Origin of the sequence: Kitasatospora sp. NPDC088783 (genome assembly GCF_044750705.1) — a bacterium.
GTDB classification, from domain to species: domain Bacteria; phylum Actinomycetota; class Actinomycetes; order Streptomycetales; family Streptomycetaceae; genus Kitasatospora; species Kitasatospora fiedleri.
This window is the reverse complement of the sequence record NZ_JBIVKJ010000001.1, coordinates 57,048-172,390: the sequence shown is the minus strand read 5'-3', so window position 1 is coordinate 172,390 and position 115,343 is coordinate 57,048. Positions and strand designations below refer to the sequence as shown.

At 75.1% G+C, this 115,343-nt stretch carries 88 protein-coding genes and 1 pseudogene (1 of these 89 only partly in view); 44 read left to right on the top strand and 45 right to left on the bottom strand.

What is annotated here, in order from left to right:
* From ACIP60_RS00690 to ACIP60_RS00655, 8 genes are all read right to left on the bottom strand, one after another.
* Positions 1-2,199, bottom strand: the 5' portion of a protein-coding gene (locus ACIP60_RS00690; RefSeq protein ID WP_400678685.1) for an AfsR/SARP family transcriptional regulator. The gene continues 729 nt to the left of window position 1, outside the view; 2,199 of the gene's 2,928 nt are visible here — the first part of the coding sequence; its start codon is at positions 2,197-2,199; the stop codon falls past the left edge of the window.
* 166 nt (positions 2,200-2,365) lie between these two features.
* Positions 2,366-18,682, bottom strand: coding sequence for a hypothetical protein (locus ACIP60_RS00685; protein WP_400678684.1), 16,317 nt, complete (start codon positions 18,680-18,682; stop codon positions 2,366-2,368).
* A 4-nt stretch (positions 18,683-18,686) separates the two neighbouring features.
* Entirely contained in the window at positions 18,687-19,724 is a 1,038-nt protein-coding gene (locus ACIP60_RS00680) for a hypothetical protein (protein WP_400678683.1), read from the bottom strand.
* A gap of 47 nt (positions 19,725-19,771) precedes the next feature.
* Complete coding sequence (locus ACIP60_RS00675) at positions 19,772-22,285, bottom strand: hypothetical protein (RefSeq protein ID WP_400678682.1); 2,514 nt, start codon at positions 22,283-22,285, stop codon at positions 19,772-19,774.
* Between the two features lie 202 nt (positions 22,286-22,487).
* Positions 22,488-23,189 carry a hypothetical protein gene (locus ACIP60_RS00670; protein ID WP_400678681.1) on the bottom strand — a complete coding sequence of 234 codons (702 nt, stop codon included), beginning with the start codon at positions 23,187-23,189 and terminating at the stop codon, positions 22,488-22,490.
* Positions 23,190-23,540: 351 nt separating this feature from the next.
* On the bottom strand, positions 23,541-25,679 hold the full coding sequence (locus ACIP60_RS00665; protein WP_400678680.1) for a WD40 repeat domain-containing protein: 2,139 nt from the start codon (positions 25,677-25,679) through the stop codon (positions 23,541-23,543).
* A 45-nt stretch (positions 25,680-25,724) separates the two neighbouring features.
* The gene (locus ACIP60_RS00660; protein WP_400678679.1) at positions 25,725-26,294 is read right to left on the bottom strand and encodes a GNAT family N-acetyltransferase; all 570 of its coding nucleotides are present in this window, start codon (positions 26,292-26,294) and stop codon (positions 25,725-25,727) included.
* Positions 26,295-26,567: 273 nt separating this feature from the next.
* A complete protein-coding gene (locus tag ACIP60_RS00655; protein WP_400678678.1) occupies positions 26,568-27,482 on the bottom strand; it encodes a LysR family transcriptional regulator in 915 nt (304 codons plus the stop codon).
* 304 nt (positions 27,483-27,786) lie between these two features.
* Between ACIP60_RS00655 and ACIP60_RS00650 the strand changes: the two genes are divergently transcribed.
* Positions 27,787-28,692, top strand: coding sequence for an MBL fold metallo-hydrolase (locus ACIP60_RS00650; RefSeq protein ID WP_400678677.1), 906 nt, complete (start codon positions 27,787-27,789; stop codon positions 28,690-28,692).
* Between the two features lie 207 nt (positions 28,693-28,899).
* Positions 28,900-29,898, top strand: coding sequence for a zinc-binding dehydrogenase (locus ACIP60_RS00645; protein ID WP_400678676.1), 999 nt, complete (start codon positions 28,900-28,902; stop codon positions 29,896-29,898).
* Positions 29,899-29,905: 7 nt separating this feature from the next.
* Here the strand turns inward: ACIP60_RS00645 and ACIP60_RS00640 are convergent, their stop codons facing one another.
* Entirely contained in the window at positions 29,906-32,080 is a 2,175-nt protein-coding gene (locus ACIP60_RS00640; protein ID WP_400678675.1) for a DEAD/DEAH box helicase, read from the bottom strand.
* Between the two features lie 98 nt (positions 32,081-32,178).
* Complete coding sequence (locus ACIP60_RS00635; RefSeq protein WP_400678674.1) at positions 32,179-33,426, bottom strand: MFS transporter; 1,248 nt, start codon at positions 33,424-33,426, stop codon at positions 32,179-32,181.
* Between the two features lie 243 nt (positions 33,427-33,669).
* Here ACIP60_RS00635 and ACIP60_RS00630 point away from each other — a divergent pair, with 243 nt between their 5' ends.
* On the top strand, positions 33,670-34,056 hold the full coding sequence (locus ACIP60_RS00630) for a helix-turn-helix domain-containing protein (protein ID WP_400678673.1): 387 nt from the start codon (positions 33,670-33,672) through the stop codon (positions 34,054-34,056).
* On the opposite strand, the gene ACIP60_RS00625 is transcribed toward ACIP60_RS00630, so the two are convergent.
* Positions 34,016-34,768: an MBL fold metallo-hydrolase gene (locus ACIP60_RS00625; protein WP_400678672.1), complete on the bottom strand. Its 753-nt coding sequence runs from the start codon at positions 34,766-34,768 to the stop codon at positions 34,016-34,018. The genes ACIP60_RS00630 and ACIP60_RS00625 overlap by 41 nt on opposite strands.
* 195 nt (positions 34,769-34,963) lie before the next feature.
* Between ACIP60_RS00625 and ACIP60_RS00620 the strand changes: the two genes are divergently transcribed.
* Entirely contained in the window at positions 34,964-35,575 is a 612-nt protein-coding gene (locus ACIP60_RS00620) for a CGNR zinc finger domain-containing protein (protein WP_400678671.1), read from the top strand.
* Positions 35,576-35,652: 77 nt separating this feature from the next.
* On the opposite strand, the gene ACIP60_RS00615 is transcribed toward ACIP60_RS00620, so the two are convergent.
* Positions 35,653-37,086: a glyceraldehyde-3-phosphate dehydrogenase gene (locus ACIP60_RS00615; protein ID WP_400678670.1), complete on the bottom strand. Its 1,434-nt coding sequence runs from the start codon at positions 37,084-37,086 to the stop codon at positions 35,653-35,655.
* 410 nt (positions 37,087-37,496) lie between these two features.
* Here ACIP60_RS00615 and ACIP60_RS00610 point away from each other — a divergent pair, with 410 nt between their 5' ends.
* The 6 genes from ACIP60_RS00610 (at position 37,497) to ACIP60_RS00585 (ending at position 42,986) form a co-directional block, all read left to right on the top strand.
* Positions 37,497-38,027, top strand: coding sequence for an EF-hand domain-containing protein (locus ACIP60_RS00610; protein WP_400678669.1), 531 nt, complete (start codon positions 37,497-37,499; stop codon positions 38,025-38,027).
* 194 nt (positions 38,028-38,221) lie between these two features.
* Entirely contained in the window at positions 38,222-39,340 is a 1,119-nt protein-coding gene (locus ACIP60_RS00605) for an isocitrate/isopropylmalate family dehydrogenase (RefSeq protein WP_400678668.1), read from the top strand.
* A gap of 74 nt (positions 39,341-39,414) precedes the next feature.
* Positions 39,415-40,182 carry a cysteine hydrolase family protein gene (locus ACIP60_RS00600; RefSeq protein ID WP_400678667.1) on the top strand — a complete coding sequence of 256 codons (768 nt, stop codon included), beginning with the start codon at positions 39,415-39,417 and terminating at the stop codon, positions 40,180-40,182.
* 111 nt (positions 40,183-40,293) lie between these two features.
* Positions 40,294-41,247 (top strand): SAM-dependent methyltransferase, encoded by a 954-nt coding sequence (locus ACIP60_RS00595; protein ID WP_400678666.1) that lies wholly within the window; start codon positions 40,294-40,296, stop codon positions 41,245-41,247.
* Between the two features lie 93 nt (positions 41,248-41,340).
* Positions 41,341-41,970 (top strand): RNA polymerase sigma factor, encoded by a 630-nt coding sequence (locus ACIP60_RS00590; protein WP_400678665.1) that lies wholly within the window; start codon positions 41,341-41,343, stop codon positions 41,968-41,970.
* Positions 41,967-42,986 carry a CU044_5270 family protein gene (locus tag ACIP60_RS00585; protein ID WP_400678663.1) on the top strand — a complete coding sequence of 340 codons (1,020 nt, stop codon included), beginning with the start codon at positions 41,967-41,969 and terminating at the stop codon, positions 42,984-42,986. Before ACIP60_RS00590 ends, ACIP60_RS00585 begins: the two co-directional genes overlap by 4 nt.
* A gap of 20 nt (positions 42,987-43,006) precedes the next feature.
* On the opposite strand, the gene ACIP60_RS00580 is transcribed toward ACIP60_RS00585, so the two are convergent.
* Complete coding sequence (locus ACIP60_RS00580; protein ID WP_400678662.1) at positions 43,007-44,044, bottom strand: hypothetical protein; 1,038 nt, start codon at positions 44,042-44,044, stop codon at positions 43,007-43,009.
* Between the two features lie 95 nt (positions 44,045-44,139).
* Between ACIP60_RS00580 and ACIP60_RS00575 the strand changes: the two genes are divergently transcribed.
* From ACIP60_RS00575 to ACIP60_RS00530, 10 genes are all read left to right on the top strand, one after another.
* On the top strand, positions 44,140-44,745 hold the full coding sequence (locus ACIP60_RS00575) for a TetR/AcrR family transcriptional regulator (protein WP_400678661.1): 606 nt from the start codon (positions 44,140-44,142) through the stop codon (positions 44,743-44,745).
* Positions 44,746-45,078: 333 nt separating this feature from the next.
* A complete protein-coding gene (locus ACIP60_RS00570; protein ID WP_400678660.1) occupies positions 45,079-45,870 on the top strand; it encodes a PIG-L deacetylase family protein in 792 nt (263 codons plus the stop codon).
* A 78-nt stretch (positions 45,871-45,948) separates the two neighbouring features.
* Positions 45,949-46,317, top strand: a complete 369-nt coding sequence (locus tag ACIP60_RS00565) for a LysR family transcriptional regulator (protein WP_400678658.1) — start codon at positions 45,949-45,951, stop codon at positions 46,315-46,317.
* Positions 46,257-46,946: a LysR substrate-binding domain-containing protein gene (locus ACIP60_RS00560; RefSeq protein WP_400679896.1), complete on the top strand. Its 690-nt coding sequence runs from the start codon at positions 46,257-46,259 to the stop codon at positions 46,944-46,946. The genes ACIP60_RS00565 and ACIP60_RS00560 overlap by 61 nt, the downstream gene beginning before the upstream one ends.
* 507 nt (positions 46,947-47,453) lie before the next feature.
* Positions 47,454-47,669 carry a hypothetical protein gene (locus tag ACIP60_RS00555; protein WP_400678657.1) on the top strand — a complete coding sequence of 72 codons (216 nt, stop codon included), beginning with the start codon at positions 47,454-47,456 and terminating at the stop codon, positions 47,667-47,669.
* A 44-nt stretch (positions 47,670-47,713) separates the two neighbouring features.
* On the top strand, positions 47,714-48,319 hold the full coding sequence (locus tag ACIP60_RS00550; RefSeq protein WP_400678656.1) for an SMI1/KNR4 family protein: 606 nt from the start codon (positions 47,714-47,716) through the stop codon (positions 48,317-48,319).
* Positions 48,320-48,377: 58 nt separating this feature from the next.
* Positions 48,378-49,505, top strand: coding sequence for a hypothetical protein (locus ACIP60_RS00545; RefSeq protein WP_400678655.1), 1,128 nt, complete (start codon positions 48,378-48,380; stop codon positions 49,503-49,505).
* 273 nt (positions 49,506-49,778) lie between these two features.
* Entirely contained in the window at positions 49,779-50,012 is a 234-nt protein-coding gene (locus ACIP60_RS00540; protein WP_400678654.1) for a hypothetical protein, read from the top strand.
* Positions 50,009-50,482 (top strand): SsgA family sporulation/cell division regulator, encoded by a 474-nt coding sequence (locus ACIP60_RS00535; protein ID WP_400678653.1) that lies wholly within the window; start codon positions 50,009-50,011, stop codon positions 50,480-50,482. Before ACIP60_RS00540 ends, ACIP60_RS00535 begins: the two co-directional genes overlap by 4 nt.
* Before the next feature lie 227 nt (positions 50,483-50,709).
* Positions 50,710-52,041 carry a hypothetical protein gene (locus tag ACIP60_RS00530; RefSeq protein WP_400678652.1) on the top strand — a complete coding sequence of 444 codons (1,332 nt, stop codon included), beginning with the start codon at positions 50,710-50,712 and terminating at the stop codon, positions 52,039-52,041.
* A gap of 384 nt (positions 52,042-52,425) precedes the next feature.
* On the opposite strand, the gene ACIP60_RS00525 is transcribed toward ACIP60_RS00530, so the two are convergent.
* The 3 genes from ACIP60_RS00525 to ACIP60_RS00515 all read right to left on the bottom strand — a co-directional run bounded on the left by ACIP60_RS00525 (position 52,426) and on the right by ACIP60_RS00515 (position 55,790).
* The gene (locus ACIP60_RS00525; protein ID WP_100839806.1) at positions 52,426-52,917 is read right to left on the bottom strand and encodes a thioesterase family protein; all 492 of its coding nucleotides are present in this window, start codon (positions 52,915-52,917) and stop codon (positions 52,426-52,428) included.
* A gap of 3 nt (positions 52,918-52,920) precedes the next feature.
* Positions 52,921-53,178: a hypothetical protein gene (locus ACIP60_RS00520; protein WP_146616469.1), complete on the bottom strand. Its 258-nt coding sequence runs from the start codon at positions 53,176-53,178 to the stop codon at positions 52,921-52,923.
* Between the two features lie 245 nt (positions 53,179-53,423).
* On the bottom strand, positions 53,424-55,790 hold the full coding sequence (locus ACIP60_RS00515) for a hypothetical protein (RefSeq protein ID WP_400678651.1): 2,367 nt from the start codon (positions 55,788-55,790) through the stop codon (positions 53,424-53,426).
* Positions 55,791-56,041: 251 nt separating this feature from the next.
* Here ACIP60_RS00515 and ACIP60_RS00510 point away from each other — a divergent pair, with 251 nt between their 5' ends.
* Positions 56,042-57,088: a sigma factor-like helix-turn-helix DNA-binding protein gene (locus ACIP60_RS00510; RefSeq protein ID WP_400678650.1), complete on the top strand. Its 1,047-nt coding sequence runs from the start codon at positions 56,042-56,044 to the stop codon at positions 57,086-57,088.
* Positions 57,089-57,142: 54 nt separating this feature from the next.
* Here the strand turns inward: ACIP60_RS00510 and ACIP60_RS00505 are convergent, their stop codons facing one another.
* The gene (locus ACIP60_RS00505; protein ID WP_400678649.1) at positions 57,143-58,165 is read right to left on the bottom strand and encodes an LLM class F420-dependent oxidoreductase; all 1,023 of its coding nucleotides are present in this window, start codon (positions 58,163-58,165) and stop codon (positions 57,143-57,145) included.
* Between the two features lie 353 nt (positions 58,166-58,518).
* Here ACIP60_RS00505 and ACIP60_RS00500 point away from each other — a divergent pair, with 353 nt between their 5' ends.
* Together ACIP60_RS00500 and ACIP60_RS00495 are read left to right on the top strand one after the other, a co-directional pair.
* Positions 58,519-59,370 (top strand): helix-turn-helix domain-containing protein, encoded by an 852-nt coding sequence (locus tag ACIP60_RS00500; RefSeq protein WP_400678648.1) that lies wholly within the window; start codon positions 58,519-58,521, stop codon positions 59,368-59,370.
* A gap of 96 nt (positions 59,371-59,466) precedes the next feature.
* Positions 59,467-60,723: an aromatic acid exporter family protein gene (locus tag ACIP60_RS00495; RefSeq protein WP_400678647.1), complete on the top strand. Its 1,257-nt coding sequence runs from the start codon at positions 59,467-59,469 to the stop codon at positions 60,721-60,723.
* A gap of 33 nt (positions 60,724-60,756) precedes the next feature.
* Here ACIP60_RS00495 and htpG read toward each other — a convergent pair whose 3' ends face one another.
* From htpG to ACIP60_RS00470, 5 genes are all read right to left on the bottom strand, one after another.
* Positions 60,757-62,598: a molecular chaperone HtpG gene (htpG, locus tag ACIP60_RS00490; RefSeq protein ID WP_400678646.1), complete on the bottom strand. Its 1,842-nt coding sequence runs from the start codon at positions 62,596-62,598 to the stop codon at positions 60,757-60,759.
* Between the two features lie 195 nt (positions 62,599-62,793).
* Positions 62,794-63,531 (bottom strand): ribonuclease H, encoded by a 738-nt coding sequence (locus ACIP60_RS00485; protein ID WP_400678645.1) that lies wholly within the window; start codon positions 63,529-63,531, stop codon positions 62,794-62,796.
* 54 nt (positions 63,532-63,585) lie between these two features.
* Entirely contained in the window at positions 63,586-64,293 is a 708-nt protein-coding gene (locus tag ACIP60_RS00480; RefSeq protein ID WP_400678643.1) for a siderophore-interacting protein, read from the bottom strand.
* 147 nt (positions 64,294-64,440) lie between these two features.
* Positions 64,441-65,973 carry an MFS transporter gene (locus ACIP60_RS00475; protein ID WP_400678642.1) on the bottom strand — a complete coding sequence of 511 codons (1,533 nt, stop codon included), beginning with the start codon at positions 65,971-65,973 and terminating at the stop codon, positions 64,441-64,443.
* An 86-nt stretch (positions 65,974-66,059) separates the two neighbouring features.
* Complete coding sequence (locus ACIP60_RS00470) at positions 66,060-66,956, bottom strand: SDR family oxidoreductase (protein ID WP_400678641.1); 897 nt, start codon at positions 66,954-66,956, stop codon at positions 66,060-66,062.
* 266 nt (positions 66,957-67,222) lie between these two features.
* Between ACIP60_RS00470 and ACIP60_RS00465 the strand changes: the two genes are divergently transcribed.
* Positions 67,223-67,801 carry a TetR/AcrR family transcriptional regulator gene (locus ACIP60_RS00465; RefSeq protein ID WP_111554084.1) on the top strand — a complete coding sequence of 193 codons (579 nt, stop codon included), beginning with the start codon at positions 67,223-67,225 and terminating at the stop codon, positions 67,799-67,801.
* Positions 67,802-67,851: 50 nt separating this feature from the next.
* Here ACIP60_RS00465 and ACIP60_RS00460 read toward each other — a convergent pair whose 3' ends face one another.
* The gene (locus ACIP60_RS00460) at positions 67,852-69,285 is read right to left on the bottom strand and encodes an MFS transporter (RefSeq protein ID WP_400678639.1); all 1,434 of its coding nucleotides are present in this window, start codon (positions 69,283-69,285) and stop codon (positions 67,852-67,854) included.
* Positions 69,286-69,431: 146 nt separating this feature from the next.
* Between ACIP60_RS00460 and ACIP60_RS00455 the strand changes: the two genes are divergently transcribed.
* Positions 69,432-70,367 (top strand): helix-turn-helix domain-containing protein, encoded by a 936-nt coding sequence (locus tag ACIP60_RS00455; RefSeq protein WP_400678638.1) that lies wholly within the window; start codon positions 69,432-69,434, stop codon positions 70,365-70,367.
* Here the strand turns inward: ACIP60_RS00455 and ACIP60_RS00450 are convergent.
* Both ACIP60_RS00450 and ACIP60_RS00445 read right to left on the bottom strand, forming a co-directional pair.
* On the bottom strand, positions 70,261-70,671 hold the full coding sequence (locus ACIP60_RS00450; protein WP_400678637.1) for a cold-shock protein: 411 nt from the start codon (positions 70,669-70,671) through the stop codon (positions 70,261-70,263). The two genes, ACIP60_RS00455 and ACIP60_RS00450, sit on opposite strands and share 107 nt — an antisense overlap.
* A gap of 183 nt (positions 70,672-70,854) precedes the next feature.
* Positions 70,855-71,475 (bottom strand): dihydrofolate reductase family protein, encoded by a 621-nt coding sequence (locus ACIP60_RS00445; protein WP_282203118.1) that lies wholly within the window; start codon positions 71,473-71,475, stop codon positions 70,855-70,857.
* Positions 71,476-71,702: 227 nt separating this feature from the next.
* Between ACIP60_RS00445 and ACIP60_RS00440 the strand changes: the two genes are divergently transcribed.
* The 6 genes from ACIP60_RS00440 (at position 71,703) to ACIP60_RS00415 (ending at position 78,341) form a co-directional block, all read left to right on the top strand.
* The gene (locus ACIP60_RS00440; protein WP_400678636.1) at positions 71,703-72,542 is read left to right on the top strand and encodes a siderophore-interacting protein; all 840 of its coding nucleotides are present in this window, start codon (positions 71,703-71,705) and stop codon (positions 72,540-72,542) included.
* Positions 72,543-72,727: 185 nt separating this feature from the next.
* Entirely contained in the window at positions 72,728-74,296 is a 1,569-nt protein-coding gene (locus tag ACIP60_RS00435) for a Re/Si-specific NAD(P)(+) transhydrogenase subunit alpha (RefSeq protein WP_400678634.1), read from the top strand.
* Between the two features lie 6 nt (positions 74,297-74,302).
* Complete coding sequence (gene pntB / locus ACIP60_RS00430) at positions 74,303-75,742, top strand: Re/Si-specific NAD(P)(+) transhydrogenase subunit beta (RefSeq protein WP_400678633.1); 1,440 nt, start codon at positions 74,303-74,305, stop codon at positions 75,740-75,742.
* 195 nt (positions 75,743-75,937) lie between these two features.
* Positions 75,938-76,330 carry a hypothetical protein gene (locus ACIP60_RS00425; RefSeq protein ID WP_400678632.1) on the top strand — a complete coding sequence of 131 codons (393 nt, stop codon included), beginning with the start codon at positions 75,938-75,940 and terminating at the stop codon, positions 76,328-76,330.
* Between the two features lie 44 nt (positions 76,331-76,374).
* Positions 76,375-77,697 (top strand): sensor histidine kinase, encoded by a 1,323-nt coding sequence (locus ACIP60_RS00420; protein WP_400678630.1) that lies wholly within the window; start codon positions 76,375-76,377, stop codon positions 77,695-77,697.
* Positions 77,682-78,341: a response regulator transcription factor gene (locus ACIP60_RS00415; protein WP_400678628.1), complete on the top strand. Its 660-nt coding sequence runs from the start codon at positions 77,682-77,684 to the stop codon at positions 78,339-78,341. The genes ACIP60_RS00420 and ACIP60_RS00415 overlap by 16 nt, the downstream gene beginning before the upstream one ends.
* Before the next feature lie 68 nt (positions 78,342-78,409).
* Here ACIP60_RS00415 and ACIP60_RS00410 read toward each other — a convergent pair whose 3' ends face one another.
* The 3 genes from ACIP60_RS00410 to ACIP60_RS00400 form a co-directional block, all read right to left on the bottom strand.
* On the bottom strand, positions 78,410-79,081 hold the full coding sequence (locus ACIP60_RS00410) for a response regulator transcription factor (RefSeq protein ID WP_100839827.1): 672 nt from the start codon (positions 79,079-79,081) through the stop codon (positions 78,410-78,412).
* A 118-nt stretch (positions 79,082-79,199) separates the two neighbouring features.
* Entirely contained in the window at positions 79,200-80,456 is a 1,257-nt protein-coding gene (locus ACIP60_RS00405; protein WP_400678626.1) for a sensor histidine kinase, read from the bottom strand.
* Between the two features lie 67 nt (positions 80,457-80,523).
* Positions 80,524-82,725, bottom strand: a complete 2,202-nt coding sequence (locus ACIP60_RS00400; RefSeq protein WP_400678624.1) for an MMPL family transporter — start codon at positions 82,723-82,725, stop codon at positions 80,524-80,526.
* Between the two features lie 299 nt (positions 82,726-83,024).
* Here ACIP60_RS00400 and ACIP60_RS00395 point away from each other — a divergent pair, with 299 nt between their 5' ends.
* The 6 genes from ACIP60_RS00395 (at position 83,025) to tgmC (ending at position 87,257) form a co-directional block, all read left to right on the top strand.
* Positions 83,025-83,258, top strand: a complete 234-nt coding sequence (locus ACIP60_RS00395; protein ID WP_400678622.1) for a hypothetical protein — start codon at positions 83,025-83,027, stop codon at positions 83,256-83,258.
* Positions 83,239-83,763, top strand: a complete 525-nt coding sequence (locus ACIP60_RS00390; protein WP_400678620.1) for a DUF6879 family protein — start codon at positions 83,239-83,241, stop codon at positions 83,761-83,763. The genes ACIP60_RS00395 and ACIP60_RS00390 overlap by 20 nt, the downstream gene beginning before the upstream one ends.
* A gap of 27 nt (positions 83,764-83,790) precedes the next feature.
* Complete coding sequence (locus tag ACIP60_RS00385; RefSeq protein ID WP_400678618.1) at positions 83,791-84,639, top strand: helix-turn-helix domain-containing protein; 849 nt, start codon at positions 83,791-83,793, stop codon at positions 84,637-84,639.
* A gap of 196 nt (positions 84,640-84,835) precedes the next feature.
* The gene (gene tgmA / locus ACIP60_RS00380) at positions 84,836-85,144 is read left to right on the top strand and encodes a putative ATP-grasp-modified RiPP (RefSeq protein ID WP_400678617.1); all 309 of its coding nucleotides are present in this window, start codon (positions 84,836-84,838) and stop codon (positions 85,142-85,144) included.
* Complete coding sequence (gene tgmB / locus ACIP60_RS00375) at positions 85,141-86,115, top strand: ATP-grasp ribosomal peptide maturase (protein WP_400678615.1); 975 nt, start codon at positions 85,141-85,143, stop codon at positions 86,113-86,115. The genes tgmA and tgmB overlap by 4 nt, the downstream gene beginning before the upstream one ends.
* Positions 86,112-87,257, top strand: a complete 1,146-nt coding sequence (tgmC, locus tag ACIP60_RS00370) for an ATP-grasp peptide maturase system methyltransferase (RefSeq protein ID WP_400678613.1) — start codon at positions 86,112-86,114, stop codon at positions 87,255-87,257. The genes tgmB and tgmC overlap by 4 nt, the downstream gene beginning before the upstream one ends.
* Positions 87,258-87,334: 77 nt before the next feature.
* On the opposite strand, the gene ACIP60_RS00365 is transcribed toward tgmC, so the two are convergent.
* The 4 genes from ACIP60_RS00365 to ACIP60_RS00350 are packed head-to-tail and all read right to left on the bottom strand — an operon-like array spanning position 87,335 to position 92,779.
* Positions 87,335-89,716 carry a glycoside hydrolase family 3 N-terminal domain-containing protein gene (locus ACIP60_RS00365; protein WP_400679895.1) on the bottom strand — a complete coding sequence of 794 codons (2,382 nt, stop codon included), beginning with the start codon at positions 89,714-89,716 and terminating at the stop codon, positions 87,335-87,337.
* A gap of 8 nt (positions 89,717-89,724) precedes the next feature.
* The gene (locus ACIP60_RS00360) at positions 89,725-90,543 is read right to left on the bottom strand and encodes a carbohydrate ABC transporter permease (RefSeq protein WP_400678612.1); all 819 of its coding nucleotides are present in this window, start codon (positions 90,541-90,543) and stop codon (positions 89,725-89,727) included.
* Positions 90,543-91,478, bottom strand: a complete 936-nt coding sequence (locus ACIP60_RS00355) for a carbohydrate ABC transporter permease (RefSeq protein WP_400678610.1) — start codon at positions 91,476-91,478, stop codon at positions 90,543-90,545. The genes ACIP60_RS00360 and ACIP60_RS00355 overlap by 1 nt, the downstream gene beginning before the upstream one ends.
* Before the next feature lie 11 nt (positions 91,479-91,489).
* Complete coding sequence (locus ACIP60_RS00350; protein ID WP_400678609.1) at positions 91,490-92,779, bottom strand: ABC transporter substrate-binding protein; 1,290 nt, start codon at positions 92,777-92,779, stop codon at positions 91,490-91,492.
* A gap of 154 nt (positions 92,780-92,933) precedes the next feature.
* On the opposite strand from ACIP60_RS00350, the gene ACIP60_RS00345 reads away from it, so the two are divergent.
* From ACIP60_RS00345 to ACIP60_RS00330, 4 genes are all read left to right on the top strand, one after another.
* Positions 92,934-93,965: a LacI family DNA-binding transcriptional regulator gene (locus ACIP60_RS00345; RefSeq protein ID WP_400678608.1), complete on the top strand. Its 1,032-nt coding sequence runs from the start codon at positions 92,934-92,936 to the stop codon at positions 93,963-93,965.
* Between the two features lie 193 nt (positions 93,966-94,158).
* Positions 94,159-95,475: an FAD-binding protein gene (locus ACIP60_RS00340; RefSeq protein ID WP_400678607.1), complete on the top strand. Its 1,317-nt coding sequence runs from the start codon at positions 94,159-94,161 to the stop codon at positions 95,473-95,475.
* Positions 95,476-96,104: 629 nt separating this feature from the next.
* Positions 96,105-97,127, top strand: coding sequence for a polysaccharide deacetylase family protein (locus ACIP60_RS00335; RefSeq protein WP_400678605.1), 1,023 nt, complete (start codon positions 96,105-96,107; stop codon positions 97,125-97,127).
* Between the two features lie 576 nt (positions 97,128-97,703).
* Complete coding sequence (locus tag ACIP60_RS00330) at positions 97,704-98,660, top strand: glycoside hydrolase family 11 protein (RefSeq protein WP_400679894.1); 957 nt, start codon at positions 97,704-97,706, stop codon at positions 98,658-98,660.
* A 46-nt stretch (positions 98,661-98,706) separates the two neighbouring features.
* Here the strand turns inward: ACIP60_RS00330 and ACIP60_RS00325 are convergent, their stop codons facing one another.
* The 11 genes from ACIP60_RS00325 to ACIP60_RS00275 all read right to left on the bottom strand — a co-directional run bounded on the left by ACIP60_RS00325 (position 98,707) and on the right by ACIP60_RS00275 (position 111,513).
* Positions 98,707-99,747 (bottom strand): SDR family oxidoreductase, encoded by a 1,041-nt coding sequence (locus ACIP60_RS00325; protein ID WP_400678604.1) that lies wholly within the window; start codon positions 99,745-99,747, stop codon positions 98,707-98,709.
* Positions 99,748-99,833: 86 nt separating this feature from the next.
* Positions 99,834-101,087, bottom strand: a complete 1,254-nt coding sequence (locus tag ACIP60_RS00320; protein ID WP_400678603.1) for a beta-ketoacyl-[acyl-carrier-protein] synthase family protein — start codon at positions 101,085-101,087, stop codon at positions 99,834-99,836.
* Positions 101,084-101,482 (bottom strand): acyl carrier protein, encoded by a 399-nt coding sequence (locus tag ACIP60_RS00315; protein ID WP_400678602.1) that lies wholly within the window; start codon positions 101,480-101,482, stop codon positions 101,084-101,086. The genes ACIP60_RS00320 and ACIP60_RS00315 overlap by 4 nt, the downstream gene beginning before the upstream one ends.
* A gap of 125 nt (positions 101,483-101,607) precedes the next feature.
* Positions 101,608-102,879 (bottom strand): aspartate aminotransferase family protein, encoded by a 1,272-nt coding sequence (locus ACIP60_RS00310; RefSeq protein ID WP_400678600.1) that lies wholly within the window; start codon positions 102,877-102,879, stop codon positions 101,608-101,610.
* Positions 102,876-103,331 (bottom strand): type II toxin-antitoxin system RatA family toxin, encoded by a 456-nt coding sequence (locus ACIP60_RS00305; protein ID WP_400678598.1) that lies wholly within the window; start codon positions 103,329-103,331, stop codon positions 102,876-102,878. Before ACIP60_RS00305 ends, ACIP60_RS00310 begins: the two co-directional genes overlap by 4 nt.
* Positions 103,318-104,601 (bottom strand): GNAT family N-acetyltransferase, encoded by a 1,284-nt coding sequence (locus ACIP60_RS00300; RefSeq protein ID WP_400678597.1) that lies wholly within the window; start codon positions 104,599-104,601, stop codon positions 103,318-103,320. The genes ACIP60_RS00305 and ACIP60_RS00300 overlap by 14 nt, the downstream gene beginning before the upstream one ends.
* An 88-nt stretch (positions 104,602-104,689) precedes the next feature.
* Entirely contained in the window at positions 104,690-105,820 is a 1,131-nt protein-coding gene (locus tag ACIP60_RS00295; RefSeq protein WP_400678596.1) for an acyl-CoA dehydrogenase, read from the bottom strand.
* Positions 105,821-105,888: 68 nt separating this feature from the next.
* The gene (locus tag ACIP60_RS00290; protein WP_400678595.1) at positions 105,889-107,277 is read right to left on the bottom strand and encodes a cytochrome P450; all 1,389 of its coding nucleotides are present in this window, start codon (positions 107,275-107,277) and stop codon (positions 105,889-105,891) included.
* 342 nt (positions 107,278-107,619) lie between these two features.
* Complete coding sequence (locus tag ACIP60_RS00285) at positions 107,620-108,747, bottom strand: nucleotide disphospho-sugar-binding domain-containing protein (protein WP_400679891.1); 1,128 nt, start codon at positions 108,745-108,747, stop codon at positions 107,620-107,622.
* 249 nt (positions 108,748-108,996) lie between these two features.
* Complete coding sequence (locus ACIP60_RS00280; RefSeq protein ID WP_400678593.1) at positions 108,997-110,244, bottom strand: cellulose-binding domain-containing protein; 1,248 nt, start codon at positions 110,242-110,244, stop codon at positions 108,997-108,999.
* A 108-nt stretch (positions 110,245-110,352) separates the two neighbouring features.
* The gene (locus ACIP60_RS00275) at positions 110,353-111,513 is read right to left on the bottom strand and encodes a lytic polysaccharide monooxygenase (RefSeq protein ID WP_400678592.1); all 1,161 of its coding nucleotides are present in this window, start codon (positions 111,511-111,513) and stop codon (positions 110,353-110,355) included.
* Between the two features lie 359 nt (positions 111,514-111,872).
* Between ACIP60_RS00275 and ACIP60_RS00270 the strand changes: the two are divergent.
* Positions 111,873-112,138: pseudogene (locus ACIP60_RS00270) on the top strand (DUF1330 domain-containing protein); the annotation flags it as partial.
* A 391-nt stretch (positions 112,139-112,529) separates the two neighbouring features.
* Here the strand turns inward: ACIP60_RS00270 and ACIP60_RS00265 are convergent.
* Entirely contained in the window at positions 112,530-113,297 is a 768-nt protein-coding gene (locus tag ACIP60_RS00265) for an alpha/beta hydrolase (RefSeq protein ID WP_400678591.1), read from the bottom strand.
* A gap of 49 nt (positions 113,298-113,346) precedes the next feature.
* Here ACIP60_RS00265 and ACIP60_RS00260 point away from each other — a divergent pair, with 49 nt between their 5' ends.
* Positions 113,347-113,724 carry a winged helix-turn-helix transcriptional regulator gene (locus tag ACIP60_RS00260; protein ID WP_400678590.1) on the top strand — a complete coding sequence of 126 codons (378 nt, stop codon included), beginning with the start codon at positions 113,347-113,349 and terminating at the stop codon, positions 113,722-113,724.
* 88 nt (positions 113,725-113,812) lie between these two features.
* Here the strand turns inward: ACIP60_RS00260 and ACIP60_RS00255 are convergent, their stop codons facing one another.
* Complete coding sequence (locus ACIP60_RS00255; protein WP_400678588.1) at positions 113,813-114,445, bottom strand: hypothetical protein; 633 nt, start codon at positions 114,443-114,445, stop codon at positions 113,813-113,815.
* 141 nt (positions 114,446-114,586) lie between these two features.
* On the opposite strand from ACIP60_RS00255, the gene ACIP60_RS00250 reads away from it, so the two are divergent.
* Positions 114,587-115,282: a WHG domain-containing protein gene (locus ACIP60_RS00250; RefSeq protein ID WP_400678587.1), complete on the top strand. Its 696-nt coding sequence runs from the start codon at positions 114,587-114,589 to the stop codon at positions 115,280-115,282.
* The last annotated feature ends 61 nt before the right edge of the window (positions 115,283-115,343 follow it).

The window sequence follows — 115,343 nt, the reverse complement described above, 5'->3', positions numbered from 1 at the left end:
CTCGGCGAGCGTCTCGCGGTGCGCACCGAGCCAGTGCAGGGCGTCCTCGACGGCGGTGAACTCGGGTACGGCGCGCGGGCGGTGGCTGGCGGCGGGCGGTTCGCAGCAGGGCTTGCTGCCGGGTTCGGCGCACTGCGCGGCGGCCAGGCCGGTGTACAGGTACTGGTCGGCGAGCCGGGCCCGGGCGGTGCGCTGTTCGGCGCGGTCGGTCTCGGCGGCGAGTTGGCGGGCGTACAGCCAGACCAGGTCGTGCAGGGTGTACTGCTCGGCGCCGGTCTCGGTGATCAGGTGGGTGGCCGCGAGCTGCTCCAACGCCTGGGCGGCGTCCGGGTGTTCGAGGTCGGCGAGGGCGGCGGCGGCGTAGGGGTCGACCATCGGGCCGGGGTGCAGGCCCAGGGTGCGGAACAGCCGGGCGGCGGTGGGCGGGAGCTGTTCGCAGGAGATCCGCAGGGCGCTGGTGACGCTGATCTCCTCGGCCGCCAGGTGGCTCAACCGGCGCTGTTCGTGGCGCAGCTGCTCGGTGACGGCGGCCAGGCCCCGGCGCGGGTCGGCGGCGGCCTTGGCGGCGGCGATCCGCAGCGCGAGCGGCAACCCGTCGCACAGCTCGGCGAGTTCGCGGGCGGCCTCGGGTTCGGCGGCGATCCGGGACGGGCCGAGCACCCGGGCCAGCAGGGCCGCTGACTCCTCGGGGCGCAGCACGGACAGCGGGACGGGGCGGGCGAGTTCGGAGGCGACCAGGCCGAGCATCCGGTGCCGGCTGGTGACCAGGGCGGCGGAGTCGGTGCCGGCCGGGAGCAGCGGGCGGACCTGCTCGGACTCGCGGGCGTTGTCGACCACCACCAGCAGCCGGCGGTCGGCGGTGGCGCGCCGGTAGAGGGCGGCGCGGCCGGCCAGGGTGGGCGGCAGGTCCTCGTGGGCGGTGCCGAGGGCGGCGAGGAACTCGGCCAGTACGTCGCCGAGTTCGCGGTCGGGACGGTCGCTGAACCCGCCGAGGTCGGCGAACAGCACCCCGTCGGGGAAACGGTGGCCGTGCCGGTGCGCCCAGTCCAGCGCGAGCGCGGTCTTGCCGACCCCGGCGGGGCCGGTGACCAGGGCGATCGCGCCGTCCGGCCCGGGGCGCAGCGCGTCACCGAGGGCGGCGAGTTCGGCGGAGCGGCCGTAGAAGCCGCGCGGCGGGCGGGGCAGCAGGTCGACGGCGGGCAGCGCGGCGGCCAGGTCCGCGGCCTCGACGGGCGCGGCGAGCGTGAGCACGGGGGCGGCCGACCGCGGCCGGGTGCGCGGCCCGGGGACGCCCGGCGCACCGGCGGGGGCGGTCCCGGACGCGGAGGCAGACGCGGTGTCCACAGCGGCGGCGCCCGACCCGGTGTCCACAGCGGCGGCGCCCGACCCGGTGTCCGGACCGGCGCCCGACCCGGCGCCCGGACCGGTGCCCGACCCGGCGTCCGGGCCGCCGGGCGCGCCCTCGCCGCGCAGGATGCGCTCGTACGCGGCGTTCAGGGCCCGGCCGGGGTCGACGCCGAGGCGGTCGGCGAGGGAGTCCCGGGTGCGGTGGTACCAGGTGATGGCGTCGGACTGCCGGCCGGCCCGGAACAGGGCGAGCATCAGCGCGGAGACCAGGGACTCGCGCAGCGGGTGGGCGACCGTCTCGGCGCGCAGCAGTTCGGCGGCGCGGGCGGGCTCGCCGAGCCGCTGGAGGTGGTCGGCGAGGCTCTCGACGGCGGCGAGCCGGTTCTCCTCCAGGGTCTGCCGCCAGGCTTCCAGCGGGGTGCTGGGGACGGTGCCGGTGAGGGCGGGGCCGCGCCACAGGCCGAGGGCGTGTTCGAGGGCGCCGACCACCTCGGTGGAGCGCCGCTCGGTGCGGGCGGCGGCCACCAGGGCGTCGAACTGCTCGACGTCGAGCAGCCCTTCGGGCAGGCGCAGGGTGTAGGCGTCGCCCGCGGTGGTGAGCCGGACGCCGTGCCGGTCGGCTCCGGCCTCGGCGAGCAGGGCGCGCAGCCGGGAGACGTGGCTCTGCACGACGGTGCGGGCGTTGGCGGGCGGTTCGTCGACCCAGAGCGCCTCGGTGAGCTGGGCGACGGACACCGCGCGGTTGCGGCGCAGCAGCAGGAGCGCGAGCAGGCTGCGCCGCTTCTCCGGTCCGAGCCGCAGCTCGCCCTCGGCGCCGTCTGCGGCCACCGCCCCGAGCAGCCGGAATTTCACCGTGTACCCCCCACCGTGGTGCCTTGTCCGGTCAGGGAGGCTATCCGGTCGTTATCCGGTGCATGCCACCGGGCCTGCCGGAACGGCGGCCCGACGGGCCGGAACGGCCGCCGGACCCGGGCCGGGGCTCGGGTCCGGGTCCGGCGGCCGTCTCCTCGCGGTGCGGTCAGGCGGACACCTCCGGCGGCGTCCCCAGGCCCCCGACGAACGCGCGCAGCGCCGCGACGCGGGCCGCGACGGCGTCGGCCCGGGAGCTGCCGCCACCACCCCGCACGTCCGCCTGCTCCGACGCCTGCACCTGCACGTCCGCCTGCTCCTGCTGCGGGGCCTGCTCCTGCTCCTGCACCTGCCCCTGCTCCTGCCCCTGCCCCTGCTCCTGCTCCACCACCGGCTCCTCCTCGGGCCTGCGGTGGCGCAGCATCAGCTCGCGGCTGCGGTCGGAGCGGGTGGTGACCCGGTAGTCCCAGTCCTGGCCGTTCTCGGACGGGCCGGACAGCCGGACGGTGACCTCCCGGGGCGAGGTGCCCGGCTTGAGGTAGGTGGACGCCTCCAGGTCCCGGATCTGCTCCACCGGGTCGCTGCCGTCCCGGAGGGGGAACTGCCGGTGCATCGGCAGTTCGGCGCCCTCGCCGCTGACGGTGAGGTGCAGCACCCCGCCGCCGCCCGGCGCCGCGCCGTTCGCCGCCGCGCCGTTCGCCGTCCCGTTGCCGAGCAGCGGGACGAACGCGTCGGCGGCCGTCGCCATCGCGGCGGTGAGCAGCCCGTTGGCCGGGCCGTGGTCGGTCCACGTCTCGCGGTGGACGTCGTACGGCTGTTCGGCGGACCAGCCCTGCTCGGCGCCGGTGACCAGGTCGTCGAGGGTGAACGGCCCTTCGGTGCTGCGCCGTTCGACGTGGTCGAGCACCTTGCGCACCTCGGTGACCGGCAGCGGTTCCCCGGCGGGGGTGCCGAGCAGGTTGCCGAGCAGGCGGGCGGCGGACTCGGAGCTGCCGCCGGAGAGTTCGACCAGCCGGTGGGCGGCCCGGACGTGGGCCAGTCCCTTCGCGGTGTCCGCGGTGAACTCCCGCCCGTAGACGGCCCGTCCGAGCCGGGCGGTGCCGGCCAGCTGCTCGCGCTGGGCGGGCGTGCTGGTGGCGTGGTCGTACGGCCGGCCGCCGCCGTCCACCGCTCCGTGCACCTCGCCGAGCACCTCGTCGAACGGGCGGCTGCCCTCGGTGAAGCGCGGTTCGCCGCCGCGCCGGTCGCCGGTGAACGCGAGGTACTGGTCGCCGGGGACCTCGGAGGTGCCGGTCTCGGAGAGCGGGATGTCCACGGTGAAGGGCACCACGCCCTTCTCGGTGACCGGCTTGCGGTCGTTGTCGAAGAACGTCACCTCGACCTCGGCGTACCCCTGGTACCGGGCCGCCGGGGAGCCGAACTTGCCGTTCGAGACGGTCTGGCCGGAGTCACCCTGGCTGCCGCCCTCGCGCCACAGCCGCTGGGCCCCGCCGGTGAGCGCCGGGTTGTGCGTGACGTCGCCGGTGATCTTGGCGCCGACCTGGCCCTGGACGCCCGCGTACTTCGAGGACAGCTCGGAGTGGACGGTGCCGGACGCGGTCGTGTTGGCGGGGCTGAGCTCCACCGCGTTGTCGTTGTCGCGGTGTTCGAGCGAGACCACCTTGACGCCGACCTCGACGCCCTTGCCGCCGCCGAGCGCGACCCGCTTGGTCGGGACGGTCGCGGCGATCTCCCCGCCCTGGCTGGCGGTGCCGAACAGCGCGGACAGGTGGCTGTGCGTGGTGACGGTGCCGACCACGGGCGCCATGTCCTGCCAGGCCGACTTCCCGAAGTACTCCGGGCCGCGCAGCCGCACCAGGTCCTGGACGCCGCCGACGTCGCCGAGCCAGCGCAGCACGTCGGTGTCGCGCAGCCCGGTGTCCCAGACCCGCTCCGGCGGGACGGGGACCTTGACCGCCTCCGGCGCCTTCGCCGGGACGGTGGCCGGCGGCGCCTCGGCGGCCTTCGCGGCGGCCTCGGCCTTCGGGTCCGCGACCGGCTTCACGGGCACCGTCTCGCCGCTCTCCACGATGGTCTCGAAGCCGACCGTCGCGGTGCGCCGCTGGTGGACCGAGGGGCCCACCCACGGCTTGCGGGTGATGGTGAACTGGAGCTCCGCCTCGCCCCGGTAGGCGCTGCCGGGCAGCTTGGCCTTGGTGGCCATGCCCGCCGAGGTCGAGCCGGTCCGGACGTCGCCGTGGTCGTGGCCGCGCCCGCCGCTGCCGGTCAGGCCGGCCGTCACCGAGACCACCCCGTGGCCCACCGGGGCCGCGCCGGTCAGCCCGACGGTGCCGTTGTGGGCGGTGCCGGTGCCGTCGGTGTGCGCGAAGGTGCGCTGCACGTCGGTGCCGGCGTTGAACTCGGTGGTGCCGGAGTCGCCGAGGTGCTCCATCCGGTCGCGCAGCACGGCGCCGACCCGGACGGTGGTCCGGCCGTGCCGCACCACGATCTCGTCACCGGCGGTCATGCCCTTCAGCCGGGACTGCAGCCGGTCCGGGGTGAGCTCCTCGTCCAGCTTCCGGCTGATGCCCGTCCAGTCGCTGCCGAACGGGTTGCGCTCCGTCCCGCCCGGCCCGGACGGCCGCGCGCCGCCCCGCCCGGGCTTCCAGCCGGACTCCACCTGGGCCCGGATCGACTCGCCCAGGCTCGGCCGCTGCTCCTCCTTGCCGTCCTTGCCCTTCCGGGGGACCCGCTCCGACAGGGCGTGCACGTCGGTGACGATGGCCGAGGAGTCCAGCCGGCGGCCCTCCACGAAGCCCCTGGGCTGCTTCGCGGTGGTCCGCTCGACCGCCCCGGACACCGGGACGGCGTCGCGCTCCGGCACCGCCACCCGGGCCACCGTGTCGACCTGGTGGGTGACCGAGCCGTCGGAGACGCCCAGCCGCTTGAACTCGACCTTGACGTCGTACGCGGTGTTCACGTCGAACAGCACGGCGGGCTCGACGTGCTTGCCGCGGTTCGAGGTCGAGCCGACGGTCTCCGTGTTGCGGCCGTACGTGCGGTCCACCCGGTAGGTGTAGCCGCCCGCGACGTCCAGCACCGGGGTCTTCGCCTTGAACATGCCGCCGCCGTCCAGACGGTTGCGGCGGTCCCGCAGGTTGCCCTGACCGCTGGAGGTGCGGGTACCGGACTCGAACTCGTACTTGGACGTCGAGGAGTGGTAACTCGACTCCCCCGTACGGGCGGTGACGGTGACCTCGGCCTTCCAGGTGGTGCCGGAGACCGTCTCGGTGAGCTTCCCGCCACGGGTCAGCTGGGACAGCTGCGTCTTGAGCGCGACCCGGTCGAAGGCCGCCCCGAGCTGCTGGCGCACCTCCTCCGACGGCTCGCCGTACTTCGAGCGGACGGCCTCCTCCACCGTGGCGCGCACCTTGTCCGCGCCGCTCAGGCTGTGCACCACGTACGAGGCGTTCAGCTCGCCCTGCGCGCGGATGCGGGGCGGCGCGGTGTGCGTCGCGTCCGGCTTGGGCGTCTTCGCGGCGGCGGACGCCGCGGTGCCCTGGGCCGGGTTCTTCGGCCGCTGGAAGGAGACCGTGCCGTCCTCGGTGCGCGGCGCCTGCACCTTGACGGTGTCCCCGGCCTCCAGGCCGACCTCGACCCGGACCGGCGCCGAGGTCTCGGAACGCCCGCCCGGCAGCGACTCGCCGGGACGCCCGAAGTGCACGTCCACGGTCAGCTCCGCACCGTAGATCACCTGCGCCGCACTGTACTTGCCGTTGGCGTACACCCGGTCGGCCTGCCGGCCCTGCCCGCCCGCGCGTTCGCGCTGCTGGCCGGAACCGGTGGCCAGCAGGTCCGCGCCGGGCGTGCCCTTGGGGACGGTGCCGCCGAGCTGGCCGTTGCCCGCCACGGTGCGCGCCAGCAGCTGCCGCTCCACGCTGAACGCGCTGGACTCGTTCACCGTGTTCAGCTCGGCCTTGCCGTCCTCCCGCCGGTAGGTCATCTCCCGCACCCGGGCGGTGGCCGTGACCACCAGGTCCTCCTTGCCGGGGACCTTCACCACCAGCGGCTCGCCCCGGGTCATCCCGGTCAGCCGGGCGGCCAGGTTCGGCTGGCCGAAGCCCTGGAGCACCTGCTCGCGGACGGCGTCCCAGTCCTTGCCGAACCGCTCCCGCCCCTTGGCGTCCACCGCCTGGCGCAGCGCGACCGTCGACTCCAGGTCACGGACCACGACGCTCTCGCCGAGACCGCCCCGGTCGCCGCCGCGCCACACCGAGTCCGGCGGGCTGGTGACCTCGTGCAGCACCGGCGCCGTCCCGGCCTCGGTCTTGGCCGCCTCGGTCTTCGCGGACTCGGTCTTCGCGGACTCGCCCTTGGTGGAACTGGGCTCCACCGCATCGGACTTGACGTTCTCGGCGGCGGGCTTGGTGTCCGCGCGGTCGACCAGCAGCCGGACGTCGGCCGTGCCCGCGTCGTGCGCCGTGCCCTTGCCGTTGAAGGTCAACTCGTAGTGCACGGAGCCGTCGTAGAGCACTCCGGGCACCTTCGACTTGCTGGTCAGCTGGGAGACCCGGCTGTCACCGGTGATCTCCACCCGGTCCCGGCCCAGCCGCCCGGCGCCGCCGACGGTGGCCAGGGCCGCGCCCGGCTTCAGCACGTTCGACAGCCCGAGCTGGCCCGCGTTGCCCCGGGTGGTCGCCGTGCTGCGGACCTGCTGGACGGTGGTGCCGATGTTGAACTCGGTCTCCTTGGTCGTGCCGACCTGGTGCAACTCGCCGACCCGGGCCCGGATCTCGACCGTACCGAGGGTCCGGCCGCGCCGGTCGCTCAGCGTGACGGCGACCGGCTCGTCCGCCGTCATGGACTTCAAGTCCCGCTGGAGGCGCGCGAAGTCGACCTCGTTGAGGACCTTCTCCCGCATCGCGGGCCAGTCCTTGCCGAACTCCTGCTTGCCCGCCTGGTCGACGTGGTCGAGCAGCGCCTCCACCGGACGGCGCCCGCCCCGGCCGCCGCCGCCCTGCGGCGACAGGTCCAGCACGACCTCCTGCCCGCCGACCCGGCCGTCCAACAGCCGCTGCGGGGGCACCCGTTGCTCGCCGCCCGCGTCGACCGCCGGCCGCACCGGAACGGCCACGGTCATCCCGAGGTCCACCTGCGCGGTGCGCCCGCCGGACGCGGTCCGCACCGGAACGTCCTCGTGGCGCAGGTCACCGAAGTCCAGCTCCAGCCGCATCGTCGACCTGAACACGTCGGCGGGCTCGGAGGTCTTCGACCGCGCCACCATCCCACCCAGGTCCATGCTGACCTCGGCCTGGCCCCGGTCGTGGAAGTACCCCACCAGCTCGGCCGGTTCGGTGATCCCCGCCGTCTGCTTGGCCTGGAGGCCCACGTTGTACTGCCACTGCGAGTCGCGGTTGCCGCCGGTCGCCACCGTGCGGTCGGCGCCGTTCTCGAACTCGATCTTCTCCGTCCGCAGGTGCGTCGACTCGGTGACCCGGCCGCGCAACTTCACGCTGCCGCTCCACCCGTCACCCTCGAACGGGGCCGTCCACACCTCGCCCCGGGACAGCGCCCCGAGCACCGGACGCAGCGTCGCCGGCCCGAAGTACGCCTCGGCGAACGCCCGCGCGGCCGCACGGTCCCCCGGCACCGCGTGCTCGATCGCCGCGATCACCTGGTCCCGGACCGCGGCCTCGTTCTCGCTCAGCCCGACCACCAGGTCCGTCCCGGCGATCGGCCGGGGCGCCCCGTCCACCGCGGTCGTCTTCGCCCCCTCGGGGGCGGGCGACTTCTGCTGCTCCTGCTGCTGCTCCGGGGCGGGCTTCTGCTCCTGCTGCTGCTTCGGTTCCTGCTCCGGGGCGGGCTTCTGCTCCTGCTGCTGCTCCGGCGCGGGCTTCTGCTCCTGCTGCTGCTCCGGCGCGGTCGTGGTCGTGGTCGTCGACTTCTCGACCGGGGGTATGTGGGTCTCCCCCGGGGACGACGGCGGGACGCTGCCGTCGTAGTGGTCGCCCTGCCGGTACACCGTCACCTGCCGGCCGTCCTGGGGGCCGAAGACCGCCAGGGTGGCGCCGTCGTGGTCGAGGACGCGCAGCCGGAGGTCGAGTGCGTGGGCGGCCGCGGCGGGCAGCATCTCGCCCGGGTTGGTCCGCCAGCGGGACTCCCAGCCCCGGACGGTGTCGAGCAGCGCCTGCCGCTCGTGCGGGAACGGGGGCGGGGCGTTCTCGGTGAGGTGGGCGCCGACGATCTCCCGCAGCTCGTTGATCGGCAGCCCCCGGTACCCGTCGCGGTCGGCGACCGGGAGGTACTCGAGCAGCTGCCGCTCGGTCGCGTTGCCCCGGGCGACGAAGTCGTTGCGGTAGTTGGTGACGACCTCGGTCGGCCAGTGCTCGGGGGGCAGTGTGGCGAAGTGCTCCTCGACCACGGCCTGGAGCCGCCGGGCCGCACTCCCGTTGCCCGCCAGCTCGGGCAGGCCGACGGCGAGCGAGTGGAGCAGGCAGAGACCGTCCGCCGAGACCTTCACCAGCGGCCCGGCCGGCGGGAACTCCGCTGTCTCGAGCGGCGGTTCGGTCTTCTGCGCGGGCGGCTCGACGACGTCCCCGGTCGTGTCCTTGACCGCGTCCTTGGCCGCGTCCTCGGGCGCGCCCTCCGACTTGACCGTGCCCTCGGACTCGGTCTCAGGCTTGACCACGGCTTCGGGCTTGACCTCGGTCTTGACCTCCGAGGTGTCCTTGGCCGCGTCCTTGACGGTCTCCTCGTCGCTCTTGCCGCTCTTGCCGCTCTTGCCGTCCTTGGCCTGCGACGTCTCGGGGGACGGCGGTCGCTGCTCGCGGACGGGTCCGGGCTGGGAGCGGAGTTCCGGCGGGGCCGAGGCCGCCCGGGGGCGGGTCGTCGCGCCGTTGCCGGGGTGGCCCCCGGCGTTGGTGGTGGGGCCGCCGACGTGGCTGCCGCCGTTGCCGCCGAGCGGGCCGCCGCCGACGGGCTTGACGGGCTGCGGGCCGGAGCCGTCGTCCTCCGGTCCGTCCGGCCGGTTCTCGCGCGGGAGTTGCTGCTCCGGCGTCTTGACGGCGGCGTCGGCCTGCTCCGAGCCGGTGGGGCGGGGCGTGCCGAACCCGTCGATGTCCATCGGGTCGGCGGTGTCGTCGTGCGGGCGCTCGCCGCCGAAGGTGCTGTAGCGCTCCATGAAGGCGGGGTCGTGCGGCCCGGAGATGTTGTTCTCGCGCGGGTCGGCGACGGAGGCCCAGACCGTCCAGTCCTGGGCGAAGTGCTCCGGCATCGACCCGTTGGCGGTGGTGACCTTGCGGTCGGTCAGGTCGGCCCAGCGCAGCGTGCCGTCGCGGTCGTGGACCAGCGCGACGGCGTGACCGTCACCCTGCTTGCCCGCACCCAGCACCGTGGCGAAGGTACCCGGACCACCCGCCTTGACCTGCTCCATCAGCTTCTGGACGGCCGGACCGCCCTCACCGAACAGCGCCGGACCGTCGTGCCGCTTCCACAGCGTGTTGCCGGGAATCGGCTCCACCGTGCCGTGCAACGTCTGCCCGGACACCCGCGGACGCCCGAAGTGGGTGTCCCGGTACGCCTCCACGTTCTCCAGGCACGCGTTCAGGTCGTTGCCGCGCCGGAAGCCCGCCTCGGCGTTGACCGGCTCCTGGTGCGGATTGACCTTCTGGAGCAGCGAGTTGCTCATCGCCGGGTGCACCTTCGGCTCGCCGCCGAGGTAGCCGACCAGGTCCTGGCTCAGCGGGTGCTCCGGGCCGAACGAGCGGTAGCCGCGGTCGTTCATCACCCCGTCGGTGTTCTCGTACGCCGGGGTACGGCGCCGCTTGGCGTCCCGCTCGGCGGTCGCCCCGTCCTGCTCGTCCTGCTCGTCCCGCTCGCTCCGCTCGTTCTGCGCGTTCTGCCCGTCCTCGTCGTCCTCACGTCCGCGCTTGCGCGGGTTCGGCAGGTCCTGCGCCGTGTCACCGTCCCGGTCCACGACCATCGGGTCAGGTTCCGGCTCCGTCCGGTGCTCGACCGGCGAGGTCGGCGCCGTCGCGACGGTCGGGCTGTCCAGCTGCATCGGGTCCGGGTCGGGCTCCGTCCGGTGCTCGACCGACGGGGTCGGCGCCGTCGGCTCGATCGGGCTGTCCAGCTGCATCGGGTCCGGCGTGTGCCCGCGCGGCGTGTCGCCGCCGGGCGCCGGGGTGTGGTCGGTGGTCGGGACGTGGTCGGTGGTCGGGACGTGGTCGGTGGTTGGGGTGGGCACCGAGCCGAACCCGGGCTGGTGCGCGGTCACGGGGGCGGGCGCGGACTGGAGGTACGCGTCGGTCTCGCGGTGCAGGCCGTCGATCCAGCCCGCGTTCTGGCCGGGCTGGAACTCCTCGACCAGCGCCTCGACGTGCGATTTGAAGGAGAACGGCCTGCTGGCGGGCTCGTTGAAGGCCATCCGCAGGGCGCTCTCCAGCATGATCGCGCTGTTGTTCGCCGCCTGCTCGTTCAGCACCCCGTTGTTCCGCAGGGTGTCCGCGGCCGTCCGCAGTTGCTGGGGCGTCGTGCCGGGCTGCCGGAGGTCGGCGAGGGTCTGCTCCTGGGCCGCCAGCCGGTCGTGGAGGCCGTCGATCTCGTTGCGCACGGTGTCCCGCATCCAGCCTTCCGGGACCTCCCGGAGCAGCCGGGCGGCCTTCCCGTCGAAGCGCTGGACCTGCTCGGTGGCCACCGGGTGGTAGAGGCCCACGGTGCGTCCGGTGAACTCCGGCCCGGTGGGCGGGGTCAGGTTCAGCGGCCGGCTGCTCTGCCGCCCGATGTGGTGGTCGCCCGGGGTCTTGATGACTTCCTGGCTGATCACCTCCCAGCCGTCCGGGCCGTGCCGCAGCACGTTGGTGGCCTCGAACAGCTGGCCCTGGCCGGGCGTCACGTACTCGTCGACGCCGAACCAGTCCGTGGCGGGGTGGCGCAGCCGGAAGTCGGCGGCCGGGCCCAGGTTGGAGGTCGCCGAGTACGACTGGACGTGCCAGACCTTGAAGGAGTTCGGGCCCACGTCGGTGACCGCCAGCGCGCAGCCGTTCATGCCGCCGGTGAACACCAGCCCGTCGCCCGGCCGCGCCGGGTCGGGGTTGCGGACCACGTCGGCGCTGCCGATCGCGGCGTCGCTGACCGGCCGGCCCTGCTTGTACGGGATGTAGCCGGCCCGGACGTACTCGTGGTCGGGCTTCGGCGCGGGCAGCGCGACCCCGTTCGACGGCCGCGGGAACGACGGGTCGTGCTCCGCGTACTTCTCCCACGCCGGGGTGAGGACGTACGCGTCGCGCCCGGCCGGGGCGTTCGGGTCCCGCTCCAGGGTGAACCAGTGCTCGCTGCTGCGCTCGAACGCGTCGACGAAGGCGAACGCGTCCCGCTGCTGGAGGCCCGGGGTGCGGCTCATGACGCCGTCGGCGAAGGAGACCGAGACCGGGGTGCGGGACAGGAACTCCACCGGGTCGCGGACCAGCCCGTGCTCGGCGGTGCCGACCGGGGGCAGCAGCGGTTCGTGGCCCGGCGCGGGGTCCTGGACGTGCTGCTGCTGGTCGGTGTCCTGGTGGTCGGTCTGCTGCTGGACCTGGTCGTGCTGCGCGGGATCGTGCTGGACCTGGTCGTGCTGGTTCGTGCTGTGGACGGACGGGCCGCCGTGGTCCGTGCCCTGCTGGCCGGTGGGCGCCGTGGTGCGGGGGGCCGATCCGAAGCCGCGCGAGGGGCCGGGGGTGCCGTCGTTGCCGTGGTGGGCCGGGGTGCTGGTGCCGCTGCCCTCCGGCCGGGTGACCGGCGGGGTGTCGGCGTTCGGCTGTTCCAGGCGGAGTTCGCGTCCCGGGCCGCCCCCCTCCGTACCGGAGTAGCGGTTCAGCTCGTTCCCGTCGTGGGTGAGCACCACGTCGCGGCCGAGGTTCTTCGCCAGTGCCGTGAAGTAGGCGTCGCGGAACGGGCCGGGCGTGTCCAGGCCGGTACTGCCGGGCTTCACCAGGTTCTTGATCACGCCGTCGAGGGTCTGCTTCTCGATGCCGGCGAGCGGGCCCTGCCGGTTCCCGTCGATCCAGGTGGCGAAGTGCTTGCCGAAGTTCTTGGCGTCCTCGGGCGTGCGGAGGTCGTGCAGTTCCAGCACGCTGCGGCGGATGCTCGCCTCGTCGTGTCCGGTCAGCGGGACGGAGAGGGTCTCCGAGTCGGTGCTGCGGAAGCGGCCCATGTACTCCTCGGCCTGCTGGCCCTTGGACGCCTTCGGCGCGTTCTCGCCGGTGCTCGGCGAGCCGGTGTTCTCGTCGCCCCGGGCCTGGACCACGCCCTGCCGGCGGGCGGCCTTCTCCTGCCTCCGCTGCTGCTTCTCCTCGGCCTTGCGCTGCCGTTCCTCCCGCTCCTCGCGTTCGATCCGCTGCCGCTCCTCCTGCTGCTGCCGGTGCTGCTCGTCCAACTCGGCCTTGCGCTGCTGGAGTTCGGCGGTGCGCTCGGTGACTTCCCGCTCCTTGGCGCGGCGCTCCTCCAGCATCGTCCGGGCCTGCTCGGCGCGCTGCTCGGCGGCGTCCAGCCGGTTGCGGTGGTCGGGGCCGGGGTTGGGCTCCTGCCGGAGGTTCCGGACCTCCTCCTCCGTCTGCCGGACGAACTCCTCGGTGCGGGCCACGGACTTCCGGGCGGCGGAGACGGCGGGCTCGTACTGGCGCAGCGCGTCGCCGAGGTTCGACCTGGTCTCGCCCTTGGCGTAGTTCTTCTCGCCCTCGCGCTGCCGGTCGTCGACCCGGTCGGACATCCGGGCGGCGGTGAACGCGAGCGGGTCGAGGGTGCCGTCGCCGCGGTAGCGGCCGTCGCCGTCCGCGTTGTGGACCAGCAGCGGCCGGAACGGCGGGCGGGCCTCGCCGTTCGGGTTCGGCTCGTGGCCGGGGCGCGGGTCGATCGGGAGTCCGGAGCCGAACTTCGCCTCCGGGCGGTAGAGCCGGGAGACCAGGTCGCCGAGGTCCTTCTCGGCCCTGCTGACCCGCGCCTGGGCGGCGGCCTCGCCGTCGGTGCCCCGGACCGTCTCCAACTCGCCCTTGGCGGCGGTCAGTTCCTGGTTGAGCTTGACCGCGTGCTCCTTGAGCGCCGGCCCGGCCCGGTGCACCTCCTGGACGACCGACAGCGCCAGGCCCTCGACCACGTCCTTGCCGTGGAAGACCTCCCGGTCGAAGGTGGTCGGCTGCTTGGTGCCGCCGCTGCCCGGGTAGGTGTGCTCCCACTTGCTCTTCTGGCCCGTGGTGGTGGCGCCGTTGGCGTACTCGGTGGTGCGCACGACCTCGCCGTCGGGCAGCTTGAACTCCTGCATGGCCTTGCGGTCCAGCGGTTCGAGCTGGTCGTGCAGGGAGACCCAGCCGTCGTAGTGCGAGAGGATCTCGGGGCCGAACACCATGGTGGTGGGGCCGTAGCGGGTGACCATCCTCTCGTTGCCGACCTCCATCCGGAAGAAGGCGAAGTCGTCGTTGCCGAGGCTGCTGGTGTTGGTGCCGCTGCTCTTCCCGGACGCCATGAACTTGAAGTCGCGCCGCTTGAGGTCGCCCTGCGAGGAGAGCATGCCGGAGTTGGCGATGGCGTGGTAGGCCGGGGTGGAGTGCTTGAGCCGGTAGGGCAGGTCCTGGAGGGAGTCGTAGAGCCCCCGCAGCTCGGGGTCGGCCTTGAGGTGCGGGTCGACCTGGGCGTGCAGGTCGCCGAGGTTGCGCTCGGACAGCGCGCGGACGAAGTCGGCCCGCTTCTCCGGCGGGAGGGTCGCCAGGTCCTCGGGGAGGTTCGCCAGGTCCTCGGGGGTGAGCGTCCTCGGGTCCTCGGACTTCGGGGCGTTCGAGTCCTCCGGCTTCGGCGCGTTCGGGTCGTCGGTCCTGGGCGTCTCGGACCCGGGCGGGCGCTCGTTGCCGGCGCCGTTCCTGATCTCGTCCTGGACGGTCTTCCACTGCGTGCCGGTGGGCACGTCGGCGTACGCCTGGTCGCGGCGGAACTCGCGCAGCTTGTTCCGCACCATGTCCATCTTCTGCGGGTCGAGCGCCAGCGGGGTGCGCTGCCCCCCGCCGGTCGGGTGCGCATCGAACAGGGTCTCGGAGAGGCCGCTCAGCGGACCGTACTCGTTGCGCAGGTGGTAGAGGCCGCCGTGGTCCGCGGCACCCGTCACGTGCCCCTTGAGCAGGCGGTCCAGCTCCTGGCCCTGCCGCACCGTCTCCCGCGCGTACTGCAGCCGCTCCTGCGGCGACGGGTACTCCGCCTCGAAGCGCTGGTGGTCCGTCAGGAGTTCGAGCCGGTCGCGCAGCTGGCCGCCCTTGCCGACGATCTCGTCGCCGGTCGCCAACAGGTGCTTGCGGGGGTCGGCGACCTCGCCGTTCCCCTGCCGGGCCTGCTCGTCCAGCCAGTGCGCCCGCTCCAGCACCTTGGTGGCGGTCTGCGGGTAGTCGCTGCGGATCAGCATGTCGGCGAACTGGTGGAGTTCGGGCTGCGACAGGCGGTCGACGTCGACCTCGACCGGGGTCTTCTTCCGGGTACCGAAGTCCTCGTCCATCCACTTCGAGAACGCGTTCGGGTCGGCCGGGCCGTCCTCGGACCTGGTCCACTTGTTCTCGTCCGCGTTCCACTTCAGCTTGACCGGGCCGTCGCCGGAGGCCGCGGCCTCGCTGTCGTGCTGCTGGATGATGTCCGTCTCGTCCTGGCGCTGGCCGGAGTTCGTCACCGTGCCGAAGCCGTCGTCCGGACGGGACTGCTCGGTGCGCGGCTGGTCGGTGTGCGGCTGGTCGACGTGTGGCTGGTCGGTGTGCGGCTGGTCGGTGTGCGGCTGGTCGGTGTGCGACTGCTCCGGGACGGGCCGCTCCTCGGGGCGGGTGAAGCTGGAGTAGGTGTCCATGAAGTTCTGGTCGTGCGGCCCGGAGATGTTGTTCTCGTGCGGGTCCGCGACGGAGGCCCAGACCGTCCAGTCCTTGCCGAAGTTCTCCGGCAGGTTGCCGTCCGCCGGGGTGACCTTGCGGTCGGTCAGGTCGGCCCAGCGCAGCGTGCCGTCCTGGTCGTGGACCAGCGCGACGGCGTGACCGTCACCCTGCTTGCCCGTACCCAGCACCGTGGCGAAGGTACCCGGACCGCCCTCCTTGACCTGCTCCATCAGCTTCTGGACGGCCGGACCGCCCTCACCGAACAGCGCGGGCCCGTCGTGCCGCTTCCACAGCGTGTTGCCGGGAATCGGCTCCACCGTGCCGTGCAGCGTCTGCCCCGAGACCCGCGGACGCCCGAAGTGGGTGTCCCGGTACGCCTCCACGTTCTCCAGGCACGCGTTCAGGTCGTTGCCGCGCCGGAAGTCCGGCCCGGCGTTGACCGGCTCCTGGTGCGGGTTGACCTTCTGGAGCAGGCCGTCGCTCATCTCCGGGTGCGGCTTGCCCGTGCCGCCGAGGTGCTGCACCAGGTCCTGGCTCAGCGGGTGCTCCGGGCCGAACGAGCGGTAGCCGCGGTCGTTCATCACCCCGTCGGTGTTCTCGTACGCCGGGGTACGGCGCCGCTTGGCGTCCCGCTCGGCGCCGCCCTCGTCGTCCCGGTCGTCCCGGCCGCGCTTGCGGTCGTTCGTCCCGGGCGTGCCGGTGTCCTGGTGGGGCCGCTGCTCGACGGGACCGGTCGAACGGTTGCCGGTGGTCGACGCGGGCTCGTGCTGCGAAGGCTCCTGCCGCGCGGGGCCGGTCGCCTGGTGGTCGGTGCGGACCGGCGGCTGCTCGGGGGTCGCCCCGGCGGGCCGGCGGCGCGGGTTGGCGATCCTGCGGCCCAGCGTGTTGGTGTTCCCGCCCGCGTGCTCGCTGCCGAACGCCTCCTGGTGCGAACGCTTGGTCCCGCCCGAGACGGTCCCCGTGCCCCCGGCCTTGGGGGTACCCGTCCCCACCGGGCCGCGGGACGACCCGCCGCCCGGGTGCCCGCCGCCGCCCATCGCTCCCGGGGCGAAGCCCGCACCGGTCATCGGGGCGCCCGTCGGCGCCTGGTTCTGCGGCACGCCCGTGGGGACGGCGCCGTCGGCCAGGCCGTTCGGGGCGGTCTGGTCGGGGGTGTTCTGCGTACCCGGCCGGGACTGCGCGTGGGCCTGACCACCCGCGATCCGGGTCCCGCCGTCGAGGTGGGTGGCGCCCTCCCCGACACTGCCCAGGTGGGCGGCACCGGACAGACCGGGCACCGACCCCAGCCCACCGACACCCTGCGAACCGGCCTGGACACTCTCGTGCACCGCACCGGACCCGGCGGCCACGGACGCGGCCACCGGCTCGGGACGCGGCGCGGCGGTGTGCTCCGGACGCGGTGCGGCGGACTGCTCCTGGTGCGTCGGCACGTTCTCGTGCGCCGGAGCCGACTCCTGCCGCGGCACGGCACCCTCGTGCGCGACCGGGGCCGCCTGCTCGTGGCGCGGCGCGGCCTGCTCGTGCGCGACCGGAGCCGGCTGCTCCTGACGCGGGGTCACCGTCTCGTGCGTCGGAGCGGACTCCTGACGCGGAACCACCGTCTCGTGCGACTGCGGCGCGGCCTGCTCGTGCGCCGGAGCGGACTCCTGACGCGGAACGACGGTCTCGTGCGTCTGCGGCGCGACCTGCTCCGCACGCGGCGTCACCGTCTCGTGCACCGGCGTGCTGTTGTGCTCCGCGCGCGGCGCGGCCTGCTCGTGCGCGACCGGTGCCGACTGCTCCTGACGCGGGGTCACCGTCTCGTGCGACTGCGGGGCGACCTGCTCCGCGCGCGGCGTCACCGTCTCATGCGCGACCGGCGCCGACTGCTCCTGGCGCGGAACGGCGGCCTCGTGCGTCAGCGGGGCGACCTGCTCCGCACGCGGCGTCACCGTCTCGTGCGCGACCGGCGCCGACTGCTCCTGACGCGGAACGGCGGCCTCGTGCGTCTGCGGGACGGCCTGCTCCGCACGCGGCGTCACCGTCTCGTGCGCGACCGGCGCCGACTGCTCCTGACGCGGAACGGCGGCCTCGTGCACCTGCGGGACGGACTCCTGCCGGGGAGCGGCGGTCTCGTGCGTCGGCGCGGACTCCTGGCGCGGCATCACCGACTCGACCTTCGGCGTCGCCGCCGGGGTGTCGGCGCGGGGCGCGAAGTTGTCCTGGCTCCGGACGCCCGCCTGCTCGTGGGACGCGGGCGCGGCCGTCTGGTGCGCGGCGGAAGAGGTGGGCGCGGGGGTCTCGTGCGCGGCGGAGGAGGTGGACGCGGTCGTCGGGTGGGTGTCGGGGGTGTCCCCGGCGCTGCGGGCCGAGCCGAACGGCGTCAGGCCGTTGACCTTCGACTCGCCCGCGCCCGTCGTCCCGGAGCTGTGCCCGCCGGACGAACCGGCACCGGCACCGGCGGCCACCGCCGCGCCCGCGCCCGCGCCCGCGCCCGCGCCCGCGCCCGCACCGGCACCGGCACTCGCGCCGAGCAGCGAGCCGGTGTCGGCACTGCTGCCGTGCGTGCCCGCCCCCGATCCGCCACCGGTGCTGCCACCGCTGTCGGAAGCGGAGGAGGTCGTCCCGGACGGGCCGTGGTAGGCGCTGTCGCCGGAGGAGGTGGCGGGCTTGTTGAAGGTGGGCGGACCGTCGTGGCCCGCGCCGCCGGTGCTGCCGGTGCTGCCGGGGAGGTCGAGCTTGGGGGCCTCGGCGGGGGTGGGGGCGTTGGCGTGGCCCTTGATCGCGGAGGCGCCCGCGTGCAGGCCCGCGCCCGCGCCGCCGGAGAGGCCGGAGCCGAGCAGGGACTCGCTGTCGACCTTGCCGGTGGTGATCAGCTGGGTGGAGACGTCCGCGCCGACGCCGACCGCCGCGCCGGTGGCCATCTTGCCGGCGGTGGAGTTGAGCGCGCTCTCCGCGCCGATCTTCTTGCCGGCCGCGCCGATGCCCTTGCCGATCAGGTGGGCGGACGCGCCGCCGACCGCGCCGCCGAGGGCGTTCTGGCCGACTTCCTTCATGTCGATGCTCTTGCGGTGGCCCTCGGCCAGCTCGATGCCCTGGGCCAGGAAGTTGATCGCGGCCATCTGGGCGGCCTGCTTGGCCGCCATTTCGAGCATCTCCTTGAGCAGCTTCTTCAGCAGCTGCGAGACGACCACCCGGCTGGCCGCGATCATCACCGGCACCTCGAGCAGCGAGGCGCCCGCGGTGAACGGGGCCTCCGCCTCGGCGGTGGCCAACTCGAAGGCCAGGATGCCGAGTTGCGCGATGATCTGGATCTTGGCGGTCTCCGCGGAGTTGGCCACCTGCTCCAGCATGTCGCCCATGCCGTTGAGCGCGTTGATCGCGCCGGGCAGGTAGCCGGGGTCCTGCTCGGTGCCCTTGCCGACCGAGTACTTGTCCCAGTACGTGCCCAGGGCGTCGGCGGCGGCGCCCTTCTGGCCGTCCAGGGCGCGCTTGATGGTCGAATCAGCGCTCTGCGCCGCGTCCTTGAGGGAGTCGGCCGCCTTGCGGCAGTGCTCGGCCATGTCGCGGAGCTGGTCCTCGTCGGCCTCGGGCCAACGCGTTCCGGCGAGCAGCAACAGGACCCACTGGAGCGGCTCCGGGAGTTCGACAGCCATGGGTTCAGTGCCTTCCGCTCTGGATGGGCCGCGTGCTGATGATCGGCTGGACGGGGGCGGACGGGAGCGAGGGCGCGGTGGGCATCTGCACGGTGCTGTCGATGCCGTCGAGTTCGGAGATGACGTTCTCGTCCGCGTTCTGGTAGCTCTCGGCCATCGCCTTCAGCCCGTCGGCGATGCCCTTGAGCGCGTCGGGCAGGCCCTTGACGACGTCCATGGTGTCGTGGCTGTACTTCAGGTAGCCCTTCTCCCCCTCGGCGAACTTCTTGCCCGACTCGTCGTTGCCCCAGGGGTTCTGGGCCTCCATCGAGGGCAGGAAGGCGCTCAGCGAGCGGTAGACGTTGGCCACCTGCTCGGAGGCCGCGAGCATCGGCGAGACGGCCGCCCGGTACTGCGCCGGGTCGACCTGGAAGCCCGACCCGGCACCCCCCGATCCTCCGCCGCTCGCGGAGGACGCGCTCCGCTTGGCGGCGCCCTGCTCGGAGGACGCCGGGGCCGCCGCGTCACGGGCGACGGCGCTGGCCCGCTGGAGGGGCTGCGCGGGCTCGCCCTGCTCCGCCGCCCGTTCGAACGGCTGGAGCGGCTCGGCCTGCCCGGCCGGGACGCCCCGCTCCATGGGGCGCAGCGGCTCGGTCGCCTCCCGCGCCGGGACGCCCTGCTCCATCGGCTGGAGCCGCGCCGTCCCCTCCTGCATCGGAACGCCCCGCTCCATCGGGCGCAGCGCTTCGGTCGCCTCCCGCGCCGGGACGCCCTGCTCCATCGGCTGGAGCCGCGCCGTCCCCTCCTGCATCGGGACGCCCTGCTCCATCGGCTGGAGCCGCGCCGTCCCCTCCTGCATCGGAACGCCCCGCTCCACCGGCTGCAACGGCACGCTCTCCGCCCGCTGGAACGGCTGCAGGGGCTCCAGCGGGGCGCTGTCGGGGATGACCGTGCCGACCCGCAACCGGGTGGGCTCGATCGCTTCCTCGGGCAGCAGGCGGGCGGTCCGGGTGGGCTCGGTCAGCGCGTCGGCGGTGTACCAGGCCGACTCGTCGTTGCTCATGGGAGGGTTCCTTCGTCAGGGCGGGCGCGGCGGGCGGCGGGCGCGGGTCAGTCCGCGGCGGGTGCGGCCAGCCGGGAGAGGGCGGCGCGCAGGAACGGACTGGGCACCTGGTAGCCGCCCTCCTCGCGGAGCGGGGCCCGCTGCCCGGTGGCCGCCGCCCCCTCCGCGGAGGCGGAGCCCGAACCGGAGCCCGAGCGCGAGCCCGACCCGGACCCGCCCCCCGCGCCCGCGCTCGCGGCGGACGCCACGGTGGCCTCGGGCGCGTCGGGGTGGCCGCGGCGGGCGGCGGCGCTGCGCGAACGCTCCAGGTAGGCGTCGTCCGTGCCGCCGGAGCTCTCCGCCGGAGCGGTGGTGCCGGTGGTGCCGGTGGTGCCGACGGTGCCGACCGGGGTGTCCGTCGAGGCGTCCGACCCGCCCGCGGCCCGGTCGGAGTCCGACGCGCCGTCGGTCCCGGTGCCGTCGGGGGTGCCCGCGCCGCCGCCGAGCAGGACGCCGGCCAGCTGGTTGATCATCTCGCTCTCGCTGGTGGGCCCGGCCGGGGCGGTGGTGGTCGGCTCGGGCTCGGGGGCGGCGAAGGTGCCCTCGGCGCGGGCGTCGTCCAGCCAGCGGCGGCGGGCCCGGTGCCAGTGGCGGTCGCGCGGGTCGACGTCGGCGGCCTGGCCGAGGATGCCGGCGTCGCCGAACAGCTCCTCGTCCTCCTCGCCCTCCTCGCCGAACCGGGTGGGGCTGACGAAGCGGTTGCCGCCCTTGTGGTCCTTGCCGCCGCCGCGCCCGCCGCCGCCGGTGCCGGGCATGTGGCCGCCGGCGCCGGCCGCGCCGGTGGCTCCGGTGCGGCCACCGGTGCCGCTGGTGCCGCCCGCGCCCAGGACGCCCGCGCCGGCCCGGCCGACCGCGGAACCGGCTCCGGCCGCGCCCTTCGCGGAGGCTCCGCCGGCCGCGCCGAGGCTGCCGGCACCGGCGCCGCCGCGTCCGGCCAGCGCGCTGGTGCCCGCGCCGATGCCGCCGCCCGAGCCGCGCAGGGTCGATCCGCCGAGGCTGCCGGCCCCGCCGGCGCCGGGGCGCAGCGCGGAGCCGCCCGCGCCGCCGACGCGTCCGGCCGTGCCGCCGGCCCCGCCGAGACCGCGGCTGGCCGTGCCGCCCGCGCCGCCGACGCCGCGCCCGGACGCACCGCCCGCGCCGCCCGCACCGCTGGCGCCGCCGAGGCCGAACGGGCTGCTGCCCGTCCCGCCGAACGGGGTGAGGCCGCGGCCGGTGGTCGAGCCGCCGACGCCGCCCGCGCCGCCGAGCGAGCCCAGGGTGCCGCCGAGGGCGCCGCCGAGGTTGAAGCTGCTGCCGGTGCCGCCGCCGGTGTTGGTGCCGCCGATGCCGAGGCTGCCGGGGTTGCTGGGGCTGTAGCCGCCGAGCGGGCTGTAGCCGCTGCCGCCGGTGCCGCCGCCCGCGCCGCCGCCGAGGTCGCCGAGTCCGGCCAGGCCGAGGGAGCCGGCGCCGCCGGTGGAGAGCGGGGTGAACACCGGGGCGGAGCCGCCGCCGCCGGAGCTCGAACCGCCGCCGAAGCTGGGCAGGTTGGGGGTGAGCGGGGTGAAGGGCGCCAGTCCGGAGCCCGAGCCGCCGCCGGCCCCGCCGCCGCTGCCGCCGCCGAAGCCGCCCGCACCGCCGACTCCGGCCATGCCGCTGTACGAGCCCGCGCCGCCGACCCCGCCGCCCGCGCCCCCGCCGGTGCCGCCGAGCCCGTCGAAGCCGCCCGCGCCGCCCGCGCCGGCCGCGCCGCCCAGGCCGCCCGGGTTGCCGACGCCGCCCAGCGCGCCCGTGCCGCCGAAGCCGTCCGCACCGCCCGGCGCGCCCGGGGCGCCGGTGCCGCCGAGCCCGTCGAGGCCGGTCGTGCTCGGGGCGTACGGGTCGCCGGGCAGGGTGCCGGCCCGTCCGCTCATCGCGGTCATGGTGCCGTCGGCGCCCGTCCCGCCGGTCCCGCCCGGGCCCGAACCGCCGCCCGCGGACGTCCCGTTGAGGGCGCAGGTCTGGCCCATGCCGGTCATGTCGGTGATGTGGCCGGCGCTCTGCCGGAGCATGCCGTCGACGTTGTTGCCGACCTGCCCGATGTACTGGTGGTAGACGGCGGCGGCCTGCTTGACGCCCTCGGACTGCGCGATGTCGTCGTGCTTGCCGGCCGGGTGGGCCTCCATGTACTCCTTGGCGTACTGGAGTTCGCGCACCATCTCGGACTTGGTGCCGCTCACCGCCTGCGCGGCGCCCTGGAGCGAGTCGGCCATCGCCAGGCCGGACTGGAGGGTGGTGGCGACGTGCGAGCCGTCCCCGGCGGCGAACTTCTGCAGGTACTGCGCGAAGCTGTCGGCCGCGGGGCCGGACATGCTGGACATGGCCCGCTGGGCGGCCTCGGTGATCGCCCGGACGTGGGTGTCGGCCACCTCGTTCCAGGCTTTCCAGGCGTCGGCGAGGGTGGCGAGCAGGTCCTCGTCCCCGTCGGGGAAGGCGATGTCCGCGCCGTTCTCGTTGCTCTGGACGGTCTTGAGGACTTCGGCGAGGTCGGCGGGCAGCTCGATCATGGCGGCAGGTCTCCGGAGAGGGGAGGTCGGGTGCGGAGCGGGTGGCCGGTGGCCCGGGGCCGGTGCGGCGCGGTCGGCGGCAGCGGCGGACGGTGCGCGGTGGTTGGTGCGCGGTGCGCGCCGCCCCGCGGCGGCGGGACGGCGCGGACGGTGCGGACGGGCGGTGCCGGGCGGTGGCCCGGTGCCGCCGCCCGGCGGTCCGTCAGATGACTCTCGGTCCGGCGCCGCCGGCGTAGCCCGGCCGCATCAGCGGGTTGGGGTGGTTGTAGTCGAGCTCGGGCGCGTCCGGGTCGTGGTAGCCGACGCCGGGGTTGGTGTCGCCGATCGGGGTGATCGGGGTCGGCGGCGGGGGCGGCGTCGGGTGCTGCACGCCGTCCGGTTCGAGCAGCGGCCGCAGGGGCGCGTCGGGCAGCGAGGCGGGTACCGCCTGGACGCCGTCCGGTTCGAGCAGCGGCAGCCGGGGGCCGTCGGGCAACGAGGCCGGAACGGTGCCGACCGGTGTGGTGCCGACGGTCGAGGAGAGCGCGCCGGGCAGCTGCGGGTCGGTCGGCATGGCGCCGGTGTCGGTGATCCGGCCGATCACGGCGGCCTGTTCGTCGTCGTTGGCGCGGTGCCGGGCGACCATGCTCTGCAGGTTCTCGCCCACCGCGGTGGCGTTCTGCATCAGGGTGCGGATGCCCGCGAGGACCTGTTCCTGGTGCTGGGCGAGGCCGCCCACCGAGGAACTGCCCCCCAGCAGCGCTTTGCCGAGCAGGTCGGTTCCGTAGACGGACTCCTGCACCTGCTTGACCGCGGCCTCCAACTTGTTGGCCGGTCCGTTCAGTTCGTCCAGCAGCCCCATGATCTTCTTGGCTGCCGCCTCGACCTCGTCGAGGTCGATCCACACCGTCTTCTCGTCCGCCACCGCACACCTTCCCGAACTCCGCCCGCCCCCGGTCGGTACGCGTCCGCACCGGTGGCCCGGTCGGGCATGCAAGAACACCGGAGCCGGGTACGGCTCCGGACGTGCCCGTGCCATGCCCGCACCGGCCCTTTGATCCCAGGCAACCCTAACCTGCTGCATGAGCGCGCACAGCCAAGCCAGCGTGCCGGGATGACGTCACGTCATCCCGACACGAGCTTCGCAGAGCTTTCCGTCTCCGCAAGGGGCTGGAAAGCATGCATCAGGTAAATTCACGGCGTGAAACCGTAAGGGAAGTAAAGAGCGGAAGTGCGCACTCCGGGTGTTTCGTGGAGATCCTGGGGAGATCGGGCGCTAGAGGGTGACGGCCCCGCTCGGGGTGACGATCCGCAGGCCCGCCTCGTCCAGCTCGATGGCCAGTGGAGTGCCGTCCAGGGCCGCCTCGTTGAGCAGCGTCGCGCTGGAGAGGTGCCACAGCCGCAGCGTCCCGGCGGCGTCCCCCGCCGCGAGCAGCGCCTCGCCGTCGAACTCCCGGCCCACCACCGCCCGCACCGCCGCGCCGCCGCCGGTCAGTTCGGCGGTCCGGCTGCCGTCCTGGACGTCCCAGACCAGCACCGTGCCGTCGCCCGCGCCCGCGATCACCACCGGACGGCCGCCGATCTCGGCGAACGCCACCGCCTCGGCGGGGCGCGGCAGTCCGGCGCAGACCGGCCCGGCCGCGCCGCTGCCCGCGTGCCACAGCCGCACCGTCAGGTCCTCCCCGGCGGTGGCCAGGATCGGCTGCCCGCCGGCCACCGTGGCGGCCAGCGCGGTGAACGGGCCGCGCCCGGTGGCGAAGCGGCGGCTGTCGGCGCCGGTGGCGGCGTCCCGGACCGAGAGCGCGCCGTCCCGCCCGGCGGAGGCCAGCAGCGGCTGCTCGCCGGGGGTGAAGGCGATCCCGGCGACCGGCCCGGCGTGCGGGACGGGCAGCGGCAGCGCGCCGCCGTCGGCCAGCCGGTGGCTGCGGACGGCGCCCGCGACGGTGCCGCACAGCAGCAGGTCGGCGGTGAGGTCGAGGGTGTGCACCGGCCCGCCCTCGCCCGGCAGGTCGAGGAGTTGGCCGCCGGTGGGGGCGTCCCAGACCGCGATCGAGCCGTCGCCGAACCCGGCGGCCAGCACCGGACGGCCGTGCAGGGTTCCGGCGGCCAGCGCGGCCAGCGGGCTGCCGGGGCGTCCGGCGGGCACCGCGGCCGCGGCGGCGGGGCGGCCGGTGGCGGCCTCCCAGACGGTGATCCGGCCGGTCTCGTCGCCGGTGTAGAGCAGGTCCTCGACGGCGGCCAGGCCGGTGAGCCACTCGCCGGCCGGCCAGCCGTGCAGCGGGCGGCCGTCGTACACGTCCCAGGTGCGGACGGTGCCGTCCAGCGCGCAGGAGGCCAGCACCGGGCGGTCGTCGAGGGTGGTGAAGGCGAGGCCGGTCACGGTGCCGGTGTGGCCGTCGAGTTCGGCCACCGACTGGCCGGTGGCCAGGTCCCACAGCCGGATCCGGCGGTCCTGTCCGGCGGAGGCCAGCACGGCCTGGTTGCCGACGGTGAGCACGGCCAGCGCCGCGACCTCGCCGCGGTGGCCGACCAGCAGGTGCATCAGCTCGCCGGTGCCCGCGTCCCAGACCCGGACGGTGCCGTCGGGGGAGGCCGCGGCCAGCAGGTCGACCCCGGCGCAGTGCGCGGCGCGCAGCGCGGTCGCGCCCTGCCCGCCGGTGGGCAGGGTGCCCAGCACCCGGCCGTCGTCGGCCCGGACGGCCCGCAGGTCGCCGGACTGCCCGGCCGAGAAGGCCACCGGGATGTCGCGGCAGACCAGCGCGGCGACGGCCTGCGCGCCCTCGCCGCCGGTGGTGCCGTGCGCGACCCGGCCGGTGGCGGCGTCCCAGACCTGGACCGAGCCGTCGGTGCTGCCGACCGCGAACAGCGAGCGCCCGCCGGCCTCGCCGAGCGCGACGGCGGTGGGGGCCAGCCCGGCGTCGGCGTCGGAGCCACCGAGCGGGGCGGCGTCGTCCAGCGCGGTGAGGCCGAACGCGCCGTCCTCCTCGACCAGGGCGTACGCGGCGCGGCCGGCCACGGTGCCGACGGCGGCGGCGCTGCGGGCGGTGCCGACGGCGGGCTCGGTGCGGGCCAGCACGGGGGGCAGCGCGGCCGGGGCGGCGGGCTCGCCGAGGGCCTGGTCGAGCAGCGCGACGAGGGTGGCGGCGGCGGCCGGGAGGGCCGCGTCGGTGCCGTCGGTCCACTGCCGGTCGGGCTGGCCGGGCTGGCCCTGGATGGTGAGCCGCCGGGCGGCGGCCGGGGTGCCGTCCGGGGCGGGGGCGGGGGCCTGGCCGGCTCCGGCGAGCACCCGGCGGATCAGCGCGGGGTCGATCCGGCCGGTGCGCTCGCGGTCGGCGCGGGTGGCCCGGAAGGCGCCGTCGGCGGTGATCACCAGTTCGCCGAGGCTGCCGTCTTCCAGCCGTACGCTTCCTGACATGTCGTCACTCCTGGTTCGGTGCGGGGAGTTTGGGAGCCCCGTGGGTCAGCAGAGGTCTTCCGGTACGAGTGTCGCGTGCACCGCGTCGTGCAGCCGGTGGGTGCGGGAGCTGCGGAACAGCGCGGGGCGGTAGCCGGCCCGGCGGAAGCCGATGGCGGCGCCGGTGAGCTGGCTGGGCATGTTGTCGGCGGCGGCGAAGGCGTCGATCCGGCGCAGGCCGATCCGCTCGAAGCCGAAGCGGCACACCAGCCGGAGCGCGGCCTTGGCGGTGCGCAGTCGGCGGTGTTCGGGCAGCAGCCAGACGGCGACCTCGGCGCGCTCCAGCTCCGGGTCGAGGTTGACCAGTTCGGCCCAGCCGAGGGCCTCGCCGGTCTCCGCCGACTCGACGGCGAAGTAGGCGGCCCGGCCGGTCTCCCAGAGCATCGGCGGGATGTCGGTCAGCCACTGCTCGGCGGCGGCGGTGTCCCGGTGCGGGACGACGGCCTGCAGGAACTCCCGCACCAGCGGGTCGTGGGTGCCGCGGTGCACCAGGGCGGCGTCGGTGGGGCGCGGTCTGCGCAGCACCAGCCCGTCGGCCGCCATCGGTTCGTCCCGCACTTCGGCGAGCGCCAGCATCGCTCCCCCCGTCCCGCCGTCCCCGACCACCTCTGCGGACCGCCCGCCGGGGCCGCCCGGCGTACCCTCCCCCGCCGTTCGACCCGCCGTCAAGTCAACCACAGCCGCCGGGTGTTTCCGCACGTCAGCGGGACGTTAGCGGAACGTGAGCGGAGCCGCGGAGACTCGGTGGCGGGGTTCGTCACTCCACGTCCCGCCGCCCACCCGGCCCACTCCTGCTCTCCCGGGCCGGGCGCCCCCGCACGGGCGGCGGGACCCGTCGCCCCTCCGGCTTCACCCCTCCAGCGCGCTCGCCCCGGCGGGCAGCGGCGCCTCGCGCAGCGCCCGGACCAGGGCGCGGACGGCGGCGGTGCGGGCGAGTTCGGGGGTGGTGACGTAGCCCACCCGGCGCGCGGGCCGGTCCGGGCCGAGGTCGGTGACGGCCAGCCCGGCGGGCGGCCGGTCCAGGCTGAGCCGGGGCATGACGGCCATGCCGAGCCCCTGGGCGGCGAGCGAGAGCACCACGGTGTCGTCGGAGACGTTGATGGTGGCGGTCGGCAGCCAGTCCTGGCGCCGCCACCAGTCGGCCGTGTACGAGCCGCAGTTCTCGTCCCAGTCGACCAGCGGCAGGCCGCGCGGGTCGGGGTGGCCCCGGCGGTGGACGAGCGCGTACTCCTCGCGGTAGAGCGGCGCGGCGAGCAGTCCGGGCAGGGTGGCGGTGGTGCCGCGCGCGTCGAGGGTGGCCAGGGCGAGGTCGGCCCGGCCGTCGGCGACCTCGCCCGCGGTGCCGCGGCCGAGGTCGCGCACGATCCGCACCTCGGGCACCAGCGCGGGGCAGCGGGCCGCGAGCACCGCCAGCACCGGCGGCAGCACCTGGACGGCGGCGCTGCGGAACGCGGCGATCCGCAGCGGCCCGCTCGGCCCGGCCCCGTCCCCGGCGGCGGCCTGCCGGACCTCGCCGGGGAGCGCGGCCAGCAGCCGCAGCACCCGCCGGGCGTGCCCGGCCGCCCGCTCCCCGGCCGGGGTGGGCCGCGCGCCGCGCCGCCCGCGCTCGAACAGCACCGCGCCGAGTTTGCGCTCGCAGCCCCGGACGGCGTGCGACACCGCGGACTGGGTCAGCCCGAGCCGTTCGGCGGCGGCCGTGAAGCCGCCGCTGTCGGCGACCGCGACCAGGATCCGCAGTTCCTGCGGGAGGAGATCGTCTGCCACCCGCGCAGCCTAGTTGCCCGGTCGGGCGGCGACCTGGCGGCCCGGCGCGGGCCGGACGCCGGACGCCGGACGCCGGACGCCGGACGCCGGACGGTGGACGGTGGATGGCGGACGCCGGACGGTGGATGGCGGACGTCCGGGCTCGGCCGGACCGGACCGGCGAGCAGGGGCCAACTCGGCCCGTCGGTACGGCGGCTGGGACCCGACGGGCCGTCTCCGGCTGGTGTACGTTCGGGTCCGATCGGTCCCCGCCGGTCAGCCGGTCAGCCGCCCGGCTTCCCCCTCACCCGCCCGAAGGAGAGCCATGACAGCCGAAGCCCCCGGCCGCCGGCCGGTCGATTTCGCCACCCCGGTCGAAGGGCGCTCGCTCGACGTCCGGTGGATCCACGGCTCGGTCTCGGCGAAGCACGACACCGATCCCGAGATCCAGGTCCACCACTACGACGCCCACACCGTGATCCTGCGCCAGAACATGGCGGTCAACTACGAGGCGCCGTTCCTGTTCCTGCTCTTCGGGAGCGACCGGGCGGTGCTCCTCGACACCGGCGCCACCGCCGAACCCGCGTACTTCCCGCTGCGCCGGGTGGTGGACGAGCTGGTCGCGGCGTGGTGCGCGCGGCACGGCCGGACGGCCGGACCGGGGCGGGAGCCGTACGAGCTGGTGGTGCTGCACACCCACGGGCACGGCGACCACGTCGCGGGCGACCCGCAGTTCGCCGACCGGCCGGACACCGTGCTGGTCGACGCCGGGCTGGAGAGCGTCACCCGGTACCTGGGGCTCGGGCCGGACCCGGACCGGCCGGTGCCGCTCGACCTGGGCGGGCGGGTGCTGGAGTGCCTGGCCAGCCCCGGGCACCACCCGGCCGCGATCACCTACTACGACCCGTACACGGGGTTCCTGCTCACCGGCGACACGGTCTACCCGGGGCGGCTCTACATCCAGGACTGGGACGCCTACACCGCGACGCTGGATCGGCTGATCGACTTCGCCCGGACCCGCCCGGTCAGCCACCTGCTGGGCTGCCACGTCGAGATGACCGACGAGCCGGGGGTGGACTACCCGATCCGCACCGTCCACCAGCCGTCCGAACTCCCGCTCCAGCTGCCGGTCGAGCGGCTCCTGGACATCAGGAAGGCGCTGACCGAGGTGGCCGGGCGGCACGGCCGGTTCCCGTTCGCCGACTTCGTCCTCTGCCACGGGACGGGCTGACCACCGCCCGAGCCGACCACGGCCCGGCGCCCCGGGCCCGAGCACCCGAGCTTCCGAACCCCCTAGCCCCCTAGCTCCCTAGCTCCCAGACATGAACAGCGCTCATGGATCGGGGGCGGCCATCGACGCCGCCCCCTGCCCGGGGGAGTCACCCGCGCCGTAGCGTCCTGGCACGTCAACTCCCCCTCCCCTCCGGAGCGTTCCGCCATGTCCGTGCCCTTCCGCGCCGTCCACCAGATCGCCCGCCCGAGCGGCCGGCCGACCGCCGACCTGTTCGCCTTCGTCGACGGCACGCTGCCCGCGCCCGCCGCGGGACAGGTGCTGGTGGAGAACGCCTACCTGTCCGTCGACCCGTACATGCTCGGCCTGATGGGCGGCGGCGAGGGCGGCTACCCGCTGCACGCCCCGCTGGAGGGGCGGGCGGTGGGGCGGGTGGTGGAGTCCCGTTCGGCGGCGCTGCCGGTGGGCACGCCGGTGCTGCACCGGCAGGGCTGGCGCACCCACGCGGTGCTGGCGCCCGAGCAGGCGCGGGTGCTGCCCGAGCTGCCGGGCGTGGCGCTGAGCGCGCACCTGGGCGTGCTGGGCGGCACCGGCCTGTCCGCGTACGTGGGGCTGACCCGGATCGCGCGGTTGAAGCCGGGCGAGGACCTGTTCGTCTCGGCGGCGGCCGGCGGGGTGGGCACGGCGGCCGGGCAGCTGGCCCGGCTGCTGGGGGCCCGGCGGGTGGTCGGCTCGGCCGGGAGCCCGGCCAAGACCGCTTTCCTGACCGGGGAGTTGGGCTTCGACGCGGCCTTCGACCACCACGCCGGGCCGGTGGCCGAGCTGCTGGCCGGGGCCGCCCCGGACGGCATCGACGTGTACCTGGACAACGTCGGCGGCGAGCACCTGGCGGCGGCGATCGGCGCGCTGCGCGAGTTCGGCCGGATCGCCTGGTGCGGGGCGATCGCCCAGTACGGGGCCGCCGCCGCGCCCGCCGCCCCGCACAACCTGTTCGACCTGGTGGCCCGCAGCATCCGGCTGGAGGGCTTCCTGGTCCGCCACCACCTGGACGCCCAGGAGGAGTTGTACGCCCTGCTGGGCCCGCAGCTGCGCTCCGGCCGGGTGCTCGCCGCGGAGACGGTGCTGGACGGATTCGACCGCACCGTCGAGGCGTTCCTCGGCGTGCTGGCGGGCGCGAACACCGGCAAGATGCTGGTGCGGATCTGACGGTCCGTCAGTTCGCCGGTCCGGCCAGCCGCAGCTGCTCGTCCTCGACGATCCGCACCGCGAGCGCCCGGTCGGAGATGTCGACGGCCTCGGGGGCGGCCTCGGCGAGGTCGCTGCGGCGGGCGTAGCGATCGAACAACTCGGCCTTGCCCTTGAGCAGTTCGACCAGCCGCCGGTCCAGGCTGTCGGTGGCGAGCAGCCGGTGCACCCGGACCCGGCGGATCTGGCCCATCCGCTGGGCGCGGGCCACCGCCTGGTCCTCCAGGGTGGGTGTGAGCTGCGGCTCGCACAGGATCACCACGTTGGCGGCCTGGAGGTTGAGGCCGAGCCCGCCGGCCTGGATCTGGCAGAGCAGCACGGCGTGCCCGTCCGCGGCGGTGAACGCGTCGACCAGCCCCTGCCGCGCCTCGGCGGGCAGCGATCCGGCGACGGTGCCGGCGACGGCCGCGCCGAGCGCCCCGTGGACGGCGGCGAGCACCTCCCGGAAGTACGAGAAGACCACCACCTTGTGCCCCGACTCGGCGGCCTCGGCGACGAGTTCGCGCAGCCGTCGCAGTTTCGCCGAGTGCGCGGGCGCGGCGTACGCGGCCCGGCGCATCGCCATGAAGTTGCCCTCGGCGACGGCGGCGGCGTACGCGGCCCGGTCCGGACCGGAGAGCTCGTCCCACTCGTCGACCCGCACCACGTCCGGCAGTTCGGTGAGCACGTCCTGCTGGTTGCGGCGCAGGTAGGCGGGGGCGACGGCGCGCCGGAAGGCCAGCGGGCCGAGCGCGCCGAGACCGGCCGGGAGGTCGGCGAGCAGGTCGGGCTGGAGGTGGCCGATCAGGGTGCGGAACTCCTCGACCCGGTTCTCCATCGGGGTGCCGGTCAGGAACAGCACGTGCTCGGTGCGGGCGGCCCACTCGGCGACCAGCCGGGTGCGGCGGGCGGCCGGGTTCTTCACGAAGTGCGCCTCGTCGACGACCAGCGCGTCCACCGGGTCGGCGGCCAGGGCGCGCAGCGACTCGTAGGTGGCCACCAGCACGCCGCCGCCCGCCAGCCAGCGCTCCCGGGCGGCCTCCCGGCCGGGGCCGTGGTAGCGGTGCGGGGTGAGCACCGTCCGCTCGGCGGTCTCCCGCTGCCAGTTGACCAGCACCGAGGCCGGGCAGACCACCAGGAAGCGGCGCGGCGCCCCGTCGGCGGCCAGGTGGGCGAGCACCGCCAGCGCCTGCACGGTCTTGCCCAGGCCCATCTCGTCGCCGATCACCACCTTCCGGCGGGCCAGCGCGAACCGGGCGCCGAACGCCTGGTAGCCGCGGAGCGAGACGGTGCAGCCCCGGTCGTCGAAGGGCTGGGCGCGGACCTGCTCGGCCAGGCCGTCGGGCAGGTGGCCCTCGGCGGCGGCCCGGCCGTCGGTGGCGGTCGGACCGGCCAGTCGGCCCTCCTCGGCGAGCAGCGCCAGCTCGGCGTAGAACTCGGCGGCCCGGTGCTCGAACTCGACCCAGACCTCGACCTCCCCCGCGGGCGGGCGCAGCAGGTCCGCGGACGCCTGGGCGAACCGCAGCGCCACTCCGTCCGCCTCGGCCCGCTCCCCCTCCCGCGCCAGCGACTCGACCGCCTGCCAGGCCAGTTCGCGCTTCTGCGCGCCGACCAGCAGCCCGCGCAGCCGCCCCCGGGCGTACTTCGCCTCGGCGAGCGGGGCCCGGTAGCGGTCGTCCAGGTCGGCGGCCTCGGCGGCGGCCCGCCGGGCGGCGGGCCCGGCCAGCACCAGCCGGTGCAGGGCGGTGATCAGCGCGGTGGCCGCCGCGTCGGGGTGCGCCGGGTCGAGGCGGACGGCGGTGCCCTCCTGCACGGCGGCGGCGATCTGCCCGGCGGCGCCCAGCAGGTGGGCGGCGGTGGGGCCGCCGATGCCGGGGACGCGCAGCAGGTCCTGCCGGGTCGCGTCGTGGACCGCCGCGACGGTGGTGTAGCCGGCGGCGCGCAGGGTGCCGGTCTGCAACCGCCCCTCGGTGACGTCCTTGAGCCGCTCGACCGGGATCGCCGCCAGCTCGGCCCGCACCAGCCGCTCGAAGATCAGCCCGTGGGCCAGTGCCACCTCGGCGACCGCCGCCGCGTGGTCCGCGACCAGCGCCCGCGCCGCCGCCCGCTGCCGCCCGGCCACCGCGAGGACCTCCCTGGCCCACCGCCCGCTCCGTCCCGCCACCTGCCGCTCCTCCGCGCTCACCACTCGCCCGGCCGCCCATCCTGGCACCCGCCACCGTCGCCCGGGGCGGCGGCGGGGGGCCCGGGGCCGGGCGCGGGTCACGGGCGGCCGGGCGCGGGGGCCGGTGCGGGGTGCGGGGCGCGGGGGCGGCGGGGCAGCAGGAACGGGGTCCCGAGCATGAGCAGGCCCGCGGTGGCGAGGGCGGTGCGGGGGCCGGTGGCGTGCGCGAGCAGGCCGCCGAGGGCGGTGAGCGCGGCGGTGGCGGCCTGCTGGCCGATCGACCAGGCGGTCAGGGTGCGGGCCAGCAGGTGGGCGGGGGTGCGTTCGAGGCGGTGGGTGGCGAGCACGGGGGTGTAGAGGCTCATGTGGACGACGATCGCCAGCTCGACGGCGATCACGGTGAGCAGTCCGGGCAGGCCCGGGCGGACGAACACCAGGCCGATCAGCCAGACGGCGCGCAGGGTGCCGACGGTCCGGAAGACCGCGGGGCGGCCGTAGCGGGCCACCACCCGGTGGGCCAGCCGGGAGCCGAGCAGGCCGCCGAGGCAGGGGGCCGCGAAGGCGAGGGCGTACTGCCAAGGGGGGAAGGCGAGTTGGCGCAGCAGCAGGACGGCGAGCAGCGGTTCGGTGGCCATGATCAGGCCGGAGACCAGCAGGTTGTTGAGGTACAGCGCCCGCAGTTCGGGGTCGCCCAGCAGGTGCCGCCAGCCGTCGAGCACCCCGCCCGCCCGGACCGGGCCGGGGCCGCCGGGCCGGGGCGGCGGCGGCTCCTCCCGGCCGCCGATCGCGGCGATGCCGAGCGCGGAGAGCAGGTAGCTGACCGCGTCGGCCAGCACGGTGACGACCGGCCCGAACGCCCCGATCGCGGCCCCGCCGAGCGGCGGGCCGATCGCGATCGAGCTCCAGTTGGTCGACTCCAGCCGGGAGTTGGCCACCAGCAGGTCCTCCGGCCGGACCAGCGCCTTGAGGTGGGCGCCACTGGCCGCGTTGAACGCGATCTTCGCGGCGGCGACCACCACCGACACCAGCAGCAACTGGCCGAACCCGAGCAGGCCGAGCGCGTACGCCGCCGGAACGCTCGCCATCGCCGCGCACCGGGCCAGGTCCGCCGCCACCATCACCGGCCGCTTGCGCCGGAACTCCACCCGGGGCGCCAACGGCACCGCGACCAGCGCCCCCACCGCCGGTCCCACCGCCGACAGCACCGACACCTCGGCGGGCCCGGCGTGCAGCACCAGCACGGCGATCAGCGGCAGCGCCCCGAACCCCAGCCCGGACCCGTACGCACTGACCGCGTACGCCGCCCACAGCCGGTCGAACTGCCGCCCCAGCGCTCTCCTGCCCACCCGGCCGCTCCCCGTCGCACACACCACCGTTGACCGGGGAGAGCCAAGCAAGCGGGGCAACCGCAGGTCAAACAACCAGCACGCGCCCCCTCCACAACCATGTGTTGTCTCCCAGGCCGATCGAGGGCCGAATCCACACAGACACCTACCGGTGACTTTTCGTCACGTTCCCCTCTCCGCTCGTAACCGCCTGTGGCCGGCCTGGACCGCACCCACCCCGCCGCGCACCGAGGGAGAAGCGCCATGGTCCCGCCGGAACGAGTCCTCCACCCCGACCGCTCGGCACGGGACCTCTTCGGCTACCAGCTGCGCAAACTCCGCAAGCAGCGCGGCCCCTCCCTCGCGATGCTCGCCGACGAACTCCGGCGCGGGAAAACCGTGATCGCCGACGTGGAGACGGCGGACCGGCCGATCCCGCTCGAACTGCCGGACGAACCGGACCGGTCCTTCCGGACCGGCGGCCTGTTCGCCCACCTGTTCAACCTCTCGCTCCGGCAGAGCTTCCCCACCGCACCCACCGGCCCGAGGCCCGATTCGTTCGGGTGCCGGGCCGGGGCCGTGTGCGGGCTTCCCGTCGGCGCGGACGGGGTCAGGGCAGTTCGAGGACGTCGGCGAGCCCGGCCTCGGTGAAGGCGGCGAGCAGCGGCTCGCGGCCCTCGGTGAAGTGGGCCCAGCCGTCGTAGTGGACGGGGACGACGCGGCGGGCGCCGAGGATGCGGGCGGCCCGGGCGGCGCGGGTGCTGTCGAGGGTGAGCAGGGCGTTGTCGAGGATGCCGACGCGGGCGGCGCCGGCGAACAGGACGGCGGTGTCGACGGGGCCGACCCGGTCGGCGATCCGCTGGACGACGTCGAGCGAGGCGTTGTCGCCGCTGACGTAGACGACGGGCAGGCCGTCGCCGGTGAGGACGAAGCCGATCACCTCGCCGACCAGTGGTTCGCTGCCGTCGGGGCCGTGCTGGGCGGGCACGGCCGTGATGGTGACGGGCCCCAACTCGACGCGCTCCCAGGGGGCGAGGCCGCGGGCGGTGCCGCCGAGGCGTTCGGCTCCGCCGCGGGTGGTGAGGGTGAGCGGGACGTCGGCGAGCAGGGCGCGCCCGCCGTGGTCGAGGTTGTCGGGGTGCTCGTCGTGCGAGAGCAGGACGGCGTCGACCGGTCCGAGGGCGGCGGGGTCGACGGTGCCCGGGAGGGTCTTGGTGAGGAACCGGCCGTCGCCGCGCGGGTAGTCGCCGGGGGCGTCGAAGGTCGGGTCGGTGAGCAGGCGCAGGCCGCCGTACTCGATCAGGGCGGTGGGGCCGCCGAAGACCCGGACGGGAACGGTGGGCAGAGCGGGGACAGCGGTCATGGCGCACCTCACGCGACGTCAGTTCCCTCACGGGAAAACTGGATTTTCTCCGTGAGGAGAATCTAGCGACACCTCACGGAGAACGGCAAGCTTTCCCGTGAGATCGAGAGAGGGGACGGCCACCTCCCACCGCGGATCGATCAGTCGACATATCAACCTCCACACCCCTCCTCACGGCCAATACCGGCCTTTACCATGAGGGACATGAGCCCGACCACCTCCGCCGCCCCCACCGCGCCGCCGCCCGCGCCCGGGGCCGAGCAGTACCCGGCGCTGGACTTCGCCAACTCGCTCCTGGCCCTCCCGGCCGGGCCGCTGGACCTGCTGGCGGCGCCCGGACCGGCCTCCGCGTGGCTGGTGGAGCACGGGCTGGCCCCGGAGGGCGGGCGGGTGCTGGAGCCGTGCACCGTCCGGCTGCGGACGTTCCGGAACGCGGTGCGCGAGCTGCTGGACGCCGCGGTCGCCGGGCGGCCCGCCCCGCCCGGGGCGCTGGCGGCGGTGAACGGGGCGCTGACCGCGGCCCCGGCGGTACCGCTACTGCGCTGGGACGCCGAGCGGGGCCTGCACCGCAGCCCGCCGCACCCGGCCGACCGGATCGCCGACGGGGCGATGGCCCGGCTCGCCGCCGACGCCGCCGAGCTGCTCACCGGCCCGGACGCGGCCCGGCTGGCCCGCTGCGGCGGCACCCCGTGCACCCGGTTCTACGTCCGCACCCACGCCGCCCGGCACTGGTGCTCGACCCGCTGCGGCGACCGCGTCCGGGCAGCCCGCGCCTACGCCAGGAAGCGCGCGGCGGAACAGGGCTGACGGGCCGTCGGGGAGATGCGGGGACCCCGGCCGGCCCGCAGGCCGACCGGGGTCCGCTACCGCCGTCCGCCGTCGCGTCAGTGCGCGGCCGGGAAGGTCGGGTACTCGACGCCGGAGACGTGCTGGACGACCCGGACGACCTGGCAGGAGTAGCCGAACTCGTTGTCGTACCACAGGTACAGGATCGCGTTGTCGCCCTCGACCTTGGTCGCGCCCGCGTCCACGATCGAGGCGTGCCGGGAACCGATGAAGTCGCTGGAGACCGCGTCGGGCGAGTCGATGAAGTCGATCTGCCGCTTGAGCGGGGAGGTCAGCGAGACGTCCCGCAGGTGGTCGAGGACCTCCTCGCGGGTGGTCTCGCGGGCCAGCTGGAGGTTGAGGATGGCGATCGAGACGTCCGGCACGGGGACGCGGATCGAGCTGCCGGTGATCTTCGCCTTGAGGTCCGGGAGCGCCTTGGCGACGGCGGAGGCGGCGCCGGTCTCGGTGATCACCATGTTGAGCGGCGCGGAGCGGCCCCGGCGGTCGGCCTTGTGGTAATTGTCCAGCAGGTTCTGGTCGTTGGTGAACGAGTGGACGGTCTCCACGTGGCCGCGCAGCACGCCGTACGCCTCGTCCATCGCCTTGAGCGGCGGCACGATCGCGTTGGTGGTGCAGGACGCGCAGGAGATGATCCGCTCGTCCGGCTTGACGGTGTCGTGGTTGACGCCGTGCACGACGTTCGGGACGTCGCCCTTGCCCGGGGCGGTCAGCACGACCTTGGCGATGCCGGGGCGCAGGTGCTTGGACAGGCCCTCGCGGTCGCGCCAGCGGCCGGTGTTGTCGATCAGGATGGCGTCGTCGATCCCGTACGCGGTGTAGTCCACCTCGCTCGGGTCGTTCGAGTAGATCACCTGGATCGCGTTGCCGTTGGCGACGATGGTGTTGGTCGCCTCGTCCACGGTGATGGTGCCCTGGAACTGGCCGTGGATGGAGTCGCGGCGCAGCAGCGAGGCGCGCTTGACCAGGTCGTCGCCGCCGCCGTCGCGCACCACGATGGCGCGCAGCCGCAGGCCGCCGGCCTTCTCGACCAGCAGGCGGGCCAGCAGGCGGCCGATCCGGCCGAAGCCGTACAGCACCACGTCGCGCGGGGCCTGCCGCTCGATCTTGTGGGCGCCGGTCGCACCCGACACCGCCTCGGCGGTGAACTCCGCCACGGACAGGCCGCGGTCGTCGGCGCGGTGGGCGGCGACGAGCAGGCCGAGGTCGATCTGGGACGGGCCGAGGTCGAGCGAGGAGAGGGCCCGGAGGAAGGGGAAGGTCTCGGTGATCGAGAGTTCCTCGCCGGATATCTGGCGGGCGAAGCGGTGCGTCTTCAGGATGCTGACCACCGACTTGTTCACCAGGGAGCGGCTGTGCAGCAGGACGGTGACGTCCCGCTCGCGGTGGAGCCGTCCGATGATCGGGATCATCGTCTCCGCGAGCTCCTCGCGGTTCTTCCAGTCCGTGAACACGTCGTCGTTGACAGTCACAATTCAACTTTCGGGGGGTGGGCCGAGCTGAGGGTCGGCCGGTTCTGAGGGTTGGCCGAGCTAAGGCGCGCCCCATGCTAGCTTCGGCTTCCGCGCCCGCCCGGTGCCGCTCCCCCCGGCCGCCCGCGCCCGCCCGCCCCCGGGCGGCCCACCGGGCGTGACGGCCGCCACACCGCCCTCCGGCGGCGGCCGGTCGGGCCGGACGGACCACCGGACATGACGGCCCGTCAGTTGCCGCCCGGACGGTCACAGGACGTGACAATAATCACTTGGGTAACATTAGTCACTCCCGTGAGTGACGAGCGGTCAGTTTCCGGGACAACGGGCCCGGTTTACCGGCAGAGTAGGAGTTCCCGGCCGAGGCCAGGCCGCGCAGGTCGGGCCCGCCGCGAGCGACGGGACGACTACCCATGGGACATGAGGCCTTCCAGCGGGCCGCACTGGTGTTCACCCTGTTCGACACCAACGGGAACGGGGTGCTCGACGTCGAGGACTTCGACCTGATGACGGAGCGCCTGCTGACCGTGGCCGACGACTCGCCGGCCGCCGACCGGCAGGCGCTCGCCGACAGCCTCAGCCGCTACTGGCAGGTGCTGGCGGAGACGCTGGACACCAACCGGGACGGACTGATCAGCCCGGAGGAGTTCCGCGGCTTCGTGCTCAACACCGAGCTGTTCGGCGCCACCGCCGCGGCCTTCGCCGACGCGCTGGCCGTCCTCGGCGACCCGGACGGGGACGGCCTGATCGAACGGCCCCGGTTCCTCTCCCTGATGACCGCGATCGGCTTCGAGAAGCCCAACATCGAGTCGCTGTTCGACGCCTTCGGGCCGGACGCCGAGGACCGGATCACCGTCGGCGTGTGGGCCGAGGGCATCCGCGACTACTACTCCCCCGAGAAGACCGGCATCCCCGGCGACCAGCTGGTCCCGGAGACCTTCTGACCCGACCCGCCGCCCCGACACCGGAACGTCCCCTCCGACACCGGAACGTCCGCACCGACGCCGGCCCCGCCGGCGCCGGCGCCAGCCACGCCGCCGTCCAGCCGGGTACTCGGCACCCCGAGTGCCCGGCCGGACGGCGGCCGGAACCACCCGGCCGCCGACGCCTCCCGCACCACCTCCCAAGGAGCCCCGCAGTGACCGCACCCCTCATCGCCCTCGCCGTCGGCCGCGGCACCGGCCCGGACCTCGCCCCCGTCTTCGAGCGGGTGCTCGACCGGATCACCCGGCTGCACGGCCGACCGGTCCGGGTGGAGCGGTCACCGCGCACCTACCACTCGTACGTGTCCCTGCGCGCCGAGGCCGCCGGCACCGCGGAGATCGCCGCGCTCACCGAGCAGGACGCCGCGCACTACGAGCGGTTCTGCCGCGACCAGGCCGCCGCCGGGGCCCGGGCGGTCTTCCGCACCGCGATCAACGCCCAGTCGCTGTACCTGGTCCGGCAGCGGCTGGCCGCCGTCAAGGTCGAACCGCTCACCGCCGGGACGGCCCGGCTGCTGCTGGTCCGCGACCAGGCCCAGGGCTTCTACACCGGCGAGAACCTGCACACCCCCGGCAGGGTGGTGCGCACCATGGAGTTCAGCCGCGACGTCACCGAACAGGTGGTGCGCTACGCGGTGCGCCGCGCCCGCGAACTGTGGGCCGAGGGCCCCGCCCGGGTGCAACTCGCCTACAAGTACCACCTGCTGGACGGGGCGCTGGATGACTGGGCGGAGGGCCTGTCCGCCGAACTCGGCCTGGACGTCGCCCTGTTCCAGCCCGACACGGTGAACCGCAACCTGATCGCGCACGGCCCCGAGGACCGCACCCTGCTGGTCGCCGGCAACGAGTGGGCCGACATCATGCACGTCGTCCTGCTCGACCGCTACGGCTCCGAGCGGCAGGAGAACCGCTGCACCGAGAACGTCCACCTGCACCCGGAGCTGGCCGGACTCACCGAGTACCAGACCGTGCACGGCTCCGCCGACGACCTCGCGGGCCGCGACCTGGTCAACCCCGTCGCCACCATCCGGGCCGCCGCTCGGATCGCCGAACGGCACGCCGACTGCCCGGGCGCGGAGGCCGCCGTGGAAGCCGCGATCACCGCCGCCCAGGCCGCCGGGGCCCGCACCCCCGACCTCGGCGGGACGGCCGGGACCACCGCGGTCGTGGACGCGGTCCTTTCCGCCTTTGCAGGAACGTTCGTGCCGAGCCCGGCCGGAGCCGCCGACGGTGCCACGGCCGACACCGCTGCCGCGCCGGCGGGCTCCCGATGAACGCTGAGGGCGCGGCGGGCGCTGAGGGCGCTGAGGGCGCTGAGGGCCCGGCGAGCGCTGAGGGCGCTGAGGGCATGGCCGTCGCGGTGCCCGGGGCCCGGGACGACCGGGACGACCGGGACGACCGGGGGCCGGACGCCTCCGCCGGGACGGCGCTGGTGGTGGTCGACCTCCAGAACGACTTCTGCGCGGGCGAGGTCGCCGCCGCCCGCTTCCCCGGCGACCCCGCGCTGCTGGCCCGGGCCGTCGAGGGCAGCGTCCGCGCGGTGCGGCTGGCCCGGGAGGCGGGCGTCGAGGTGCTGTTCGTCCGCTTCCTCGGCGACCCCGCCTACCAGGGCTCGGCCTGGCAGCGCCGGGACGCCCGGCTCGGCAAGCGGCCCAAGTGCCTGGAGGGCAGCTGGGGCGCCGAGTTCCACGGCGTGCGGCCCCGCCCCGAGGAGGCGGTGTTCACCAAGCGCGCCTGCTTCGACACCTTCCAGGACCCGGACTTCGAACCCCACCTGCGCCGCCGCGGCCTGCGCCACCTCGTCCTGGCGGGCCTGTTCACCGACGTCTGCGTGGACTCCACCGCCCGCACCGCCTTCCAGCGCGGCTTCCACCTCACCGTGCTGCGCGACTGCACCACCGCCCTGCACCTGGCGGACGCCGACATCCTGCGCTTCATGAGCCGGGTCTACGGCGCGCGGATCACCGAACTGGACCGCCGGCCCTTCACCGAACTCACGGAGTTCCCCGCCTTCCCCGACCCCGCCGAGCCCGCCGAGCCCGCCGAGCCCACCCGTCCCGCCGGTGCCACCGGCGCGGAGCCGGAGCAGACCGGGGCCGCAGCGACCCGGCGGTGACCACTCCCGCCCGGCCGCACCCCGCACCACCCGCACACCTACCCTCTGCGAGAGAGCCATGCCCGGAACCCACGGGACCCACGAGACCCACCGCACCACGGCGGTCCGGCAGTGACCGCACTCGGCACCACCAGCCCCGGTACCACCGGCCCCGCCCACCCCGATTCCGCCCGCCCCGACCCCGGGGTCGAAGCCGGGGTCGGCCGGACCGCCCTGCTGGTCGCCAACGCCCGCGCGCTGGAGGCGCGCCGGAGCGAGGCGCTGGCCGTCGACCCGTTCGCGGCCCACTTCGTCCGCGCCTCGCCCGGCTGCGCCGACTGGCCGGACGACCCGGCCCGGGTGGTCCCGGGCGACCCGGTCTGGGAACGGCTGGCCACCTACTTCGCCCTGCGCACCCGGGTGTTGGACGACCACCTGCTCGCCGCGACCGCCGCCGGCACCCGGCAGGTCGTCCTGCTCGGCGCCGGGCTGGACAGCCGGGCCCACCGGCTGCCCTGGCCGGCCGGCACCACTGTGTGGGAGCTGGACCGCCCCGAGGTGCTCCGCTTCAAGCAGCGCGTCCTGGACCGCCTGGACGCGGCCCCCACCGCCCACCGCCGCACCGTCCCGGTCGACCTGCGCGACGACTGGACGGGTGCCCTGACCGCCGCCGGACTCGACCCGTCCCGGCCGGTCGCCTGGCTGGCCGAGGGCCTGTTCCTGTACCTCCCCGCCGAGAGCGAACTCGCCGTCGCCACCGCCCTGGACGGCCTCAGCGCCCCCGGCAGCACCCTCGCCTACGAGATCAAGACCGGCCTGGAGTCCCCCACCGTCCGGGCCGCCCCCGTCTACGCGGACGCCCGCGAACGGCTCGGCGTCGACCTGCTGGCCCTGTTCGCCCCCGGCCCCCGCCCGAACACCGCCGCCACCCTGGCCGCCCACGGCTGGACCACCACCGTCCGCACCCCCTTCGACCACGCCCCCGCCTCCCGCCTGCGCCCCGAACCCCACGACGCACTCGCCGCCAACCGCTGGGTGACCTGCGTCAAGCACACCGGCGCCAGGACGGTGGTCCGGCTCCCCTGACGTTCTCCCGGCCCCGGCCCCCGTCGATCCCCGTCGATCCCCGGTGTGACGCGGCTCACGGGAACCCGGGCGGGCGGACGGACAGGGAGGGGTGTGGAACTGTCGCAACGGGCCCGGCTGCGGGCGGGGGAACAGACGGCGCTGGGGGAGCTCTTCGACGAGCACGCCCAGGCCCTGTACGGCTACGCGCTGCGGGCGCTGGGGGACTGGGCGGCGGCGGAGGACGTGGTGTCGCTGACCTTCCTGGAGGCGTGGCGGCTGCGCGGGAAGCTCCGGGAGGACGGGGAGTCGGTCCGGCCGTGGCTGTTCGGCATCGCCACCAACGTGCTGCGGAACACGGCGCGGGCCGGGCGGCGGCACCGGGCGGCGATGGCCCGGCTGCCGGAGCGCGAGCCGGTGCCGGACTTCGCCGAGGAGCTGGTGACCCGGCTCGACGACCACGCCCAACTCGCGGCGGTGCAGCGCGCGTTGGCCGGGCTGCGGCGCGGCGAACGGGAGGTCTTCCGGCTGTGCGTGTGGGTCGGGCTGGACTACGCGTCCGCCGCCGAGGCGCTCGGGGTGCCGGTCGGCACCGTGCGGTCCCGGCTGTCCCGGGCCAGGGCGCGGCTGCGGGCCCTGGCCGAACGGGAGTTGACGGAGGACCGGGAACCCGGGCCGAGCGGCGGACAGGTACGGGACGGCGGCTACGGAGTCGCCCGGTCGATCCAGGGGAACGCGCGATGAACCACGAACCCGGAACGCTCCCCGCCGACCGCGAGCGGCTGCTGAAGGAGCACCTGATGAACGAGATCGCCAGGGACCACGCCACCACCGCGGCGCGACGGCCGCGCAGGCGGCGGGGCTGGCTGGTCGCGCCCCCGCTGGTGGTCGGCCTGGCCGCGGCCGTGGCCCTGCTCGCCACCGGCCACCCGGCGGGCGACCCGGCCCCGACGACCCGGGCCGGCGCCGCGCCCCTCTTCCCCACCTCCGCCACCCCCTCCACCTGCCCGGACGGCACCGCCCCCACCGACCGGGCCTCCGCGCCCGCCATCCCGGCACCCGGCTCCGCGCCCGCCGGGGTGACGGACGCCCGGCAGGCGTTCGCCGCCGCCGCGCAGGCCGCCGCGTCGAAGCCGGTGCCGCAGGTGGACGGCAGTCAGTTCCTCTACAGCGAGACGCTCCAGCGCTTCTCCGGCGAGGACGCCTGCGTGCGCCGGGAGTGGATCGCGCTGGACGGCCGCACCGACGGCGTGATCATCGATCCGCACAACGGCCGGATGTCCTTCAGCCCCAACTCGGGTGGCCTGCCGACCGGTCTGCTCGTCCCGAACCACGCCTACCTGGCCGCCCTGCCCACCGACCCGCAGGCACTCCTGGAGCAGATCCGCGCCCAGCACCCCGAGGGCGGCGACGGCGACGCGGACGGTGCCGCGTTCCGGGTCATCTCCAACCTCGTCTCCACCCAACTGCTCACCCCCCGGGTCGCCGCCGCCTTCTGCCAGGCCGCCGCCGCCGTCCCGGGCGCCACCTTCGACCTCGCCGCCGTCGACCTGACCGGGCGTCACGGCATCGGCGTGATCCGGGCGGACGCGACCGACCGGACGGAGCTGATCTTCGACCCGCACAGCTGCGAGTACCTCGGCAGCCACAGCGTCCGCCTCGTCACCTTCGAGGGCGGCGACCCCGTCGGCGCCACCTTCGACACCGCCGTGCTGCGCCGCGCGGTCACCGACAAGGCGGGTGAGGTACCCGCGCCCTGAGCGACCGTCGGGCCCCGACCTCAGCCCTGCCCCACCAACCCCCTTAGCTCTGGCCCTAGTTCGGCGATCAGGCGGCGGTAGGTGTCGAAGGCCGGCTTGGGCGAGTGGTCGTCGCGCAGCAGTCCGAAGTGGTGGAACAGGCTCTCGCCGGAGCTGTCCGCGTCGCGCAGGGCGAACAGGCTGTAGCCGTCGATGTTGAGCGGCCCGGCCCGGTCGGCGACGGTGCGGATCACCGTCTCCAGCGCCCTGGCCTGCGCGTCCTCGGGGCGGCCGGGCCCGGTGGGCCAGCCGTTCTCGCAGATCCGGATCGGCGTTCCGGCCGGGATGCCGGCTTTCGGCAGGTCGGCGTGCCGGAAGGCGTGCAGCACCCAGGCGGTGGCGTCGGCGAGGCGCTCGGGCGGGACGGGGTGGAAGACGTCCGGGAAGAAGTCCAGGCCGACGTAGTCGAGCGCGTCCAGGAAGGCCCGGTCGGCGAGGCGCCCCAACTCGGGCCAGAAGGTCGCAGCGGGATCGAAGGACGGGACGGCGTTGAAGCCGACGGCGGCGTCGAGGCCGAGCGCGCGCACCTCGTCCTTGGCGGCGACCACCCCGGCGACCAGGGCGGCCAGCACGTTGGGGGTGCTGCCGTCCAGCACCGGCAGGTCGGCGTTGGGCTCCTCGCAGACCTGCACCGCGCCGAGCCGGCCGCCGAGTTCGCGCACCTGGGCCCGGACGTACGCCTCCCAGCCGTCCAGGCTGCCGCTCGGTTCGCGGAACTGGAGGACCAGGTCGATCCGCCGACCCGGCCGGTCGAGGTACGGCCGCCAGCCGTCGGGGGTCTGCGGCGGCGGGGTGACGGTGCGGGCGAAGGACCGGTAGATCCGGATCCGGAAGCCGGGTTCGGCGCCCTGCAACAGGTCGAGCGCCCGGGCCAGCCGGACCGGGTCGTCGGGCCGGACGGGATGGAGGACGCCGCGCTCGTCGCCGAGCAGCGCGCCCGGGTAGATCCCGAACCCGAACCCGGAGCCGCCCGTCCCATTCGCTCCGGTCGTTCCGCCCGCTCCGGTCGTTCCGTTCATTCCGGCCTCCTCGCCGCCCGGCACCGGGCATCCCGAGAGAATCTTGGTGTCACACCAATTTTTCAGTGACCCTACCATTCCGTACGATGGGCGCCATGGGCCTTCGCGAGACCAAGAAGCAGCAGACCCGCACCGCGATCGCGGACGCCGCGCTCCCGCTGTTCCTGGAGCACGGCTTCGACCGGGTCACCGTCGCCGAGGTGGCCCGGCACGCGGGCGTGTCGACCAACACGGTGTTCAACTACTTCCCGACCAAGGAGGACCTGTTCTTCGACCGGCAGTCCGAGGTCGAGCGCCACCTCGCCGCCCTGGTCGACCCGCTGCCGCCCGGCACCTGCTGCCCGGCGGCGGCCGTCCGCGACGACCTGTGCGCCGCGCTCGAACGGGGCGACCCGGCGATCGGGCTCGGCCCCGGCTCGGCCGGCTTCTTCCGCACCGTCGAGGCCAGCCCCGCGCTGCGCGCCCGCGAACGCGAGATCGGCGAACGCGTCGAGTCCGCCCTCGCCGCCGCCCTGCCCTCCTCCCCCACCGCGCCCCTGCTGGCCGGCGCCCTGGCCGGCCTCCACCGCGCGACCCTGCGCGAACTGCGCCGCCGCGTCCTGGCCGGCGACCCGCCCGCCACCGTCGCCACCGCCCTCGCCACGGCCGCCACCCGCGCCTTCGCCCCGCTCTGCACCTGCCCCGCCGCCCCGACCCCCTGAACACCCCCCGCACCGCACTCGACGGCCCCCCGACCTGATCAGGCGTTCGTGCCTCCCCTCACCCGCCGGTGCGTCTCCGCGCCCTTTCCCCCGCCTCCGCCGACCCGCCCCGGCTAGCGTGACGGCGAGTGCGCGCCCTGCACCTGCCCCGCCGCCCCGACCCCCTGAACACCCCCCGCACCGCACTCGACGGCCCCCGACCTGATCAGGCGTTCGCCTCCCCTCACCCGCCGGTGCGTCTCCGCGCCCTTTCCCCCGCCTCCGCCGACCCGCCCCGGCTAGCGTGACGGCGAGTGCGCGCGGTGGCGCGGAGCGGGAGAGGTGGGTGGCGGGATGGAACTGCCGGACGTACTGGGGGTGTTCGCGCACCCGGACGACGAGTCGCTGTCGGCGGGCGGGCTGCTGGCCCGGCACGCGGCGGCGGGGGCGCGGACCGGCGTGGTGACCGCGACCTGGGCGGAGGGGACCCACCGGGTGCCGGAACTGGCTCGGGCGCTGGCCGAGTTGGGCGCGGGTGCGCCGCGGCTACTGGGGTACGCGGACGCGAAGGTGCCGGAGTCGGCCCCGGGCGCGGACCGACTGGTGGACGTGCCGGTGGAACCGGCGGTGCGGCAACTGGTCGCGCAGCTGCGCGAGTTCCGGCCGGACTGGGTGGTGACGCACGACGCGTACGGGGGGATGACCGGGCACCCGGACCACCGGCAGACCCACCGGCTGACGCTGCTCGCCGTCCAGGCCGCCGCGCTGCCCGCCCTGTACCCGGAGCTCGGCGACCCCTGGCGGGTGCGGCGCCTGCTGCTCGCCACCCATCCGGACGGCGCGGCGCGCGAGTTGGCCCCGCTGCTGCTGCGCCCCGGCCGGACGGCGTACACCGTGCCGGACGCGGAGGTGACGGCGCTGGACGTCTCCCCCTGGCTGGACCGCAAGCTCGCGGCGGTGTTCGCGCACCGCTCGGAGGTGGAGCGCGGCGCCCTGCCGGGACGGCTGGCCGCCGCGACCCCGGCGGACCGGGCCCGGATGGCGGGCACCGAGTGGTACCAGCACCACCCGCTGCCGGGCGCGCCCTCGGCGTCCGGGGGCTCGACGCGGCAGCTCCGGGAGACGAAGGCGAGCGAAATCGACTGACATGTCGCGTGCGGCATTGCGTGGAGTGCCCGATGTCACCGCCGGGGCGGGGCCGCCCGCGCGCGAGGAGGGTCGGCCGTGGATCTGGAACTGCGACACCTGCGGGTGCTCCGCGCGATCGCCGACAGCGGCAGCGTGGGCCGGGCGGCGGCGGCGATCGGTGTGTCCCAGCCCGCCACCAGCACCCAACTGCGGCGGATCGAAAGGCGCTTGGGTGCTGCGGTGTTCGACCGGACGGCCGCCGGGGTGGTGCCCACCATCTTCGGGGCCGAGGTGCTGGCCGCCGCCCGCGAGGTACTCGCCTGGGTCGACCGGCTCGGGCGGGGCGCCATCCCGGGCGGCGGGCGCCCGCACCGCGAACTGCGGCTGGCCGCCGACCGACCGCCCTGCTGCCCGGCACCCTGGCCCGGGTCCGGCACCTGCGGCCCGAACTGTGCTTCGTCCTGACCCCGCCCGGGGACGCCGAACCGCCCGCCGACCTCGCGCTGCTGCTCGACCACCCCGGCTCCGGACTGCGCCCGACGCCACCGTCGGCGGGCCGCGCGGGCGCCACCGAGCCGGTGTTCGTCGCCCTGCCCGCCGCCCACCCACTGCGCCACCACGCCGAACCCGCGCCGACCGACCTGGCCGGCGAGTGCCGACTGCTGCCGACCGCCGACGGCGGGTGCTGGCTCGCGCTGTTCCGGGCAGCCCACGAGTCGACCCCGTTCACCCCCGCCGCGGTACGCGAACTGCCGTACGGGCGACGGGAAGTGCTCGACCCGGTGGCCCCCGGACTGGGCGCGGCGCCGGTGCCGGGCAGCACCGCACCGGTACCGGGCGTCGCGGTCAGGCCGCTGCTGGGAACGCCCCTGTGGCTGCGCCACGTCCTGCTGCGGCGCCGCGCCGCGATCGACCCGGACCTGGCCGACACCCTGTCCGGGGCCGCCACCGCCGCATACCGGGAACTCGCCGGCGAGGCCCCCCCACCTGCACGACTGGGCCACCCGGACGTTCCGCCCACCCCGCACCTGAGCCCAGGCCCGGCCACCGCGCGGCCCACTCCCCCGCCGTGTGATACCGCGTTCATGGTCTAGGGCCTGAAGGGCGCCACCGACACCCGGGCAGTGGCCGAGGCAGGCAAACACACCTCCCGCCTGTCCACCGTCCTCCAGAACACGTACGACAACGCCGACTCCACCCGGGCCGGCCCGTGAGGCCACCTGGCCGTCCGCTCCATGTTCGAGCAGCACCCGGCGGACGTACACCGGATGCTCGACCGCTTCCGCACCGGCGGCCACCCGGGCGGGTACGCGGTCCACCACGGCCTCGACACCTCCGCCCTGCCCGCCGGCACGTTCACCCCACCCGCCGCGCGGCGTCCGCCCGCAGCTCCGCGGACTCCAGCGGGCTGTCCCGCAACCCGGCCATCCGCCGGGCCGCCCGCCCCCGGGTGCGTGCCGGACGGCGTAGTGCCGGGCGTCCGCCTCGCAGTCCCAGAGCGACTCGACCAGCAGCGGGCCCGCCGCACCGGGGTCGATCGCGTGCAACGCCCGCGGGTGGGCGGGGCGTTCGTAGCTGTGCGGGGTGTGCGCCCAGAACCGGTGCAGCGACCGAGCCGCCGCCGCGGCGGCCGGGCCGAACCGGGCCAGGCCGTCCGCCATCCGGCCCGATCCGCACCACTCCTTCGCCTCCCACTGCCGATCCAACTCGCCCACCAGCAGCGGGCCACCCTCACCGACCACCAGCCGCAGCCCCGCGTCCGCGTCCTGTTCGACCCGGCCGGGCACCCGTTCCGCCTCTGCCACGACCTGTCCTGAGCCACCCCGCGAGGTGTCGGCGGAGTACGGCAGACTGACCCGCCGTGAACACCTCCGCATCCGCGCTCCCGGCCGTCTGGGCCCCGATCCGCGCCTGGTTGGACGACCGCACCCGCCCGGGCCCGCTCCGGCCGGCCGCCGGTCCCGACGCGCTGGACGCCGCCGGGGCGGCGCTCGGGCTGTCGCTGCCCGCCGAGCTGCGGTGCTGGTGGCTGTTGCCGGACGTGGACGGGGACCACTGGCTCCCCGGCGCCTTCGCGCCGCTCGCGCTCCCGGCGGCCCTGGAGTACCGCGAGGTCCAGCTCCAGGTGGCCGCGGCCGAGGGCGAGTCCGTCGGCCCGGACGGCCGTCCCGCGCCCCGCTACCGGCCGGAGTTCCTGCCGATCGCGGAGAGCCCGGGCGGCGACACCCTGTTCGTGGACCTGGGCCCGGGGGACGCCCGCGGCGCCGTCCGGCTCTGGGACCACGAGACCTGGCGGCCGGACGCCCCGCTGTGGCCGTCCGTCACCGCGATGCTGCACGACATCGCGCGCGCCCTGACGACCGGCGCTCCCGCCCTGCTCGGCCACCGCGCCCTCGGCGGCTCCGCCCCGCCGGTCACCGCCGTCGTCGGCGCGGACGGGGGCCTCGACTGGTCGGTGGCGGGGTGAGCCTGCCGACGGGCGGTCGTGGCCGGGGGTCGGGCGGGGGTGGGCGATCATTCTCGGTATGACCCCCGTTCTGGTGTTCGGCCTCGCCGCGATGATCATGCTGTGGACGCGGCGGCGGACCGGCGGGCCCCGGCCGGGGCCGGTGGCGGAGCGGGCGGGGGCCGTCCCGGCTGGGTTCGATCCGGCCGCGTACGGGCTGGTGCCCTCGGCGGAGTTGGACCCGGGGCGGGCCGGGCCGCCGATGCGGCTGCTGCGCCGCAAGGAGCTGGGGGCGCTGGCGGACTCCTGCCTGGCGGGTGGCTGGCGGGCCGCCGAGGCGTACGTGGCGGCGGCGGGGACGGACTGGGACGAGCGCTGGTCCCGGCTGGACTTCCTGACCCGGGTGGCGGCCGAGCGCGACGCCTGGCTGACCGCCTGGGAGGAGGCGGGGACGGCGCCGTGCGCCGCCGCGACGGTCCGGGCCCGGCTGCTGGTGCAGCGGGCCTGGGAGGCGCGCGGCAGCGGCTTCCCGGCGCAGGTCGCGCCGGAGCGGCTGGCCGCGTTCCGGACGCAGCTGACCGCGGCGTACGAACTCGCGCGGCGGGCGGCCGAGTCGGACGGGCGCGATCCGGGCCCGTGGGTGGTGATGATCGCGGCGGCGCGCGGGTTGCGGCTGCCGCGGCGGGAGTTCCGGGAGCTGTGGGGGGAGGTGGTCGCGCGGGCCCCGCACCACGTCGGCGGGCACTGGCAGGCGATGCAGTACTGGTGCGCCAAGTGGCACGGCAGCGACGCGCTGATGCTGCGGTTCGCGGTGCGCGCGGTGCACTCCGCCCCGGCCGGGTCTCCGCTGCCCGGGCTGTACCTCCAGGCGCTCACCGAGTTGGAGTCGCGGCACGGCCCGCGCGGGCTGCCCGGCGGTCGCCGGTACCGGGAGCTGCTGCCCCGGGTGGCGGCGGCGCTGGACGGCACCCCCGCGTCGAACGACCAGGTGCCGCTGCTGCGGCACCTGCTGGCGCACTTCGCCCTGACGTCCCGGCAGCCCGCGCTGGCGCTGGAGCAGTTCCGGCGGATCGGCCCGTGGTGCGGCGCCCACCCGTGGTCGGCCGGGTCCGACCCGGTCCGGGCCTTCGACCGGGCCCGCGCGCTGGCCGCGTCCCTGGCCGCCGCGGACGGGACGGGCGACGACCGGACGGCCGCGCCCGCCTGACCCGGCCCCGCGTCCCGTCCCCTCCAGGCCCCTCCCTCCCGGCGCCCGTCGTCGGGACGAGTCGGACGGGCGTCCGGGGCGGCCGGTTCACCACTACGGGGGCACCGCGGCGGGGCCGTGGCGGCGGGACGGCACCCGTCCGGTGCGAGGGGTGACGAGTGCCGTGACCGCCCCCGGGTTCGGTCGTTATCCCCGAACGTGAGTGCCGACCCATGGGCCCCTATGGGCGTCCGAGACGAAACGATTCAGCAAGCTCCCATCTACGCACGGTTGGTGACCCTCTGGCACCAGTCCGGCCGCACCGTGCCCGGCCGCCGGGACCACGAGTGGTCCCGGCTGGTCACCCCGCCCCGGTTCTCCGCCCACCCGGCCCCCGAACGGGAGCGCCTCTCCCCGCACCCCCCGCCCGATCCGGCCCCCGCCGCCCCGCCACCCGCGCCGCTTACCGCCCCGTCCGTCGCGTCCCCCACCACCCCGTCCGTCGTCCGTCCGAGGGAGGACCGGTGACCCACCAGAACACCCCGCGCGCCTGGCTCCGGCGCAACGGCGGGCCGGACTGCGTGCTGCTGCTGGACGTGACGGTGTCGCCGTGCCCGGGGCTGCGGGTCTCGGTGCCCGCCCGGCTGCGCTACCACCGGGCCGACCCGTACGCCGTGCACCTGGACTGCCACGTGGACCTGGAGGAGCCGATCACCTGGCTGTTCGCCCGCGAGCTGCTGGTGGAGGGCCTGGAGGGGTGGGCCGGGATCGGCGACGTGACGATCCGGCGGTCGAGCGCGGACGGGGACCTGCTGGCGATCGCGCTGAGCACGCCCGGGCAGACCGCGGTGCTGCACACCCCGGCCGGGCCGGTCCGCGAGTTCCTGGAGCTGACCCACCGGGTGGTGCCGGCCGGCACCGAGCACCTGCTGCTGGACGCCGGGGGGCTGCTGCGCCGGATTCTGGCCGAGGCCGTGGGACCGGAGAAATACGAATAACACCGGGCCGATCATATTCCTGTCGGGTCATCACATTCTCCACGGCCGAGAACCCGGCCACCGCAGCGTCAATCACTCCTTCGCCACCGAACGGAGACGGCCGCCGCGGTGTCGATTTCCGTCCCGGCCGCGGAACGGCCGGTATTCGCCGGAAATCGGTATTCGCGGTCGGCGCCGCCCGTTATTCTGAGGCCAGCCCCCGAGGTGGTCCGCACGAGGAGTCGTCGATGTCACACGCCCGCGGTCCGAACGTCGCGCTGCGCGGCTGCATGGCGGAGGCCGGGTGGAACGGCCCCGCGCTGGCGGCCGCGTTGCAGAAGGTGGCCCGGGAGAGCGGCTTCAGCGTGGGCTACGACCGGACGACGGTGGCGCACTGGCTGTCCGGCACCCAGCCCCGCCCGCCCGGGCCGCAGTTGCTGGAGGAGGCGTTCGCCCGGCGGCTGGGCCGCCCGGTCTCCCGGAGCGAACTCGGCCTCCAGCCGACCGAGCAGAGCGCCGCCGAGGAGCCGGAGACCGATCCGACGGACGCCCTGACGGGGCTGCGCCTGCTGCATTCCTGGCCGAATTCCGGCGAACCGCAGGACGAGGCGTCCCAGCCCCCGCTGTTCCAGATCCGGACGCTGCCCTCCCCCCGCTCCCCGGTGGGATCCGCCCCGGCCGCGGGATCCGCGCCCCGGCCGCCGCTGGTCCCGGCCGGACGGCGGCCCGGCCCGGAGCGGGTCGGGGCCCGGCAGGTGGAGGCGGTGCGGGAGATGACGGCGTTCGGCGCCCGGCACTACGACGGGTACGGCGGGGCGATCGCCCGGAGCCTGCTGCTGGGCTACCTGCGGGACCACGTGCTGCCCTGGGCGAAGTCCCCCGCCGTGGGCGCGCGGCACCGCGAACTGCTGGTCGCCGCCTCCCAGCTGGTCCGCCTGGTCGGGCGGACGTACACCGACGACAACCGGCACGGCGAGGCCCAGCGGCACTACCGGCTGGCGTACCAGCTGGCCGCCGAGGCGCAGGACGGGCAGGCCCAGGCGATGGCGCTGCGCGACCAGAGCACCCAGGCCGGGGCGCTCGGGCACCAGGCGTACGCGGCCCGGCTGGCGGACGCGGCGGCCGAGCACCTGCCGCCGGACGCGGCACCGGGCGTGCGGGCCTTCGTGCTGGCCCAGCAGGCGGTGGCGGCGGCCCGGCTGCGCCGGGCGGCGGAGGCGCTCAGGCACCTGGAGGGGGCGCAGCAGTGGGCCGGGCGGGCGACCGCGGAGGGCGGCCCGCACCGGTACCCGGAGCCCGCCCTGCTCTACCAGGCCGCGCAGGTGCACCGCTCGCTGCGGGCCACCGACCTGTCGCTGTCGTACCTGCGGGCCTCGCTGCGGGCCCGGCCGGCCGGCGAGCACCGGACGATCGGGGTGTCGCTGCTGCAACTGGCGCACCTGGAGCTGGACGCGGGGAACATCCACCAGGCCCGGCGGGCGTACACGAGCTTCCGGGAGCGGCAGGACGCGCTGCGCTCCCCGGCGACGACGCTGCGACTGTCGCGCCTGGAGAGCCGGTTCGCCCGGCTGGGCGGGTAGCCGAGTTCCCCGGGGGCGGGCGGAGGTCCGGGGGCAGGCGGAGGCCCGGCCCGGCCGGGGGGTGAGCCGGGCGGGCCGGGGGGTGAGCCGGGCGGGCCGGTTGCTTGGCGGGCCGGGGCGGCGGGTGGTCAATGGGGGTATGAACGATCCCTCGTACTACCCGCTGGTCTCACCCGTCCCCCCGTGGCCGTCGTCCCCGGAGGCGCCGGAGGCACCGTCCCCGGAGCCCGCACCGGCCCCCGGAGTCCCCGGGGCGCCCGGGGCTCCGGCGGTGGACGGCGGCGCACCGGCGGAACGGGGCCGGCCCCGGGGCCGGGGTGGGGTGCCCGGGCCGGGGCCGGCGGTGCTCCTCCCGGGGGCGGGGAGGGTGTTCCCGTGCCGCGCTCAGGAGGCCCGTTCGCCGAGGACGGGGACCCTGATCCGGCCGGGGGAGCGCACGGGGACGCGGCCGACGGGGGCGACGGGGGCGACCGGTCCGGCCGGGCGGACCCGGTAGCGGTTGAGGTGGTGGCGTTCGGCCTCGCGCAGCGGTCGGCTGCGCCGGGTCGCGGCGTCGGTCGGCACGGTGACCGTCCGGGCCTGGAACACCAGCTGTCCGCGTCGGCGGGCCTCGCAGGTGGTGCTGATCGAGGACCGGCCGAGGCGCTCCACCCAGATCTGCACGGGCAGCGGGGTGGGGCAGTGGTAGAGCGGGGAGCGGTAGTCGATCTCGTGACGGGCGATCATGAACCCGTCCTCGAACAGGTCCTGTCCCTCGGTGTCGTCGTACAGCAGGCAGTAGACGGCCTCCTGGACGTACTGGAGCACCTTGAGGTTGTTGACGTGGCCGAAGGCGTCCATGTCGCCCCAGCGGGTGCGGCACATGTAGGTGTACAACGGTCAGCCGTCCGTTCGGTGTTCGCTGCGGAAGCCCAGGCTGCGGCGCAGGTAGCCGTAGGCGTACGGGGAGCGGTGCAGGGCGGTGTCGTGGCCCTGCTCGTAGACCTCGGCGGCGGTGTCCAGGACGGCCCGGCCGAGGGCCCGCTCGGTGCGGCGGCAGAGCTTCTCCAGTTCGGCCAGCCGCTGGGCGGCGGGCAGCCCGGCGAGGGCGGCGCACTCCTTCTCCACGTGGTCGGCCCCGTCTCGGTGGTCAGACATCGATTCCTCGTTTCCGGTCGGGCTTGGTCCGCGACGCGCGGTGCGTGTTCTCTGGGGGTCCAGCAGGGGATTCATCCGTTGAGGGGGAAGGAGCAGCGGCCTCGTTGACGCTGAATGCCCTTCCGGTGATCAAACTCGATCAGGAACCACCCGGAAACGGCGAATTGCGCGGTCTTCGGTTGAAGATCGCGTCGATTTCGACGGCTTTCAACATCGGCCGCCGGTCACCGCTCGGACGGCGGCGCTCAGCCGACCAGGGTGAGCGCGAGCACCGAGCCGGGCAGCGCGGCGACCACCAGCCCGTCGGGGGTGACCGCGAGGGTGCGGACGGCCGCGCCGAGCCGGAGGTCGGCGCCGCGGTGGCGCTCGCCCCAGCGGCGCAGCCGCAGCAGGCCGTCGGACCAGGCGGCGGCCAGCAGCAGCCCGGCGGGGGTGGCGGCGAGGCCGACGGCGGTGACCGGCCACGGGCGCCGGTCGACCGGGGCGGGCAGCGGCGGGCGGCCGGGCATCCAGGTCCAGACCCGGCCGTCCTCGCCGCCGCTGGCGACCAGGGTGCCGCCGTCGGCCGCGGCCGCGGCCAGGGCGGTGACCGGGCCCTCGTGCAGCGGGTGCTCGGGCCGGTGGGCGGCGCCGGTGGCGGTCTCGGTGCAGGTGGCCAGCCCGTCCGGACCGCCGAACACCAGCACGCCCTGGTGCCCGGCGACGGCGGTGCACGCCGCGGGAACGACCACCGGGACGGCCGGCGCGCCGGCCGCCGGGAGGGCCGGCGGGAGGGCCGGTGCGCCGCGGACGGTGAGCGGGCGCAGCGTGCCGGAGGCGTTCAGCAGCAGGGCGCCGCCGAACGGGGTGGCGGCCAGGGCGCGCGGGTGGGGTTCGACCAGCGGTTCGGGCGGGCCCAGCGGTCGGCCGGTGGCGGGGTCGGCCAGGTGCAGTCCGGCGCCGTCGGCGAGCAGCAGGTGTCCGGCGAGCGGGCCGGTGCCGAGGGCGGCGGCGCACGGGCCGGCGGCGGGGGCGTGCTGCCAGACGGCGCGCCAGCGGGTGTCGGCCTGCCGGGCGAGGTCGGCGCAGTGCGCGGCGGCGGCGTCGTGGCGGCCGGTGAGGTGGGCGTGCAGGACGGCGGCGCGGTCGGCGGGACGGGCGGCGGCGGCCCGGTCGGGGGCGGCCCGGCGCCAGGCTTCGGCGAGCGGGGTGGGCGGCAGTCCGGCGTCCTCGGCGCGTTGGAACGCGGCGGTGACGGTGGCGGGTTCGGCGTGCAGCAGCAGGTCGATCTCGGCGAGCATCGGGCTGCCGGGGTCGCCCGCGGAGGCGTGCCGGACCAGCAGGGCGAGGCGTTCGGGGTCGCTGGCGGCGAGGTCGGGGCCGCCGTCGGCGCGGACCGGGATGCCGCCGGCCACCGCCCACATCATCGCGGCGTGGTCGACCGGCGGGCCGTCGGCGGCGACCAGGTCGGCGAGGGCGGCGGGGCGCAGCCGCCAGCGGTCGGCGATCGGGGGCGGCGGCAGCAGGTCCGCGGCGGCGGCGACGGCGGCCGGGTCGGCGCCGGGGAGGGTGGCCCACAGGGCGGTGCTGAGCGGGCCGTCGGCGGCGGCCAGGGCGGTGAGGGCGGCGCGTTCGGGGGCGGGGACGGCCCGCCACCAGGCGGCGGCGAGCGCGGCGGCCCGGTCGGCGGGCGGCAGCGCGGGGTCGGGGGCGGCGCCGGGGGTGCGGGCGGCGAGTTGGGCGAGGCCGGGGCTGGGGTGGGTGGCGGCCGGGTCGACGGGGTGGCCGGTCAGGCTCGCGCACCAGGCGGCGTACGGGGCGGGGTCGGTCCACTGCGGCTGGTCGAGGTCGAGGACGGCGCCGGTGGGGGCGGCGTCGGCGAGCGCGTCGGCGGCGGGGCCGTGGGCGGCCTCGACGATCAGCAGCAGCCAGGGGACGGACAGCAGCGGGACGAGGAGTTCGCGGGCCAGCCGTTCGGGCGTGCCGGGCAGTCGGGGGCCGCCGGCCCGGTCGAGGTCGGTGACCACGACGGTGCGCGGGGTGCCGTCCTGGAGCGCTTCGAGCAGGTCGGCGGGTTCGCCGGCGGTGAGGCCGAGCAGGTCGGCGAGCCGGGCGGTGGCCGAACGGACCGTCAGCCCCTCGGCGTCCAGCAGGGCGTGGACGCGGCGGCCGGGGCGCGGGTGGTCGGGCGGACAGGCGGCGGCGAGCCAGGTCAGCAGGTGGGTGCGGCCGCTGCCGGAGGAGCCGGCGATGCGGCACAGCCGGGGCGCGCGGCCGTCCTCCAGCCAGGACAGCAGGGCGCGCCCGGCGGGGCGGCGCCCGGCCCCGAGCGGGGGCAGGCCGGGCGCGGGGGCGTCGGCGGGCGCGGCCGGGGGCGGGGGCAGCGGGCGGCCGTGGCGCGGGTGGGGGCGGTAAGTGCTGCCGCTGTCACCGGGGCCGCTGCCGGGCGGGGTGCTGCCGGGCGGGGTGCTGCCGGGCGGGGTGCTGCCGCGGACGGCGTGCACGGGTATCCGTCCGGCGGGGTCGAGGCCGTCGTCCAGCAGGTACTGCCAGACCGCCGGCCCGCCCCGTTCCGGGGTGCCGTCCTCCGCCCGGTCCGCGAGTCGGACGCCGGTGCGGTTGTCGCTGTCCACTGGTGCCAGTCCCCCGTGCTCGTTCCCCGTCGGCCGTCCCCCTCGGCGGGTGCCCGGGCGGAGCCGGGTGTTCCCCGGTTCGTCGCGGCACCGTCACTTCCGGCCGCGCTCAGCGTACTTGAGCCGCGCGCACGGCCGTTCGAACCCGGGACACCGCTGTGATCCGGGCCACATTCGCGGGTTTCGCGTGACATCCGGCGGGCCGGTCGGGCTCGCTGTTCCCGACACGATCGAGAGGAAGGCCGACCGGGATGAGCGGCAGCGACGGGGGCGGGCCGGACGGGGCGGACCCGGCGGCGACAGCGACGACGACAGCGACAGCGACGGAGCGGGCGACGCACCAGTACGCGGAGCACCGGGAGTTGCTGTTCTCCCTGGTCTACGACCTGCTCGGCAGCGTCGCCGACACCGAGGACGTCCTCCAGGACACCTGGCTGGCCTGGGCCGCCCGAGCGACCCGGACCACCGGGGCCACCGGGGCCACCGGCCCGGCCGCCGAGCCGATCGAGCACCCGAAGGCGTACCTGGTGCGGATCGCGGTGAACCGGGCGCTGGCCCAGCGGGCCGCGGTCAGCCGGCGGCGCGAGACGTACGTCGGCCCGTGGCTGCCGGAACCGCTCATCGGCCCGCCGACCGGATCACCGTCCGAGTCGCTGACCGGATCGCTGACCGGATCACTGGCCGGGTCGGACGGCGCGGCCGGGGACGCGGCGCTGGCCGCCGAACGGGCCGAGTCGGTGTCGCTGGCCCTGCTGGTGGTGCTGGAGACGCTCTCACCGCTGGAACGCGCGGCGTTCGTCCTGCACGAGGTGTTCGGGTACACCGGCCCGGAGGTCGCCGCGATCCTGGGCCGCAGCCCGGCCGCGGTACGCCAGTTGGTCAAGCGGGCCCGCGCGCACGTCCGCTCCCGCCGCCCCCGCTACGAGCCCGAACCCGGCCTGCGCCGCCAGGTCACCGAACGCTTCCTGGCCGCCGCCCTCGGCGGCGACCTGGCCGCCCTCCTCCGGCTCCTCGCCCCCGACGTCACCCTCGTCGGCGACGGCGGCGGCAAGGCCCCCGGCGGCCGTCGCCCCCTCACCGGCCGCACCAAGGTCGCCCGCCTGCTCACCGCCCTGGCCCCCAAGTCCGGGCCCGGCCTCGCCCTCACCTGGCGCGACGTCAACGGCGCCCCCGCCGTCCTCTTCTCCGCCTCCGGCCGCCCCTTCGCCGTCCTGGTCCTGGACCTGCTCCCGGACAGCGACCTGATCTCCGGCATCCACGCGATCTCCAACCCCGACAAACTCCGCCTCCTCCCCTGACCCGCCCGGTCCCGGTGGGCCGGGCCCGGCGGGCCGGCGGGCTGGCGGGGGCGGTCAGCGGGCGGCGGGGCCGAGGCGGGCGAGGGTGTCGAGGAGGTGGGGGTGGTGGGCGGGTGTCTCGGGGGGCGGGGAGACGTAGAGCTGGATGGCGGTGACGCCGGGCTGCCGGTAGCGGAGGATCTGTTCGTGGCACTGCTCCGGGGAGCCGTGCAGGAAGAGGGCGTCGACCAGTTCGTCGGGCAGGGCGCGTTGGGCGCCCGCGTGGTCGCCGTCGGCCCAGCGGCGGTGCGTCTCGGCGAGCAGGTCGCCGTTGCCGAGCCACTGGTGGAACTTGCGGTAGGGCTCGCGGTTGAGGATCCAGGCGAGGAAGGGGCGGGCGGTGCGGCGCGCGTACGCGGTGTCCTCGGTGGGGCAGACGAACACCTTGACCACGAGTTCCTTGCCGGGCGGCTGCGGGCCGACGGCGTCCAGCACCCTGGGCAGGTCGCGGGCGCGCAGCAGGTTGGTGATGGCGCCGTCGCCCTCGGCGAAGGCGAGCCGGAGCATGCCGGGGCGCAGCGCGCCGAGGATGACCTTGACGGGGGCGGCGGGCGGGTGGGGCAGGCGGTAGCCGGCGATGGAGAAGGTGTCGAAGTCGCCGGCGACGTGTTCGCCGCGCAGGGCGGCGGTGAGGAAGCGCAGCACGTCGCGGGTGCGCTTGAAGGGCTCGTCGAACGGGATGCCGTTGATGTCGGTGACGTGCGCGGGCACCGACGCCCCGATGCCCAGCAGGACGCGTCCGGGGGCGAGTTGGGCGAGGGTGGCGGCGGTCTGGGCGAGCACGGCGGGCCCGCGGGTGTGGACCGGGACGACGCCGGTGGCGATCCGCAGGCGCGGGGACCAGGCGGCGGTGGCGGCCAGCGGGGTGAAGGCGTCGGTGCCGCCGCCCTCGGCGCTCCAGACGTCGCCGTAGCCGAGGTCGGGGAGCCGTTCGACCAGGAAGCGGTGCCGGTCGACGGTCAGGCCGGGCAGCGGCAGGGTGACGCCCCAGGCGGGCTGGCGGGCGGTGGCGGTGGTCGCGGTGGCGGTGGCGGTCACGGGGCGGGTCCTCCGGTTCGGACGGCGGCGCCATCGAGCGGCGAGGGCGGCGAGGGCGGCGAGGGCCGTCGGGGCTGTTCGGACGAGGCTCGCGGACGGCGGGCGGGGCAGCCAGGCAGGCGTTCGTACGGGTACCGGTGGTCATAGGACCGGCCGGACGCGAGGAGTCCGCTGCGGGGAGCGGAACCGGCCCCCGGTCCGGCCTAGCCTGGGACCGACGTACCGACGTACCGACGTACCGACCTACTGACGTACCGGCGTACCCGACGTACTGGCATGTCGACGTACCCGCCCACCGACGCCCCGGGCGGGCCACCGCACCGGAGAACCGTCCGCGACGAGGAGCGAGCACCGTGTCCACCCCCGCCACCGGCCAGGAACTCGGCGCGTTCCTGCGCGCCCACCGCGCCCTGCTGCAACCCGCCGACGTCGGCCTCGCCGCCACCGCCAGGCGGCGCACCCCGGGGCTGCGCCGCGAGGAGGTCGCCTCGCTGTCCGGCGTCGGCCTCGCCTGGTACACCTGGCTCGAACAGGGCCGGGTCAGCGCCTCCCGGCAGGTGCTGGAGGCGGTGGCGCGGGCGCTGCGCCTGGACGCGGCGGGTCTGCGGCACGCGATGCGACTGGCCGGCCACCACGAGCCCGTCCCCGTCGACACCGACCGCACCGCCGCCGGGCGGCTCGCCGACACGGTCCGCCCGGTGCTCGACTCCTGGCCCGCCAGCCCCGCCGTCCTGGTCGACCGGCACTTCGACCTGCTGGCCTGGAACGCGGCCTGGTCCGCGCTGTGGGGTGCCCCCGAGGCCGTCCCGGCCGACCGCCGCAACCTGATGTGGCTGATGGCCGTCGACCGGCGCCTGCGCGGCGTCCTGCCCGACTGGGAGCCGCTCGCCATGAACGTCTTCCAGCACTTCCGCGCCCAGGCCGGCCCGGCCCTCGCCGACCCGCGCACCGACCAGGTCTACCGCCGCCTGGAGGCCGACGCCCCCGAGCTGCGCCACTGGTGGGGCTGCCACTCGGTCGCCGAACTCACCGCCCGCACCGTCCTGGTGGAGCCCCCCGGCGTCGGTCCCGTCCGCCTCGCCCTCAGCTCCTTCCACCCCGTCGACGACCCGTCCGCGCTGGTCCTGCTGTTCACCCCCGCCACCGCCGCCGACACCGCCCGGATGGCCGGCCTGGCCGCCCGCCCGCCGCACCCGACGGCCTGAGGTACCGGCCGCCCCACCAGCCCCACCGTCCCCATCAGCCCCTTTTGCGCGGGTCGCGGCGGTGTGTGCGGACACCGGAGGGATAGAAGGGACAGCATGCGCTTTGTTCCGGAGTCGGTGGCCGCGGTGGTACGCCGCGGTGCCAGGGATGCGTTCGTCGTGCAGACGGTGCGGGCCACCGTCGCGGCGACGCTGTCGTACGTGGTGGCGACCTGGCTGAGCAGGGAACCGGTGCCGCTGACCGCGCCGCTGACGGCGCTGCTGGTGGTGCAGGTGACGGTCTACTCGACGCTGACCACCAGCATCCGGCGGGTCAACTCGGTGGTGGTCGGGGTGCTGATCGCGATCGGGTTCTCGGCCGTGGTGGGGCTGTCCTGGTGGAGCCTGGGGCTGATCATCATGGCCTCGCTGGTGGTCGGACGGTTCGTCCGGGTCGACGAGTTCGTCCAGGAGGTCGCGATCAGCGCGATGCTGATCCTGGGCGTCTCGCAGGTCACCACGCAGGCGTGGGACCGGGTGCTGGAGACGGTGATCGGCGCGACCGTCGGCCTGGTGTTCAACCTGGTGATAGCGCCCCCGGTCTGGGTCGACAAGGCCGGCGAGTCGATCGAGGACCTGGCCCGCCGGGCCCGCCACCTGCTGCTCGGCCTGGCCGAGGAGCTGGACCGCCCCGTCCCGGTCGAGCGGGCCGCCGAACGGCTGCACGAGGCCCGGCAGCTGGACCAGGCGATCGCCGAAGTGGACGGGGCGCTGCGGCAGGCCGAGGACAGCCTGCGGCTGAACCCGCGGATCAGCGAGGGCCTGCTGTCCCGGCTGGTGCTGCGCACCGGGCTGGACACGCTGGAGATCTGCGTGGTCGTCATCCGGGTGATCGCCCGTTCGCTGACCGACCTGGCCAAGCGCCGCGCCCCGGGCGAACGGCTCTTCCCGGCGGACGTCGCGGTGGCGCTGGAGGAGCTGTTCGAACACGTCGGCGGGGCGCTGGTGAGCTTCGCGGTGCTGGTCACCACCCAGGTCAGCCGCAACGCCGAGGAGGCCGAGCAGCGGCTGGCCGCCGAACTCGCCGCCGCCTGGTCCGTCCGGGAGAACGTCGCCCAACTGCTGCTGCGCCGCGTCCAGGAGAGCCCCGAGGCGTGGCAGCTGCACGGCTCCCTGCTCGCCGAGGTCGACCGCATCCTGGACGAACTCGACCTCGAACACCGCGGCCGCCGCCTGATGGAGGAGCTCGACCGCGCCTCGGTCGCCAACCGCGACCGCTTCTCCCGCTTCGCGGGCCTGCGCCGCCTCGCCCGCGGCGAACGCTTCCGCCCCCGCCGCCCCCGCCGCCGACGCCGCCAGGAGGAGACCGCCTGAACGGCGCCGGCACCGGCGGGGACGGCGCGGCGGTCAGACCGTCCGGGTGAGGCGGTCGGCGAGGAGCTTGGCGAACCGGGCGGGGTCGGCGAGGTCGCCGCCCTCGGCCAGCAGAGCGGTGCCGTAGAGGAGTTCGGCGGTCTCGGGGAGGGCCGGGTCCTCGGGGCGCTCCTCGTGGGCGGTGCGCAGGGCGGTGACCAGGGGGTGGTCGGGGTTGAGTTCGAGGATGCGGCGGGCGGGCGGGACGTCCTGGCCCATGGCCCGGTACATCTTCTCCAGGGTGGGGGTGAGCCCGTCGGCGTCGCTGACCAGGCAGGCGGGCGAGTTGGTGAGTCGGGTGGTGAGGCGGACGTCCTTGACGTCGGCGAGCGTCTCGCCGAGCCAGCCGAGCAGCGGCGCGTAGGAGCCGGTGCGCTCCTCGGGGACGTCCTCGGCGGGGAGGTCGACGGCGCCGCGGGCGACCGAGCTGAACTCCTTGCCCTCGTAGTCGGGGACGCCCTCGATCCAGATCTCGTCCACCGGGTCGGTGAGCAGCAGGACCTCGTAGCCCTGGGCCCGGAACGCCTCCAGGTGCGGGGAGTTCTCGACCTGGGCGCGGCTCTCGCCGGTCATGTAGTAGATCCTGTCCTGGCCGTCCTTCATCCGGGCCAGGTAGTCGGCGAGCGTGGTGGGCTCCTCGCCGGCGGTGCTCGGGAAGGAGGCGACGTCGAGGATGGCCTTGCGGTCCTCGGCCGGGTCGAGCAGGCCCTCCTTGACGGCGGGGCCGAACTCGCGCCAGAACGTGCGGTACTTGTCGGCGTCGGCCGTCATCATCTCCTTGACGGTGGCCATCACCTTCTTGGCCAGCCGGCGGCGGATCAGCTGGATGTGCCGGTCCTGCTGGAGGATCTCGCGGGAGATGTTGAGCGAGAGGTCGGCGGCGTCCACCACGCCCTTGACGAAGCGCAGGTGGTCGGGGAGCAGCTCGCGGCTGTCCTCCATGATGAACACCCGCTTCACGTACAGCTGGACGCCGTGGCGGCCGTCGCGCTGGAACAGGTCGTGCGGGCGGCGGGCCGGGATGAACAGCAGGGCCTCGTACTCGAAGGTGCCCTCGGCCCGCATCCGGATCGTCTCCAGCGGGTCGGTCCAGTCGTGGGCGACGTGCCGGTAGAACTCCCGGTACTCCTCGTCCGCGACCTCGGCGCGCGGCCGGGCCCAGAGCGCCTTCATCGAGTTGAGGGTCTGCTCGGTGCCGTCCGGTCCGGTGGTGCGGATCGGGAAGGCGATGAAGTCGGAGTAGCGCTTGACGATCCGCCGGACGGTCGACGGGTCGGTGTAGTCGTGCAGGCCGTCCTCGCCGTCCTCGGGGCGCAGGTGGACGGTGACCGAGGTGCCCTCGGGGGCGTCCTCGACGGTCTCGACGGTGTAGGTGCCCCCGCCGGCCGACTCCCAGCGGGTGCCGGTGGGCTCGCCGGCCTTGCGGGTCAGCAGGGTGACCCGGTCGGCGACCATGAAGGTGGAGTAGAAGCCGACGCCGAACTGGCCGATCAGCTCGGCCGGTTCCTTGCTCTCGCGCAGGCGGCGCAGTGTCTCGGCGGTGCCGGAGCGGGCGATGGTGCCGATCAGCGCGACGACCTCGTCGCGGGTCATGCCGATGCCGTTGTCACGGACGGTCAGGGTGCGGGCGTCCGGGTCGGTGTCGACGGCGATGTGCAGGTCGTCGGCGCGCAGCCGCTCCTCGGTGAGGCCGGCCAGGCGCCGCTTGTCCAGGGCGTCCGACGCGTTGGAGATCAGCTCGCGCAGGAAGACGTCCTTGTTCGAGTAGATCGAGTGGACCATCAGCTGCAGCAGTTGCCGCGCCTCGGCCTGGAACTCCAGCGTCTCGGTGCTCATGGGGTCCTTTTCGCTCGGGTGACAGTGCGGGTACGGGAGCACGCGCTCCGTGGCAATCTGACACACCGGCGGCGGCGCGGACAAACGCCGTTGACAGACCGGGCCGGACCGGGCGCGGCCGGGCGGAACCGGGCACGCGGCACCCGGACCGGCCCGGCCCGGCCCGGCCCGGTCCGGTCCGGGCGGGTCCTCCGGTCAGACGTGGGCGGCGGCGCACTCCGGGTGGCCCCAGCTGCCGCCGACCTTGGTGATCTTCTCGCCCTTGCCGTAGGGGCGCCCGCACGGGCACCGGCCGGGGAACTTCGCGGCCAGCGTCCGGCCACCGCCACCACCGCCCGAACTGCGCCGGGCCGCACCGCCGTTCGAGGCCGCGGACGCCGAGCCGGACGAGCCGGACGAAGCGGACGGGGCGGTGCGGCGGGCGCGCGGGGCGGGGGCGGTCACCGGGTCGGGCACCGGCAGGTCGGCGGCGGTGCCGGCGGCGGCCTGCTGGGTGCGGGCGGCGTCGCTGGCGGCCTTGTCGGCGATGGCGTTCAGCGGGTCGCCGTCCACCTGGTGGGCGGGCACGTAGACGAAGGCGACGTCCCGGCCGGTGAGCAGCGCGTCGATCCGCTGGATCAGTTCCTGGTTGGCGACGGGCTTGCCCGCGGCGGTCTTCCAGCCGTTGCGCTTCCAGCCGTGCAGCCACTTGGTGACCGCGTCCCGGGTGTAGGTGCTGTCCAGCCGGACCTCCAGCGGCAGCGCCGGGTCGGTGGCCTCCAGCAGGCGTTGCAGGGCGGTCAACTCCCCGACGTTGTTGGTGTTGCGGCCCAGCGGACCGGCCTCCCAGCGCTGCGGGGCGCCGTTCCCGTCGGCGACCACGAAGGCCCACCCGGCGGGCCCGGGGTTGCCCTTGGCCGCTCCGTCGCAGGCGGCGATGACTCGTTCAACCATCCCCCGATCATGCCAGCCCCCGCCCACGTGCCCAGCCACGTCCCCGGCCGCCCGCTACTCCAGGCCGGTGCGGCCGGGCGTCCAGAACGGCTTGGTGAGGACGTCGCGCCGGTCCCAGCCCCGTTCGCGCACCAGGTGGTCGCGGACGAGCTGGATGGTCCCGGCCTCGCCCGCCAGGTAGGCGGTGCCGGGCGCGGCCGGCAGGTCGAGCGCCGCGACCGCCGCGACGAGTCCGGCCGAGCGGGCCGCGGACCGCCCGTCGCGCCGGACCCACCGGACGCCCGGGACGGGCAACTGGTCGTCCTCGGTGTCGACCTCGACCACGGCGTGCGTCTCGGCCCCCGGCCCCAGCGCGGCCAGCATCGGGCCGAACGCGGCGGAGGCGGTCTCCTCCCCGACGAACAGGTGGTACGAGGAGGGGCGGGTGACGAACCTGCCCTCCGGCTTGCCGAGGTGCACCCGGTCGCCGGGCCGCGCGGTGCGGCCCCACGCGGCGCCGGGACCCCCGCCGTGGTCGAGCACCCGCAGGTCGAGCCGCTCGCCGCGGTGGGCCCAGACCGAGTAGGTGCGCAGGGTGCCGACCAGCCGGTCGACCAGCGGGTTCGCCGCGCCGACCTGGACGCGCACCTGCTGCCCGGGCAGGGCGGTCAGGTCCGCGAGCCGCGGCCCTTCGAGGGTGAGGGCGCGCCAGCGCCTGCCCAGCGGCTCGTTGGCGGCGACGGTGGCGGGGAGCAGGAAGGCGTCGAGCAGGCGGCGTGGCATGGGGGTCCTTCTCCGGGCGGACGTACGGGCGGACGTACGGGCGGGCAAGCGCGCAAGGGTGCAGGCGTACAGGCGTACAGGCGTACAGGCGTACAGGCGTACAGGCGTACAGGCGTACAGGCATACAGGCGGGCCATCGTACGGACGTCAGGGCGCGGCGGTGTCCGCGCCCGCGGGCTTGCGGGCGGCCCGCCGGGCGGCGAGGACGACGACGGCTCCGGCGGCCAGGGTGACCGCGCCCGCGACGTGCAGGGCGCTGCCCGCCCCGGTGACGAACGCGTCGACCACGGCGGTCCGTTCGGCCGGTGCCGCGGCCAGGGCGGCGGGGACGGAGTGCTGTCCGTGCGCGGCGGCGGGCAGGGCGGCGGTGAACGCGGCGGTGAGGACGGTGCCGACGACGGCGACGCCGAGGGCGCTGCCCAGTTCGCGGGTGGCGGACTGGAGGCCGCCCGCGACGCCCGCCCGGTGCGGGGGCAGCGACGAGGTCAGTTCGACGGTCAGGACCGGCATCGCGAGGGCGAAGCCGACGCCGACCACCACCAGCCAGAGCGCGTAGACGGGGTAGGGGGCGTGCGCGGCCGAGGCCAGTCCGAACAGGCCGCCGCCGATGCACGGGAAGGCGATCAGCAGGGTGGCCGCGAAGCCGATCCGCTTCGCCAGCGCGGGCACGAACCGGGCCACCACCACGATCGGCAGCGCGACCGGCAGCACTCCGAACCCGGTCTGCACCAGGGAGAAGCCGCGGCCGTACTGGAGCAGCGAGGCGTTCAGGTAGAACAGGCCGAAGCTGCCGAAGAACATCACGAACATGCCCAGGCTCGCCGCGCTCAGCATCGGGATCCGGAACAGCCGCGGGTCGAGCAGCGGGTGCGCGGCGCGGAGCCCGGCCAGCACCCAGGCCGCCCAGAGCAGGGCGCTGACCGCGAAGGCGCCGACCACCAGCGGGCTCCCCCAGCCGGAGCCGGGGCCCTCGATGATGCCGATCAGCAGGGCGACGGTGGCGAGCACGAGCAGGACGGTGCCGACCGGGTCGAGCGAGCGGGGGCTGCGCCCGCTGCGGCGGACGGCGAGCGCGACGCCCAGGGCGCAGGCCAGGGCGAGCGGGACGACGGCCCAGAACAGCAGCCGCCAGGAGCCGGACGACAGCAGCGCGCCGCCGCCGAGGTTGCCGACCAGGCCGCCCAGCCCGGTGACCGCGCCCCACAGCGCCAGGGCGTGGCCGCGCCGCTGCGGGCGGGTGGCGTGCACCAGCACGCCGACGCTGTTGGGCAGGACGAGCGCGGCCCCGACCCCGCTGACCACCCGGCCCGCGAGCATGACGCCGATGTTCGGCGCCAGCGCGGTGAGCGCGGCCCCGGCGGCGAAGGTGAGCAGCCCGGCGAGCAGGGTGCCCTTGCGGCCGAACCGGTCGCCCGCCGCGCCGCCGGGGATGACCAGGCAGGCGAAGACCAGGACGTAGGCGTCGACGATCCACAGCAGTTGCGCGGAGCTGGGGTGCAGCGGCCCGGCGGCCAGCATCGGCACGGCCAGGTTGATCGCCGCCACCAGGCCGACCACCAGCACGCTGCAGACCGAGACGCAGGCCAGCACGAGCGTCTCGGCGCGCCGCACGCCCGCGGGGGCGGCCGGTTCGGGGGCGGGGGGTGTCACGGGGGCGGTCGGCGCGGGAGCGGGTGTCACGGGAGCGGGTGTCGCGGTGCCGGGAGAGGCGGCGCGGTCGGGGGGTGTCGCGGTCATGGGCTTCTCGTTCACGGGAGCGGGCCTGGTCAGTCGGTGGTGTAGGCGCCGGCGAGGATGTCGCCGAGCAGCGTCGGGCCGGCGGGCTGCCAGGAGAGCAGCTCGCGGGTCAGTTCGCTGGAGCCGGTCAGGGTCTGCCCGAAGAAGTGGCCGACGACGCCGAAGTGCTCCGCGGCGTCCGCGGGGTCGACGGCGACCACGGGCAGGTCGAGGGCCGTGCCGAGCGCCGCGGCGATCGCCTTGGTGGTGACGGCCTGTTCGGCGACGGCGTGCAGGCGGGTGCCGGCCGGGGCGCGTTCCAGGCCGAGGCGGATGAGCCGGGCCGCGTCGGTGACGTGGACGGCGGACCACTCGCTGGTGCCGTCCCCGAGGTAGCCGCTGACGCCGTGCTTGCGGGCGGCGGCGGTGAGCCAGTTGACGAAGCCCCAGTCGCCGCGTCCGTGCACGCTCGGGGCGAAGCGGACCGCGATCGGGCGGATGCCGCGCGCGGCGGCCTCCAGGGCGAGGTTCTCCGAGCCGCCGCGGTCGGCGCCGGGGCCGACCTCGGGCGAGGGGTCGGTCTCCAGCGCCGGGCGGCCGGTGACGAGGCCGGAGAGGCCGTTGGCGATCACGAACGGCTTCCCGGAGCCTTCGAGGCCGTCCAGGATCGCCTCCACGGCGGCCCGTTCGGCGCGGTCGGTGCCCGCCGGGTCGGCCCAGTCGTGCTTGTTGGCCAGGTGCACCACCGCGTCGGCGGCGCTCGCGCCGGCCCGGAAGGAGTCGGGGTGGTCGAGGTCGCCCCGGTGGACCTGGGCGCCCTTGGCCGCCAGCGCGGCCGCGGCCCGGTCGGAGCGGGCGAGCCCGAGGACCTGGTGGCCGGCGGCGAGCAGTTCGTCCACGGTGGCCGAGCCGATCCAGCCGGTGGAACCCGTCACGAAGACGCGCATCGCGCGGTCTCCTCTCTGCCCTGTCGGGCACGGTGCCGGCGTCGCCGACAATTACTGTTCACGATGCACCGAAACTAACAGATCCGGTGCACGGTGTCCATTAATAGGCGGACGCCGCGACGGACCCGGCCACGGGCACCACGGCGGACGCCGCCACGGGCACCGGGCCGCCAACCGGGCGGCCGGGCAAGGCTTTTGTCACATTTGTGTACATTCTGTCTCGTCACCTACGATGGCCGGACCAGAGGTCCGGGAGAGGAAGCGGCATGGTCGGCGAACAGGGCAAGGTCGGTCGTCCGCGCAGCGAGCAGGCCCGGGCGGCCGTCCTGCACGCCGTCGACGACCTGGTGGTCGAGCTGGGCTACGGCGCGGTCACCCTCAAGGGCATCGCCGAGCGCGCGGGCGTCTCCCGCCAGACCGTCTACCGCTGGTGGTCGACCAAGGCCGAGATCCTGCTGGAGGCCAGCGCGATCGACGCCCGCCAGGAGCTGGACGTCCCCCCGCACGAGGACCCCGCCGCCGACCTCGCCGCCTACCTCGGGGCCCTGGTCGCCTTCCTGACCACCTCCGACGCGGGCGCCGCCTACCGGGCCCTGGTCGGCGAGGCCCAGCACGACACGGCCGTCCGCGACCTGCTGCGCGGCACCGACCCGATCGGCGCCAGCGCGGCGGCCGTCATCGACCGCGCCCTGCCCGGCGACGCCCTGGCCGTCCCGATGCCGCAGGCCACCGCGCTGCTGGTCGGGCCGGTCTTCTTCTGGATCCTCAGCGGCCGCGAGCCGGACGCCCTGGACGCGGGCGCGCTGGCCGCCGACTTCCTCCGGCTGGCCGCCGCCCGCCGCTGAGCCCCCGTCCGATCGGGACGGGGGCCGGTGCCGGGGCGTGCCGGTCGGCGTCAGCCCTCGCGGGGCCGGAGGAAGGCGGTGGCCAGGACGCCGACCAGGACCAGGGCGGCGTTCACCAGGACGGCGAGGGCGATGCCGTCCAGGACGGCCGGGACGGACGGGGCGCCGCCGGCCCGGGCGGCGACGATCGCGCTCATCACCGGGGTGCCCAGGGTGATGCCGATCTGCTGGGTCATGGTGGCCAGCCCGGTGGCCAGGCCCTGCTCGTGGTCGGGCAGGCCGGAGGTGGCGGTGACCATGAAGCCGACGATGACGAACATGTTGCCGACGCCGCCGACGAAGGTCGCCGCCAGCAGCAGCCACAGCGAGGACTGGCCCTGGCCGAGCAGCAGCAGGGCGGCGGTGGCCGCGGCCTGCACCAGGCCGCCGACCACCAGGGTGGCGCGGGTGCCCGTGGCGGCGATCAGGCGGGCGGCGGTGGCGCCGCCGAGCACCGTGCCCAGGCCCAGCACGCCGAAGGACAGGCCCGCCGCGAGCGCGGAGAAGTCCAGCACCTCCTGGAGGTAGAGGGTCAGCAGGAAGACCAGCGAGGTCTCGGTGAGGAAGGCGATCAGCCCGGCCAGGTTGCCCCAGACCACGCTGCGGCGGCGCAGGACCGCCACCGGCACCAGCGGCGCCGGGGCGCGCCGTTCGACGGCGTGGAAGACCAGCAGCAGGGCGGCGCCCAGGCCGAGCGCGCCCAGCGCGAGCGGGTCGCCCCAGCCGGCCAGCCCGGCCCGGGTCAGGCCGTACACCAGGGAGAGCAGGCCGAGGGTGACCGAGAGCGCGCCGGGCAGGTCGAGCCTCGGACGGGCGTCCGGGCGGCTCTCCCGGATCACGCCGGGCGCGATCAGCAGCACCCCGAGCGCCACCGGCACGTTGACGAAGAACGCCCAGCGCCAGGACAGCAGGTCGGTGAGCACCCCGCCGAGGACCGCTCCGGCGGTGAACCCGGCCGACATCAGCGCGCCGTTGAGGCCCAGCGCCCGGTCGCGCAGCGGCCCCTCCGGGAAGGAGGTGGTCAGCAGCGCCAGCCCGGCCGGGGTGACCGCCGCGGTGGCCAGGCCCTGGGCGACCCGGGCGGCGATCAGCACCGCCGGTCCGGTGGCCAGGCCGCCGGCCAGCGAGGACGCCCCGAGCAGGGCCAGTCCGAGCAGGAACAGCCGCCGTCGGCCGAACAGGTCGGCGACCCGGCCGAACAGCAGGGTGAACCCGGCGGCGGAGAGCGCGAACGCCGTCCCGATCCACTGGAGGTCGCCCAGCGGGAAGCCGAGGCCCGCGCCGATCGCCGGGAGGGCCACGTTCAGGATGGAGAAGTCCACCGCCAGCATGAACTGGGCGACCAGCAGGACGACCAGGACGACGCGCTGACGGCTCGTCAATCTGCTTGTGCCGCTTGCCTGTTGCGGTTGTTCGACTGTTCCGGTCGCTTCGGCCGTCGCCATGGCGGGCCTCCCTCTCGTCGGGTTCGGCGTGACGGGAAGGAGCCTGCACCGGACCGGACGGCCCACCCAGGGCCCTGCGGAAGGTAGCACTCGCGGGGATACCCTGCGGCGGCCACCGGATCGCCCCGCCCGGGCAGACTGGGGGCATGGAGACATCGACCGCCCTCGGGGAGTTCCTGCGCAACCGGCGCGCCCGCCTGCGGCCCGAGGACGCGGGGCTGACCCCCTACCCCAACCGGCGCCGGGTGCCCGGGCTGCGCCGCGAGGAACTCGCCATGCTCGCCGGGGTCAGCGTCACCTACTACACCCGGCTCGAACAGGGCCACAGCGCCAACGCCTCCGACGGCGTCCTGGACGCGCTCGCCCGCGCCCTGCGGCTGACCGGCGACGAACGCGCCCACCTGTACGACCTGGCCCGCCCCGCCCGGGCCGGGCGCACCCCGCAGGACCGGCCCGCCAGGGTCCGGCCCGCCACCAGGCACCTGATCGACGCGATGCCGCAGGTGCCCGCCGTCGTCCTGGACCGGGGCAACGACGTGCTGGCCTGGAACGCCCTCGGCCACGCCCTGCTGGCCGGCCACCTCGACCCGACCGCCCCCGACCGGCCCGCCGACCGCCCCAACCTCACCCGGCTGCTGTTCCTCGACCCGCACACCCGCGAACTGCACGCCCGCTGGGAGGAGGACGCGAAGGTCGCCGTGGCGGCGCTCCGGCTCGCCGTCGGCCGCCACCCGCAGGACCGGCGACTGGCCCACCTGGTCGGCCAACTCGCCATCCAGAGCCCGGAGTTCGCCGCACTGTGGGCCCGCCACCCGGTCCGCGACTGCGCGGTGGGCAGCAAGTCCTTCCGGCACCCGCTGGTCGGCCCGATGGAGCTGCACTTCGAGAGCCTGCCGCTCTCCGACGGCACCACCCACCGCGTCCTGCTCTACGGTGCCGCCCCCGACAGCCCGTCCGCCGCCGCCCTCGCCCTGCTCAGCCGATCCAGCCGTGGCTCTTGGCCAGCTGGAGCATCGCCGAGCGGACCTGGAGGATCTGGGTGCCCGTCAGCGACGGGGCGTACTCCAGCAGCGCCTCGGTGACGTCGTCCAGGTAGTCGTCGGAGGCGAGCTGCTCGTCGTCGTCCACGGGCGCGCGCACCACGCGTTCGGCGACCGGCGCGCCGGGGGCCTTCAGCTCGGCGCCGGGGGCGAGCTGGACGGAGGACGCCTTCGGGCCGCGGTCGCCCTCCTCGACCTCGAAGACCACCGCCAGGCCCGCCCGGATGTACGACTCGGGGATCAGCAGGTCGTTGACGTGCAGGAAGACGTCCTCCCCGCCCTGATCCGGAGCGATGAACCCGTAACCCCGCGAACCGTCGAACCGCACCACGCGACCGGCAACCATGCCAACCCCCAAGACACCTTTTGGGCCCCATGCCCGAAACCTGGGCCCGAGGATAGCCCCGGGACGGCGGCGAGGCGAACCCGCCGTTCGAAAAGCGCCGGGCGTCCCGGCCGCCGCGCGGGCGGCCGGGACGCCGACGGCCGGTGCGCGGGCAGCCGACGGCCGGTGGTCGCGGTCCGGGGCTCAGTCCTCGCGGGGCGCGCTCATGTCGCCGGTGGCGGGGACGCCCTCGGCCAGCCCGTAGCGCAGCAGCACGGTGCCGCGGGGGCCGGCCGCGGGCGGCTCCAGCAGGGTGACGTTGGTGGGGACGGCTCCCCCGGCGAAGACCTGCTTGCCGGTGCCGAGGATGACCGGGTGCACCCACAGGTCCAGGCGGTCGTACAGCTTCTCCCGGAGCAGGGTCTGCACCAGGTCCAGGCTGCCGACCACCGTCACCTGCTGGTGCCGCTCGCGCAGGCCGCGCACCGCGGCGGGCAGGTCCGGCCCGAGCAGTTCGGACCCGGCCCAGGTCAGCTCGGGCTCGCCGCGGGAGGCGACGTACTTGGGGATGCTGTTGAAGAGGTTGGCGAAGGGGTTGTCCCCGGCCTTCGGCCAGTAGGCGGCGAAGATGTCGTAGGTGCGGCGGCCGAGCAGCAGGGCGTCCGTGCCCGCGTAGGCGGCGTCGACCTGCGCACCGGAGACGTCGTCCACCAGCGGGGCCTGCCAACCGCCGAAGGGGAAGTCGACCGGGTCCTCGTCGGGCCCGCCGGGCGCCTGGCCGACGAGGTCGAGGGTGGTGAACAGCTCGATGTGGATGAAGCCCATGACGTGCTCCCCTGGGGGTCGGTCGGTGGTCCGGTCACGAGTACGGACGGATCAGGGCGGGCGAACTCATCGGTCCCCCGGCCGCCGATCCGCCCACCTCGATGATCCGGCCCCGGAGCCGGTCCGCGCAGCCCCGGGCGGCCGGGGGCGGCGGGCCCGTGGCGCAGACTGGTCCCGCACCGCCCCGGCCGGCCGGCCGAGCGGTCCGTCCACCGAGGAGCCGTCCCATGGCAGAGCGTCCGCCCCGCAAGCCCCGCACGCCGCACACCGCGCAGGTCGTCCGCACCGAGCGGCTCACCCCCCACATGCAGCGGGTGGTGCTCGGCGGCGACGGGCTGGCCGCGTTCGACGCGGGCACGTACACCGACCACTACGTGAAGGTGCTGTTCGACGCGCCGGGGGCGGCCTACCCGGAGCCGTACGACCTGGAGCGGATCCGGGCCGAGTTCCCGCGCGAGCAGTGGCCGACCACCCGGACGTACACCGTGCGTGCCTGGGACGCCGGGCGGCGCGAGCTGACCCTGGACTTCGTGGTGCACGGCGACCAGGGCCTGGCCGGGCCGTGGGCGGTGCGCGCCCGGCCCGGTGACACCGTGCGGCTGCTCGGCCCCGGCGGCGGCTACGCGCCCGACCCGGCCGCCGACTGGCACCTGCTGGCGGGCGACGAGAGCGCGCTGCCCGCGATCGCCGCCGCCCTGGAGGCGCTGCCCGCCGACGCGCTGGTGCACGCCTTCGTCGAGGTCTCCGGGCCCGAGGACGAGCAGCCGGTCGACACCGCCGCGAAGGTGGTCTGGCTGCACCGCGGGGACCGGCCGGTCGGCGAGGCGCTGGTCGGGGCGGTCCGCGCGCTGGAGTTCCCGGCGGGCCGGGTGCAGGCGTTCGTGCACGGCGAGGCCGGGTTCGTGAAGGAGCTGCGGGCGCTGCTGCGGGTGGAGCTCGGCGTGCCGCGCGAGGACCTGTCGGTCTCCGGGTACTGGCGCCTGGGCCACGACGAGGACGGCTGGCAGGCGTCCAAGCGGGAGTGGAACGCCGTCGTCGAGGCCGAGCAGGAGGCCCCCGCGTCCTGAGCGCCGACCGTCCCCGGGGGGCGGGGTGTAGTCCGGTCGGTGGGAGTTGTGGTGACACATTTCACCGTTCGCCCGGTTCTGCCGGAGGGGGTCGGGAGTCTAGGTTCCTGCGACCAGGGGGAAGTACTCCCCTTCGAGCGCGGAACACGTCCGGCACCACCTCCTCCGACGAGAGAGAACGAGCGATGTCTGGAAACGACTCCTCCGCACGCCCGCCCCAACGGGTCGGCGTGGTCGCCGAGTCCGTGCCCGGGGAGACCCGGGTCGCGGCGACCCCGGCCACGGTGCGCGGACTGCTGGGCCTGGGCTACGAGGTGGTCGTCGAGTCGGGGGCCGGCGCGGCCTCCGGGTTCGACGACGCGGCGTACCGGGCGGCGGGCGCCGCCGTCGGGGACGCCTGGGCGGCCGAGGTGGTGCTGAAGGTGAACGCGCCGTCGGAGGCCGAGGTCGGGCGGCTGCGCGAAGGGGCCGTGCTGGTGGGGCTGTTGGCCCCGGCGCAGCGGCCGGAACTGCTGGCGGCGCTGGCGGCGCGCGGGGTGACGGCGCTGTCGCTGGACGCGGTGCCGCGGATCTCCCGGGCGCAGTCGATGGACGTGCTCAGCTCGATGGCCAACATCGCCGGGTACCGGGCGGTGATCGAGGCCGCGCACGCCTTCGGCCGGTTCTTCACCGGGCAGGTCACCGCGGCGGGCAAGGTGCCGCCGGCGAAGGTGCTGGTGGCGGGCGCGGGCGTGGCCGGGCTGGCCGCGATCGGGGCCGCGTCCAGCCTCGGGGCGATCGTCCGGGCCACCGACCCGCGTCCCGAGGTCGCGGACCAGGTGCGGTCGTTGGGCGGCGAGTACCTGGCGGTGGAGGCGGTCCAGGAGGCGAGCGCCGACGGGTACGCGAAGGCCACCTCGGCGGACTACGACCGGGCCGCGGCCGCGCTGTACCGGGCGCAGGCCGCGGACGTGGACGTCGTGGTCACCACGGCGCTGATCCCCGGCCGGCCCGCGCCCCGGCTGCTGACCGCCGAGGACGTGGCGGCGATGAAGCCCGGCAGCGTGGTGGTCGACATGGCCGCCGCGCAGGGCGGCAACGTGGCGGGCACGGTGCCGGGGCGGACGGTGGTCACCGACAACGGGGTGACCCTGATCGGCTACACCGACCTGGCGTCCCGGCTGCCCGCGCAGGCCTCGCAGCTGTTCGGCACCAACCTGGTCAACCTGCTGAAGCTGCTCACCCCGGGCCGGGACGGGCGGCTGGCGATCGACTTCGAGGACGTGGTGCAGCGCGCGGTGACGGTCGTCCGGGAGGGCGAGACCACCTGGCCGCCCCCGCCGGTCGCGGTCTCGGCCGCGCCCGCCGCGCCGCCCGCCGCGCCGCCCGCGGCTCCCCCGGCCGCCGCCGGGGCGGGGCCCGCCCGGGTCACGCCCGCCGTCCGGTTCGGCCTGATCGGTCTCGGGATGCTCGCGCTGTTCCTGCTGATCGCCTTCGCCCCGGCCCAACTGGCGGAGAACTTCACGGTGTTCGCGCTGGCCGTGGTGATCGGCTACTACGTGATCGGGAAGGTCCACCACGCCCTGCACACGCCGCTGATGTCGGTGACCAACGCGATCTCCGGGATCGTGGTGATCGGCGCGCTGCTGCAGATCGGGCACGAGAGCGCCCTGGTGACCGTGCTGTCCGCGGTGGCGATCCTGCTGACCAGCGTGAACGTCTTCGGCGGTTTCGCCGTCACCCGCCGCATGCTGAGCATGTTCTCGAAAGGCTGAGCCGAGATGACGTCCCTCACCGCCGCGCACGCCGCGGACCTGGTCGCCGCCCTGCTGTTCATCCTGAGCCTGGCCGGGCTCTCCCAGCACCGCACCTCGCGGGCCGGGGTGGTCTACGGCATCGCCGGCATGGCCCTGGCGCTGGTCGCCACCGTCGTGGTCGCCTCCCGCAGCATCAGCGCGGGCGCGGTCGCGCTGATCCTGGTCGCGATGGCGCTGGGCGCCGCGATCGGCCTGTGGCGGGCCCGCCGGGTCGAGATGACCCGGATGCCGGAGCTGATCGCCGTCCTGCACAGCTTCGTCGGCCTGGCCGCCGTGCTGGTGGGCTGGAACAGCTACCTGGAGGTGGAGCGGCACGGCGCCGCGCAGACCGCGGTGGCCGCCGACCTGCTGACGATCCACCACGCCGAGGTGTTCATCGGCATCTTCATCGGCGCGGTCACCTTCACCGGCTCGATCGTCGCCTACCTGAAGCTCTCCGCGAAGATCGCCTCCCGCCCGCTGGTGCTGCCCGGCAAGAACGCCCTCAACCTGGGCGCGCTGGGCGCGTTCCTCGCCCTGACCGTCTGGTTCACCGCCTCCCCCGGCCTCGGCCTGATGGTCGCCGTGACGGTGCTGGCCCTGCTGCTGGGCTGGCACCTGGTGGCCTCGATCGGCGGCGGCGACATGCCGGTCGTGGTCTCGATGCTCAACAGCTACTCGGGCTGGGCGGCCGCCGCCGCGGGCTTCCTGCTCGACAACGACCTGCTGATCGTCACCGGCGCGCTGGTCGGCTCCTCCGGCGCCTACCTCTCCTACATCATGTGCCGGGCGATGAACCGCTCCTTCCTGTCCGTCATCGCGGGCGGCTTCGGCATCGAGGCCCCCTCCGGCGGCGACGCCGAGCAGGGCGAGCACCAGGAGATCCGGGCCCGGGAGGCCGCCGAGCTGCTGGCCGCCGCCAGGTCCGTGATCATCACCCCCGGCTACGGCATGGCCGTCGCCCAGGCCCAGCACCCCGTCGCCGACCTCACCCGCCGGCTGCGCGAGCGGGGCGTCGAGGTCCGCTTCGGCGTCCACCCGGTGGCCGGCCGGCTGCCCGGCCACATGAACGTGCTGCTCGCCGAGGCCAAGGTCCCCTACGACATCGTGCTGGAGATGGACGAGATCAACGAGGACTTCGCGGACACCTCGGTCGTCCTGGTGATCGGCGCCAACGACACCGTCAACCCCGCCGCCCTCGACGACCCCGCCAGCCCGATCGCCGGCATGCCCGTCCTCAAGGTCTGGGAGGCCGACCGGGTCGTCGTCTTCAAGCGCTCGATGGCCTCCGGCTACGCGGGCGTCCAGAACCCGCTGTTCTTCCGCGACAACACCGCCATGCTCTTCGGCGACGCCCGGCAGAGCGTCGAGCAGATCCTCCAGTCCCTGGACGCCACCGACCCGGCCCTCACCGCCCGGCACTGAACCCTCGCCCCGCCCCCACCGGACCCACTCCCGCCCCCGCTCCCGCTCCCGCCCGGGGCCGGGGGCGGGGGCGGGGGCGGGGGCGGGAGTGGGTCTGGGCCCACCCCGGTGTACGGGCAGGCCCATGTCGGGGCGGGCGGCGGCTCCGTAGCGTCGTGGTCGGCAGGAGACGACGCCACGGAGGAGAGCGGAACGATGGCAGTGACCGAGACCGAGACCCGCACGCAGGACGTGTTCGACACCGCGCGGACCTGGGTGACCCTGTTCGGCGCGATCGGCGCGGTGGTGCTGGGCACCGTCGCCGTGCTGGCACTGGCCGGGCAGTCGACCACGCCCTTCCTGTGGGTGCGCGGCGCGCTGCTGTTCCTGCTGGTGTTCCTGCTGCGCCGGTACGTGGCGCGGGCCCGGGGCGGGGACGGGCGGGCCCGGGAGCGGCTGCGGACGCTGTCGACGGTGCTGCCGTTCGCCGTGGTGGGCGTCGACCTGGTTCCGGGGCTGTGCCCGGCCTGGTACACGGTGCTGCAGGGGCTGTCGGCGCTGGCGCTGGTGCCGGTGGCCGTGCTGACCCGCTCGGGCGGGGGGAAGTGAACGCGGTGGCAGAATCGGCCGTCGCGACGGAAGGGGCCGGGTCGGTGGGGGAAGCGGGGGGCGGCGGGTGGCCGCGCCGGGCGGTGGCGGCGGTCGGGGCGGGGCTGTGGCGGTGCGCCGTCCTGACCGCGCTGACCTGCCTGCCGGTGCTGGTGGCCGGGCCGGTGGGGTGGGCGGGCTCGGCGCTGGCCTACTCCTGGTCGGCGGGGACGACGGCGGCGCTGCCGCTGCGGGTGCTGGCGGTGTCCGGCGAGACCCTGCTGGTGCTGCTCTGGGTGGCGGTGGCGCTGTGGACGGTGCACCCGTTCACCAGCCGGGCGCTGGCGGGGGCGGCCCGCCGGTGCGCGGCGCGCTGGCTGGGCCTGGAGTCGGCGGTGGAGTACCGGCGGGCCCGGCCGGTGACCCGGATGGCGACCGGCCACTGGTGGGACGGCCGGGAGTACCACGCGTCCGAGCGGGAGGCCCGCCGCCGGGCCGCGGTGCACGCCCGGTTCCACGACCCGCAGCTGCACGGGGACGGGGTGTGGCTGCTGGCCGCCGCCGGCACGGTGCTGCCGCTCGCCGTCCTGCCGCTGCTCGCGCTGGGGTGCGGTGCGGCACTGACGCCCGCTCACCCCGCCTGCGGACCGGCGCTGGTGGCGGCCGGCCTGGCCGCGGCGCCGTTCGGCTGGCGGGCGCTGGGGCCGGTCGGGCGCCGCCTGCTGGGGCCGGTGGCGTCCACCCGGCTGGGCCGGCGGGTGGCCGAACTGGAGGCGGTCCGGGCGGACCTGACCCAGACCCAGGCCGCCGAGCTGGAGCGGATCGAGCGCGGCCTGCACGACGGCGCGCAGGCCCGGCTGGTCGCGCTGGGCATGTCGGTGGGCGCCGCCGAGCACCTGGTGGACCGCGACCCGGCGGCCGCCAAGCGGCTGCTCGCCGCGGCCCGGGCCGACTCCGTCGGCGCGCTGGCCGAACTGCGGGCGCTGGTGCGCGGCATCAACCCGCCGGTGCTGGTCGAGCGCGGGCTGGTCGACGCCGTCCGGGCGCTGGCGCTGGACGCCGCGGTGGAGGTGGACGTGGTCAGCCTGGTCCCGGTCCGGCCCGAGCGGCCGGTGGAGGCGGCGCTCTACTTCTGCGTCGCGGAGCTGCTGACCAACGCCGTCAAGCACGCGCACGCCGACCGGATCGGCATCGAACTGGCGTACGCGGACCGGACGCTGACCGCTACGGTGAGCGACGACGGAACCGGCGGGGCGGCCGCCTCCCCCGGGTCCGGGCTGAGCGGCGTCGAGCGCCGGGTGGCGGCCTTCGGCGGGCGGCTGGAGATCGACAGCCCCGTCGGGGGACCCACCCGTATCACCGTGGCGGTGCCGTGCGAATCGTCGTAGCCGAAGACCTGTTCCTGCTCCGCGACGGGATGGTGCGCCTGGTCGAGGCGTTCGGCCACACCGTGGTCGCGGCCGTCGACAACGGGCCGGCCGCCCTGGCCGCGCTGCTCGACCACCGGCCGGACGTGGCGGTGGTGGACGTCCGGCTGCCCCCGACCTGCTCCGACGAGGGACTCCAGGCCGCGCTGGCCGCCCGCCGGGCGGTGCCGGGCCTGCCGGTGCTGATCCTCTCCCAGCACGTCGAGCAGCTGTACGCCCGCGAGCTGCTCGCGGACGGGCACGGCGGCATCGGCTACCAGCTCAAGGACCGGGTGCTGGACGCCGGGCAGTTCATGGACGCCGTCCAGCGGGTCGCCGACGGCGGCACCGCGCTCGACCCGACGGTGGTCGCCAAGCTGCTGGGCCGCCCGCTGCGCGCCGACCCGCTGGCGGCCCTGACCGAACGGGAGCGCTCGGTGCTGGCGCTGATGGCCGAGGGCCTGTCCAACACGGCGATCGCGGCCCGGCTGTTCCTCTCCGAGGGCTCGGTCAGCAAGTACACCACCACGATCTTCGCCAAGCTCGGCCTGGCGAACGACGACGACACCAACCGCCGGGTCCGGGCCGTCCTCGCCTACCTGTCCGCCGACCGCGGCGCGGGCTGACCGGCCGGGCCGCGCGTCCCGCCGGTCACGGCCCGCAGCTCACGCCCCGCCGCTCGCGCCCCCGCCGGTCACGCCCCGCCCGGGCGGACCAGGCCGGTCTCGTAGGCGATGACCACCAGTTGGGCGCGGTCGCGGGCGCCGAGCTTGGTCATCGCGCGGTTGACGTGGGTCTTGGCGGTGAGCGGGGTGACGAACAGCCGCTCGGCGATGTCGTCGTTGGACAGGCCGGCCGCGACCAGGGCGACCACCTCCTGCTCGCGGGCGGTGAGCACGTCCAGCCGGGGCAGCGCGGCGCGCCGCCCCGGGTCGGGCTGGGCGAGGAAGCGGCCGATCAGGGCCTTGGTGGCGGCCGGGGAAAGCAGGGCGTCCCCGGCCGCGACGACCCGGATGGCGTCCAGCAGCTCCTCCGGGTCGATGCCCTTGCCGAGGAAGCCGCTGGCCCCGGCGCGCAGCGCCTCGGCGACGTACTCGTCGCTCTCGAAGGTGGTCAGGACCAGCACCTTGACGCCCGCCAGGTCCTCGTCGGCGGTGATCAGCCTGGTCGCGGCGAGGCCGTCCAGGTCGGGCATCCGGATGTCCATCAGGACCAGGTCGGCGCGCAGGGTGCGGGCCAGCGCGACGGCCTCCCGGCCGGTGCCGGCCTCGCCGACCACCTCCAGGTCGGGGGCGGAGTCGATCAGCAGGCGGAAGGTGCCGCGCAGCAGGGCCTGGTCGTCGGCGAGCAGGACGCGGACGGTCATGGTCGGCGGCTCCTTCCGGTGGTCCTCGGTGCGGTTCGCGGGGTTCGCGCGGTTCGCGGGGTTCCCGCGGTCGCCGGTGCCGCGCCCCCGACCGCCGGGCCGCCGACCGCCGGGCGGCTCACGGCCGGCCGGCCTTGCGGGCGGGGCCGGCGGGCAGCGGCAGTTCGGCGTGGACCCGGAAGCCCCGGCCGGGGCGCGGTCCGGCGCTCAGGGTGCCACCGACGGCGCGGGCGCGCTCGTACATGCCGATCATGCCGTGGCCGGTGCCGGTGCCGTCGGGCGCCCCGCCGCCGTCGGCCCGGCCGTCGTCCTCGACGGTGAGCCGCAGCGTGTCGGGGCCGAAGTCGAGGCGGACGCGCGCGGTGGTGGGCCCGGCGTGCTTGTGGGTGTTGGTGAGCGCTTCCTGGATGATCCGGTAGGCCGTCAGGTCGAGGATCGGCGGCAGGACCGCGGAGGTGCCGTCGCGTGCGGGGGCGTCGTCGAGGCCGGCGGCGTCGCCGCGTTCCAGGGTGACGTCCAGGCCGGAGTGCCGGAAGGCGTCCAGCAGGTCGTCGAGTCCGGCCAAGCCGGGTGCGGGTTCGCGCGGCGCGGCCGGCTCGCCGCTGTGGCGCAGCAGGCCGACGGTGGCGCGCAGTTCGTCGAGGGCGGCGCGGCTGGTGTCGCGGATGCGTTCCAGGGCCTGGTACGCGTGGTCGGGGTCGGTGCGCATCAGGTGGTGGGCGACGCCGGCCTGGGCGTTGACCAGGGTGATGTGGTGGGCGACCACGTCGTGCAGTTCGCGGGCGATCCGCATCCGTTCCTCGGTGACCCTGCGGCGGGCCTCCTCCTCGCGGGTGCGTTCGGCGCGTTCGGCGCGTTCGACGGCGGAGGCGAGCAGTTCGCGGCGGCTGCGGACGGCGTCGCCGATCGCCACCGAGAGGAACGGCCAGGCGATCAGGCCGAGGTTCTGCGGGATCTCCTCCAGGCCGGGGCGGACGATCAGCGCGGTGAGGGTGAGCGCGGCGGCGGCGCAGCAGCCGGTGCGCCAGGCGGTGGGCCGGTCGGTGCGGGTGGCGACGGCGTACAGGGCGACGCCGACGGCGAACATCGAGATCCCGAGGGCCTCCGGGCGCGGGCCGGGCGAGAACGGGATCAGCACCAGTTCGACCACGCCGATCAGCACCGTCGCGGCGGCCACCGGTACCGGCCACCGGCTGCGGGCCAGCAGCGGCAGGCAGGACAGCAGCAGGAACAGCAGGTAGCCGGTGATCGAGGCGTCGCGGTGGTACGCGGTGGCGGCGGTGATCGGCGTGGCGAGCACGAAGCAGGCCAGCGCCACCGCCACGTCGGTGCGCCCCGGCCGTCCGCCGCACCACCGTCTGACCGTCTGCGTCATTCGCACTCCTTCACCGTACGCAGCGGGGCCCGGCCGGTGGCACTGACCGGCCGGGCCCCGCGGGGTGTCAACGCCCGGCGTCGGCCGGTTCGGGCTGCCGGACGGCGGCGGGGGCGGGGGCCGGGTCGGGCTCGCCCTCCACCGAGACGTGCGGCAGCAGGCGGTCGAGCCAGCCGGGCAGCCACCAGTTGGCGGCGCCGAAGCGGTGCATCAGGGCCGGGACCAGGACCATCCGCAGCACCAGCACGTCGAGCAGGACGGCCAGGGCCAGGCCGAGCCCGAACTCGGCGATCATGCGCTGGCCGCCGAACAGGAAGGCGGCGAACACGCAGGCCATGATGACGGCGGCGGCGGTGATGACCTGGCCGGTCTCGCCGTGGCCGACCCGGACGGCGCGGTGGTTGTCCCGGGTGTGGGTCCACTCCTCGTGCATCCGGCTGATCAGGAAGACCTGGTAGTCCATCGAGAGGCCGAACAGGATCGCGATGATCATCACGGGGGCGAACGCCTCGACCGGCCCGGCCGCGCCGGCCCCGAGCGCCTCGGAGCCCCAGCCCCACTGGAAGACCGCGACGATCGCGCCGAACGCCACGCCCATGGTCAGCAGGTTCATCACCACGCCGATCAGCGGCACCAGCAGGCTGCGGAAGGCCACCATCATCAGCAGGCAGCCCAGGCCGACGATGATCGCGATGAACAGCGGCAGCTTGGAGATCAGCACGTCCGCGAAGTCCGCGGCGGTCGCGGTCGCGCCGCCGACGTACACCCGCAGGCCGGTGCCGGCCTCGGCGCCGGGGACGGTGTGCTCGCGCAGCTCGGTGATCAGCGCGGAGGTCTGCGCGGACTGCGGGGAGGTGGTGGGCACCACCTGGACGATGCCGACCTGCTGGCCCTCGCGCATCGGCACGGCCGCGACCCGGGCGACGCCGTCCAGGCCCTTCAGGTCGGCCACCAGCCCGTCCAGGGCGGCCCGGTCCGCCGCGCCGGGGGCCTCGGCGACCAGCAGCAGCGGGCCGTTCGAGCCGGGGCCGAAGCCGTCGGCCATCAGGTCGTACGCCTGCCGGGTGGTGGTGGTCTTCGGGTTGTTGCCGGCGTCCGAGCTGCCCAGGCGCAGCGACAGCACCGGCAGCGACACGGCGAGCATCAGCACCAGGGCGACCAGCGCCTTGCCGGTCGGCCGGGCCTGCACCCGGGCGGCCCAGCGCGGCCAGAAGCCGGTGGCGTGCGCCTCGCCGGGGCCGTGCTCGGCCAGGCGGCGGCGCTGGGCGCGGCTGAGCACCCGGTGGCCGAGCAGGCCGAGCAGGGCGGGCAGCAGGGTGATCGCGGCCAGCACGGTGAGCGCGACGGTGAGGGCGGCCGAGACCGCCATGCCGTTGAGGAAGCCCATGCCGAGGATCAGCATGCCGAGCAGGGCGATCACCACGGTCAGTCCGGCGAACAGCACCGCGCGGCCGGAGGTGTTCAGCGCCTTGGCGGACGCCTCCCCGACCTCCAGGCCGGCCATCAGGCCCTTGCGGTGCCGGTTGACGATGAACAGGGCGTAGTCGATGCCGACGCCGAGACCGACCAGGACGCCCAGGGTGGGGGCGACCGAGGCGATGCTCATGCCGTGGCTGAGCAGGCCGGTGCCGATCACGCCGGTGCCGACGCCGGCCACGGCGGTGAGGATCGGCAGCGCGGCGGCCCACACCGAGCGGAACACCAGCGTCATCACGATCAGCGCGGCGACGATGCCGATGATCTCGCTGGTGCCGCCCATCTCGGTCTCGGCGTTCTGCACGGCCTGCCCGCCGAGCTGGACGTCCAGGCCGTCGGCGCGGGCCTGCTTCGCCAGGTCGACCACGTGCTCGACGTCCGCCTTGGGGACGTCGTGGGCGGCGCCGCTGAAGGTCACCTGCGCGTAGGCGGTGGTGCCGTCGGCGCTGACCTGCGCCGCGCCCTGCTCGGCGTACGGGCTGCCGACCGAGGCGACGGAGGGGCTGTGGGCGATGGCGTCCAGGGCCCCGGTCATCCGCTCCTGGACGGCCGGGTCGCGCACCGTCCCGTTCGCGGTGTGCCACACCACGGTGTCGGTGTCGCCGGCCGCGGCGGGCATCTGCGCCCTGAGCAGGTCCATCGCCCGGCTGGACTCGGTGGCCGGCATCGCCATGCTGTCGCTGTACTTCGTCCCGACGGCGCCGGAGACGGCTCCGAGCCCCACCAGCAGGCCCAGCCACAACAGCACGGTGACGAGCCGGTGCCGATGGCACCAGCGGGCGAGAACGGACATGCGCGCTCCAGAATTCGGCCTTCTCCCGGTCTCCTCCACCCTGCGGTCCCGAGCCGCCCCCTGTCGTCCCCCGCCCGCAGACACCCGCCGTACCACGCCCGCGGTACCCGGACGCCCCCGGTACCGCGCCCGCGGACGGCGCGGACGGGCCCTCGGCGCGCGCCAGGCCCCGCGGTAACCCCCCACGGGGCGTCCCCGCGGGCCGCCTCACTTCCGCCGAACCCCGGGCGGCCGGGGCACGGAGAAGCCACCACGGGTTCCGAGAACGACCAGCCGCAATCGGTCCGGGGAGGCCCCAGATGGCGTTACGGTTCGTGGGCAAGGATGACAAGTCGGGCGACCACGGCTCGCCGACGATCTTCGTTGACGAGGAGACGTCCGATCTCATCGTCCAGGGCTGGAAGCTCGACCCGGGTACAGAGGCCGAGGTACGGGCCGCCGGACCGATTCCCGCTCACGAGACCGTCGTTCGCGTTCCGGCTCGGATGGCGAAGTACCTGAAGGAGGCCCTGGGTGTCGCAGACGCTGAGTGACTTCGCGGCTCTCCTGCGCTCCGCGGAGGAGTCCGCCGTGCACCTCGAACTGCGCGACGTGTACACCGTCGAGAGCGAGGCGGTGGGCTTCCGGTCGTGGAAGGACGGGCACCGGCTCGATCCGAGTGCTCCGGGGACTTGGTGGCGCCCGTGGCTCGACCTCGTGAGGGAGGTGACCGCCAAGGGCGTCTCGGTCCGTCGGGCCCGGGTCGTCTCGGAGCCGGTGTCCGAGTACGTCGCGTACGAGCACTCGTTCTCCTTCACCAACATCGCGGCCGGCGAGGAGATCCGGTGGCTTCCGCGCCGCGAAGCCTCGGTCCTGCCCCTGCCGGGGAACGACTTCTGGGTCTTCGACCGCCGGACCGTACAGTTCAACGTCTTCGACGGCGAAGGGCGGTGGGTGCACACCGACGAGACGGACGACCCGGCGGTGGCGCTCTTCTGCTCCTCCGCGTTCGACGCGGTCTGGGAGCGGGCCACTCCGCACGACCGGTTCACCGTCTGATCCGCCGAGTCGCGGTTCAGCCGGCACATGTCCACTTCCCCCCTCTCCAACGCGCGGGCAGCGCGCCTCGCCGTCGCCGAACGGCTTGACGCCCTGCGCCGCGGTGCCGGGATCTCAGGGCTCGAACTGGCCGAACTGTGCGGGTGGCACAAGTCGAAGTCGTCCCGGATCGCCAACGGCAGGACGGTGCCGTCCGATGCCGATGTCCGGGCGCGGTGCGCGGCTTGCGGCGCGGAGGACCAGGCTGCCGACATCATCGCCGCGTCACGTACCGCGGAGTCGATGTACGCCCAGTGGACCGATATCCACCGCGACGGAATGCGGCACGTCCACCGGAGGACGGTGCCGCTGTACCAGCGCACCCGGGGTTTCCGGGTCTACGCCTCCACCGTCGTGCCCGGCATGGTGCAGACAGGGCCGTACGCCGCCGGCCTGCTCGGCTCGATCGCGGCGTTCCAAGGAACGCCGAACGACGTCGAGCAGGCCGTCGCAGCCCGCCTCAGCCGCTCCCGCGTCCTCACCGAGGGGGATCATCGCTTCGCCCTCGTCCTGGAGGAAGCCGCGCTGTACCACGCCGTGGCCGACGACGAGGCGATGGTCGGGCAACTGCGCCACCTGCTGGCCGTCATGGCCCGGCCGAACGTGTCGCTCGGCGTCATCCCGTTCCGGCGCCGACGCACCGTCTGGCCCCTCGAAGCGTTCTACGCCTTCGACGAATCCCTCGTGGCGGTCGAGACACTGACGGCGGAGATCAACATCACCGCGCCCGGAGAGATCCGGACCTACCTGCGCGCGTTCTCCGAGTTGGCGAAGCTGGCCGTGCACGGCGACGGCGCCCGGGCGTTGGTCACCACGGCGGTCAACGCTGTCGGGTGAACTCGTGCAACCGCGTGCAACTCGCTGGAGGGCCCGGTCGGCCCGCCCCTAACGTCGTGTCACGGAGGAAGGCCCGGCGGACGAGCGGGAACTCCTCGTGGTGGCCACGGGCAGCGGCACCGGTTCGCCCCGGGGACCCGAAGGACACCGCCTTCCGGAGGCACCGGCACAGCTGACGCACAGCAGGAGGCAGTCGATGTTCGTTCACGCCGAGCGGTTCCCGACCGGGAGCCCGCTCCCCCAGGGCCGCCCGACTTCGGCCCCGTTCGTTCTCGGCCGGATCGCCCCGTACCCGCCGTTCCGGGGAGGCCCCGCGGTCGGCCGCATCACGCTCGACCCGGCTTCCCAGACCGCCCGCTACTTCGGCCTCGACGGCGAACCGCTGATGACGCCGGAGCACGGCACCTCCTCGGGCACCAATCCGCCGACCGGCACCACCGGTCAGGGCGACACCCAGGGTGGGGACGCTCCGGACAGCGACACCGGGAACGACACCGACCAATGACCGTTCCCGACGCACGACCGGTGGCGGTCGTCACCAACCTGCAGGACCCGACCGCCGACCTGGTGATCGCCGAGCTGCACCGCCGGAACGTCCCGGTCGTACGGTTCGACGCCGGCGACTTCCCGGCCGCCCTGTCCTGCACCGCCCTCGTCGGCGGCGAGGACACCGGGTGGCGGGGTAGCCTGCGGACGCCCACCCGGCAGGCCGGGCTCGGCGCGGTCCGGTCGCTGTACTACCGGCGCCCGTCCGCGTTCACGTTCGCCCACCTCGGTCCGCAGGACGCACGCGTCGCCGCCGCCCAGGCGCGTTACGGACTCGGCGGCGTCCTGGTGTCCCTCCCCCACTGCCTGTACGTCAACCACCCTCACCGGATCGGCGACGCGGAGTACAAGCCCGCCGGCCTCGCCGCCGCGGCGGCGTGCGGCTTTCGACTGCCGCCGACCGTCGTCACCAACGAGCCCGACCGGGCCCGCGAGTTCGTCAGGGCCCACGGGCCCGTGGTCCACAAACCCATCAGCATGCCGACGTACCTGGTCGACGGCATCGCCCAGACCGTGCCCGTCACCGAGGTCACCGCCGACGAGATCGACGGCACCGTGTCCGGCACCATGCACCTGTTCCAGCAGCGCGTCGACAAGACCGCCGACATCCGCGTCACCGTGATCGGCGAGCAGGTGTTCGCCGTCCGCATCGACAGCGGTCTGCTGGACTGGCGGGTCGACTACTCCACCCACACCTACACCGCGACCTCCGTCCCCGAGTGCGTCGAACGCGCGATCTTCGCCTACCTCGCGCACTTCGGTCTGGTCTTCGGCGCGTTCGACTTCGCACTCACCGGTCCCACCGACGACGAGGACAGCTGGGTGTGGATGGAGTGCAACCCGTCCGGCCAATGGGCCTGGATGGAACCGCCGACCGGACTGCCGATGACCGCCGCTCTGGCGGACCTGCTCCAGCGAGGAACCGCATGACCGGCACCGCGCGCCTGCGGCAGCGGCTCGCCGACCGGATCACCGGGCAGGGCCTGACCGACCCTGCTTGGCGGAAGGCCGTCGAAGCCGTACCCCGGGAGGTCTTCCTCGGCAACGCCGTGTTCCGGCCCGCCACCGACGCCCGGGGCTCGACCGTCTACCATCCGGTGCGGCGCCAGGACGTACCGGAGGCCGAATGGCTCTCGATGGCCTACCGCAACGAGACCTGGGTGACCCAGGTCGGAGGCGTCGACGCCGTCACCGCGACCGGGCCGGTGTACGGCCTGCCGACCTCCTCCTCGACCCTGCCCTCGCTCGTCGTCCGGATGCTGGAGGCCGCGGACATCGGTGAGGGCGACCGCGTACGGGAGATCGGAACCGGCACCGGCTACTCGACGGCGATCCTCTGCCATCGCGTCGGCGACCGGCAGGTGACCTCCGTCGAGGTGGACCCGGCCACCGGGGCCCGGGCCCGCGACGCCCTGCACGCGGCCGGGCACGCCCCGGACCTCGTCATCGCCGACGGCCTCGACGCCCGCGAGGCCGGCACCGACTTCGACCGGATCGTCGCCACGTGCTCGGTCCGCGGCATCCCGTACCCCTGGGTCTGGCAGGTCCACCCCGGCGGGACCGTCACGACCTGCCTCGGCGGCTGGTCGCAGGCCTCCGGCCTGGTCAACCTCACTGTCCGGGGCGACGGCACCGCGGAGGGAAGGTTCACCGGCGAAGAGGTGGCGTTCATGCTCGCCCGCGCCCACCAGCCGCCGCCCCGGCCGACCTTCACCCTGCACACGGGCCACGAGCGGAGGACCTTTCTCGCCCCGGCCCGGATCTGGTCGTGGACCGGCCGCTTCCTCGCCCAGCTCGCCGCGCCGTCCGCCGAACTGTTGGGCGCCGGCCCCAGGGCGATCCTGGTGGACACCGCCACCGGTTCCCAGGCGTGGACCGAGGACACCGGCTCCGGCCCGATCGTCCACCAGCACGGGCCGCTGCCGCTCTGGGACGCCGTCGAGCACGCCTTCGCGCAGTGGGAGGAGGTGGGCGCACCCGCCCAGGACGCCTTCGGGCTCACTGTCGACGGCGAGGAACAGCGGGTGTGGATCGGCTCCCCGTCGGGGCCGGCCTGGCGACTACCCGTCTGACCGCCGGTGTTCCGGACACGCACCGGCCGCACCCCTCCGGGAAGGGGCGCGGCCGGGCTGGTGGTGCCGGCGGGCCGTCAGGTGGTGCGGAAGTGCGCGTGGAGGCGGCGGGTGTGGTCGAGGACGCGGGGCGGGCCTTCCAGGTGGACGGTGGTGGTGAGGCGGGGGGCGGTGCTGGAGGCAGCGAGGCGGAGTTCCAGGGCACCGGGCTCGACGACGCGGTGGCCGTCGCGGCCGGTGAAGGAGGCGAGGTCGGCGGGGACGGTGATCTCGACCCGGGCGTGTTCGCCCGCGTCGAGGGTGATCCGCCGGTAGCCGATCAGTCGTTGGACGGGCTGGACCACGCTGGCGACGGGGTCGTGCAGGTAGAGCTGGACGGTCTCGCTGCCGGCCCGGTCGCCGGTGTTGCGCAGGGTGAAGGAGAGGGTGAACTCGCCGTCGGTGGAAGCGAGTTCGCGCTCCACTTCGAGGCCGCTCCAGTCGAACGAGGTGTAGCCGATGCCGTGTCCGAAGCCGAACGCCGGGGTGGGGTCGGTGCTGGAGACCTCGCTGGGTCCGGCCAGCCGGGCGGCCAGGTAGGTGGAGGGCTGGACGCCGGGCCGGGCCGGGATGCTGACGGGGAGCCGGCCCGAGGGGTTGGTGCGTCCGCTGAGCACGGCGGCGACCGCCTCGGTCCCGGCCTCGCCGGGGAAGAAGGTCTGCACCAGGGCCGCCGCCTCGGTGACCGCGCGGCCCAGCGCGTAGGGCCGGCCGGCCAGCAGCACCGGCACCACCGGGGTGCCGGTGTCCAGCAGGGCGTCCAGCAACTGCCGCTGCACGCCGGGCAGTTCGAGGAGTTCCACGTCGCAGCCCTCGCCGCTGGTGCCGCGCCCGAACAGGCCGGCCCGGTCGCCGAGCGCGACGATCACCACGTCGGCCCGGCGGGCCGCGTCGAGGGCCTCGGCGAAGCCGGAGGTGTCGGTGCCGTCGATGCCCGCCCCGGCCGCCGTCCGGATCTCGCTGTCGGGGAACTCGGCCGCCAACGCCTGGCGCAGCGTGGGCAGTTCGATGCCGATCGGGGTGTCCGGGTGCTGGCTGCCGACGTGCACGGGGAAGGCGTAGCAGCCGAGCACCGCGGTCGGGGTGTCGGCGTTGGGGCCGATCAGGGCGATCCGGCGGGGGGCGCGCAGCGGCAGGGTGCCGTCGTTGCTGAGCAGCACCACGGCCCGTTCGGCGATCTCCCGGGCCAGCTCCCGGTTCTCGGGGCGGTCCAGGTCGACGGTGCCGCGCAGGGCGCGCGGGTCGTCCAGCGGGCGGCCGGCCAGCGCGGCGGGGACGGCGTCCCAGTCCGCGTCGAGCAGGCCGAGCTGGGCCTTCTGCACCAGGACCCGGCGCAGCGCCCGGTCGACCAGCGCGACGGGGACGGTGCCGTCCTCGACGGCCCGCAGCAGCGGTTCGCCGAAGGTCTTGACGGTGGGCAGCTCCACGTCCACGCCGCTGGCCAGGGCGAGCGCGGCGGCCTCGGCCCAGTCGCCGGCCACGCCGTGCAGCAGTCGGAGGAAGGCGATGCCGAAGTAGTCGGCGACCACCGTCCCGTCGAAGCCCCAGGTGTCGCGCAGCAGTCCGGTCAGCAGGGCCTCGTCGGCGGCCGAGGGGATGCCGTCGGTGTCGGTGTAGGCGTGCATGACGGAGCGGGGGCGGCCCTCGCGGACGGCCATCTCGAAGGGCGGCAGGATGACGTCGGCGCGTTCGCGGGGGCCCATGCCGACGGGGGCGAGGTTGCGTCCGGCGCGGGAGGCGGAGTAGCCGGCGAAGTGCTTGAGGGTGGCGACGACGCCCGCGGACTCCAGGCCCTGCACGTAGGCGGTGGCCACCGTGCCGACCAGGTACGGGTCCTCGCCGATGGTCTCCTCGACCCGGCCCCAGCGGGCGTCGCGGACCACGTCGAGGACGGGGGCCAGCCCCTGGTGGACGCCGACGGCGCGCATGTCGCGGCCGATCGCCGCCGCCATCCGCCGGATCAGCTCGGGGTCGAAGGTGGCGCCCCAGGAGAGCGGCACCGGGTAGGCGGTGGCGCCCCAGGCGGCGAAGCCGGCCAGGCACTCCTCGTGGGCCAGGGCGGGGATGCCGAACCGGTTGGCGGCGGCGATCCGCTGCTGGCTGCGGGCCAGCGAGAGCGCGCCGAGCGCCGGGTCGACCGGGACGGTGCCGAACGGGCGGGTCAGCTGGCCCAGTCCGTTCGGGAGCAGGTCGTCGAGGTCGGGCGGCTCCTCCATGTCGTGCTGGTGCGGGGCGACGTCGCCACCCTCGTCGGAGGCGCCGACCCAGACGCCGACCAGCTGGGCCAGTTTCTCCGGCAGGGTCAGCTCGGCGATCAGGGCGTCCGCGCGCTCCTCGGGGCCCAGCGCGCGGTCGCGCCAGCGGGGGGCCGCGGTCGCGGCGGGCGGGGTGGGGGCTTCGGCGGGAACGGCCAGGTTCATCTTGTCGGTCACTTTCCTCCGACGCCCATGAGGCCCTGGACCAAGGCACGCCGGGCGAACAGGTAGACGATGAAGATCGGGAGCATCGACAGCACGACGGCGCTGAGCAGGCCGGGCACGTCGACGCCGTGCTCGGTCTGGAAGTCGTACAGGCCGAGGGTGATGACCTTGCTGCTCTCCGACTGGGTGAGGATCAGCGGGAACAGGAAGCCGTTCCACGCCTGGAGCGCCGAGAAGACCACGACGGAGGACAGGCCGCCCCTGGACAGCGGCACCACCAGCTGCCAGAACACCCGCCAGGGGCTGGCGCCGTCCATGGCCATCGCCTCGTACAGCTCGCCGGTGATGTCCCGCATCGCGCCGGTGAGCACCAGCGTGCACACCGGCAGGCAGAACGCGGCGGTCGGCAGGATCACGCCGATCAGGTGGTCGTACAGGCCGGCCTTGCTGATGACGTAGAACATCGGCACGATCACGGCCTGCGCGGGGATCGCCAGGCCCAGCAGGAAGATCCGGAAGACCGTGCTGATGGTCCTGCCCCGGGCCCGGACGATCGCGTAGGCCAGCGGGGGCACGACGAGCAGCACGATCGCGACCACGCTCGCGGTGACGACGACGGTGTTGAGGAAGTCCTGCCCGAAGCCGTTGGAGAAGTCGTCGACGTAGTTCTGCAGGGTGAGCTGCGAGGGGAAGGTGAGCGGGCCCTGGGTGGAGTAGTTGGAGCGGGTCCGGAAGGTCGAGATCAGCAGGACGTACAGCGGGAAGCCGACCAGGACCAGCCAGACCAGCGAGCCCAGCCCGGCGAGGTGGTTGGGACGCCTGCGCATCACAGTCCCTCCGTGGTGCCGCGCATCTTGTCGTAGCCGGAGAACCGGACGACCGCGAGCGAGATCAGGGTGGCGACCACCACCAGGACCAGGGCGATGGCCGAGCCGGAGCCGAAGTCGAAGCTCTTGAAAGCCTGTTGGTACATGTAGTAGGCGCTGTTCGTGGTGTCGGTGCCGGGGCCGCCCTGGGTGAGGATGAGGACGGTGTCGAAGGTGGTGAGGCCGCCGACCAGCATCAGGATCACCGAGGTGATCATGGTGTTGCGCAGCTGCGGCAGGGTGATGTGGACGAACTGCCGGAACTTGCCGGCGCCGTCGATCGCGGCGGCCTGGTAGAGCACCTGCGGGATCGCCCGGGCGCCGCCCTGGTAGAGCAGGGCGTGCATGGGCGTCCACTGCCACATGCCGACGAAGGTGAGCACCGCGATGGCGCCGCTCCGGCTGCCCATCAGGTTGCCGTCGCCGAACAGCCAGGTCAGCTGCGAGGGGGCGCCGAAGTTGGGGTCGAGGATGGCCCGCCAGACCACCGAGATCGCGGTCGCGGACAGCAGCAGCGGGATGAAGAAGACCGCGGACAACACGGCCCGGTTGCGCTGGTGGCCGGCCGCCCAGACGCCCAGCAGGACGCTGACCGGGGTCTGCACGAGCACGCCGGCCGCGGTCAGCACCAGGGTCAGCCAGACGCTCTGGGTCATCACCGGGTCGTGCAGCAGCTCGGTCCAGTTGTCCAGGCCGTTGAAGCGGGGCGCGCCGACGCCGTCCCAGCTGGTGAAGGAGAGCACCGCGACCAGCACCAGCGGCAGGAGGGCGAACAGCAGGAAGAAGACGGTCGCGGGGACCGCCCAGACCAGGCCCGGGCGGGTCACCCCGACGCCGGTCCGGCGCCCGGCCCGCGGGCGGCGGCCGGACGCGGACGCGAAGGAGGGAGCACTCATCGGCATTCGTCTCAGGAGGCGGGCAGGGCCTGCATGGCCTTGATGAAGCCGTCCACGTCGAGCTTGCCGTTGAAGAACTGCTGGACGGCGGTGTGGATCGGCGTGGTGGCGGCCGGCGGGTACGCCTGGTCCCAGGAGAGCTGGAACGACGGGGCGGCCTTGACCAGCTCGTACTGGTACTTCGAGTAGTCCGGGCTGGCGGCGGTGTCGAGGAACTGCTCGGTGTTGGTGGTGGTCGGCAGGTTGCCGATCGCCAGTTGGGCCTTCACGAACTCGTCGGAGTACATGAGCTTGAGGAAGGCGGCGGCGGTCTCGGGGTGCTTGCTCTTCTTCAGCACCGAGTAGAAGTTGTTGGTGTTGCCGACCACGTCCGCCGGGTCGCCCTTGCCGCCCGCGACGGACGGGAAGCCGCTGTAGCCGAGGTCGTTCTTGGCGAAGTCGGGGTTGGCGTCCTGCTGGGTGGAGTACGCCCAGGAGCCCATCAGCTCGAACGCCGCCTTGCCCTTGGCCAGCAGGGCCGGGGAGCCGCCGTCGGTGAACTTGACCGAGTCGAAGTTCGAGCCGAACGCGCCGGCGTCGACCAGCTGCTTGAGCATGCCCAGCGCCTTCTTGGCGTCCTCGCTCTCCCAGGCGGCCTTGTCGCCGGACAGCGCCCGCTGGAACAGCTCGGGGCCGGCCACCCGGTCGAAGACGTACTCGTACCACATCAGGGTCGGCCACTGGTCGCCGCCGCCGAGGGCGAACGGGGTGACGCCCTTGCCCTTGAGCACCTGGACGGCGTTCAGCAGGTCGTCCCAGGTCTTCGGGACGCTCAGGCCCGCGTCGGCCAGCACCTTCTTGTTGTCGAACAGCAGCACCGGCTGGGTGCCGCGCATCGGGATGCCGTACGACTTGCCGTCGATCACGGCGGTGTTGAACACCGAGGAGAGGAAGTTGTCCTTCAGGCCCGGGTCCGCGGCGATCATGTCGTCCAGCGGGAGCAGCAGGTCCGCCTTGACGTAGGGCTGGATGCTGCCGCCGCCCCAGTTGAAGAAGACGTCCGGCGCCTGGGCGGTGTTGATGATGGTGTTGAGCTTGGCCTGGTAGTCGGCGCCGGGGATGGTGTCCAGCACCACCTTGACCTTCGAGGTCTTGTTGAAGGTGTCGACCATCTGCTTCTCGACCTTGTTGCTGGCGTCGCCGTAGACCAGCACGTGGATCGTGTTGGAGCCGCCGCCGGTGGAGGCGCCGCTGCCGCAGGCCGTCACCCCCACCGTCGCCAGGGACAGCCCGAGTGCCACAGCGAACGCGCGTCTCTTCATCAGGAGTCTCCTAAAGTTTCGAGGCTATTCTCGAAATCAGTGCCTGGCCGGGACGTTAAGTTGCGGGCATGTTTCGGGTCAACCCCTCGTACCGAGGGTTACTGAAGCGTGATCCGGGGGTCGTCCCGCGCCGCCCGTGCCCTATGCTGCGGGCATGGAAAAGGGCGATGAACTGGGACGGGTCACCCTCGCGGACATCGCGCGAGAGGCCGAAGTCTCCGTTTCGACGGTTTCGAAGGTCCTGAACGGACGTACCGACGTCTCGGCGTCCACCCGCGGCCGGGTCGAACGGGTCCTGCGCGAGCACGACTACCAGCGCGCCGCCCGCAACGGCGGCGAGGCCCCGCTGATCGAGATCGTCTTCCACGAGCTCGACAGCCTCTGGGCGATGGAACTCCTGCGCGGCGTCGAGACGGTGGCCAACGAGCACGGGGCGGCCGTGGTGGTCGCCCACAGCGGCTCCCGGCACGCGCCGGGGCCCGGCTGGATCGACGCGGTGCTGCGGCGGCGGCCGCTCGGCGTGGTGCTGGTCCTCTCCGGCCTCCCGCCCGAGCTCAAGCGCCAACTGCGGGCCCGCTCCATCCCGTTCGTCATCATCGACCCGGCCGGCAACCCCGATCCGGACGTGCCCTCGGTGGGCTCGGCGAACTGGGCCGGCGGCCTCGCCGCCACCCGGCACCTGATCGAGCTCGGCCACCGGCGGATCGGCATCGTCACCGGCCCCGAGGACACCCTCTGCTCGCTGGCCCGGCTCGACGGCTACCGCTCGGCGATGTCGATGGCCGGGCTGGAGACCGACCCCGCCCTGATCGCCTTCGGCGACTTCCACGCCGAGGGCGGACTCGCCTGCGCCAAGCGGCTGTTGGAGCTGCCCGACCGCCCCACCGCGATCTTCGCGGGCAGCGACCTACAGGCGCTCGGCGTCATGGAGGCCGCCCGGGTCCGCGGGCTGCGCGTCCCCGAGGACCTGTCCGTGGTCGGCTACGACGACCTGGACATCGCCCAGTGGACCAGCCCCGCGCTGACCACCGTCCGCCAGCCGCTGCGCGAGATGGCCGAGCAGGCCACCCGGCTGATCCTCGCCCTGCGCACCGGCGAGGCCCCGGCCGCCCCCACCCGGCTCGAACTCTCCACCACCCTGGTGGTGCGCTCCAGTACTGTGGCACCCGGCCCCGCCGGGGGCTGACCGGACCGACCGGACCGCCCGGGCTGCGACCCGGACCGCTCAGCATCGGGTTTCGAAAGTTTCGAGGTTCGGCCGCCCTTGCCCCGTCGACCTGGGCGGACTAATTTGTTTTCTACCATGACGAATCGGGGTGCCGGACGGGCGGCCGTCCGCCCGCTCCGGCGACCCGCCCCCGACCCCTGGGTGTGACCCGATGACGACCACCGGCTCCTCCGACACCGGCCCGTCCACCACCGGCCCCCGGCCGGTTGGCCCGCCGCCCGACGGCACGCCGCCCGCCGGCCCGCTGACCAACTGGGCGGGCAACCTCACCTTCGGCGCCCGCGCCGTCCACCGCCCGCGCGACCTGGACGAGTTGCGGGAACTGGTCCGGCGCAGCGACCGCGTCCGGGCCCTGGGCAGCGGCCACTCCTTCAGCCCGGTCGCCGACACCGAGGGCGACCTGGTCCGGCTGGACGGCCTGCCCACCCGGATCGAGATCGCCCCCGACCGCCGCAGCGTCACCGTCTCCGCCGCCACCCGCTACGCGGAACTCGCCACCGTCCTGCACGCGGCGGGCCTGGCCCTGGAGAACCTGGCCTCGCTGCCGCACATCTCCGTCGCCGGGGCCACCGCGACCGGCACCCACGGCTCGGGCGACACCCGCCGCTCGCTCGCCGCCGCCGTCCGCTCGCTGGAGGTCGTCGGCGCCGACGGCGAACTGCGCACCACCACCCACCCCGGCGCGGTGGTGCACCTGGGCGCGCTCGGCATCGTCACCGCGCTCACCCTCGACACGGTGCCCGCCTTCGACGTCCGGCAGTACGTCCACACCGGGCTCGCCCTCGCCGACTACATCGCCCACCTGGACGAGATCCACGCCGCCGGCTACAGCGTCAGCCTGTTCACCGACTGGGGCTCGGACACCGGCCGGGTCTGGGTCAAGCAGCTCGACGACGGCACCCCGCCCGCCGCCGTCCCCGGCGCGCGGCCCGCCGACCGCCCCGAGCACCCGGTGCCCGGCCTGCCCACCGACGCCTGCACCCCGCAGCTCGGCGCCCCCGGCCCCTGGTACCGGCGGCTGCCGCACTTCCGCCCCGAGTTCACCCCCAGCAGCGGCGCGGAACTCCAGTCCGAGTACCTGCTGCCGCGCGCCGCGGCCCGCGCCGCCGTCGCCGAACTGCGCGCGCTGGGACAGCAGTTGGCACCAGTACTGCACATCTCCGAGGTACGCACGGTGGCCGCCGACGAACTCTGGCTGAGCCCCTCCCACGGGCGCGACTCGGTCGCCTTCCACTTCACCTGGAAGCCCGACCCCGCCGCCGTCGCCCCGGCCCTCGCCGCGGTCGAACGCGCCCTCCTGCCGCTCGGCGGACGCCCGCACTGGGGGAAGATCACGCACGCGCCGCGGGCCGCCGTCGGCGCCGCCTACGAGCGGCTGGGCGACTTCCTGGCGCTGCGCCGGGAACTCGACCCGGACGGCAAGTTCGCCAACCGCTTCACCGAGCAGCTGGCCGGAACCGCCGACTGACCCCGCGGCCGCCGCCGCTCCCCCGTCCCCGTCCCCCTCTCTCCTCCCCCCTGTCTCCTCCCCCGCGTCGGCCGCCCCGGCCGACGCCCGCCACTCCGTCGGCCGGGCGGCACCCCGCTTCGCCCGCCCGGCCGGCGGCGCCCGTCCCCCTGCTCCGCCGCACCGCCCGCGCCCGGCCACCGGCCCGGGCACGGCCGGGCCCGCGGCACGCACCGGGGCCGGGCCGGTCGGCCGTCGGCCCGCAACGGCGCGGAACCCGCCGACGGCCGATCCAGGCTGCCCGGGCGCCCCCGCCCCCGCCCGCTGTCACCCACCCGCTGTGACCCGCCCGCCGCCCGCCGCCCGCCGCCCGAAAGACGATCGGAGCGGATCGGACCCGCCCGGACGCACATTTCCCGCCGTTCCGGAGCGGCGCACGCCCCTATTCCGGCCGAAACGGCTGCCGCTTCCGGCCGTCATTGCCGTCGCGCACCGAATAGCAGCCGAAAGTTTCAACCGGATCATTGACACGTGAACTGCCCGGGTCAAAACTCTTCGCAGTCGGCCGTCGCCGACCTTCCAGTCGAGCCGGGTCGCCGGTTCCATCCGCCTCCCGGGCTCCCCAGCGAACCACGAGGAGTCGCACCCCCATGCGCAGCACCAGTCTCTCGCCGCGCCCGCTGATCGCGGGCCTCGCCGTCGCCGCCACCGTGGCGGCCGGCCTGACCGCCGCCGCCGTCGATCCCGCCCCGGCCCGGGCCGCCGCCTGCACCGGCTACGTCGGGCTGACCTTCGACGATGGCCCGTCCAACGACCACACCCCGGCCCTGCTGAACGCACTCAAGCAGAACGGGCTGCGGGCCACCGTGTTCAACGAGGGCCAGTTCGCCGCCGCCTACCCGGCCCAGGTGAAGGCCGAGTCGGCGGCCGGGATGTGGATCGGCAACCACAGCTACACCCACCCCCACCTGACCCAGGAGAGCCAGGCCCAGATCGACTCCGAGGTCGGCGGCACCCAGTCGGCCATCGCCAACGCGGGCGGCGGCACGCCGAAGCTGTTCCGCCCGCCGTACGGCGAGACCAACGCGACCCTGAAGTCGGTCGAGGCCAAGTACGGCCTGACCGAGGTGATCTGGGACGTGGACTCGCAGGACTGGAACGGCGCCAGCACCGCCGCGATCGTGCAGGCCGTCGGCCGGCTCGGCAACGGCCAGGTCATCCTGATGCACGAGTGGCCCGCCAACACCCTGGCCGCGATCCCGCAGATCGCCCAGAACCTGGCCTCCCGCGGGCTGTGCGCCGGCATGATCTCCCCGCAGACCGGCCGCGCCGTCGCTCCCACCGACAACGGCGGCGGCAGCACGGGCGGCGGTACCGGCGGGGGCACGGGCGGTGGCACCGGCGGCGGGAGCTGTACCGCCACCCTCTCCGCCGGCACCTCCTGGAGCGACCGCTACAACCTCAACGTCGCCGTCACCGGCTCCAGCACCTGGAAGGTCACCGTCAAGGTGCCCACCCCCGAGAAGGTCAGCTCCACCTGGAACGCCACCACCACCTACCCCGACGCCCAGACCCTCATCGCCACCCCCAACGGCTCCGGCAACACCTGGGGCATGACCATCATGAAGAACGGCTCCACCACCTGGCCCACCGCCACCTGCACCACCAGCTGACCCCTGCCACCGGGGCCGCACCGGGAATTCCCCGCCGCTGAACCGTGTACGCACCACAAGAAATCGAGCGCGGCGGAAATAATTCCCCGCCAGGGAAATCCCGTCGCATCCGCGCCGCCCTCCCCGGGGAATTCCCACCCTCCTACCGAACCGCTCCGGAGCCCCGGCCCACCCCTCCCCGGTTTCGAAAGTTTCGAAAGCATGTTGCCGAAAATTGTGCCGCGCTGACCAGCCGAACGCCATCGAAACCGCATGACCCGCGCTCGACACCGGAGGCCGGAAGCCGGAAAAACCCGCCCCCACCAGTGATTTCACCGACCACACCCCGCCGAGGCGGCGGCCGACGCATTCGGAAGTCCTGTCGAAAGCGTTGACAGCCCGTCGAGCGCCGCCCAACACTGTCGCCGTCGACAAGTCCGTACGGCCCAGGGCCCGGGCCGTACGCGCCAATCCGCGTCCGGCGCACGCCTGTTGACGCTGGATCAGGGACAGCGCGGCGCGGCACCCCCACCCACCCCTCGCAGAACGGATCCCCTCGTGACACTCCCCCACCCCAAGAGCCCCCGAGCCGGCCGGATGTGGCGGCTGGTCCGCAAGGCACGCGTCCTCCCGCTGGCCCTCGCGGCGGTCGTGGTGCTGCCGGGCACCGCCGACGCCGCGACCGTCACCAGCAACCAGACCGGCAACGACGGCGGGTACTTCTACTCGTTCTGGACCGAGGGCAGCGGTGCGGCCTCGATGTCCCTGAACGGCGGCGGCAACTACAGCACCTCCTGGACCAACGCCGGGAACTTCGTGGCCGGCAAGGGCTGGAGCACCGGCTCGCGCAACCCGGTGACCTACTCGGGCACCTGGAGCACCAGCGGCAACGCCTACCTGTCGCTGTACGGCTGGACCACCAACCCGCTGGTCGAGTACTACGTGGTCGAGAACTACGGCTCGTACAAGCCCACCGGCACCTACAAGGGCACCGTCACCAGCGACGGCGGCACCTACGACATCTACGAGACCACCCGGGTCAACGCCCCCTCCATCGAGGGCAACAAGACCTTCAACCAGTACTGGAGCGTCCGCCAGTCGAAGCGGACCGGCGGCACCATCACGGTCGGCAACCACTTCGACGCGTGGGCCAAGTACGGCATGAACCTCGGCAGCATGAACTACGAGATCCTGGCCACCGAGGGCTACCAGAGCAGCGGCAGCTCCAACCTCACCCTCGGCTCCTCCACCGGGGGCGGCGGTACCGGGGGCGGTGGCACCGGCGGCGGGAGCTGCACCGCCACCCTCTCCGCCGGCACCTCCTGGAGCGACCGCTACAACCTCAACGTCGCCGTCACCGGCTCCAGCACCTGGAAGGTCACCGTCAAGGTGCCCTCGCCGGAGAAGGTCAGCTCCACCTGGAACGCCACCACCACCTACCCCGACGCCCAGACCCTCGTCGCCACCCCCAACGGCTCCGGCAACACCTGGGGCATGACCATCATGAAGAACGGCTCCACCACCTGGCCCACCGCCACCTGCACCACCAGCTGATCACGACTCCCCCGGCCCCGGCCGTCGGGCGCACCGGCGGGTGCGCTCAGCGGCCGGGGCCGAGCAGGGTCCAGGGTTCGGGGCGGGCCAGGGCGAGGCGGGGGCGGCGTTCGGCCCAGTGGCGGACGGAGGCGGCCATGGCGGCGGCCGGGTCGGGGACCTTCCAGGTGGGTTCGAAGGGGCGGCGCATGCTGGTGTAGCTCTGGAACATGGCGAGGAGTCTGACGGCCTGGCTCTGGATCGGGGAGAGGTACTGGTCGGAGAGCGGGAGGAAGAAGCGCTCCCAGCTGTCGACGGACACCAGCGGCGGCCGTTCGACGGGGGTGACGCCGTGCGCGGCGCGGAAGTCGTTGAGGGTGGTGCAGATGACGTCGAGCAGGGTGTCGAGGTCGAGGCTGTCGGGGCCGGCGGCGATCACCTCGGTGCGCGGCCGGTCGGGCGGGGCGTCCAGGACCGCGGCGGTCAGGGCGGCGGCGACCTCGTCGACGGGGCTGATCTCGGCGTGGCCCGCCGGGTCGCCGACCACCACGGCGGCGGTGCCGGAGACGAGGGCCTGGAGCATGGTGTACGGGCCGGAGAAGCGGGCGATCTCGCCGGTGGTGCGGCGGCCGACCACCAGCGGCGGGCGGACCAGGGTGAGCGGTCCGGGGTGCTCGTCGCGGGCGATCTCCTCGCAGCGGGCCTTCGACCACTCGTAGCCGTTGCGGTAGCCCTCGAACTCGGCGCCGCGCAGGTCCTCGGGGTTGCGCTCGCCGCCGACGTACGCGGTGGAGACCTGGACGAGGTGGGTGTCGCGGTCGGCGAGGGCGAGGACGGCGCGCAGCGGGTCGAGGTTGGCGGCGACCGCCTCGTCCCGGCCGAGGGTCCAGCGGGTGCTGGCCGCGGCGTGCACGATGACGTCCCAGTGCCCGGCGAGGGCGGCGGGCGGCGGTTCGGCGCCCATCCGCCAGGGCAGTGCGGTGCCGCCGCCGCGCCGGGCGACCGGGACGAGGTCGAGCGGGCGGCCGTGGGCGGCGGCCACGGTGCGCAGTTGGTGGGCGAGTTCGGTGCCGACCACTCCGGTCGCCCCGGTGAGAAGGACTCGCATCTGCTTGGTTCCTCTGCTGGAGGTCTGCTGGAGGGGTGGGTCAGGACGGGGGGTCAGGACGGGGGGTGGGTCAGGACGGGGGCGGCTCAGGGCGGGGGCGCGAGCACCAGGCAGGAGTTCTGGCCGCCGAACCCGAAGGCGTTGGAGAGCACCGGCGCGGGCGCGAGGGCGCGCGGCGCGCCGTGCACCAGGTCGATCCGGCCGCCCTCGGGGCTGTCGTGCAGGTTGGCGATCGGCGGCACCAGTGCGCGGGACGCGCTGCGCAGGGCGAGGGCGGCCGCCAGCGCGCCCGCCGCGCCGATCAGGTGGCCGGTGACGCCCTTGACCGCGGTGACCGGCGGCGGCTGGCCGTCGTAGCAGCGTTCGATGGCCCGGGCCTCGGCGCGGTCGCCCGGCACGGTGGAGGTGCCGTGCGCGCTGATGTGGCCGATGTCGGCGAGGGAGAGCCCGGCGTCGGCGACGGCCTGCCGCATGCAGCGGGCGGCGACCTCGCCGTCCTCGTGCGGGGCGGCGATGTGGAAGGCGTCGCAGTTCTCGGCGTAGCCGGCGATCTCGCCGTGGATGACGGCGCCGCGGGCCCGGGCGGACTCCCAGCGTTCGAGCACCAGGACGGCGGCGCCCTCGCCCATCACGAAGCCGTCCCGGTCGGCGTCGAACGGGCGGCTGGCCAGGGCGGGCCGGTCGTTGCGGGTGGAGAGCGCGCGCATCCGGGCGAAGGCGCCCATCACCACCGTGCTGACCGCCGCGTCGACGCCGCCGGCCACCGCCACGTCCAGCTCGCCGTACCGGATGCGCCGGGCGGCCTCGCCCAGGGCGGTGCCGCCGCTGGCGCAGGCGCTGGAGTAGGTGGTGCAGACGCCCTGGAAGCCGTGGCGCAGCGCGATGCGGCAGGCGGGCGAGTTGGCCATGGTGCGCGGGACGGTGTGCACCGGCAGGTCCCGGGGGCGGTCGACGAAGCCCGCGGTGGCGGCCTCCATGCTGGACAGCCCGCCGATGCCGGTGCCGATCTGCACGCCGATCCGGTCGGGCCGGCGGTCGGCGGGCAGGGCGGCGTCGGCCAGCGCGTCGTCGGCGGCGCACAGCAGCAGTTGGGCCGGGCGGTCGATCTGCCGGGCCTCGCGCCGGCTGAGGTAGCGCTCCGGGTCGAACTCCGGTACCAGGCAGGCGAAGTGGACCGGCAGGTCGGCCTCGACCAGCCGGTCCACCCGGGCCGCGACGGACCGGCCGGCCAGCACCGCGGCGAACACCTCGTCGAGGCTGTTGCCCGCCGGGGACTTCACGCCGATGCCGGTGACGGCGACCCGGTGCCCGCCCGAGGGGTGCCGGTCCTGCGGGCTCACGCGGGGCCCTCCGACACCGGGACGGTGGGGGCGGCGGTGACGGCGACGGCGGCGGGCGGGGCGGGGACGGGCGGGGCGGGGACGGGTGCCGGGGCCGACAGGTCGATCACCGCGCCGTGCAGCCGGCTGCCGGGCGCGGCGGTCGCGGGGTCGTCCAGCCGGGCGCGCAGCAGGTCGATGGCGTGGCCGACGTCGCGGGCCGAGACCAGGTCGTCGGGGTCGATCCGCAGGCGCAGCGTCCGCTCCAACCGGGCGCCGATCTCCATGAGTTCGAGGCTGTCGACGCCGTAGTCCTCGGCCAGGCTGGTCCGTTCCCGCAGCTCGTCCGGGTCCGTGCCGAGGACGTCGGAGATGACCGCCCTGACCGTCACGGCCAGTTCCTCTCGTGTGGGCACCTGGGTTCGCTCCTTTCGCCGCACCGGGCGGCTTGCTCCGTACTCCGCACCGGCCGCGGTCGGCCGGTGTCCGTGCCCGTGCACGTGCGCCGGGCGTGCTCAGCCGGCGTCCCGGCGTCCCGGGGTCAGCCGGTGCCGCCCGTCCGCAGGGTGCGTCCGGTGGCGGTGAGCGCGGCGTCCAGGATGGCGGTCGCCTCGGCGAGTTCGGCCGCCGTGCCGATCAGCGGCGGGAGCAGCCGGACGGTGGTCGGGCGGCTCAGGCACGGGGAGACCAGCAGCCCGGCGGCGGCCAGTTCGAGCACCATCGCGCCGGCCGCCTGCGGGGAGGCGCAGTCGAGGCCGCGCAGCAGGCCGCGGCCGGGCACGGCCCGCACCACGTCCGGGTGGCGCTCGTGCAGGCCGGTCAGTGCGGCGTCCAGCTGGGCGGCCAACTCGCGTCCGTGGTCGGCGAGTTCCTCGATCGCTTCGAGGGCGGCGGGGACGGCGGCGCAGCTCAGCGGGTGGCCGCCGAAGGTCGCCGAGTGCAGGAACGGGTCGGCCGCCAGCGGCGCGTACAGCCGCTCCGAGCAGAGCAGCGCGGAGAGCGGGACGACGCCGCCGCCCAGCGGCTTGCCGAGCAGGACCGCGTCGACGGGCAGCCCGTCGGCGAGGGCGACCGAGCGTTCGCCGCAGCGGCGCAGGCCACACTGGATCTCGTCGGCGATCACGAAGGCGCCGTGCCGGGCCGCGTCCGCGCACCACTGCCGCAGCACCCCGGTGGGCAGCGGCAGGGCGCCGTTCTCGCCCTGCACCGGTTCCAGCACCACGGCGGCCACCCGGCCGCCGGCGGTCTCCCGGCCGACCGCCGCCGGGTCCTCGGCGTCGACGTGGACCACGTCCACCTCGCAGCCGAGCAGGCCCCGGCGGTAGAGCGGGCTGTGGGTGAGCGCGAGGGCGCCCTGCGACTTGCCGTGGAAGCCGCCGCGCACCGCCAGCACCCGGGGGCGGCCGGTGGCCAGCCGGGCCAGTTTGACGGCGACCTCGACCACGTCGGCCCCGTTCAGGCCGAAGTACACCTTCGGGAGGACGTCCCCGAGGTAGCCGCTGAGCCGGGCGGCGGCCTCGGCGGTGACCGGGTTGGCCAGGCTGCGGGTCGCGGTGGGCATGGTGTCCAGCTGGGCGCGGACGGCCGCGGTGACCGCGGGGTGGCGGTGGCCGAGCAGGGTGACGGCGTAGGAGCCGAAGTCCAGCGCGGTCCGGCCGTCGGAGAGCGTCACCCGGCAGCCCTCGCCGGCCGCCTCCACCGCGCCGCGCCCGGCGAAGCCGCCGGTCAGGGCGAGCTTCGGGGAGAGGTGGCGCCGCAGCCGGTCGAAGACCACCGCGGGGTCGGTGGCGGTGCCGGGGACGGTGGTGGTCACCGGGCGGCCCCCTGGAGCAGGAGCCGCTGTTCGAGGGCGCCGAGCATCTGGGCGGCGCTCTCGCGCAGGGCGTCCGCCGCGACCGGGTTGAGCATCTCGGCGAGCAGCGGGATGCCGATGTCGAAGTCGACGTGCAGGGCGACGGTGCTGCCGCCGTCGGGCGCGGGCGACACCGACCAGTGGCCGGTGAACGCGCCGAGGTCGCCGCTGGTCTGTTCGAAGTCGAAGCGGCGGGCGGCGTGGTCGATCACCTCGGCCTCGGTCCAGCGCAGCACCGAGCCCTTGAGCCGGACCGACCAGGCGGTGGTGCGGTGCCGCTCGTCGGGCTGCTCGACGAGTTCGACCGAGTCGACGCTCTCCATGCAGTCGGGGTAGCCGAGGACGTCCACCACCACCGGCCAGGCGTCCTCGGGCGCCGCGGCGACGGGCAGTTCCACTTCAACGTGCGGCATGCGGGGGCCTCTCTTCGGTGCGGGGACGGGGTGCGGGGCCGGTGCCGCCGGGCGGGTCCAGCGCCTGGGCGCGGGCGGCGGCCAGGGCGGGCGGGAGGAGCCGGCGGAGCACCGCGCGGGGCAGCGGCCGGACGTGGGTCATCGCGTGCCACTGCTCGATCAGCGCGCAGCCCATCTCCACCTTGGGCAGGTACGCGGTCTGGGCGAAGCGGATGTGCCGGCAGCCGGTGTCCATCGCCAGCCGGACGGCCGCGTAGTGCAGGTTGTGGTAGAGCGCGGCGTCGTGGGCCAGCCGGTAGTCCAGGCCGATCCGGGCCCCGGTCGCCCCCGGCGCGATCCCGTCCGCGCCGCCCGTGCCACCCGTGCCCCCCGCACCGCCTTCGCGGCCCGCGCTCTCCGCACCGCCCGCGCTCTCCGTACCGCCCGCGCCGCCCGCACCGCCCGCGCCGGGCTGCGCGGTGAAGAGGCAGAGCAGGAAGCCGACCAGCCGTTCGCCCTCGAAGCAGGCCACCAGGCGGCTGAGCGGGTCGGCGGCGAGGGCGGCCAGGAAGGCGTGGTCCAGCACGTCCAGGGTCTGGTCGGCGCGGTCCATCACCTGCCCGTACAGGGCGAGCAGGTCGGGCAGCAGGTGGTCGAACGCGGCCAGTACCTCGATCCGCAGGCCGGGACGGGAGCCGAAGCGGCGGATCTTGGCCCGGGCGTTGCGGCGCGGTTTGGCCGGGAGGGCGGCCAGGTACTGCTCGAACGAGTCGGTGGGCAGGGCGAGTTCGGTGTCGGGCAGGCTCGGGGCGAGGAAGAAGCCGGCCTCCGTGAGCGGGGCGCGCAGCGGGGCGAGGTCGGGCCCGGCGAAGTCCTTGAAGACCACGGTGCCGAGCCGTTCGCGCCGGGCGAAGTCCAGGACGGCGGTGACCAGCAGCCGCCCGGTCGGCCCGTCGAGCGGCTCGGCCGCCAGGACGTGGCCTTGGCCGAGCAGGTGTCCGCAGAACAGCATCGGCACCCGCAGCAGGCGGGGCGCCAGGCGGCGCAGCGGGGCGAGCAGGCGGCGCTCGTGCGGGCCGACGATCCGGTCCAGCCACAGGTCGGGGAAGAGGCAGAGCGGCAGCACCGCGACTGTCTCGCCGCCCCGACGCACCGTCAGGTAGGCGTACCCGGCGGGCCCGATCCGGCTGCGCTCCAGGGCGCGGAAGACGCTCCGGGACCACATCGGGTCGCCCGCGGGGGCCAGCCGTTCCCAGCTGCCGGGCGGCAACTGGTCGATGCTGCGCAGCACTTCGAGCCGGACCGGTGGCGCGTCCGACCGCTCCGCCGGTGGCGCGTCCGAACGATCGGCCGGTGGCGCGTCCGCCCGTTCCACCGGTTCAGCCGATCCGCAGCGGGCGGCCGTCCAGGTACTCCCGCAGCGGGCGGGCCATCCTGGTGCGGGCGGGCGGGTGGAAGGTCAGGCCGACGGCGGCGGAGGCGAGGTAGGCGCCGTCCGGCGAGCCGATGAAGGACATTCCGCCGAGCGCGGCCAGGCAGGTCCGGGTGGTCTCGGCGATCGCGTCCTGCGCGGCGTAGCGGGCGGTCAGCGCCCGGACCAGCAGCGCCTCGTCCCACTCCTCCTCGGCCATCGCCCGGGCGACGGCCTCCACGGCCAGCATCGCGCCCTCGACCGGGACGAGGTACGGCGTCGGGTCGTCCCGGTCGGCGCCGGGACGCCGGAGGACGCGCTCGACCAGGGCGCTGGCGACGCCGAGGTAGCCGGCGGTCAGCAGCAGTTCGAACCAGAGGAAGCCCGCGACGTTGAGCGCGTCCGGCACCGCGTCGGCGGTGACCTCGGTGGCCACCACCATGCTCGGGTCCAACTCGACCTCGGTGAGCCGGACTTCCTCGCTCTCGGCGCCCGCCAGGATCGGCGTGCCCCAGAACGGGTGGACGGTGATGCCGGGGCTGTCGGCCGGGATCAGCGCGACCGCCAGCCGCGGTACGCCGTCCGGGCCGGGCAGGGCGACGGAGGCGGTCAGCAGGTCCATCGAGCGGGAGAGGCTGCACGGCATCTTGCTGCCGTTCAGCACGATCCGGTCGCCGCGCCGCTCGGCGGTGAGGTGCGGGGTGAGGATGTTCCGGCCCGGGCGGCCCTCGGCGAAGGCGGAGGCGACCAGCAGCCGCTGCTTGGCGACGGTCTCCAGCAGCATCCCCTCCGGGCCGTCGGAGTACTCTGCGGCCTCGACCAGGCCCGCGACCGAGAAGTGGTGCATGGTGGTGGCCACCGCGAGCGAGGGACAGCGGGCACCGACCGCGCGCTGCACCCGGACGGCCTGCAGCGCGCTCGCCCCGGCGCCGGAGTGGGCGGCGGGCACCAGCAGCCCGGGGCCGCCGGCCTCCTTGAAGGCGGCGATCGCCGGGCTGGGCGCCTGCTCCAGTTCGGCCAGCGGGTGGCGGGCCAGCGCCCGGTCCAACCCGGGCATGAGCGCTTCGAGTTCGGCGCGTTCGCGGTGCAGGAAGTTCACGGGCACGTCCTTCGGGGAGGGGCGGTACGACCCGGCCTGGGGTCGTTCGGCGGGCGACCGGCGCGGCGCTAGCCGGTGGCCGCCAGCGGCAGCGCGTCGAACGAGCGCAGGCAGGCGGAGGCGCGGCGCACCGGCGGGCCGGCCGGGGCGAGCCGGGGGAAGCGGGCCGACAGCCGGCCCAGCAGGACGGCCGCCTCCAGCCGGGCCAGGGCCGCGCCGAAGCAGTAGTGCGGCCCGGCGCCGAAGCTCAGCACGCGGACGTCCGGGCGGGTGACCAGGAACGCGTCCGGGTCCGGGTAGCGGCGCGGGTCCCGGTTCGCGGCGCCCAGCACCGCGGTCACGCTGCCCCCGGCCGGGACGGCCACCCCGCCCACCTCGGTGGGACGGGCGGCCAGCCGCTCGGTCATCAGCACCGGCCCGTCCCAGCGCAGCGCCTCCTCGACCGCGCCGGGCAGCAGCCCCGGGTCGGCCCGCAGCAGCGCGGCCTGCTCCGGGTGGGCCAGCAGCGCGGACACCGCGGTGCCCAGCAGGCCGGCCGTGGTCTCGAACCCGGCGACGAAGACCAGCAGCAGCAGATCCGCCAACTCCCGCTCGCCGAGCGGGTGTCCGTTCTCGGCGGGCGGCCGTTCGCGGGCGGCGGAGGGCCGTGCGCGCCCGCCGGACGGCCGCGTGCGTCCGCCGGACGGACCGGCGGCCGGCTCGCGGACCCGCCGCGCAGGGGCGGAACCGGCCGCCCCCTCGCGGGCCAGCAGCGCGGAGGCGAGGTCCTCGGCCGGGCGGGCGCGGCGTTCGCGCAGCAGGCCGGTGAAGTACTCCCGCAGCGCGGTCACCGCGGTGTCCGCCCGCCGCCAGTCCTCGTCCGAGCGCACCGGCTCCAGCAGCCGCGCGGCGTCCCGCCCCAGCCGGTGGAAGCGCTCCTGCTCCGCCCGGGGCACGCCGATCAGCTCGCCGACCACGGCGACCGGCAGCGGGTACCCGACCAGCGCCTGGAAATCCGCCGCCCCGCCGTCCGAGGTGGCGTCCTCGAAACGGTCGAGCAATTCGTCGACGACCTTCTCCACGCCCGCCGACAGCTCCGCCGCCCGGCGCGGCCCGAACACGGCCGTCAGCGGCCCGCGCAGCCGCTCGTGCGCGGCCCCGTTCGTCCCCAGCAGCGAGGCGTAGAAGAAGTCCGCCGCCGGGCGGGCCGCCCACTCGGGGTGCTCCCGCGCCAGCCACGGCCCGTCCGGCACCACGAAGTCGGGGCCCGCCAGCACGGCCTGGCAGTCGGCGAACCCGGTCAGGAAGCGCGTCCCCGACTCCTCGTCGTACAGCACCGGGGCGGCCTCGCGCAGCACCGCCAGCGGCCCGTACGGATCGGCCCGGAGCCCGGGGTCGAAGACCGCCGCCAGGGCGGCCCGCACCTCCGCCGACGCTCCCTCCGCCGCCCCCTCCGGGTCAGCCGCAGAACCGTTCACCGAGCTCGCCCACCTTCACCCACCGCCGCGCACGCCAGGCCCGTCGAACCGACCCGGAATTCCATGCCGTTCGGACAGAGAGTACCCGAATGCGAATACCCCGCGCACCAGGAATTGATTGAAGTGTCCATCCGGCGATAGGAATTACTGCCCGTCAGATCATTCTCTCCCCGCCCTTTCCACGACCTCCCCGTGCCCGTTTCCGCACATGTTTCCGCACACGTTCCGCCACCGCCGCCCCGCCCACCGCCACCGCCGTCGTCGGCGGTCGGGAAAGGCCGGTTCCCGGCCGCCGGCAACGGCGGACTGCGCATCGGGGCGCCCAGCGGCCCCGGCCGGGGCTCAGCGGCGGTCGGCCGCCAGGGCCTCGATCGCGGGGACGGTCGCGGCGGGGGTCGGCAGGGCCTCGTTCTCGGCGCGCAGCCGGGTGGCGGCGGCGCGCAGGGCCGGGTCGGTGGCCAGGCGGGTGAGCAGGGCGGTGTCGACGTCGCCGGAGGTGGCGCGCAGGCCCGCGCCGGCCGCGACCAGGGTGTCGGCGACGGTGAAGTTGTCGGCGCCCTGGGGCAGCACGAGCTGCGGGATGCCGGCCTGGAGGGCGGTGAGCGCGCTGCCGGAACCGCCGTGGTGCACCACCGCGTCGCAGACCCGCAGCAGTTCCGCCAGCGGCACCCAGGGCAGCGGCCGGACGTTGGCCGGGAGGGTACCGAGGGCGGCGAGGTCGGCGCCGCCGACGGCGAGCAGGAAGTCCGCGTCGACCTCGGCGGCGGCGGCCACCAGCCGGGCGATCGCGTCCACGCCGTCCACCTCGGTGACCACGGTGCCCAGCGTGACGGCGACCCGGGCCCGCCCGCCGCGGCGCAGCAGGTCGGCCGGCACCACGCCGCCGCCGTTGTAGGGCAGGTAGCGCATCCGCAGCCCGCCGGGGTCGCCGCCGAGCGACTCCGGGACGATGTTCAGCGGGGTGGTGGCGGCCGGTCCCGCGACGCCGTGCGCCGCGTAGAGGTCGGTGAAGTGGTCGGCCAGCCGGGCCGCCAGGTCCAGGCCGGAGGTGAAGCCGAAGTTGTGCAGCGCCGCCGGGATCTTCAGCTTGGCGGCGACCAGTTGGGCGGACGCCAGGCAGGAGTCGTGCACCAGCAGGTCCGCGCCCCACTCGTCGGCGACGGCGTACAGGCCGTCCACGGTGGCCCGGGAGGCGTGGGCGAAGGCGACCGCCGCCCGGTCGAGGATCTCGTCCTGGGTCAGGTGCGGCCGGGCGTAGCGGACGGACTCTCCCGCGGGGGTGACCGCCTCGAACGAGTCGCGCAGCGAACGGCCGTCACCGATCTCGACGATCGGGAACCCGGCCTGGCGGAGCTGGTCGAAGGGCGCCGGCGAGGCGAACAGCACCTCGTGCCCGGCGGCCCGCAGCGCCTGCGCGGTCGGCACCATCGGGAACAGGTGGGTGGGCGCGGCCGGTCCGGTGAAGAGCATGCGCACGGTGGTCTCCTGGTCTTTCGTCAGCCGACGGAATCACGCGGGAGCGGGCCGTACCCCGTACGGCCGCTCCCGATCCATTAACTGACGAAACCTCAGCTACCCCTTCCAGTACGATCGATAATCGGACGTTCTGCCGAAACCCTTGCCGAACCGGCCCCGGTCTGCTCTCCGGCGGGGCGGCGGTGACGGCTGCCGCGGCTGCCGCGGCAGCCGCGGCAGCCGCGGGAACGACGGTGTCGCGGTTCAGCAGGCGATCGGTGCGGAGCCCAGGGCCACGTCGTCGTACCAGAGGGTGTCGGCGCCGTTGCCGTAGGACTCCCAGCCGAGGTCCAGGGTGGTCGGCCGCGGGGCGGTGGTGCGGGTGAGCCACTGCTGGTCGATGTCCGCGGTGGGGACGCCGTCGTCGTGCAGGCCGGGCACCTGCTGGTCGTTCAGCCAGGTGTCCATGGACTGCCTGGTGGTGTCGACGGCGAAGCGGACGCAGGACCACTGGTTGACCGGCAGCGGCACGCTCTGCGCGACGCCGACCGGGCTCTGCGCGGGCAGCGTGGCGTCGTCGGACTCGCGGTTCCACTGCAGGGCGCCGTTCTGGCCGCCCAGGCGCAGGTGCTTGTTGCCGTTGGCGGCGTCCTCCATGGTGACCATGGCGATGTGGTCGGCCGGCAGCGCGGTGGTGTGGCGGACCCAGTACCGGCCGTAGACCACGGGGCCGACGGCGGAGACGTTCTTGGTGGTGGCCGCGAACACGTGGTTGCAGTAGCCGGCCCGGCCGTCGATCCGCAGCGAACGGCTGCCGCCGTGGGCGACCGCGGTGTCGACGGTCACCGTGCCGGCGCCCGAGCAGTCGGGGGCGGCGACCGTCCAGTCACCGCCCAGGCTGCTGCCGCTCTGGTCCTCGAAGCCCGAGCAGACCACGGCGGCGGAACAGCCGGAGCCCCCACCGGAACTGGCCGAGGGCGAGGGCGAGGGGGTGGGGCTGGGGCTGGGACTGGGGGTGGAAGACGGGGTCGGGGACGGGGTCGGGGACGCGGTGGCCGAACCGCCTTGGCAGGAGGCGCCGTTGAAGGCGAAGTCGGTCGGGGTCGGGTTGCCGCCCGACCAGGTGCCCTGCAACCCGAAGGCCACCGAACCACCGGCGGCCACCGACCCGTTGTAGCTCAGGCTGCTCGCCGTGACGGCCGTGCCGCTCTGGCTCACCTGCGCGTTCCACCCCGAGGTCACCTGCTGACCGGCTGCGAACGTCCAGGTCAGCGTCCAACTGCTCACCGCAGCACCCGAGTTGATGATCGACACCTGGGCGGTGAAGCCGCCGGTCCACTGGTTGCCCGTCCACGAGACCTGGCAGGCCCCGCCGCCCGCGCCCCAGGCCGGGGCCGGACGCTGGCCGAGCCCGGTCAGCAGTCCGAGGGCCACCGCGAGCACCGTGCACACGGCGAACACCACCTCCCGGCCGCGCCGACCGCCGCGCGCGCTCGCGTCACTCCGCACCATGTCGAACCTCCTTGTGTCGTCGGTACGTTGGCTGTGGGTCGTACGGTCGTGCGGGCCCCGGTCCGGACCGGCCGCGGGCTGCGGCGGGCCCGGACCGGGGCGCGGGGGTCAGGCGGCGGTGCAGGAGATGGAGCCGGTCGGGAAGTTGTTGCCGGTGGAGTTGGCGGTGAAGCCGAGGGTGGTGCTGGAGTCCGCCGCGATGGTGCCGTTGTAGGCGGCGTTCTTCACCGTCACGCCGCTGCCCGAGGTGGTCAGCACACCGTTCCACAGGCTGGTGATCGTGGTGCCGGTGCCCGTCTGCCACTGGAGCGTCCAGGACTTGATCGGCGAGGTGTTGTGGTTCATCACCTCGACCGCGGCCTGGAAGCCGCCGCTCCAGGAGCTGACGACGCTGTACGTCGCCATGCAGCCGCTGCTCGGCATCGGACCGGTGGGCGAGCTGCTCGGGGAGGACGAGGGGCTCGGGGAGGGGGAGTTGCCCGGGGAGGACGGGGAGGACGGGGAGGGCGAGGGCGTCGGCGAGGAGGGCGAGGGCGTCGGGGAGGACGGGGAGGTCGGCAGGTGGATGCCGGTCACCTCGCCGTTGCCGCCGTCGAAGACCAGGTCGGAGCAGGAGAAGAAGTTCTCCTGGCTGTCCGAGCGCACCCACTGGATGAACATCTCGGCGGGGCCGCTGCGACCCGACGGGAGGGTCATGTTCCAGCGGTAGTGGCCGCCGTCGGTCCCGGGGGTGCCCACCTGCGGCGGGTTGGCGACGGTGGTGAGCAGGCTCAGGTCGGCCCAGGCCAGCGGGGTGGTCGGGGACCAGCCCTGCCTGGTCAGGTAGATCCTGAACTCACCCGGGTGGGCAGCCCAGTTGGAGTAGTCGACCTCGATCGCGGCACCGGAGGTGAGGTGCGTCTTGGGCCAGTCGTCGCGGGCCGCGTTGTAGGCGGAGAAGTCGTAGGGGGACTTGTTGCCGGCGCTGCACAGGGTGCCGTCCGGGACGTAGCCCTGGCCGCGTCCGTTCGCGTTGGAGTCCAGCACCGCGAACCAGTTGTAGAGCGGGGTCGTCCCGCTCTGCGCGACGGCGGCCTTGCAGGCCGGGTTGGTCGGCGTCAGCGCACCGGTCCCGGTGAGCCCGTCCTGGTAGCACAGGTACGTGCGCGAGCCCGGCACGATCGCCACGCCGTGCGCGTGCGCCGAGGGCAGCCCCAGCAGCAGCGCGCAGATCGTCGCGGCCGCGGTTGCGAGGGCCGCGACGATCGATGAGGTCTTGCGTCGTGACATGAAACTTTCACCGCCTTGGTGGAGGGGGCCCGCCCGTGCCGTCCCGGCCGGGCAGGCCGTCTGACTGGGGAAAAGCCATGCTCATGCCATGAGCGGGGGGTTCTGTGGGAGCGCTCCCAAGGCCCAAAGTAACGGGCGGTCAAGTGCGTGTAAACGGGGTGGCTCCGCGCGGCCGAATGGATCAAGTCCGGCTGGAGGAAGACGAGTTGGGAGTCCGCCGCGCCACCGCCCGCGCGGGGCCCCGGTTCACGGCGGGCCGGTCCACGGCGGACCGGTTCGCAGAGCGTCGACCCGATCCCCGTCCGGGGCAGACCCGTGAGCGGGATGCACCATGGACCCGCCCCTCCGCTGGAGGTGCCATGCCCGAGGGCCACTGGGTCAGCGTCTACCGCGCCGTGTCGTACCCGGAGAAGCCCGACCGCCCGGACCGCAGGGCGGCCGGGTCCTCACCCGTGACGGCCGGGTCGTGGCGCACGAGGCCGGACTCGCCGAGCGCACCGTCCTGATCGAGTTCGACAGCTTCGAGCAGACCGTCGCGGCACGCGAGAGCGCGGCCTACCGAGAGGCGTTGGCCGTGCTCCCCAACGGCGTCGAGCGCGACGTCCGCATCGTCGAGGGCCTCGACCGACCGGGGTCCGGTCGGACCTGCGCCGGACACCCCCCCTCGGCGGCCCGCGCGTCGGCGGCGACCGCGCCCGGCACTGGCGCCGGGCCCGGTCGCCGTCAGCCCCGAGGTCACGCCGACGCCGACCCTCCCGTAAGCATCCGGCCGAGCGGGGCAGCCACCGTCCGGTCACGCCTGCCGCACCCGTCCCGCTCACCGTTCCCGTCGCACCTGCCGCCCCCTGGCGGTCCTCGCCCGGCCCGCAGCCGGTCTCGTGCGCGGTGGTGGACGTCCTCCCCGGGGCCGCCTCCCCCGTGGCGGCCAGGTCTGCGCCAGGCTGACGACCCCGCCGGGAATCCGTCGGCACCCGGCAGTCACCCACGGCGCACCTTCCGACCGACCCGCCGCACGATCAGGCGGGCTGCGGTTCCTCGCTGCCGTGGACGACCTTCAGCAGGAGTTCGGCCAGTTGGTCCGGCACGGTGACCATGCAGTCGTGGCCGCTCCTCAGCTGCCACACCCGCGACGGGGTGCCGTTGGGTTGCGTCGCGGGGACGGGGCGGCGGACGACGCCCTCCGGCACGCTGCCGACGCAGTGGATGTGGGTGCGGGGGATGGCGTCCGCGGCCGGGTCGGTCAGCCGGACCGGCTGCTGGAAGCAGCGCGCGGACTCGTCGGAGAGCAGGGTGCGCAGCCAGGCCGCGTCTGCCGGGTCGGTGACGCCGAACAGGCCGGCGGGCGGCGGCAGTTCCGGCAGCGGCGGGATGCGCCAGGGGGTGTCGGTGCCGGCGGCGAGTTCGAGCAGGTGCCCGGTCACGGGCATGATGTCGAGCGCGCTCTCGCCGTCGGCCGGGACCATCGCGTCGAGGTGGACCAGTGCGGCGATCCGGTCCGGGAGCCGGTCGGCCACGGCGGACGTGATCAACCCCGCGTAGCTGTGCCCGACCAGCACCACGTCGGTGAGGTCCTCCGCCAGTATCAGGCCGGTGACGTCGGCGACGTGGGTGTCGAGCCCGACCTCCGGGCCGAGCAGGTGCTCCCGCTCGCCGTGGCCGGTGAGCGAGGGGGCGAGGACGCGGTGCCCGGCCCGGGTCAGCAGGGGTGCCACCCGGTCCCAGACGCGCCCGTTGTGCCAGGCGCCGTGGACGAGGACGTAGGTTTCCGTTCGCGGTGTACTCATGTCCAGGACGCTACGCAGCCGACAGGTACCCCTTGGTACCTTTCGGCCCGTGCGCGACCCTGCGGAGGACGTCTTCCTCGCCGACTGCCCGGCCCGGCCGGCCATCGAGATCATCGCCGACAAGTGGGCGGTGGTCGTCCTGTTCGCGCTCAGCCGCCGACCGTGCCGGCACGGCGAACTCGTCGACCTGATCGGCGGCGTCTCGCGCAAGGTGCTCACCCAGACGCTGCGCAGGCTGCAGGGCTACGGCCTGGTCGAGCGCCGCGCGTACGCCGAGGCCCCGCCACGGGTCGAGTACCGCCTGACCGCACTGGGCACGACCCTCGTCGGGCCGATCGCCGCCCTGCCGGACTGGGCGCGGGCGCACGGGGAGGCCGTCGTCAACTTCCAGGAGGCGGCGGAGAACGGACCGGCAGCCGACGCCTGACCGGCGGCCCGGCGGCCCGGCCGCCCCGCTGCCCCGCTGCCCGACCGTCCCGCTGCCCGACCGTCCCGCGCGTCGGCGACGTCCCGGGTCACAGCAGGTGCGACTGGCGGCTCCGGTCGGCGCTCCCGGGTTCGGGGCCGTCCTGCGGCATCGGGCCGGTCCGGGTGCCCGCGGTCTGCTCCCGCGCGTGATCCGGCTCCTTGGCCAGGGCCTCGCGCTGTCGGGCGAACTCCTGGCGGTACGCCTCACGACGCTCCCCGCGGCGTTTCTCGCGGCGCCCCTCGGCCGACTCCGCGTCGGCGCGGGCATGCTCCTCGACCTCGGCACGTTCCTCGGCTCGGACGCGCTCCTCGGCGCGGGCATGCTCCTCGACCTCGGCACGTTCCTCGTCCCGGGCGCGCTCCTCCGCGTGGGCGTGCTCCTCCGCAAGGGCGTCGCGGCGTTCGCGGGCGTCCGCCGCCGCGCGGCGGGAGTGTCGCGGTCCGCGCCGGGCGGTCGCGCCGCGCCGGGCGCCGGCCAGCAGGAGGGCCAGGCCGAGCATGCCGACCGCTCCGACCACGACGCCCCAGAGGAACAGCATCCCGGTGGAGCCGGTCATGTGGTGTCCGAACACCGCGAAGGAGTCGGCGAGTTGGTGCGCGCTGCCGGTGTTGCCGAGGATTCCCGCCACCGCGACGACGGCCGCGACGACCAGGAGGACAAGTCCGAGGATGACGAGCATGACGTGCTCCCAAGGGGTCTACGTCGTATGCCTACAGTCAACGTCCGGACTACACTGGTGTCCACACCGGATGTCCACGAACTTTGCGTCACCGGTGCTCACCCCGGCACGACGAGGCCCGCCCGACGAGGAGGCGCCACGATGGCCGTTTCCGAGGCTCCCGCCTCCGCGCGGGAGGTCGAACCACCCGCCGTGGAGCGGCTCAGCCTGGAGCGGGTGCTGGGCTGCGCGCTGGAGATCGTCGACCGGGACGGCGTCGAGAAGCTGTCCATGCGGCGGCTGGCCCGGGCCCTCGGGCGCGATCCGATGAGCCTGTACCGGCACGCCCCCAACAAGGCCGCCCTGCTCGACGGCGTCGCCGACACGCTGCTGCGCCGGCTCACCGTCGACGCCGACGACCCGGACTGGACCGGCCAGTTGCGCGCCTTCGCCCGCGGTTACCGCCGACTCGCCCTCGACCACCCCAACGCCGTCCCCCTGCTGGTCACCCGTCCCCTCGCCACGCCGCTCGCGCTGCGGCCCACCGGCACCCTCCGCCCGCTCGAAGCCATCCTCGCCCTGCTCGTCAGGGCGGGCTTCACGGGCACCGCCGCCCTGCACGCCTACCGCTCCCTGATCGGGCTGCTGCACGGTCACGTCCTCAACGAGCTGCAGGAACTCGTCGACAACCCCGACGAGACCGACGCCCTGCTCCGGCTGGGCCTGTACCGGCTTCCGATCCGCGAGTTCCCCGTCCTGCGCGGCCTCGCCCCCGCACTCGTCTGCTACGACGGAGCCGCCGAACTCGAACGCGGCCTCGACCTCCTCCTCTCCGGCCTCGCCGCCGAGCCGCCCTGACCCCCGCCGCACCGCCCTGACCTCCGTCGCACCGGGGACCGCCACCGCCATCGAAGGGAAC

Coding starts and splice junctions, on each gene's coding strand:
- ACIP60_RS00365 (WP_400679895.1), bottom strand. CDS start 89,716: ATGAACCTGGCCGTTCCCGCCGAAGCCCCCACCCCGCCCGCCGCGACC.
- ACIP60_RS00660 (WP_400678679.1), bottom strand. CDS start 26,294: ATGCTGGCGCTCGCCGAAGTGCGGGACGAACCGATGGCGGCCGACGGG.
- ACIP60_RS00355 (WP_400678610.1), bottom strand. CDS start 91,478: ATGAGTGCTCCCTCCTTCGCGTCCGCGTCCGGCCGCCGCCCGCGGGCC.
- ACIP60_RS00650 (WP_400678677.1), top strand. CDS start 27,787: ATGACAGCCGAAGCCCCCGGCCGCCGGCCGGTCGATTTCGCCACCCCG.
- ACIP60_RS00440 (WP_400678636.1), top strand. CDS start 71,703: ATGGCAGAGCGTCCGCCCCGCAAGCCCCGCACGCCGCACACCGCGCAG.
- ACIP60_RS00520 (WP_146616469.1), bottom strand. CDS start 53,178: ATGTCTGACCACCGAGACGGGGCCGACCACGTGGAGAAGGAGTGCGCC.
- ACIP60_RS00345 (WP_400678608.1), top strand. CDS start 92,934: ATGGAAAAGGGCGATGAACTGGGACGGGTCACCCTCGCGGACATCGCG.
- ACIP60_RS00285 (WP_400679891.1), bottom strand. CDS start 108,747: ATGCTCTTCACCGGACCGGCCGCGCCCACCCACCTGTTCCCGATGGTG.
- ACIP60_RS00405 (WP_400678626.1), bottom strand. CDS start 80,456: ATGACGCAGACGGTCAGACGGTGGTGCGGCGGACGGCCGGGGCGCACC.
- ACIP60_RS00330 (WP_400679894.1), top strand. CDS start 97,704: ATGTGGCGGCTGGTCCGCAAGGCACGCGTCCTCCCGCTGGCCCTCGCG.
- ACIP60_RS00450 (WP_400678637.1), bottom strand. CDS start 70,671: ATGGTTGCCGGTCGCGTGGTGCGGTTCGACGGTTCGCGGGGTTACGGG.
- ACIP60_RS00460 (WP_400678639.1), bottom strand. CDS start 69,285: ATGGCGACGGCCGAAGCGACCGGAACAGTCGAACAACCGCAACAGGCA.
- ACIP60_RS00665 (WP_400678680.1), bottom strand. CDS start 25,679: ATGTCAGGAAGCGTACGGCTGGAAGACGGCAGCCTCGGCGAACTGGTG.
- ACIP60_RS00675 (WP_400678682.1), bottom strand. CDS start 22,285: ATGATCGAGCTGCCCGCCGACCTCGCCGAAGTCCTCAAGACCGTCCAG.
- ACIP60_RS00435 (WP_400678634.1), top strand. CDS start 72,728: ATGTCTGGAAACGACTCCTCCGCACGCCCGCCCCAACGGGTCGGCGTG.
- ACIP60_RS00360 (WP_400678612.1), bottom strand. CDS start 90,543: ATGCGCAGGCGTCCCAACCACCTCGCCGGGCTGGGCTCGCTGGTCTGG.
- tgmA (WP_400678617.1), top strand. CDS start 84,836: ATGTTCGTTCACGCCGAGCGGTTCCCGACCGGGAGCCCGCTCCCCCAG.
- ACIP60_RS00395 (WP_400678622.1), top strand. CDS start 83,025: ATGGCGTTACGGTTCGTGGGCAAGGATGACAAGTCGGGCGACCACGGC.
- ACIP60_RS00445 (WP_282203118.1), bottom strand. CDS start 71,475: ATGGGCTTCATCCACATCGAGCTGTTCACCACCCTCGACCTCGTCGGC.
- ACIP60_RS00580 (WP_400678662.1), bottom strand. CDS start 44,044: ATGAACGGAACGACCGGAGCGGGCGGAACGACCGGAGCGAATGGGACG.
- htpG (WP_400678646.1), bottom strand. CDS start 62,598: ATGAGCACCGAGACGCTGGAGTTCCAGGCCGAGGCGCGGCAACTGCTG.
- ACIP60_RS00495 (WP_400678647.1), top strand. CDS start 59,467: ATGCGCTTTGTTCCGGAGTCGGTGGCCGCGGTGGTACGCCGCGGTGCC.
- ACIP60_RS00350 (WP_400678609.1), bottom strand. CDS start 92,779: ATGAAGAGACGCGCGTTCGCTGTGGCACTCGGGCTGTCCCTGGCGACG.
- ACIP60_RS00465 (WP_111554084.1), top strand. CDS start 67,223: ATGGTCGGCGAACAGGGCAAGGTCGGTCGTCCGCGCAGCGAGCAGGCC.
- ACIP60_RS00250 (WP_400678587.1), top strand. CDS start 114,587: ATGGCCGTTTCCGAGGCTCCCGCCTCCGCGCGGGAGGTCGAACCACCC.
- ACIP60_RS00545 (WP_400678655.1), top strand. CDS start 48,378: ATGACCCCCGTTCTGGTGTTCGGCCTCGCCGCGATGATCATGCTGTGG.
- ACIP60_RS00680 (WP_400678683.1), bottom strand. CDS start 19,724: ATGAGCAACGACGAGTCGGCCTGGTACACCGCCGACGCGCTGACCGAG.
- ACIP60_RS00335 (WP_400678605.1), top strand. CDS start 96,105: ATGCGCAGCACCAGTCTCTCGCCGCGCCCGCTGATCGCGGGCCTCGCC.
- ACIP60_RS00455 (WP_400678638.1), top strand. CDS start 69,432: ATGGAGACATCGACCGCCCTCGGGGAGTTCCTGCGCAACCGGCGCGCC.
- ACIP60_RS00575 (WP_400678661.1), top strand. CDS start 44,140: ATGGGCCTTCGCGAGACCAAGAAGCAGCAGACCCGCACCGCGATCGCG.
- ACIP60_RS00425 (WP_400678632.1), top strand. CDS start 75,938: ATGGCAGTGACCGAGACCGAGACCCGCACGCAGGACGTGTTCGACACC.
- ACIP60_RS00530 (WP_400678652.1), top strand. CDS start 50,710: ATGTCACACGCCCGCGGTCCGAACGTCGCGCTGCGCGGCTGCATGGCG.
- tgmC (WP_400678613.1), top strand. CDS start 86,112: ATGACCGGCACCGCGCGCCTGCGGCAGCGGCTCGCCGACCGGATCACC.
- pntB (WP_400678633.1), top strand. CDS start 74,303: ATGACGTCCCTCACCGCCGCGCACGCCGCGGACCTGGTCGCCGCCCTG.
- ACIP60_RS00620 (WP_400678671.1), top strand. CDS start 34,964: ATGAGGGACATGAGCCCGACCACCTCCGCCGCCCCCACCGCGCCGCCG.
- ACIP60_RS00410 (WP_100839827.1), bottom strand. CDS start 79,081: ATGACCGTCCGCGTCCTGCTCGCCGACGACCAGGCCCTGCTGCGCGGC.
- tgmB (WP_400678615.1), top strand. CDS start 85,141: ATGACCGTTCCCGACGCACGACCGGTGGCGGTCGTCACCAACCTGCAG.
- ACIP60_RS00470 (WP_400678641.1), bottom strand. CDS start 66,956: ATGCGCGTCTTCGTGACGGGTTCCACCGGCTGGATCGGCTCGGCCACC.
- ACIP60_RS00400 (WP_400678624.1), bottom strand. CDS start 82,725: ATGTCCGTTCTCGCCCGCTGGTGCCATCGGCACCGGCTCGTCACCGTG.
- ACIP60_RS00265 (WP_400678591.1), bottom strand. CDS start 113,297: ATGAGTACACCGCGAACGGAAACCTACGTCCTCGTCCACGGCGCCTGG.
- ACIP60_RS00480 (WP_400678643.1), bottom strand. CDS start 64,293: ATGCCACGCCGCCTGCTCGACGCCTTCCTGCTCCCCGCCACCGTCGCC.
- ACIP60_RS00610 (WP_400678669.1), top strand. CDS start 37,497: ATGGGACATGAGGCCTTCCAGCGGGCCGCACTGGTGTTCACCCTGTTC.
- ACIP60_RS00585 (WP_400678663.1), top strand. CDS start 41,967: ATGAACCACGAACCCGGAACGCTCCCCGCCGACCGCGAGCGGCTGCTG.
- ACIP60_RS00255 (WP_400678588.1), bottom strand. CDS start 114,445: ATGCTCGTCATCCTCGGACTTGTCCTCCTGGTCGTCGCGGCCGTCGTC.
- ACIP60_RS00625 (WP_400678672.1), bottom strand. CDS start 34,768: ATGACCGCTGTCCCCGCTCTGCCCACCGTTCCCGTCCGGGTCTTCGGC.
- ACIP60_RS00630 (WP_400678673.1), top strand. CDS start 33,670: ATGGTCCCGCCGGAACGAGTCCTCCACCCCGACCGCTCGGCACGGGAC.
- ACIP60_RS00340 (WP_400678607.1), top strand. CDS start 94,159: ATGACGACCACCGGCTCCTCCGACACCGGCCCGTCCACCACCGGCCCC.
- ACIP60_RS00280 (WP_400678593.1), bottom strand. CDS start 110,244: ATGGTGCGGAGTGACGCGAGCGCGCGCGGCGGTCGGCGCGGCCGGGAG.
- ACIP60_RS00600 (WP_400678667.1), top strand. CDS start 39,415: ATGGCCGTCGCGGTGCCCGGGGCCCGGGACGACCGGGACGACCGGGAC.
- ACIP60_RS00510 (WP_400678650.1), top strand. CDS start 56,042: ATGAGCGGCAGCGACGGGGGCGGGCCGGACGGGGCGGACCCGGCGGCG.
- ACIP60_RS00385 (WP_400678618.1), top strand. CDS start 83,791: ATGTCCACTTCCCCCCTCTCCAACGCGCGGGCAGCGCGCCTCGCCGTC.
- ACIP60_RS00570 (WP_400678660.1), top strand. CDS start 45,079: ATGGAACTGCCGGACGTACTGGGGGTGTTCGCGCACCCGGACGACGAG.
- ACIP60_RS00485 (WP_400678645.1), bottom strand. CDS start 63,531: ATGGTTGAACGAGTCATCGCCGCCTGCGACGGAGCGGCCAAGGGCAAC.
- ACIP60_RS00325 (WP_400678604.1), bottom strand. CDS start 99,747: ATGCGAGTCCTTCTCACCGGGGCGACCGGAGTGGTCGGCACCGAACTC.
- ACIP60_RS00685 (WP_400678684.1), bottom strand. CDS start 18,682: ATGGCTGTCGAACTCCCGGAGCCGCTCCAGTGGGTCCTGTTGCTGCTC.
- ACIP60_RS00645 (WP_400678676.1), top strand. CDS start 28,900: ATGTCCGTGCCCTTCCGCGCCGTCCACCAGATCGCCCGCCCGAGCGGC.
- ACIP60_RS00275 (WP_400678592.1), bottom strand. CDS start 111,513: ATGTCACGACGCAAGACCTCATCGATCGTCGCGGCCCTCGCAACCGCG.
- ACIP60_RS00305 (WP_400678598.1), bottom strand. CDS start 103,331: ATGCCGCACGTTGAAGTGGAACTGCCCGTCGCCGCGGCGCCCGAGGAC.